This is a genomic window from Streptomyces sp. NPDC087270 (assembly GCF_044744625.1).
Taxonomy (GTDB): domain Bacteria; phylum Actinomycetota; class Actinomycetes; order Streptomycetales; family Streptomycetaceae; genus Actinacidiphila.
In genome coordinates, this window is the sequence record NZ_JBIUYR010000015.1 from 1 (window position 1) to 115,343 (window position 115,343).

General features: G+C 72.4%; 82 protein-coding genes and 2 pseudogenes. 53 read left to right on the forward strand and 31 right to left on the reverse strand.

The window, feature by feature from the left end; genetic code table 11:
• Positions 1–153: 153 nt before the first annotated feature.
• Together ACIPAE_RS26925 and ACIPAE_RS26930 are read right to left on the reverse strand one after the other, a co-directional pair.
• Positions 154–831 (reverse strand): TrkA family potassium uptake protein, encoded by a 678-nt coding sequence (locus ACIPAE_RS26925; RefSeq protein ID WP_329363920.1) that lies wholly within the window; start codon positions 829–831, stop codon positions 154–156.
• Positions 828–1,496, reverse strand: coding sequence for a TrkA family potassium uptake protein (locus ACIPAE_RS26930; RefSeq protein WP_329363918.1), 669 nt, complete (start codon positions 1,494–1,496; stop codon positions 828–830). Before ACIPAE_RS26930 ends, ACIPAE_RS26925 begins: the two co-directional genes overlap by 4 nt.
• Positions 1,497–1,743: 247 nt before the next feature.
• On the opposite strand from ACIPAE_RS26930, the gene ACIPAE_RS26935 reads away from it, so the two are divergent.
• The 3 genes from ACIPAE_RS26935 (at position 1,744) to ACIPAE_RS26945 (ending at position 7,899) form a co-directional block, all read left to right on the forward strand.
• A complete protein-coding gene (locus ACIPAE_RS26935) occupies positions 1,744–3,810 on the forward strand; it encodes an APC family permease (RefSeq protein WP_402448520.1) in 2,067 nt (688 codons plus the stop codon).
• Between the two features lie 257 nt (positions 3,811–4,067).
• Entirely contained in the window at positions 4,068–5,417 is a 1,350-nt protein-coding gene (locus tag ACIPAE_RS26940) for a class I SAM-dependent RNA methyltransferase (protein WP_402448523.1), read from the forward strand.
• Positions 5,418–6,009: 592 nt separating this feature from the next.
• Entirely contained in the window at positions 6,010–7,899 is a 1,890-nt protein-coding gene (locus ACIPAE_RS26945; protein ID WP_402448526.1) for an exo-alpha-sialidase, read from the forward strand.
• Here ACIPAE_RS26945 and ACIPAE_RS26950 read toward each other — a convergent pair.
• Positions 7,868–8,956, reverse strand: coding sequence for an acetylxylan esterase (locus ACIPAE_RS26950; protein ID WP_402448529.1), 1,089 nt, complete (start codon positions 8,954–8,956; stop codon positions 7,868–7,870). The genes ACIPAE_RS26945 and ACIPAE_RS26950 overlap by 32 nt on opposite strands.
• Before the next feature lie 252 nt (positions 8,957–9,208).
• A pseudogene (locus tag ACIPAE_RS26955) lies at positions 9,209–9,892 on the reverse strand (FadR/GntR family transcriptional regulator); the annotation flags it as partial.
• Between the two features lie 227 nt (positions 9,893–10,119).
• Here ACIPAE_RS26955 and ACIPAE_RS26960 point away from each other — a divergent pair.
• The 7 genes from ACIPAE_RS26960 (at position 10,120) to ACIPAE_RS26990 (ending at position 18,586) form a co-directional block, all read left to right on the forward strand.
• Positions 10,120–11,724 carry an ABC transporter substrate-binding protein gene (locus ACIPAE_RS26960; RefSeq protein ID WP_402448531.1) on the forward strand — a complete coding sequence of 535 codons (1,605 nt, stop codon included), beginning with the start codon at positions 10,120–10,122 and terminating at the stop codon, positions 11,722–11,724.
• A 79-nt stretch (positions 11,725–11,803) separates the two neighbouring features.
• Positions 11,804–12,754 (forward strand): ABC transporter permease, encoded by a 951-nt coding sequence (locus ACIPAE_RS26965; protein WP_328470385.1) that lies wholly within the window; start codon positions 11,804–11,806, stop codon positions 12,752–12,754.
• A 1-nt stretch (position 12,755) separates the two neighbouring features.
• Entirely contained in the window at positions 12,756–14,942 is a 2,187-nt protein-coding gene (locus ACIPAE_RS26970) for a dipeptide/oligopeptide/nickel ABC transporter permease/ATP-binding protein (protein ID WP_402448533.1), read from the forward strand.
• Positions 14,939–15,937 (forward strand): ABC transporter ATP-binding protein, encoded by a 999-nt coding sequence (locus ACIPAE_RS26975; protein WP_328470389.1) that lies wholly within the window; start codon positions 14,939–14,941, stop codon positions 15,935–15,937. The genes ACIPAE_RS26970 and ACIPAE_RS26975 overlap by 4 nt, the downstream gene beginning before the upstream one ends.
• Positions 15,934–16,863 carry a dihydrodipicolinate synthase family protein gene (locus ACIPAE_RS26980; RefSeq protein ID WP_366409940.1) on the forward strand — a complete coding sequence of 310 codons (930 nt, stop codon included), beginning with the start codon at positions 15,934–15,936 and terminating at the stop codon, positions 16,861–16,863. Before ACIPAE_RS26975 ends, ACIPAE_RS26980 begins: the two co-directional genes overlap by 4 nt.
• Entirely contained in the window at positions 16,860–17,762 is a 903-nt protein-coding gene (locus ACIPAE_RS26985) for an ROK family protein (RefSeq protein WP_329363904.1), read from the forward strand. The genes ACIPAE_RS26980 and ACIPAE_RS26985 overlap by 4 nt, the downstream gene beginning before the upstream one ends.
• Before the next feature lie 80 nt (positions 17,763–17,842).
• Complete coding sequence (locus tag ACIPAE_RS26990; protein WP_402448536.1) at positions 17,843–18,586, forward strand: N-acetylmannosamine-6-phosphate 2-epimerase; 744 nt, start codon at positions 17,843–17,845, stop codon at positions 18,584–18,586.
• 87 nt (positions 18,587–18,673) lie between these two features.
• Here the strand turns inward: ACIPAE_RS26990 and ACIPAE_RS26995 are convergent, their stop codons facing one another.
• Positions 18,674–19,363: a DUF1697 domain-containing protein gene (locus ACIPAE_RS26995; protein WP_402448538.1), complete on the reverse strand. Its 690-nt coding sequence runs from the start codon at positions 19,361–19,363 to the stop codon at positions 18,674–18,676.
• A gap of 176 nt (positions 19,364–19,539) precedes the next feature.
• Between ACIPAE_RS26995 and ACIPAE_RS27000 the strand changes: the two are divergent.
• The 13 genes and pseudogenes from ACIPAE_RS27000 to ACIPAE_RS27060 all read left to right on the forward strand — a co-directional run.
• Positions 19,540–20,694, forward strand: a pseudogene (locus ACIPAE_RS27000) (AAA family ATPase); the annotation flags it as partial.
• 1,310 nt (positions 20,695–22,004) lie between these two features.
• Positions 22,005–22,379 (forward strand): nucleotide pyrophosphohydrolase, encoded by a 375-nt coding sequence (locus ACIPAE_RS27005; RefSeq protein ID WP_402448541.1) that lies wholly within the window; start codon positions 22,005–22,007, stop codon positions 22,377–22,379.
• Between the two features lie 132 nt (positions 22,380–22,511).
• Entirely contained in the window at positions 22,512–22,970 is a 459-nt protein-coding gene (locus ACIPAE_RS27010) for a DUF6099 family protein (RefSeq protein ID WP_329363898.1), read from the forward strand.
• A gap of 35 nt (positions 22,971–23,005) precedes the next feature.
• On the forward strand, positions 23,006–23,926 hold the full coding sequence (locus ACIPAE_RS27015; protein ID WP_328470401.1) for an LLM class F420-dependent oxidoreductase: 921 nt from the start codon (positions 23,006–23,008) through the stop codon (positions 23,924–23,926).
• Positions 23,927–24,059: 133 nt separating this feature from the next.
• The gene (mmuM, locus tag ACIPAE_RS27020) at positions 24,060–24,935 is read left to right on the forward strand and encodes a homocysteine S-methyltransferase (protein WP_402448543.1); all 876 of its coding nucleotides are present in this window, start codon (positions 24,060–24,062) and stop codon (positions 24,933–24,935) included.
• Positions 24,936–25,099: 164 nt separating this feature from the next.
• Entirely contained in the window at positions 25,100–26,653 is a 1,554-nt protein-coding gene (locus tag ACIPAE_RS27025; RefSeq protein ID WP_402448545.1) for a 3' terminal RNA ribose 2'-O-methyltransferase Hen1, read from the forward strand.
• Positions 26,650–29,298, forward strand: coding sequence for a polynucleotide kinase-phosphatase (locus ACIPAE_RS27030; protein ID WP_402448546.1), 2,649 nt, complete (start codon positions 26,650–26,652; stop codon positions 29,296–29,298). Before ACIPAE_RS27025 ends, ACIPAE_RS27030 begins: the two co-directional genes overlap by 4 nt.
• A gap of 230 nt (positions 29,299–29,528) precedes the next feature.
• Positions 29,529–30,770 (forward strand): arginine deiminase, encoded by a 1,242-nt coding sequence (locus tag ACIPAE_RS27035; RefSeq protein ID WP_329363891.1) that lies wholly within the window; start codon positions 29,529–29,531, stop codon positions 30,768–30,770.
• 89 nt (positions 30,771–30,859) lie between these two features.
• The gene (gene argF, locus ACIPAE_RS27040) at positions 30,860–31,858 is read left to right on the forward strand and encodes an ornithine carbamoyltransferase (RefSeq protein ID WP_402448549.1); all 999 of its coding nucleotides are present in this window, start codon (positions 30,860–30,862) and stop codon (positions 31,856–31,858) included.
• A 94-nt stretch (positions 31,859–31,952) separates the two neighbouring features.
• Positions 31,953–34,346, forward strand: a complete 2,394-nt coding sequence (locus ACIPAE_RS27045) for a DUF4139 domain-containing protein (protein WP_402448550.1) — start codon at positions 31,953–31,955, stop codon at positions 34,344–34,346.
• Positions 34,347–34,349: 3 nt separating this feature from the next.
• Positions 34,350–36,176 (forward strand): mucoidy inhibitor MuiA family protein, encoded by a 1,827-nt coding sequence (locus ACIPAE_RS27050; protein ID WP_402448551.1) that lies wholly within the window; start codon positions 34,350–34,352, stop codon positions 36,174–36,176.
• A 318-nt stretch (positions 36,177–36,494) separates the two neighbouring features.
• Positions 36,495–37,277 (forward strand): polysaccharide lyase family 7 protein, encoded by a 783-nt coding sequence (locus ACIPAE_RS27055; protein ID WP_402448553.1) that lies wholly within the window; start codon positions 36,495–36,497, stop codon positions 37,275–37,277.
• Between the two features lie 218 nt (positions 37,278–37,495).
• A complete protein-coding gene (locus tag ACIPAE_RS27060; protein ID WP_402448555.1) occupies positions 37,496–39,433 on the forward strand; it encodes a phosphocholine-specific phospholipase C in 1,938 nt (645 codons plus the stop codon).
• Between the two features lie 90 nt (positions 39,434–39,523).
• Here ACIPAE_RS27060 and ACIPAE_RS27065 read toward each other — a convergent pair whose 3' ends face one another.
• The 5 genes from ACIPAE_RS27065 to ACIPAE_RS27085 form a co-directional block, all read right to left on the reverse strand.
• Positions 39,524–40,357: a methyltransferase domain-containing protein gene (locus ACIPAE_RS27065; RefSeq protein WP_329363882.1), complete on the reverse strand. Its 834-nt coding sequence runs from the start codon at positions 40,355–40,357 to the stop codon at positions 39,524–39,526.
• A 37-nt stretch (positions 40,358–40,394) separates the two neighbouring features.
• Positions 40,395–41,750, reverse strand: coding sequence for a crotonyl-CoA carboxylase/reductase (gene ccrA, locus ACIPAE_RS27070; RefSeq protein ID WP_402448556.1), 1,356 nt, complete (start codon positions 41,748–41,750; stop codon positions 40,395–40,397).
• Positions 41,751–41,756: 6 nt separating this feature from the next.
• Positions 41,757–44,108, reverse strand: a complete 2,352-nt coding sequence (locus ACIPAE_RS27075; RefSeq protein ID WP_402448557.1) for a type I polyketide synthase — start codon at positions 44,106–44,108, stop codon at positions 41,757–41,759.
• The gene (locus ACIPAE_RS27080) at positions 44,105–47,221 is read right to left on the reverse strand and encodes a type I polyketide synthase (RefSeq protein WP_402448560.1); all 3,117 of its coding nucleotides are present in this window, start codon (positions 47,219–47,221) and stop codon (positions 44,105–44,107) included. The genes ACIPAE_RS27075 and ACIPAE_RS27080 overlap by 4 nt, the downstream gene beginning before the upstream one ends.
• Before the next feature lie 69 nt (positions 47,222–47,290).
• Positions 47,291–48,502 (reverse strand): cytochrome P450, encoded by a 1,212-nt coding sequence (locus tag ACIPAE_RS27085; RefSeq protein WP_402448764.1) that lies wholly within the window; start codon positions 48,500–48,502, stop codon positions 47,291–47,293.
• A gap of 621 nt (positions 48,503–49,123) precedes the next feature.
• Here ACIPAE_RS27085 and ACIPAE_RS27090 point away from each other — a divergent pair.
• The 7 genes from ACIPAE_RS27090 (at position 49,124) to ACIPAE_RS27120 (ending at position 58,816) form a co-directional block, all read left to right on the forward strand.
• Positions 49,124–51,706: a BTAD domain-containing putative transcriptional regulator gene (locus ACIPAE_RS27090; RefSeq protein ID WP_402448562.1), complete on the forward strand. Its 2,583-nt coding sequence runs from the start codon at positions 49,124–49,126 to the stop codon at positions 51,704–51,706.
• A 196-nt stretch (positions 51,707–51,902) separates the two neighbouring features.
• Entirely contained in the window at positions 51,903–53,156 is a 1,254-nt protein-coding gene (locus ACIPAE_RS27095) for a cytochrome P450 (RefSeq protein ID WP_329363870.1), read from the forward strand.
• Positions 53,149–54,759, forward strand: coding sequence for an FAD-binding oxidoreductase (locus ACIPAE_RS27100; protein WP_402448564.1), 1,611 nt, complete (start codon positions 53,149–53,151; stop codon positions 54,757–54,759). The genes ACIPAE_RS27095 and ACIPAE_RS27100 overlap by 8 nt, the downstream gene beginning before the upstream one ends.
• A 7-nt stretch (positions 54,760–54,766) precedes the next feature.
• Positions 54,767–56,137 carry a crotonyl-CoA carboxylase/reductase gene (ccrA, locus tag ACIPAE_RS27105; RefSeq protein ID WP_402448566.1) on the forward strand — a complete coding sequence of 457 codons (1,371 nt, stop codon included), beginning with the start codon at positions 54,767–54,769 and terminating at the stop codon, positions 56,135–56,137.
• A 32-nt stretch (positions 56,138–56,169) separates the two neighbouring features.
• Entirely contained in the window at positions 56,170–57,198 is a 1,029-nt protein-coding gene (locus ACIPAE_RS27110) for a ketoacyl-ACP synthase III (protein WP_329363866.1), read from the forward strand.
• Positions 57,195–58,067, forward strand: a complete 873-nt coding sequence (locus ACIPAE_RS27115) for a 3-hydroxybutyryl-CoA dehydrogenase (RefSeq protein ID WP_402448568.1) — start codon at positions 57,195–57,197, stop codon at positions 58,065–58,067. Before ACIPAE_RS27110 ends, ACIPAE_RS27115 begins: the two co-directional genes overlap by 4 nt.
• Positions 58,064–58,816 carry a thioesterase II family protein gene (locus ACIPAE_RS27120; RefSeq protein ID WP_402448571.1) on the forward strand — a complete coding sequence of 251 codons (753 nt, stop codon included), beginning with the start codon at positions 58,064–58,066 and terminating at the stop codon, positions 58,814–58,816. Before ACIPAE_RS27115 ends, ACIPAE_RS27120 begins: the two co-directional genes overlap by 4 nt.
• A gap of 49 nt (positions 58,817–58,865) precedes the next feature.
• Here ACIPAE_RS27120 and ACIPAE_RS27125 read toward each other — a convergent pair whose 3' ends face one another.
• Positions 58,866–59,522: an MBL fold metallo-hydrolase gene (locus ACIPAE_RS27125; RefSeq protein WP_402448572.1), complete on the reverse strand. Its 657-nt coding sequence runs from the start codon at positions 59,520–59,522 to the stop codon at positions 58,866–58,868.
• Between the two features lie 78 nt (positions 59,523–59,600).
• On the opposite strand from ACIPAE_RS27125, the gene ACIPAE_RS27130 reads away from it, so the two are divergent.
• The gene (locus ACIPAE_RS27130; RefSeq protein ID WP_329363859.1) at positions 59,601–60,026 is read left to right on the forward strand and encodes a MarR family transcriptional regulator; all 426 of its coding nucleotides are present in this window, start codon (positions 59,601–59,603) and stop codon (positions 60,024–60,026) included.
• A 283-nt stretch (positions 60,027–60,309) separates the two neighbouring features.
• Positions 60,310–61,701 carry a sporulation protein gene (locus ACIPAE_RS27135; protein WP_402448575.1) on the forward strand — a complete coding sequence of 464 codons (1,392 nt, stop codon included), beginning with the start codon at positions 60,310–60,312 and terminating at the stop codon, positions 61,699–61,701.
• A 661-nt stretch (positions 61,702–62,362) separates the two neighbouring features.
• Here ACIPAE_RS27135 and ACIPAE_RS27140 read toward each other — a convergent pair.
• On the reverse strand, positions 62,363–63,892 hold the full coding sequence (locus ACIPAE_RS27140) for a UDP-N-acetylglucosamine 1-carboxyvinyltransferase (RefSeq protein WP_329363855.1): 1,530 nt from the start codon (positions 63,890–63,892) through the stop codon (positions 62,363–62,365).
• Positions 63,893–64,294: 402 nt separating this feature from the next.
• On the opposite strand from ACIPAE_RS27140, the gene acnA reads away from it, so the two are divergent.
• The 13 genes from acnA to ACIPAE_RS27205 all read left to right on the forward strand — a co-directional run bounded on the left by acnA (position 64,295) and on the right by ACIPAE_RS27205 (position 83,869).
• The gene (acnA, locus tag ACIPAE_RS27145) at positions 64,295–67,009 is read left to right on the forward strand and encodes an aconitate hydratase AcnA (protein ID WP_329363854.1); all 2,715 of its coding nucleotides are present in this window, start codon (positions 64,295–64,297) and stop codon (positions 67,007–67,009) included.
• Between the two features lie 487 nt (positions 67,010–67,496).
• Positions 67,497–68,921 carry an N-acetylglucosamine/diacetylchitobiose ABC transporter substrate-binding protein gene (ngcE, locus tag ACIPAE_RS27150; protein ID WP_329363853.1) on the forward strand — a complete coding sequence of 475 codons (1,425 nt, stop codon included), beginning with the start codon at positions 67,497–67,499 and terminating at the stop codon, positions 68,919–68,921.
• A 42-nt stretch (positions 68,922–68,963) separates the two neighbouring features.
• Positions 68,964–69,893 (forward strand): sugar ABC transporter permease, encoded by a 930-nt coding sequence (locus tag ACIPAE_RS27155; protein ID WP_329363852.1) that lies wholly within the window; start codon positions 68,964–68,966, stop codon positions 69,891–69,893.
• A gap of 10 nt (positions 69,894–69,903) precedes the next feature.
• The gene (locus ACIPAE_RS27160; RefSeq protein ID WP_328470437.1) at positions 69,904–70,839 is read left to right on the forward strand and encodes a carbohydrate ABC transporter permease; all 936 of its coding nucleotides are present in this window, start codon (positions 69,904–69,906) and stop codon (positions 70,837–70,839) included.
• Between the two features lie 262 nt (positions 70,840–71,101).
• On the forward strand, positions 71,102–72,304 hold the full coding sequence (locus ACIPAE_RS27165; protein ID WP_328470439.1) for an ROK family transcriptional regulator: 1,203 nt from the start codon (positions 71,102–71,104) through the stop codon (positions 72,302–72,304).
• Between the two features lie 138 nt (positions 72,305–72,442).
• Entirely contained in the window at positions 72,443–73,528 is a 1,086-nt protein-coding gene (locus tag ACIPAE_RS27170) for a substrate-binding domain-containing protein (protein WP_329363851.1), read from the forward strand.
• Positions 73,529–73,743: 215 nt separating this feature from the next.
• Complete coding sequence (locus ACIPAE_RS27175; protein WP_328470442.1) at positions 73,744–74,532, forward strand: ATP-binding cassette domain-containing protein; 789 nt, start codon at positions 73,744–73,746, stop codon at positions 74,530–74,532.
• Entirely contained in the window at positions 74,529–75,830 is a 1,302-nt protein-coding gene (locus ACIPAE_RS27180) for a sugar ABC transporter permease (protein WP_402448580.1), read from the forward strand. Before ACIPAE_RS27175 ends, ACIPAE_RS27180 begins: the two co-directional genes overlap by 4 nt.
• 260 nt (positions 75,831–76,090) lie before the next feature.
• The gene (dxs, locus tag ACIPAE_RS27185) at positions 76,091–78,046 is read left to right on the forward strand and encodes a 1-deoxy-D-xylulose-5-phosphate synthase (RefSeq protein WP_329363849.1); all 1,956 of its coding nucleotides are present in this window, start codon (positions 76,091–76,093) and stop codon (positions 78,044–78,046) included.
• Positions 78,047–78,301: 255 nt separating this feature from the next.
• Positions 78,302–79,804: an amino acid permease gene (locus ACIPAE_RS27190; RefSeq protein ID WP_366414441.1), complete on the forward strand. Its 1,503-nt coding sequence runs from the start codon at positions 78,302–78,304 to the stop codon at positions 79,802–79,804.
• 186 nt (positions 79,805–79,990) lie between these two features.
• Complete coding sequence (locus ACIPAE_RS27195; protein ID WP_328470448.1) at positions 79,991–80,857, forward strand: thioredoxin domain-containing protein; 867 nt, start codon at positions 79,991–79,993, stop codon at positions 80,855–80,857.
• Positions 80,858–81,137: 280 nt separating this feature from the next.
• Complete coding sequence (locus ACIPAE_RS27200) at positions 81,138–82,781, forward strand: peptidoglycan-binding protein (RefSeq protein ID WP_402448582.1); 1,644 nt, start codon at positions 81,138–81,140, stop codon at positions 82,779–82,781.
• Complete coding sequence (locus tag ACIPAE_RS27205) at positions 82,778–83,869, forward strand: SPFH domain-containing protein (protein ID WP_402448583.1); 1,092 nt, start codon at positions 82,778–82,780, stop codon at positions 83,867–83,869. The genes ACIPAE_RS27200 and ACIPAE_RS27205 overlap by 4 nt, the downstream gene beginning before the upstream one ends.
• 217 nt (positions 83,870–84,086) lie before the next feature.
• Here ACIPAE_RS27205 and ACIPAE_RS27210 read toward each other — a convergent pair whose 3' ends face one another.
• The 5 genes from ACIPAE_RS27210 to ACIPAE_RS27230 form a co-directional block, all read right to left on the reverse strand.
• Positions 84,087–86,213: a 3-hydroxyacyl-CoA dehydrogenase NAD-binding domain-containing protein gene (locus ACIPAE_RS27210; RefSeq protein WP_402448585.1), complete on the reverse strand. Its 2,127-nt coding sequence runs from the start codon at positions 86,211–86,213 to the stop codon at positions 84,087–84,089.
• The gene (locus ACIPAE_RS27215; protein WP_329363840.1) at positions 86,210–87,430 is read right to left on the reverse strand and encodes an acetyl-CoA C-acyltransferase; all 1,221 of its coding nucleotides are present in this window, start codon (positions 87,428–87,430) and stop codon (positions 86,210–86,212) included. The genes ACIPAE_RS27210 and ACIPAE_RS27215 overlap by 4 nt, the downstream gene beginning before the upstream one ends.
• A 328-nt stretch (positions 87,431–87,758) precedes the next feature.
• The gene (locus ACIPAE_RS27220) at positions 87,759–89,012 is read right to left on the reverse strand and encodes a ribonuclease D (protein ID WP_329363838.1); all 1,254 of its coding nucleotides are present in this window, start codon (positions 89,010–89,012) and stop codon (positions 87,759–87,761) included.
• 247 nt (positions 89,013–89,259) lie between these two features.
• The gene (locus ACIPAE_RS27225) at positions 89,260–89,925 is read right to left on the reverse strand and encodes a response regulator transcription factor (protein ID WP_103884949.1); all 666 of its coding nucleotides are present in this window, start codon (positions 89,923–89,925) and stop codon (positions 89,260–89,262) included.
• 142 nt (positions 89,926–90,067) lie between these two features.
• Positions 90,068–90,694, reverse strand: a complete 627-nt coding sequence (locus ACIPAE_RS27230; protein ID WP_329363834.1) for a DUF3000 domain-containing protein — start codon at positions 90,692–90,694, stop codon at positions 90,068–90,070.
• 135 nt (positions 90,695–90,829) lie between these two features.
• Here ACIPAE_RS27230 and hemE point away from each other — a divergent pair, with 135 nt between their 5' ends.
• Entirely contained in the window at positions 90,830–91,885 is a 1,056-nt protein-coding gene (gene hemE / locus ACIPAE_RS27235; RefSeq protein WP_402448766.1) for a uroporphyrinogen decarboxylase, read from the forward strand.
• A gap of 69 nt (positions 91,886–91,954) precedes the next feature.
• On the opposite strand, the gene ACIPAE_RS27240 is transcribed toward hemE, so the two are convergent.
• Positions 91,955–92,944, reverse strand: coding sequence for a DUF4349 domain-containing protein (locus ACIPAE_RS27240; RefSeq protein WP_402448590.1), 990 nt, complete (start codon positions 92,942–92,944; stop codon positions 91,955–91,957).
• A gap of 133 nt (positions 92,945–93,077) precedes the next feature.
• On the opposite strand from ACIPAE_RS27240, the gene hemG reads away from it, so the two are divergent.
• Positions 93,078–94,571 carry a protoporphyrinogen oxidase gene (gene hemG, locus ACIPAE_RS27245; RefSeq protein ID WP_402448592.1) on the forward strand — a complete coding sequence of 498 codons (1,494 nt, stop codon included), beginning with the start codon at positions 93,078–93,080 and terminating at the stop codon, positions 94,569–94,571.
• Positions 94,572–94,575: 4 nt separating this feature from the next.
• Positions 94,576–95,346, forward strand: a complete 771-nt coding sequence (hemQ, locus tag ACIPAE_RS27250; protein ID WP_402448595.1) for a hydrogen peroxide-dependent heme synthase — start codon at positions 94,576–94,578, stop codon at positions 95,344–95,346.
• Between the two features lie 106 nt (positions 95,347–95,452).
• Here the strand turns inward: hemQ and ACIPAE_RS27255 are convergent, their stop codons facing one another.
• Complete coding sequence (locus tag ACIPAE_RS27255; RefSeq protein WP_366414000.1) at positions 95,453–96,151, reverse strand: aminoacyl-tRNA hydrolase; 699 nt, start codon at positions 96,149–96,151, stop codon at positions 95,453–95,455.
• A 57-nt stretch (positions 96,152–96,208) separates the two neighbouring features.
• On the opposite strand from ACIPAE_RS27255, the gene ACIPAE_RS27260 reads away from it, so the two are divergent.
• A complete protein-coding gene (locus ACIPAE_RS27260; protein WP_402448597.1) occupies positions 96,209–97,906 on the forward strand; it encodes an ATP-binding cassette domain-containing protein in 1,698 nt (565 codons plus the stop codon).
• A gap of 61 nt (positions 97,907–97,967) precedes the next feature.
• On the opposite strand, the gene ACIPAE_RS27265 is transcribed toward ACIPAE_RS27260, so the two are convergent.
• The 5 genes from ACIPAE_RS27265 to ACIPAE_RS27285 all read right to left on the reverse strand — a co-directional run bounded on the left by ACIPAE_RS27265 (position 97,968) and on the right by ACIPAE_RS27285 (position 102,471).
• Positions 97,968–99,014 carry a carbohydrate kinase family protein gene (locus tag ACIPAE_RS27265; protein WP_402448599.1) on the reverse strand — a complete coding sequence of 349 codons (1,047 nt, stop codon included), beginning with the start codon at positions 99,012–99,014 and terminating at the stop codon, positions 97,968–97,970.
• Between the two features lie 105 nt (positions 99,015–99,119).
• Positions 99,120–99,542: a peptide-methionine (R)-S-oxide reductase MsrB gene (gene msrB, locus ACIPAE_RS27270; RefSeq protein WP_328470477.1), complete on the reverse strand. Its 423-nt coding sequence runs from the start codon at positions 99,540–99,542 to the stop codon at positions 99,120–99,122.
• 30 nt (positions 99,543–99,572) lie between these two features.
• Complete coding sequence (gene murC, locus ACIPAE_RS27275) at positions 99,573–101,012, reverse strand: UDP-N-acetylmuramate--L-alanine ligase (RefSeq protein ID WP_402448602.1); 1,440 nt, start codon at positions 101,010–101,012, stop codon at positions 99,573–99,575.
• Between the two features lie 91 nt (positions 101,013–101,103).
• On the reverse strand, positions 101,104–101,571 hold the full coding sequence (locus ACIPAE_RS27280) for an indole-3-glycerol phosphate synthase (protein ID WP_329363820.1): 468 nt from the start codon (positions 101,569–101,571) through the stop codon (positions 101,104–101,106).
• Positions 101,572–101,700: 129 nt separating this feature from the next.
• On the reverse strand, positions 101,701–102,471 hold the full coding sequence (locus ACIPAE_RS27285) for a pyrimidine reductase family protein (protein WP_366413996.1): 771 nt from the start codon (positions 102,469–102,471) through the stop codon (positions 101,701–101,703).
• Positions 102,472–102,640: 169 nt separating this feature from the next.
• On the opposite strand from ACIPAE_RS27285, the gene zapE reads away from it, so the two are divergent.
• Both zapE and ACIPAE_RS27295 read left to right on the forward strand, forming a co-directional pair.
• The gene (gene zapE / locus ACIPAE_RS27290; RefSeq protein ID WP_402448604.1) at positions 102,641–103,708 is read left to right on the forward strand and encodes a cell division protein ZapE; all 1,068 of its coding nucleotides are present in this window, start codon (positions 102,641–102,643) and stop codon (positions 103,706–103,708) included.
• 189 nt (positions 103,709–103,897) lie between these two features.
• Complete coding sequence (locus tag ACIPAE_RS27295) at positions 103,898–104,746, forward strand: polyphosphate kinase 2 family protein (RefSeq protein ID WP_328470487.1); 849 nt, start codon at positions 103,898–103,900, stop codon at positions 104,744–104,746.
• A 13-nt stretch (positions 104,747–104,759) separates the two neighbouring features.
• Here ACIPAE_RS27295 and ACIPAE_RS27300 read toward each other — a convergent pair whose 3' ends face one another.
• The 4 genes from ACIPAE_RS27300 to lpdA form a co-directional block, all read right to left on the reverse strand.
• Positions 104,760–104,957, reverse strand: coding sequence for a hypothetical protein (locus tag ACIPAE_RS27300; protein WP_329363816.1), 198 nt, complete (start codon positions 104,955–104,957; stop codon positions 104,760–104,762).
• A complete protein-coding gene (gene treZ, locus ACIPAE_RS27305; RefSeq protein WP_402448608.1) occupies positions 104,954–106,708 on the reverse strand; it encodes a malto-oligosyltrehalose trehalohydrolase in 1,755 nt (584 codons plus the stop codon). Before treZ ends, ACIPAE_RS27300 begins: the two co-directional genes overlap by 4 nt.
• A gap of 177 nt (positions 106,709–106,885) precedes the next feature.
• Positions 106,886–107,797: a GNAT family N-acetyltransferase gene (locus ACIPAE_RS27310; RefSeq protein ID WP_329363812.1), complete on the reverse strand. Its 912-nt coding sequence runs from the start codon at positions 107,795–107,797 to the stop codon at positions 106,886–106,888.
• A 287-nt stretch (positions 107,798–108,084) separates the two neighbouring features.
• Complete coding sequence (lpdA, locus tag ACIPAE_RS27315; RefSeq protein WP_402448610.1) at positions 108,085–109,545, reverse strand: dihydrolipoyl dehydrogenase; 1,461 nt, start codon at positions 109,543–109,545, stop codon at positions 108,085–108,087.
• Between the two features lie 131 nt (positions 109,546–109,676).
• Between lpdA and ACIPAE_RS27320 the strand changes: the two genes are divergently transcribed.
• Positions 109,677–110,633 (forward strand): LysR substrate-binding domain-containing protein, encoded by a 957-nt coding sequence (locus tag ACIPAE_RS27320; RefSeq protein ID WP_402448612.1) that lies wholly within the window; start codon positions 109,677–109,679, stop codon positions 110,631–110,633.
• A gap of 11 nt (positions 110,634–110,644) precedes the next feature.
• Here the strand turns inward: ACIPAE_RS27320 and ACIPAE_RS27325 are convergent, their stop codons facing one another.
• The gene (locus tag ACIPAE_RS27325) at positions 110,645–111,637 is read right to left on the reverse strand and encodes a helix-turn-helix transcriptional regulator (protein ID WP_402448614.1); all 993 of its coding nucleotides are present in this window, start codon (positions 111,635–111,637) and stop codon (positions 110,645–110,647) included.
• A 184-nt stretch (positions 111,638–111,821) separates the two neighbouring features.
• Between ACIPAE_RS27325 and ACIPAE_RS27330 the strand changes: the two genes are divergently transcribed.
• On the forward strand, positions 111,822–112,592 hold the full coding sequence (locus ACIPAE_RS27330) for an SDR family oxidoreductase (protein WP_402448616.1): 771 nt from the start codon (positions 111,822–111,824) through the stop codon (positions 112,590–112,592).
• A gap of 41 nt (positions 112,593–112,633) precedes the next feature.
• On the opposite strand, the gene ACIPAE_RS27335 is transcribed toward ACIPAE_RS27330, so the two are convergent.
• Together ACIPAE_RS27335 and ACIPAE_RS27340 are read right to left on the reverse strand one after the other, a co-directional pair.
• Positions 112,634–113,818: a M20 family metallopeptidase gene (locus ACIPAE_RS27335; RefSeq protein ID WP_402448619.1), complete on the reverse strand. Its 1,185-nt coding sequence runs from the start codon at positions 113,816–113,818 to the stop codon at positions 112,634–112,636.
• 24 nt (positions 113,819–113,842) lie between these two features.
• The gene (locus ACIPAE_RS27340) at positions 113,843–115,279 is read right to left on the reverse strand and encodes an MFS transporter (RefSeq protein ID WP_402448621.1); all 1,437 of its coding nucleotides are present in this window, start codon (positions 115,277–115,279) and stop codon (positions 113,843–113,845) included.
• Between the last annotated feature and the right edge of the window lie 64 nt (positions 115,280–115,343).

Sequence of the window (115,343 nt, forward strand, 5' to 3'; positions counted from 1 at the left end):
CGCAAGACGCTCGACTGGGATACCCCAGCCGAGCGTCTACGTGATCTACTCACCACCTGAAACAAGTGGTGTTGCGACGACCCCTTGAACCCAAGAAAGGTGGCCGGGGCCCCTGCACGTGTCCGCGGGTCTACGCCCGCGGTCCGGTCCCGGCTACTCCTCGGCGGAGCCGTCCTGGACCGACAGCAGGTCCTCCAACTGCTCCTCGCGGTGCGGCGCCGCCACGAACAGCAGCTCGTCGCCGGCCTCCAGGGCGTCGTCCTTGGACGGCGTGAGCACCCGGTTGCCGCGGATGATCGTCACCAGCGAGGTGTCGGTCGGCCACTCCACGTCACCGACCCGGGTGCCGACGAGCGCGGCCTCCTCGGGCAGCGTCAACTCCACGAGGTTCGCGTCACCCTGGCTGAACCGCAGCAGCCGGACCAGGTCGCCGACGCTGACCGCCTCCTCGACCAGCGCCGACATCAGGCGCGGCGTGGAGACCGCGACGTCGACGCCCCAGGACTCGTTGAACAGCCACTCGTTCTTCGGGTTGTTGACGCGCGCGACGACCCGCGGGACGCCGTACTCGGTCTTGGCCAGCAGCGACACGACCAGGTTCACCTTGTCGTCGCCGGTGGCGGCGATCACGACGTTGCAGCGCTGTAGCGCGGCCTCGTCGAGCGAGGTGATCTCGCAGGCGTCGGCGAGCAGCCACTCCGCCTGCGGGACCCGCTCCACCGAGATGGACGTCGGGTTCTTGTCGACCAGCAGCACCTCGTGGCCGTTCTCCAGCAGTTCCCCGGCGATGGAGCGGCCGACCGCGCCGGCCCCGGCGATGGCGACCCTCATGACTGCGCCTCCTCGGGCCCCTTGGCGAACGCGGCCTCGACGTCGGCGACACCGTCGGTGCGCATCATGACGTGCACGAGGTCGCCTTCCTGGAGCACCGTCTGCGAGGTCGGGAGCATGGCCTCGCCGAGCCGGGTGAGGAACGCCACACGGACGCCGGTCTCGTCCTGGAGCCGGCTCACCTTGTGGCCGATCCAGGCGGCGGACGTGTGCACCTCGGCGAGCTGCACCCCGCCGCTGGGGTCGCGCCACAGCGGCTCCGCGCCCGACGGGAGCAGCCGGCGCATCATCTGGTCGGCGGTCCACCGCACGGTGGCCACCGTCGGGATGCCCAGGCGCTGGTAGACCTCGGCGCGCTTGGGGTCGTAGATCCGCGCCGCCACGTTCTCGATGCCGAACATCTCGCGGGCCACCCGGGCCGCGATGATGTTGGAGTTGTCGCCGCTGCTCACGGCCGCGAAGGCACCCGCCTCCTCGATACCGGCCTCACGCAGCGTGTCCTGGTCGAACCCGACTCCGGTCACCCGGCGCCCGCCGAACCCGGAGCCGAGGCGGCGGAACGCCGTCGGGTCCTGGTCGATCACCGCGACCGTATGACCATGCTGTTCGAGGGAGTGCGCGAGAGCTGAACCCACTCGCCCGCATCCCATAATCACGACGTGCACGACCGTCCTTCCGGCTGCCAACATTTGACGACTGAGTCTGACGACTGCTGAGTCCGACTGATGCGACTAGGACCGTGAAACCAGGAGCCGTCGTCGTAAAAGTTGGTCCAAGACTCTCAGACCGGGGGCCCAAGCTCCACACGCGCGGGGTGGCGTGGAAGTTCCGTGGGAGCGGGGGCGCAGGTTCTTCACACTCGGTCCGGTACTCGGGCGCACGGGTGGCATGCCCATCCCTTAACATCGCGGGGTGTCCAAACTGACCGACCTGCCGAAACGGATTCTGATCGGCCGGGCGTTGCGCAGCGACAGGCTGGGCGAGACGCTGCTGCCCAAGCGGCTCGCGCTCCCCGTCTTCGCCTCCGACCCGCTCTCCTCGGTCGCCTACGCGCCCGGTGAGGTGCTGCTGGTCCTTTCGATCGCCGGCATCTCCTCCTACCACTTCAGCCCGTGGATCGCGGTCGCGGTGGTGGTGCTGATGTTCACCGTGGTCGCCTCCTACCGGCAGAACGTGCACGCCTACCCCTCCGGCGGCGGCGACTACGAGGTCGCCACCACCAACCTGGGGCCGAAGGCGGGTCTCACCGTCGCCAGCGCGCTGATGGTCGACTACGTGCTCACCGTCGCGGTGTCGGTCTCGTCCGGCATCGAGAACCTGGGCTCGGCGGTGCCGTTCTTCGTCACCCACAAGGTGCTCGGCGCGGTCGGCATGATCGTGGTGCTGATGCTGATGAACCTGCGCGGGGTACGGGAGTCGGGCACGATCTTCGCGATCCCGACCTACGCCTTCGTCTTCGGCGTCTTCTGCATGATCGCCTGGGGCATCTTCAAGATCGCCACCGGGCACGACATGAACGCGCCGACCGCGCACTACACGATCCACGCCGAGTCACCGGGCATCGGCGGATTCGCCCTGGTCTTCCTGCTGTTGCGGGCCTTCTCCTCCGGATGTGCCGCGCTCACCGGCGTCGAGGCGATCAGCAACGGCGTGCCGGCCTTCCGGAAGCCCAAGTCGAAGAACGCCGCCACCACGCTGGCGGCCATGGGCCTGCTGGCGGTCACGATGTTCTGCGGGATCATCGCGCTGGCGATGAACACCCATGTGCGGATGGCCCAGAACCCGGCCACGGACCTGCTCGACCACGGCAAGCCGCTGGGCAGCCACTACACCCAGGACCCGGTGATCGCGCAGGTCGCCGAGGCGGTCTTCGGGCACAACTCGATCCCGTTCATCTTCCTGGCCGCGGTCACCGCGCTGGTGCTCTTCCTCGCCGCGAACACCGCCTACAACGGCTTCCCGGTGCTCGGCTCGATCCTCGCGCAGGACCGCTACCTGCCCCGGCAGCTGCACACCCGCGGCGACCGGCTCGCCTTCTCCAACGGCATCGTGCTGCTGGCCGGCTTCGCCGCCGTGCTGGTCTACATCTACGGCGCGAACTCCACCCGGCTCATCCAGCTCTACATCGTCGGCGTCTTCGTCTCCTTCACGCTCAGCCAGACCGGCATGGTGCGGCACTGGAACCGCCATCTGCGCACCGAGACCGACCCGGCCAAGCGCCGCCACATGCACCGCTCCCGCGCGATCAACACCTTCGGCGCCTTCCTCACCGGCCTGGTGCTGGTGATCGTGCTGCTCACCAAGTTCACCCACGGTGCCTGGGTCGCGGTGCTCGGCATGGTGATCTTCTTCGCCACCATGACCGCGATCCGCCGGCACTACACCCGCGTCGCCGAGGAGATCGCCGCCGACGACGAGCCCGGTGACGACTACGTCCGCCCGTCCCGGGTGCACTCCATCGTGCTGGTCTCCAAGCTGCACAAGCCCACCCTGCGCGCCCTGTCCTACGCCAAGTTGATGCGCTCCGACAGCCTCGAAGCCCTCAGCATCAACGTCGACCCCCAGGACACCAAGGCGCTGCAGGCCGAGTGGCAGAGCCACGGCATCGATGTGCCGCTGAAGGTCCTCGACTCGCCCTACCGCGAGATCACCCGCCCGATCATCGACTACGTCAAGGGCCTGCGCCGCGACAGCCCCCGCGACGTGGTCAGCGTCTACATCCCCGAGTACGTCGTCGGCCACTGGTACGAGCACCTGCTGCACAACCAGAGCGCGCTGCGGCTCAAGGGCCGGCTGCTGTTCAGCCCCGGCGTCATGGTGACCTCCGTGCCCTGGCAGCTCGACTCCTCCGAGGTGGCCCGCGCGCGGGCCCGCCGCCGTGCGGACTGGAGCGCCCCCGGTTCCATCCGCCGGGGTCCGGTCGGGCCGCCGCGGTCCGACCACCGCGAGCACACCACCCCGGGCAGCGGGCAGAAGTAGCCCGCGGCCCGACGACGGCCGCGGGTGGTCGGCCCGGGTCCCGCCGCGGGTGGGGCCGGCCCCGGTGGTCGGCTGGGGTCGGTCGCGCTCGGTTGGTCGGTCGCGGTCGGTCGGTCGCGGTGGTCGGCGGGTCATCGCGGTCCGTCGGCCGTGAGCGGTCAGCGGCGGGTGGGCGCGCACGTAGACTGGGCGGTCGCCGTCCCCCGCCGACCAGACCGGCGACCCGCCTCGCCGTCCACCCCAGGAGCAGCGCCGCCATGCAGACCGATTCCGCCCCCTCGCTGGTCGGCCACGAGTTCGAGGTCGAGGTCGGGCCGGTCGCACACGGCGGCCACTGCGTGGCCCGCACCGAGGCCGGACAGGTGCTCTTCGTCCGGCACACCCTGCCCGGCGAGCGGGTCGTGGCCCGCGTCACCGAGGGCGACCAGGACTCCCGCTTCCTGCGCGCCGACGCCGTACGCGTCCTGGAGCCCGGCAAGGACCGCGTCGAGCCGCCCTGCCCGTTCTCGGGACCGGGCCGCTGCGGCGGCTGCGACTGGCAGCACGCCACCCCCGGCGCCCAGCGACGGCTCAAGGCCGCCGTACTCACCGAACAGCTCGCCCGGCTGGCCGGCCTCACCCCCGAGGAAGCGGGCTGGGACGGCACCGTCGCGCCCGCGCCCGGCGACAAGGTGAGCCAGGCCGACCTGGACGCCGGCGCCCCCGCCGTGCCCGCCTGGCGCACCCGCGTGCAGTACGCGATCGACGCCGAGGGGCGCGCCGGGCTGCGCAAGCACCGCTCGCACGACGTCGAGGTGATCGACCACTGCCTGATCGCCGCGCCCGGGGTCAGCGAACTCGGCGTCGAGGCCCGCGACTGGCCGCAGATCGCCACCGTCGAGGCGATCGCCGCCACCGGCTCCCACGACCGCCAGGTCGTGCTCACCCCGCGGCCCGGCGGCCGGCTGCCGATCGTCGAACTCGACAAGCCGGTGTCCGTCCAGCGCATCGGCGAGCGGGACCACGCCGTGCACCGGGTGCACGGCCGCCCGTTCGTCCGCGAGCGCGCCGCCGGCCGCACCTGGCGGGTCGGCGACGGCGGTTTCTGGCAGGTGCACCCGAAGGCCGCCGACGTCCTGGTCGAGGCCGTCATGCAGGGCCTGATGCCGCGCAAGGGCGACATGGCGCTCGACCTGTACTGCGGGGTCGGCCTCTTCGCCGGCGCGCTCGCCGAACGTGTCGGGGAGCGCGGCGCGGTGCTCGGCGTCGAGTCCGCCAAGCGCGCGGTCGAGGACGCCCGGCACAACCTCCAGGACCTCGACCGGGTCAGGATCGAGCACGGCAAGGTCGAGCAGGTGCTGCCCCGTACCGGCATCACCGAGGCCGACCTCGTGGTCCTCGACCCGCCGCGGGCCGGGGCCGGCCACGCCACGGTCCGGCAGATCGCCTCGCTCGACGCCCGCCGGATCGCCTATGTCGCGTGCGACCCCGCGGCCCTGGCCCGGGACCTGGCGTGGTTCGCCGAGGAGGGCTACCGCCCGTTGCGGCTGCTGGCCTTCGACCTCTTCCCGTTCACCCACCACATGGAGTGCGTGGCGATCCTGGGCCCGGCCGCGAAGACCTCCTGACCCGCGGGTCGCGCGGGCGCGGACGCCGGGCGAGGCCGGAGCAGCGCGGGGGCGCAGGCACATCAGCCGCGTGTTCCTCAAGCTCCGCCTGCCGCGGAGCGACAGCGGCCACCGCAGGGTGCTCACGATCTCCGTGGTCCGCGCGGCCTCGCGGCCTCACGATCTCCGTGGTCCTCGCGGCCTCGCGATCTCCGTGGTCCTCGCGGCCTTCGCCTGCCTGAACACGAGATCCCTCACACGAGGGATGAGCGCCGGACCGGCGAGCCGCCCCGTACGGCGGGGGGAGTCCACGGCGCCAACTCCCCTTTGGCTCCCGCGTGTTGCGGCGAAGGGTCGGCGTCTCGCACGGCTTGACGCCGGTCTCCCGCGGTCTCCCGAACCGTGGATCTGCCTGCCGCGCGCGCCGTGTCCGCGCGGAAACCCTTGCTGCCCGGTGCTCTTGACGGGGCACCACCTCACTCGTAGGGTCCCGGACAACCGACATCTGATGTCGTTCATCAGTTATCAGATGTTGTCCGGGCGCTCGCGCTGTTCCGGCGCCGTGCACCTGCCGTCCGTCGATCCAGCACCCCCACCCCCCGAGGAGCCCGCTGTGACCGAAAGATCCCCGCACCTCCGTCCGCCGCGCCGGAAGGAGCGGCCGGCGCGGACCGCGCACCGGAAGGCGTCGCCGCAACGGCTGTTGCTGCTGCTGGTCGCCGTACTGGCCGCCCTGGTGGCGCCGTTGGCCACCGCGGCGCCCGGCAGTGCCGCCACCGGAACCCAGTCGGCGGTGGGCAGCCAGGACTGCAACAGCAGCAGAATCCGGTTGGAGCTGCTCAACCCGACCGCGTCAGCGACCACGTTCACCGTGACGTGGAGCGGGTACGGCAGCTGGACGCCCTCGGTCGCCGCGGGCGACCGCACCGACCTGTTCTTCACCAAGACCAGCGGTACCGCGTACTCCTTCCACGTCACCACCCCGCAGGGCCTGGACACCACGGTGGCCGGCACGCTCGACTGCGGTACGGCCCTGGGGGCGCAGGTCAGCCTGGACTGCCCGCGCAACACGGACGGTTCGCAGCCCGCCACCCATGTGCTGCGGATGACGCTGGTCAACCACTCCGCCGCCGCTCAGGTGTTCACCGTCGCCTGGCCCGGCCGCAGCGGCAGCGCCTGGACCCGGACGGTCGCGGCCGGCGCTTCGGACGCCACGCTGCTGTGGACGGTGCCGAACGGCACGCCGTACTCGTTCACCACGACGACGGCGAGCGGCTTCAGCCGTACCGAGTCGGGCGCCGCGACCTGCGGCCTGGCGGCCGGCACGCCGGGGATGAACGCGCAGACGCTCTTCAGCACGACGACCCCGATCGAGGGGCTCAACCGGCTGTCCGCCGACGGCTCGACGTACGAGACGTACACCGGCACGGCGGCCTCGGTCCGTATCCCCGCGATGGCGGTCACGAACTCCGGCACGGTCCTGGCGATGGCCGACGCCCGGGTGGACGGCAACTCCGACCTCGGCGGCGGCACCAACAACATCCAGACGGTCATGCGGCGCAGCACCGACGGCGGCGCGACCTGGTCCACGCCGAAGGTGGTGCTGCACGCGCCGACCACCAGCGAGGGCTACGGCGACGCGAGCCTGCTGGTCGACCGGACCGCGGGCCCGCACGGCACGGTCTACCTCTTCGACAACTACTCACCCGCCCCCGGGGTCGGCTACTACGGTTCCGCGGCCGGCTCCAACTCGGCGACCGACACCACCGCCATGCACATCCGCTACATCACCTCGACCGACGACGGTCTGACCTGGAGCGCTCCTGTCGACCTCAACCCGCAGGTGAAGAGCGTGAGTTGGGCGGGCATGTTCGCCTCGTCGGGGCACGGCATCCAGCTGGCGAGCGGCCGCCTGGTGCAGCCGATCGTCTACCGGGAGGGCGGCGCCGACCACGCCGCCGACATCTACTCCGACGACCACGGCGCCACCTGGCACGCCGGCCCCGCGGCCGCGACCGGCGTCAACGAGAGCAAGGTCATCCAGCGCGGCGACGGCAAGGTGGTGCAGAACCTCCGCTCGAACAGCGGCGGCAACCGCTGGTACGCCACCGCCGGCGACGCCTCGCCCGCCGGCGCGACCGACGTGGCCAGTGACTTCGGCCCGGCCTGGAACTCCGGTCTGGTCGACCCGGGTTGCAACGCCGACGAGATCTCCTACCTCAAGCCGACCCAGGTGGGCTCGACCGGGGCCCCGCTCACCACCCCGGTCACCCTGGCGAGCAACAACGCCTCGGCGAGCAGCCGTTCGGAGCTGACCGTGCGGGTCAGCCAGGACGACGGGGCGAGTTGGCCCTACCAGGCCCTGGTCAGGTCCGGGGACGCGGGCTACTCGACGCTCGCCGTCCTGGGCAGCGGCGCCGCCGCCGACCTCTACGAGATCGGCGACACCGGCGGCATCGTCTACTCCGACTTCACCCTCGACTGGGCGAAGCAGGACCACTGACGGCCGCTGCGTGAGCGCTTCCGGCGGCCGGCTCGGCCGGTTCGGGAAGTTCCGGAGCGAGAGCACGCGGTCCGGGAGCGGCGGGGCCAGGGCCCAGCCGCTCCCGGACCCACACCAGTTGCCGGGCCCGGTGGAACTCCCCGCCGCCCTCATGCCCGTTGAAGGGGTAGACCGCCAACTCCTTGGGGCCGGCGTACGCGTGGTAGGCCGCTATGCAGGTGGACGGCGGGCAGATCTGGTCCATCATCGCCACCGAGAACAGGGCCGGGGCGGTGGCGCGGGGCGCGAAGTGCAGGCCGTCGAAGTGGTCGAGTTCGGCGAAGAGTTCCTCCGCGCGCTCCCGGTGCAGGGCGAGGTAGGAGGCGATCTCGGTGTACGGCGGCAGGGCGGCGCGTTCGGCGCCGCGCCGGATGTGGCACAGGAAGGGGACGTCGGCCATGACCCCGGCGAGTCCCGGTACCAGGCCCGCCGCGGCCAGCGCGATGCCGCCGCCCTGGCTGAAGCCGGTGATCACGATCCGGTCGGGGTCGATCTCCGGGTGGCTGCGGGCGGCTTCCACGCAGCGGGCCGCGTCGGTGAACAGCCGCCGGTAGTAGTGGTCGTCCAGCCGGCCGGTGCCGCGGGTGAGGAAGCCGGGCACGGGACCGTGCCCGGTGCCGCCGCCGTCGGGGGTCGCGCCGGGCGCCGCCGACCAGCCCTGGCCGCGGGTGTCCATGACCAGATGGGCGTAGCCGGCCGCGGCCCAGGTCAGGTTCTCGTGCGGCAGTCCGCGGCCGCGCCCGTAGCCGAGGAACTCCACGACGCAGCCGAGCGGTCCGGCCGGGGCGGCGGGCAGCCGCAGCCAGCCGCGGACCGGTTCGCCGTCGTATCCGGTGAAGGTGACATCGATCACGCGGACCGCGGGCAGTCCGGCGTCGACGGCGTCGAACCGCGGCGGCCGTGCGGCCCGCGCGGCCTCTTCCAGGGTCCGGGTCCAGAACGCGTCGAAGCCGGCGGGCGCGGGCTGCTCGGCGCGGTACTCCAGGCATTCCGCCAGGGTGAGGTCGGTCAGGGGCACGCCGGGCTCCTCGCAGGGGCAGGGTGGGACATCTGATGTCTGATGTCCCTCTCCGGCGGGAATCTAGGCGGAGTCCCCGGCGGCGTCAAGGCGGCGCCCCACCCGGCGGGGTGCGATGACGGCGGTCTCCCGACCTGCGGACCTGTCGCCGTCGCCGCCCTTGCCGCGCTTCCCCGCGCGGGTCCCGGTGCCAGCCGCGGCCCCTGTTCCGGGCGCCGTTCCGGCCGCTGCCCCGGCGCCGTCCTCCTGCGGCCCGGCGGAGCGCGCGTCGGCGATCCGGCGGCGCACCGGCGCGTAGTGGTCGGAGACGGCCGCGGCGAAGGCCGCCGCGTCCCGGGCGCGGGCGGCCTCGACGATCCGGCGGTGGTGGTGCACCGTCTCGACCTCGTCGGCCCGGCTGATCCCGTTCAGGTGCGGGGCGACGATGATGTAGACGTCCCAGAACGCGGCGGAGAGCTGCCCGATCAGCTCGTTGCCCAGCGGGGCGACCAGGAGCGCGTGGAAGGCGCGGTCGGCCTCGACGAAGCCGGTGCCGTCGCCGCTGCCGGACGCCTCCATGTCGTCGACCAGGGTGTCGAGGGTCTCCACCTCGGCGGCGTCGAGCGCGGCCACGATCCGGTCGGCCATGCCGCGCTCGAACAGCTCGCGCATGTCGGCCAGCTCCAGCATGAGCTGCATGTCGTCGTCGCGGTCGAGCAGGCCACGGAACGTGAGGCTCTCCACCAGCGCGGACAGCCCGAGCCGTCCCACGTAGGTGCCGTGGCCCCGGCGGACCTCCACGATGTCGAGGACGTCCAGGGTCTTGACGGCCTCGCGGACGCTGGACCGGCTCGCGTCCAGTGCCTCGCAGAGCTCGTTCTCGGTGGGCAGGAGGTCGCCCGGACGGAGCCCATTGTCCAAGATGTAGCGTTTGATGCCTTCGCTGACCTCGTGCATCAGCAGGCGGCGGCCCCGCCCGTTGCCGGAGTTACGACTTGCGTCCACCCCTTGACCCCTCTCGTCCTGACGACTACGGTCCACCCTACCAGGCATAAGACATCTGATGTCGTATGTTGCGCAGAGTGTTCCCGACGTTCGGCCTACCCTTACCGAAAATCCGTTCGGCAGACACCCCGGCGTCCAGCCTCGTCACCGTCCATTCCTTCCTTGTTCCGGAGGTTCCTGTGTCTTCTCGACGGACACCCGCCAGAGTCGATCGCCGTGCTTTCCTGCGGTATTCCGGTGCGGTCGGCGCGGCGGCCGCCTTCACCGGCACCCTCGCCGCGTGCGGCGGACCCTCCTCGACCACGGACAGCGGCTCCGGTTCCGGCAGTGGAACGGCCGGCAACACGATCACCGCGGGTATCTCGTACGCCCTGTCCACCGGGTTCGACCCGATGACCTCCTCCGGCGCCACCCCGGTCGCGGCCAACTGGCACGTCTTCGAGGGGCTGGTGGACCTCAACCCGGTCACCCTGTCGGCCCGACCGGCGCTGGCCACCGCGATGCCGGCCAAGGTCGACGCGACGACGTACCGCGCCACCCTGCGCGAGGGCGCGACCTTCCACGACGGCTCCGCCGTCACCTCGGACGACGTCGTCTTCAGCGTCCAGCGCATCCTGGACCCGAAGAACGCGTCCCTGATGGCGCAGTTCCTGCCGTTCCTCGACTCCGCCCGCGCGGTGGACACGCACACGGTCGAGTTCAAGCTGAAGTACCCGTTCGCGCTCTTCCCCTCCCGGATATCGGTCGTCAAGGTCGTGCCGAAGAAGGTCGTGCAGGCCGACGAGAAGGCGTTCGACGCCAAGCCGGTCGGCTCGGGCCCGTACGCGCTGGTGTCGGCGACCCGTGAGGACAAGATCGTCTTCAGGAAGTACGCCAAGTACAACGGACGTTACCCGGCCAAGGCCGCGACGATGACATGGAACCTGCTCTCCGACGCCTCCGCGCGGGTCAGCGCGATGGAGTCCGGCCGGGTCGAGGCCATCGAGGACGTGCCGTACATCGACATGGCCGGCCTGAAGCGCAAGTCGACCGTCGAGTCGGCCTCGTCCTTCGGCAACCTCTTCCTGATGTTCAACTGCCGGAAGAAGCCGTTCGACGACCCGCGGGTGCGCCAGGCCCTGCACTACGCGCTGGACACCGAGAAGATCATCGCCACCGCGATGTCCGGCCAGGCCACCCCGGCCAGCGGCTACCTCCAGCCCAGCCACCCCGACTACGTCAAGGCCAGTACCGTCTACGGCCACGACCCGGCCAAGGCCAAGGCGCTGCTGAAGGCCGCCGGCGTCAGCGGTCTGAAGGTCACCGTGCTGACCACCGACACCTCCTGGGTGCAGGACATCGCGCCGCTGGTGAAGGAGAGCTGGGACTCGGCCGGCATCAAGACCACCCTGAGCATCGGTCAGTCCTCGGCCCAGTACGCGAAGATCGACACGGGCGACTTCGACCTGCTGGTCGCGCCCGGCGACCCGTCGGTGTTCGGCAACGACGTCGACCTGCTCATGCGCTGGTTCTACGTCGGCACCTGGCCCGAGACCCGCTACCACTGGTCGGGCACCGCCAAGGGCAAGCAGGTCGTCTCGCTGCTGGACCAGGCCGCCCGCAGCGACGACGCGAAGGCGCGCGCCGCCCTGTGGTCCCAGGTCACCGACATCGTCGCCGACCAGGTGCCGCTCTACCCGATCCTGCACCGCAAGCTGCCCACCGCGTGGAACGGGCACGCCCTGACCGGGTTCAGCCCCGTGCCGACCACGGGCCTGTCGTTCCTCGGTGTGTCCCCGGCCTGAGCCGCCGGGCCGGCGCCTGTCCCGCCAGTCGCCGGCCCCGCACCACCAGTCGTCCAGGACCTACCGCTAGGAACACCCGATGTTCGCTTTCCTCCGGCTCGCGCTGCGCCGCGTGGCGATCATGCCGGCGATGATCCTCGGCATCACCCTGCTGGTCTTCGTCGTGCTCCAGTTCTCTCCCGCAGACCCCGCCTACAACGCGCTGGGGGAGAACTCGACCGCCGCGGCCCGCGCGGCGTTCGCCCAGGCGAACGGGCTCAACGACCCGCTGCCCGTCCGCTACTACCACTTCATCGTGCAACTGCTGCACGGCAACCTCGGCGTGACGGTTCCGCCGAGCCAGCCGGTCGCGCACCGCATCGCCGTCGCGTTCCCGCTCACCTTGCAACTGACGCTGCTGGGGCTGCTGATCGCGATCGTGCTCGCGGTCCTGCTCGGCGTGATCGGCGCGGTGTACCGGGACCGCTGGCCCGACCACGTCTTCCGCGTGGTGTCGATGGCCGGTGTCGCGGTGCCCTCCTTCTGGCTGGGCGTGCTGCTGATCCAGCGGTTCGCCCTGGACAGTTCGTGGTTCCCGACCGGCGGATACGTCAACCCGGGCGACTCCTTCACCGGCTGGCTGCGCTGCATGACGCTGCCGTCGATCTCGCTCGCGGTCCCGGTCGCCGCCTCGCTGGCCCGGCTCATCCGCACCTCGATGGTCACCGAACTCGACCGCGACTACGTGCGCACGGCCACCGGCAACGGCCTGCCACCGACGCTGGTCATCCGCTCCGTGCTGCGCAACGCGCTGGTCACGCCGCTCACCGTGCTGGGTGTCAAGGTCGGCTACCTGCTCAGCGGCGCGGTCGTGATCGAGACGATCTTCGACCTTCCGGGCATGGGCAAGCTCATCCTGGAGGGCGTCACCGGTGGCGACGTCGCCCTGGTGCAGGGCACCGTCCTGACGATCGCGCTCGCCTTCCTGGTCGTCAACGTCGTCGTCGACCTGCTCTACCTGCTGGTCAACCCGCGCATCAGGACGGTGTGAGATGTTCCTGTTCACTGGCCCCCAACGCATCGTGGCCAAACTCTCCCGCCCGGGCATCCGCTTCCGCGCGCTGCCCCTGGCCTCGCGGATCTCGCTCGTCGTCCTGCTCGTCGTGGCGCTCGCCGCGGTGTTCGCGTCCTTCATCGCGGACAACCCGCTGACCACCGGCATCCCGGTCCAGGCGCCGAGCGCCCACCACTGGTTCGGCACCGACCGGGTCGGCCGCGACATCTTCGCCCGGGTCGTCTACGGCTCCCGCTACTCCCTGGTCATCGGCCTGGGGTCGACGGCGGTGGCCGTCGTGGTCGGCGCGATCCTCGGCTCGCTGGCCGCCACGTCGCCCAAGTGGGGCGACGAGACGGTCATGCGGGTGCTGGACGTCGTCATGTCCTTCCCGCCGATCGCGCTGGCCGCGGTGCTGGTCACCGTCTTCGGCTCCAGCGTGCCGGTCCTGATCTTCACCATCGCGTTCGTCTACGTGCCTTCGCTCGCCCGGGTGGTGCGCGCCAACGTGCTCGCGCAGTACGGCGAGGACTACGTAGCCGCGGAGAAGGTCATCGGCGCCCGGCGCGCGTACATCGTGCTGCGGCACGTGGCCGTCAACTGCGCCGCGCCCGTCATGGTGTTCGCCACCGTCCTGGTCGCCGAGGCGATCATCTTCGAGGCGAGCCTCTCCTTCATCGGCGCCGGTGTGCAGGACCCCGAGCCGAGTTGGGGCAACGTGCTCTCCTACGGCCGGCAGATCCTGCTCTCCGGCGGCTGGTGGGCCACGTTCTTCCCGGGGCTGGTGCTGCTGATCACCGTGCTGGCGCTGAACATCCTGTCCGAGGGGCTGACTGACGCGTCCGCGTCGCCGGGTGCCGCACGGGTGGAGCCGGTGGCGACGGCGGTGGTCGCGGGGGGCGACGCGTCTCAGGCATCGGTGGAGGTGCCGGCGGAGAAGTCGGCGGAGCCGGTGGGGTCGGTGGGGTCGGTGGCGGAGCCGGTGGGGTCGGTGGCGGGTGCGGCGGGTGCGGCGGGCTCTGCGGGCTCGGCGGACGGGCCGGCGAAGGGCGGGGTGTCCGAGTCGGGCACCGCACCCGCGGCGAAGGGCGGGGCGTACGACGACCGTGCCGACGTCGAGCGCAGCCTCGTCCTGCTCGCCGAACGCATGACCACCCATCCGCCGGTGATCCGGCCGGTCCCGGCCGACGCCCCCGACCTGCTGACCGTCCGCGACCTGTCGATCCGCTTCCCCGACCGCTACGGCGACGTCCCCGTCGTCGACGGCATCTCGCTGACCGTCCGCGAGGGCGAGACCCTCGGCCTGGTGGGGGAGTCCGGCTGCGGCAAGAGCATCACCAGCCTCGCCGTGATGGGCCTGCTGGCCCGCAACGCCGAGGCGAGCGGAACCATCGAGTACCGCGGCCAGGACCTGCTCGGCCTCGCCCCCCGGCAGCGCCGCCCGCTCGCCGGCAGCGAGATCGCGATGGTGTACCAGGACGCCATGTCCTCGCTCAACCCGTCGGTGCTGGTCGGCCGCCAGTTGCGCCAGCTCACCTCGCGCGGCGGCACCCGTACTCCGGCCGAGCTCCTCGAACTGGTCGGGCTGTCCCCCGAGCGCACGCTGCGCAGCTACCCGCACGAGCTGTCCGGCGGACAGCGCCAGCGGGTGCTGATCGCGATGGCGCTGTCCCGCAGCCCCCGGCTGCTCATCGCCGACGAGCCGACCACCGCGCTCGACGTGACCGTGCAGGCGCAGATCGTCGAACTGCTGGTCCGGCTCAGGGACGAGCTCGGCTTCGCGATGATCCTGGTCTCCCATGACCTGGCCCTGGTCAGCGGGCTCGCCCACCGGGTCGCGGTGATGTACGCGGGGCAGGTCGCCGAGACCGGCGACACCCGCGCGCTGCTCACCGACCCCGCCCACCACTACACCCGCGGGCTGCTCGGCTCGGTCACCTCGCTGGAGTCGGGCGCGGCCCGGCTGCACCAGGTGCACGGTGTGGTCCCGGCGCCGCAGTACTTCGGCGCCGGCTGCCGGTTCGCGTCCCGCTGCGAGGCGGCGACGGAACTGTGCCGCACCCAGGCGCCCGGGCTCGGCGGACGGCCTGGCGCGGACGAGGACCCCGGCGGCGAGGCGGGACGGCACGGCTTCGCCTGCCACCACCCGGCCGAACCCGTACTGCTGCAAAGGAGCGGACGATGATCCGGCTCGAAGACGTCCACGTCCGGCACCGGGCCCGGGGCGGCGGCCTGTTCAAGCACGACGCCGTGCACGCGCTCACCGCGGCCGAACTGACCGTGGAGCGCGGTGAGATCGTCGGCCTGGTCGGCGAGTCCGGCTGCGGGAAGTCCACGCTGGCCCGCGTCCTGATCGGACTGCAGCGGCCCACCGAGGGCCGGGTGCTGTTCCGCGGCGAGGACCTGTGGGACATGCCCGCCGCCCGGCGGCGCACCGAGTTCGGATCGTCGGTCGGGGTGGTCTTCCAGGACGCCTCGACCGCGCTGAACCCGCGCATGCCGGTGGGCCGCATCCTGCGCGACCCGCTGGACGTGCACCGGCGCGGCACGGTCCGCGACCGGGAGCGCCGGGTCGTCGAACTCCTCGACCTGGTCGGGCTGCCCAGCCACACCCTGCACGCGTTGCCCGGCCGGCTCTCCGGCGGGCAGCGCCAGCGCGTGGCCATCGCCAGGGCGCTGGCCCTGGGCCCCGAGCTGATCGTCGCCGACGAACCGACCAGCGCCCTGGACGTGTCCGTACGCGCCCAGGTGCTCAACCTGCTGATGGACCTGCGCGCCGAACTCGGCCTCGGCATGGTCTTCATCTCGCACGACATCCAGACCGTCCGGCACCTGTCCGACCGGCTGGCCGTGCTCTACCTCGGCCGCATCGTCGAGGAGGGCCCGGCGGAGCAGGTCTCCAAGAAGCCGGCCCACCCTTACACCGAGTCGCTCTTCTCCGCCACGCCCAGCCTGCTGGAGACCACCGAGCGGATCGTGCTGAACGGTCCCGTCCCCTCAGCCACCCGCCCGCCGAGCGGTTGCCCGTTCCGTACCCGCTGCTGGAAGGCGGACGACGCCTGCGCCGACGTCTTTCCGGCGCCGACCGCGGACGGCTCGCACCGCTGGCACTGCGTACACCCCCAGATCCCCGCACCGGCGGCCACCGCCACGCGGCCCGCTACAAGGAGCAGTTCGTGAAGCCCCGCACCACCCCCTTCTCGGGGGTCATCCCGCCCGTCGTCACCCCGCTCGCCGCTGACGGCACGGTGGACACCGTGTCGTTGGAACGCGTGGTCCGGCACCTCATCGACGGTGGTGTCGACGCGCTGTTCGCGCTGGGCAGCTCGGGCGAGGTCGCCTACCTGACCGACGACCAGCAGGACATCGTCCTCGACGTGGTGGTCAAGACCGCGGCCGGGCAGGTCCCGGTGCTGGCCGGCGCCATCGAGACCACCACCAACAAGGTGATCGAGCGCGCCAGGAGCGCGACCGCGAAGGGTGTCTCGGCGATCGTCGCGACCGCGCCCTTCTACACCCGCACCCACCCCACCGAGATCGACCGGCACTTCCGGCAGATCGCCGCGGCCTGCGAACTGCCCGTGCTCGCCTACGACATACCGGTGTGCGTGCACAGCAAGCTCTCCCGCGAACTGGTCCGCACCCTCGCGGCCGACGGCGTCCTCGCGGGTGTGAAGGACTCCAGCGGCGACGACGTGTCCTTCCGTCAGCTCGCCCTCGACCTGCGTGACCAGTCCGGCTTCGCGCTGCTCACCGGGCACGAGGTCGTCGTCGACGCGATGCTGCTGGGCGGCGCCGACGGCTCGGTCCCGGGCCTGGGCAATGTCGACCCGCACGGCTACCGGCGGCTGCACGACGCCGCCGCGCGCGGTGACTGGGCCGCCGCCCGGGCCGAACAGGACCGGCTGGCCCGGCTCTTCGAGATCGTCGCCGTGGCCGACCCGGCCTCCGCCTCCGGAACGGCCGCCGGGCTCGGCGCGTTCAAGACCGCGCTCGCCGTCCTCGGGGTGATCTCCGCGAACACCGTCAGCCCGCCGATGCGCCCGCTGACCGCCGAGGAGACCGACCGCATCACCGCCATCCTCGAGCAGGCGGGGCTGCGATGACGCTGCTCGCCGGGGTGGACATCGGCGGCACCAAGACGGCCGCCGCCCTGATCACCCCCGAGGGCACGCTGCTGGAACGCACCTCCCTCGCCACCCCCGCCGCCCAGGGCCCCGCCGCCGTCCTCGACGCGGCGGCCCGGGCGGTGGCCCAGCTGGGCCGGCCGGTGGCGGCGGTCGGCGTCGGCAGCGCGGGCGTCATCGACCCGCACACCGGCCGGGTCCGGTCGGCCACCTCCGCACTGCCCGGCTGGGGCGGCACCGACCTGCGCGGGCTGCTCGCCGGCCGGCTCCAGGTCCCCGTGGCGGTGGACAACGACGTCAACGCCCACGCGCTCGGCGAACACTGGCTCGGCCTCGCCGCCGGCCACGCCTGCGTCCTGCTGCTCACCGTCGGCACCGGGGTGGGTGGTTGCCTCCTTGTCGACGGCCGCGTCCACCACGGCGCCGGCGGCGCGGCCGGTGAAGCCGGCCACCTGCCGGTTCCGGCCGCGGCCGGTCTGCCCTGCCCCTGCGGCGGCCACGGCCACGCCGAGGCCGCCGCCTCCGGACCGGCGATGACGGCCGCCTACCGGCAACTCGCCGCCGCACCGGACGCGACCCTTCCGCGGATCAACTCCCTCGCGGAGGAAGGCGATCCGACCGCCCGGACCGTGCTGCGCACCGGCGCCACCGCGCTCGGCGAGGCCATCGGCGGTCTCGTCAACGTCCTCGCCCCCGACCTCGTCATCCTCGGCGGCGGAGTCAGCCGCTCCGGCCCCGTCTGGTGGGACACGCTCCGGGAGACCGTGGCCGCCCACCTGCTACCTGCGGTCGCCGACACCCCGGTGCGCGCGGGCGCGCTCGGCGACGACGCGGCGCTGTACGGTGCCGCGTTCCTCGGGCGGGAGGTGCTGGCATGAGCGGGCACGACCGTCCCGCCCCTGCGCCCGGGAGTGCCGGGAGCGCCGGGAGTGCCGAGGGACCCGGGGGACCCGCAGCCATGGGTGGGGCCGCGGCGACCGCCGGAGCCGGCACCGGGAGCGCCGACCGTACGGGTCCGGCCCGTGCCGGAATCCTGGAACGGCTGCGCGGACGGCTGATCGTCTCCTGCCAGGCGTACCCGGGGGAGCCGCTGCGTGATCCACTGATCATGCGTCAGATGTCGCTCGCCGTACTGGAAGGCGGTGCGGCCGGCATCCGCGCCCAGGGGCTCGACGACCTGCGCGCCATCCGCGCGGTGACCGACGTCCCGCTGATCGGCCTCTGGAAGGACGGCACTTCAGGGGTCTACATCACCCCGACCGCGCGGCACGCCCGCGAAGTCGCAGCGACCGGGGCGGACATCGTGGCCGTGGACGCGACCTTCCGTCCGCGTCCCGGCGGCGAGACGCTGGAGCAGACCGTCACCGCCGTACACCAAGCCGACCGGCTCCTCATGGCCGATGTCTCCAGCTACGAGGAGGGCATCGAGGCAGCCGCCCTCGGTGCCGATGTGGTCGGCACCACCCTGTCCGGTCACGTCGGCGGAGCTTCCCACCCGCAGGGTCCCGACCTCGACCTCGTCGCCCGGCTTAGCGCGGCGCTGTCCGTCCCGGTGCTGGCCGAGGGGCGTATCCACACTCCCGCGCAGGCCCAAGCCGCCCTGGACGCGGGTGCTTTCGCGGTCGTCGTCGGCACGGCCATCACCCACCCGACCAGCCTCACCCGGTGGTTCGCCGAGGGGATGGGGCAGGCCGGCGGATAGCCCGGTCGACAGCCCGGCGAGCGGTCGGCTCCGCTGGTCCCGCGCCGAGAGGTGCCGCGGGCACTCCGGTCCACCCGGGGTGCCCGCTCACGCACCGCTCAGCTCCAGGAGCTTGACGACCGTGTTCCAGTTGCGCGAGGTCGCGGTCAGACCCAGCCAGCGGTCGGAGAAGCGGGCGGCCAGTTTGGAGTTGCGGATCGAGTCCGGGAAGTGGGCGTAGATCTCCCGCTCACCGGCCCGGAACTCGTCGGGGGCGTAGACGGCCGGGTCCAGGGCCGCCAACTTGTCCCGGGGCGGGGGCCCGGACAAGAAGACGACCACGAACCGCGAGCCGTTCACACCCTCCATCGCGAACGGGTTGGCGTCGACCACGCGTCGCAGGTCCGTCCCCGTCCGGACCAGGCACGCGATGGTCAGCCCCAGCTCGTCGGCGATGCGTTGCTCCAACTCCGCTGCCAGGCGCTGCGGTTCCTCCTCCTTTCCGTGGGTGAAGACGGCGTTGCCGCTTTGCAGGTAGGTGCGCACCGCGGTGCCGCCCATGTCGGTGAGCAGGCCGCGCAGTGTCTCCATGGGGACTCGTGAGTGGCCCCCGACATTGATGCCGCGCAGAAGTGCGACATAGCTGGTGGCGGGCGGGTCCGCGCTGTCTGCGGTGGCCGCGGGGCCCGCGCTCTTCGGTGAACGTGGCGTATTGGTACTGGGTTTCGTCACCTCCGTAAAGGTAGTGGTGGTGGGCCGCGGCGGGCGGGCGCGCGCGGGTGCGTAAAGAGGGGCCATGCGTGTGGGGGGGGGTGCGGCTCGGGCCGGTGGTGATTCGGGCACCGCCGCGATTCGATCCGCTGTAGGTCTGTTTCTCCTGAATCCATGCGGGTTATGCCGGATGTCCCTCTTTCGAGGGACGAAACGTACGCTGGAACGGTTCGGCACGATCGACGGTCATTAACTTCGCGCCCATGAGCAGCAGCCCGCAGCGCCCGATCGTCACCGAACTCCGGCTGTCGGCCTTCAAGTCACATCGCGGCGCCACTTTCCCGCTCGAACCGCTCACACTCCTCGCCGGGGCCAGCGGCACGGGCAAGTCGAGCGTCCTCGAAGGTCTGGCCGTGCTCGGCCGGCTCGCGTCCGGAGCAGATCTGCAGGAGGTGTTCGCGGTGTCCGGCACCGGCCGGTCGTTCGTGCGCGGGGGAGCGGCGGCATGCGTGCCGCAGGGCGCGAGGGCCGATGCGCAGGGGCGGCGCGGCTTCCGGATCGGCTGCACCACCAGTGGGCCGCTCGGCCCGGTCCGCCTCGACCTGGCCGTCCAGGTCGAACCCACCCTGCGGATCGTCGGTGAACGGCTCACCGGCTCGGGCGAGACCCTTCTGACCACCGCTCTGCGTGACCCGACCCGGCCGACCGTGCAGGCCGCCTGGCACACCGCCGGCGCTGTCGCGGTCACCCGCGCGCCCCTTCCCGACGACCGGCTGGCCACGTCGTTGCTGCCGCTGCGGGTCTCCGGGCACACGGAGGGGCAGCGGCTGGTGCTGTCCGCGGCCGAGCAGCTCGTGGTCGCGCTGCGCGGGGTCTTCCCGATCGCGCCGCGGCCGGAGTTGATGCGCGGCCCCGTCCGGGTCGGCGACGGGCGGCTGCGCGGTTCGTGCGACAACCTGTCCGCGGTGCTGGCCAGGACCGAGCACGAGTGCAGCATCCGGCACGGGATGCTGGTCGGCGCGGTACGCGACGTGTGCAGCGGGCCGGTGCGCGGCCTGACCGCGCTGCCCGCGCTGATGGCGGGCGACGGCCGGGAGCCGCTGGTCGAGGCGGTGATCGCCGCGGTCGACCGCGGCGCGCTCGGTATGGTCCCGGTCGACCGGCTCGGCGACGGGGAACTGCGTTTTCTGGCGATGGCGTTGGTGCTGCTGACCGGACCCGGGGTGCTGGACGTCGACACCAGTACCGAGCATCTGCCGGCCGGGCAGGTGCTGACCGTGGTGGCCGACGGGCTCGACGTCGGTGTCGACCGGCGGCAGGCCCGGGAACTGCTCCGTCTGGCGGGGATCGCCGCCGCGCGGGGCCACATCAGGTTGCTGTGCACCGTGCAGGACCCGGCGTACGCGGAGGGGATCGACACGGCGGGCGGGGTCGCGCTCACGGTGCTCGGGGCGGGGTCGAAGGTGACGAAGTTGATGAAGAAGAAGGGGAGGGCGGAGGAGGGCGCGGAGCAGAGCGGCGGGGAGAGCGCGGGCGCTGGGGGCGGGGCGGGGCCCGAGGGCGTGGGGGGCTCTGCGGGTGCGTCAGGTTCCGAGGGCGTGGGGGGCTCTGCGGGTGCGTCAGGCTCCGAGGCTGGGGGAGACGTGGCGGATGTGGCGGAAGTTGGGGGCGTGGCGGACGTGGCCGAGGCGGCGGCGGACGTGGCCGAGGCCGGGGACGTGGCGGACCTGACGGAAGCCGCCAGTGCCGGGGCCGTGGTGAGCTCTGCCGGTGCGACGGGTTCGGTGGAGGCGGAACTCTCAGGCGATGGGGTGTCCGCGGCCGGCGCGACCGGCTCGGTTGATGAAGACGGTGTGGCCGGTGCGGTGGATGACGTCGGCGGTGCGGGCGCCGGGAGGGGAGCGGGCGATGCCGAGGACCCGGACCCGGGTGATGAGTCGGCGGTAGGCGGGGCGGAGAGGCCGTGCGCGTCCGGACCGGGTGGAGTCGAACGGCGGGACACGGGCGGGTTCGCGGGGGAGGGAGACGGTGCCTTCGGCAGCGCGTCGGCGGGGGCTGAGTCGACGACGGGGCATGCGGTGGCGCGGGACATCTGGGCTGAGGCCGTCGACGACGAGCGAGGACCGGCCCAATCCGCTCCGAGCGGTGCGGATTCCCCGGATGTCCCCGTCGCGCCGTCGGCGTCCGGAGCCTCTCGTTACGGTGAAGCGCCGTTCGACCAGGCGGGATACGACGACTTCGGGTACGGCGGTCTGGCGTACGACGACTCCGAATTCGACGACTCCGAGTATGAGGCCCCCGGCTACCGCGGCTTCGATCGAGCCGACTACGTCTACACCGAATCCGTCGACGACGTGCCCGGGCACGCGGAACCAGCGTGGTTCGATGCCGCGTTCGCGCAGCCGGTGCCGCCCGAGCCCGCACCGGCAGGGCCGCCTGCACAAGCAGGTCCACCTCTACCGACAGGTCCACCCGTACAGACGGGCCCGCCCTCGTCGGCAGGCCCGTCCTCGACGGCCGCCGTGCCCGCGCCCCGCACCGGCCCCACGCGCTCGCCCGCGCCCCGCACCGGCCCCACACCCGTCCCCGCGCCCACGCCACAAGCGGGCTCCGTGCCGCCCGCCCGTAACGAAACCGGAGCTGCCGGCTCCCACCCCCCTTGTACATGCGCGCACGGTGAACCGCTCCCCGCCGCGGCCGAGGGCGAAGATGAGGTAGACCAGTCCGAGTGACGGACACACACGATCTCGCCGAACTGCAGCAACGCCTCGTGGACTTCGCGGCCGCGCGCCGCTGGGAGCCCTTCCACACCCCGAAGAACCTCGCCGCCGCGCTGAGCGTCGAAGCCTCGGAACTTCTGGAGATCTTCCAGTGGTTGACTCCCGAGCAGTCGGTGGCGGTGATGGACGGGGACGATGACGCGGACCGGGTACGGGACGAGGTGGCGGACGTACTGGCGTATCTGCTGCAGTTCTGCGCCGTGCTCGACATCGACGTGCTGGCCGCGCTCGCCGCGAAGATCGACCGCAACGAACTGCGGTTTCCCGTGTCCGGACCGGCCGAGGACGGGGTTTCCGGGCACGACCATCCCTCGAAAGAGTGATCGAGTTATCCACAATCGGAGAGTTATCCACAGCTTCGAATCCGCCCCTCGCCGACCGCTTGCGCCGTGTCACTCTGGGTGACATGAGGACGGCGGCACCGAGTCGCCGCGCTGACGCGGAGGGTGCAGAAGATGGATGCGGCACGGCTTGTAGCGGAGGCGGAACGGGCGATGGGCCGCGATCCGCAGCCGGACGACGTCATCGCCGAGGCATGGCAGGCGTATGAGCTGACGGAGGCGATCGGACGGCTGCTGGCGGAGGTGTGGGGGCGAGAGGCGGAGGGCGGCCGACCCGGCGAGCGTGGGGCGGCGCGCGATCCGGGGCGTACGGTGTCGCGGGCCGGGCCCGCGCCGGTGGTCTCGGCCACGCGGGTCGGCCCGCCCCGGGCCGCCCGGTTGAGCACGGTCCGTGAGCCCGCGGGCACACTGCGGGCGCTGCGGGCTCTCCTCGGTGAGATCGGGCTCGCCCTGGTCGAGCTCATCTCCTCCGCCTGCGACGAGAAGACCTACTGGGAGTGCGTCGAAGCGCTGGACGCGGTGGACGAGGCCAAGGACCGAGCGCAAGTGCTGGCGCGCGCCGATTCGGGGTGACGCGGTCGGCCCCGCACCTGATGCAGGATGGAGGAATGGATCTACGTATCTTCACCGAGCCCCAGCAAGGGGCGAGCTACGACACGCTGCTGGCCGTCGCCAAGGCCACCGAGGACCTGGGCTTCGACGCCTTCTTCCGCTCCGACCACTACCTGACGATGGGCGGGGACGGTCTGCCCGGACCCACGGACGCGTGGATCACACTGGCCGGCCTCGCGCGGGAGACCAGCCGGATCAAGCTCGGCACGCTGATGACCGCGGGCACCTTCCGGCTGCCTGGTGTGCTGGCCATCCAGGTGGCGCAGGTCGACCAGATGTCGGGCGGCCGCGTCGAGTTCGGGCTCGGCGCGGGGTGGTTCGAGGCGGAGCACACCGCGTACGGAATCCCCTTCCCGAAGGAGAAGTTCGGCCGGCTGGAGGAGCAGCTGGCTGTCATCACCGGACTGTGGGGGACACCTGCGGGGCAGACCTTCGACTTCGACGGCAAGTTCTACCAGCTCAAGGACTCGCCGGCGTTGGCCAAGCCCGCGCAGCCGTCGCTTCCGGTGATCATCGGCGGGATGGGTGTCAAGCGCACGCCGGAGCTGGCGGCGCGCTACGCGGCGGAGTTCAACGTGCCGTTCGCGTCGGTCGAGGACAGCGGCAAGCAGTTCGAGCGGGTGCGGGAGGCGGCGCGGTCGGCCGGTCGGGCGGCGGACGACATCGTCCTGTCCAACGCTCTGGTCGTCGCGGTCGGCAAGGACGACGCCGAGGTGAGCCGGCGGGCGGCGGCGATCGGCCGGGAGGTGGACGATCTGAAGGCCAACGGGCTGGCCGGATCGCCTGCCGAGGTCGTCGACAAGATCGGGCGGTACGCCGAGACGGGCGCCACGCGGTTCTACCTCCAGGTTCTCGACCTGAAGGATCTGGACCACCTGGAGCTGATCTCCGCGCAGGTCCAGTCGCAGGTCGGGTGACGGCGCGGTGACGCCGCCCGTGCCCGCGGCGGAGCCTGGCCCCGCCCGCGGGCCGGGCGGACCGGCCGCCGGAGAAGAGCGCACCGCAGAAGCAACGGAGAAGGGAGGTGAGGCGATCGGAGGAAGGCCGGTCGTGCCGGACGAAGGGGCGCTGGTACTGGACGGCGGGTTGTCCAACCAGCTTGCGGACCAGGGCTGCGACCTGGCGGACCCGCTGTGGACGGCACGGCTCCTGGCGGACGAGCCCGAGCAGATTCTCGCGGCACACACCGCATACCTGGAAGCGGGCGCCCAGGTGCTCACCACGGCCAGCTATCAGGCGACGTACGAAGGGTTCGCGCAGCGCGGTGTCGGCCGCGCGGAGGCGACACGACTCCTGCGCCGCAGCGTCGAGTTGGCCCGGCGGGCGGCAGCGGGCCGGCCCGGGGTGCGGGTGGCGGCGTCGGTCGGACCGTACGGCGCGATGCTGGCGGACGGGAGCGAGTACCGCGGGCGGTACGGGCTGAGCGTGCGGGAGTTGGAGAGGTTCCATCGACCGCGGATGGAGGCGCTGGCGGCGGCGGGGCCGGATGTCCTCGCGTTGGAGACGGTTCCGGATGTCGACGAAGGGGAGGCGATGCTGAGGGCGGCCGAGGGCGCCGGGGTGCCGGTGTGGCTGTCGTACACCATCGAGGGCGGCCGGACACGGGCCGGGCAGCGGTTGGAGGATGCCTTCGCGCTGGTTGCGGGCCGGGACGAGGTGGTCGCGGTGGGCGTCAACTGCTGCGCCCCGGGCGAGGTGACGGATGCGGTGCGGTTGGCCGCGGAAGTCTCGGGCAAGCCGGTGGTGGCCTATCCCAACAGCGGAGAGCAGTGGGACGCCGAAGGGCGGCGCTGGGTGGGGGGTTCGGTGTTCGATCCGGGGCTGGTGACCGTGTGGCGGCAGGCGGGCGCGCGGTTGGTCGGCGGCTGCTGCCGGGTGGGCCCGGCCGGGATCGCCGGTGTCGCGGCGGAGTTGCGGGGCGGCTGAGCCGGCGGTCTGCTTCGGCGGGCGGCGGTGCAGGAAGCGGCCAGGCAGTCCCGGGGCAGGCGGTCCCCGGGCAGGCCGTCCCGGGATGGGCGTTCGGGGCAGCAGAGCGCGGGCGGTCGGTAATCCGGTGTCGGCCGGGAGCCCGGCCGTCGATACTCGGATACGTGTTCATGACGATCACTGCCACCGGCAGCACCGAAGTTCCGGCCACTGACCTGGGGTTCTTGCTTCACAAGCATCCGGACAAGGCACAGGCGTTCTCGACGGCGTACGGCGAGGCGCATGTGTTCTACCCCGAGGCGACCGCCGAGTCGACCACCGCGGCGTTGCTGCTGGAGGTGGATTCGCCCGCGCTGGTGCGGCGCGGGAAGGGCCGAGGTCGTGGTGGCGCGCCCGATGCCGCGCTCGCCCAGTATGTGAACGACCGGCCGTATGCGGCGTCGTCGTTGCTGGCGGTGGCGTTGCGGACGGTGTTCTCCAGCGCGCTGCGCGGGGAGTGCCGGACACATCCGGAGCGGGCGGCGGCGCCGATGCCGCTGCGGGTCGAGGTGCCCGTGCTGCCCGCTCGCGGTGGGCCGGAGCTGGTGGCGAAGCTGTTCGAGCCGCTGGGATGGCGGGTGGCGGCCGAGCCGATCCCGCTGGACGCGAGGTTCCCGGAGTGGGGCGAGTCGCGGTATGTGGCGCTGACGTTGGAAGGGGAGTTGCGGCTGGCCGACGCGTTGCGGCACCTGTATGTGCTGCTGCCGGTGCTGGACGACGCCAAGCACTACTGGGTGTCGGCGGACGAGGTGGACAAGCTGCTGAGGTTCGGCGAGGGGTGGCTGCCGCGGCACCCGGAGCAGAAGTTGATCACCAGCCGCTACCTCTCCCGGCGCTGGTCGCTGACGCGGCAGGCGATGGAGCGGCTGGAGCTGGTGCGGCTGGCCGACGCCGATGACATCGAGGTGGAGGAGATCGACAACGCGGTGGAGCCGGAGGTGCCCGAGGAGGTGGCGGAGCGGCCGGCGCCGCTGGCGGTGCAGCGCAGGGAGGCGATCCTCGCCGAGCTGCGTGGGGCGGGCGCGGCGCGGGTGCTGGACCTGGGCTGCGGGCAGGGGCAGTTGGTGGCGGCGCTGCTGAAGGAGGTGCGGTTCACCGAGATCGTGGGTGTGGACGTGTCGGTGCGGGCGCTGGACATCGCGGCGCGCCGGTTGCGGCTGGACCGGATGGGGGAGCGGCAGGCCGGGCGGGTCGCGCTGCTCCAGGGATCGCTGGCGTACACCGACGCGCGGCTGAAGGGATACGACGCGGCGGTGCTCAGCGAGGTGGTCGAGCACCTGGACCTGCCGCGGCTGCCGGCACTGGAGTACGCCGTGTTCGGGGCGGCTCGGCCGCGGACGGTGGTCGTGACGACGCCGAACGTCGAGTACAACGTGCGGTGGGAGTCGCTGCCGGCCGGGCATGTGCGGCACGCGGACCACCGGTTCGAGTGGACGCGGGCGCAGTTCGGCGCGTGGGCGGACGGGGTGGCGGAGCAGTACGGCTACCAGGTGCGGTTCGTGCCGGTCGGGCCGGACGACCCCGAGGTGGGGGCGCCCACGCAGATGGCCGTCTTCGCTCTCGCCGGGGGCCCCGACGCGGAACACGGCGCCGGGACCGGTGAAGACCGTAGGCAGGGCCGCGAGCAGGACCGTAAGCGGGACCAGGACAACAAGGACGAGAAGGAGGCCGTCGCATGACCGAGCACCGTAGAAACCCGGACACCCCGGACGCCCCGGGGACCCCGGGGACCCCGCAGATCGAGGACACACCGGCTTCCGCGGCCGCGCCGGACGCGGTGAAGCCGCCGCGCGAGCTGGCCGTCACCGACCTTTCGCTGGTCGTGCTGATCGGGGCCACCGGTTCGGGCAAGTCCACGTTCGCCGCGCGGCACTTCAAGCCGACCGAGGTGATCTCGTCGGACTTCTGCCGCGGCCTGGTCGGCGACGACGAGAACGACCAGAGCGTGACGCGCGACGCGTTCGACGTGCTGCACTACATCGCGGGCAAGCGGCTCGCGGCGGGGCGCCGCACCGTGATCGACGCGACCAGCGTGCAGATCGAGGCGCGCCGCCAGCTGATCGCGCTGGCCCGCGAGCATGACGTGCTGCCGATCGCGATCGTGCTGGACGTCCCGGAGCGGGTGTGCGCCGATCGCAACGCGACCCGCCCGGACCGCGCCGGGATGCCCCGCCACGTCGTCCAGCGCCACACGCGCGAGCTGCGCCGCTCGCTGCGCGGCCTGGAGCGCGAGGGTTTCCGCAAGGTCCACATCCTGCGCGGCACCGAGGAGGTGGACCTTGCGCGGGTGGTCACCGAGCGCCGGTACAACGACCTGACCCACCTCACCGGCCCCTTCGACATCATCGGCGACGTGCACGGATGCAGCTCGGAGCTGGAGACGCTGCTGGCGAAACTCGGTTACCGCGACGGCACCCACCCCGAGGGCCGCACCGCCGTGTTCGTCGGCGACCTGGTCGACCGGGGTCCGGACAGCCCTGGCGTGCTGCGCCGCGTGATGGGCATGGTCGAGGCGGGCACCGCCCTGTGCGTGCCGGGCAACCACGAGAACAAGCTCGGCCGCTACCTCAAGGGCCGCAACGTGCAGCACACCCACGGCCTCGCCGAGACCATCGAGCAGTTCGAGCGGGAGGACGAGCGCGACCCCGGGTTCCGCGCGAAGGTGAAGACCTTCGTCGAGGGCCTGGTCAGCCACTACGTGCTGGACGGGGGCAAGTTGGTGGTCTGCCACGCCGGGCTGCCCGAGAAGTACCACGGCCGCACCTCCGGCCGGGTCCGCTCGCACGCCCTGTACGGCGACACCACCGGCGAGACCGACGAGTTCGGCCTGCCCGTGCGCTACCCGTGGGCCGAGGACTACCGCGGCCGCGCCGCCGTCGTCTACGGCCACACCCCCGTGCCGACCACGTCGTGGATCAACAACACCCTGTGCCTCGACACCGGCGCCGTCTTCGGCGGCCGGATGACCGCGCTGCGCTGGCCGGAGCGGGAGATCGTCGACGTGCCGGCCGAGCAGGTCTGGTACGAGCCGGTGAAGCCGCTGGCCACGCCCGCGCCCGGCGCGAAGGACGGCCGTCCGCTCGACCTCGCCGACGTCGCCGGCCGCCGTACCGTCGAGACCTCCCGGATGGGCCGGCTCGCCGTCCGGGAGGAGAACGCGGCCGCGGCCCTGGAGGTGATGAGCCGCTTCTCGGTCGACCCGCGCCTGCTCGGCTATCTGCCGCCGACCATGTCGCCGTGCGCCACGTCCACCCAGGAGGGGTACCTGGAGCACCCGGCCGAGGCGTTCGCCGCCTACCGGGACGACGGCGTCGCACAGGTCGTCTGCGAGGAGAAGCACATGGGCTCGCGCGCGGTCGCCCTGGTCTGCCGCGACGAGGCCACCGCCAGGGACCGCTTCGGCGTCACCGCCCCCGGGGTCACCGGCGCCGTGCACACCCGCACCGGCCGGCCCTTCTTCGACGACCCGGCCGTCACCGAGGAGGTGCTGGCCCGGCTGCGCGCGGCCGTCACCACCGCCGGCCTGTGGGAGGAGCTGGGCACCGACTGGCTGCTGCTCGACGCCGAGTTGCTGCCGTGGTCGCTGAAGGCGTCCGGTCTGCTGCGCAAGCAGTACGCCGCGGTGGGCGCCGCGTCCGGCGCCGCCTTCCCCGCCGCCCTCGCCGCGCTGGAGGCGGCGGCCAAGCGTGGCACCGACGTCTCCACGCTGCTGTCCCGGCAGGGTAAGCGGGCCGCCGACGCGGCCGCGTTCACCGAGGCGTACCGCCGCTACTGCTGGAGCACCGACGGGCTCGACGGGGTGCGGCTGGCACCGTTCCAGTTGCTCGCCGTCCAGGACCGCAGCCTCGCGGACGTGCCGCACGACCGGCAGCTCGCCCTCATCGACCGCCTGGTCGAGGCCGACACCAGCGGCCTGCTCCAGCCCACCCGCAGGTTGCACGTCGACACCGGCGACGAGCAGTCGGTGGCCGCCGGAGTGCGCTGGTGGCTGGAGATGACCGAGGCGGGCGGCGAGGGCATGGTGGTCAAGCCGCTGGCCGCGCTGGTACGCACCGAGTCCGGCCGACTGGTGCAGCCCGGGGTGAAGTGCCGCGGCCGGGAGTACCTGCGGATCATCTACGGTCCGGAGTACACCCGCCCCGAGCACCTGGCCCGGCTGCGCGGCCGTACGCTCGGCCACAAGCGGTCCCTCGCCCTGCGCGAGTACGCCCTCGGCCTCGAGGCGCTGGACCGGCTCGCCACCGGTGAGCCGCTGTGGCGGGTGCACGAAGCGGTCTTCGCGGTGCTCGCGCTGGAGTCCGAGCCGGTCGACCCGCGGCTGTGAACCCGCGGCGGTGAACCCGTCCGCCCCCGTCGGGCCGTACGCGTACGGTGCCGTGCCGCATACCGCGGTACGGCACCGCCGGTGCCCGTAGCCACCCGCACCCACCACACCCCCCCGCACCCACCACACCCCCCGCACCCGCCACGCCCCGGCCCCCGGCACACCACCGACCCGGCACAACGGGCGCGCTGCCGTGTTGAGCCGTCCCCGACGTGGGAAGCTCTTCTTCCATGGCTTCCATGGCGGACAACGGCTTCCACGTCGACTCCGAGACCGGGCGGCTGCGCCGCGTCATCCTGCACCGCCCCGATCTCGAACTGAAGCGTCTGACCCCGACCAACAAGGACGCGCTGCTCTTCGACGACCTGCTGTGGGTCCGACGGGCCAGGGCCGAGCACGACGGGTTCGCCGACGTGCTGCGCGACCGCGGCGTGCAGGTCCACCTCTTCGGCGACCTGCTGTGCGAATCGCTTGAGGTGCCGGCGGCGAAGCGGCTCGTCCTGGACCGGGTCTTCGACGAGAAGGAGTACGGCCCGCTGGCCACCGGGCACCTGCGAGCGGCGTTCGACGAGTTGCCGGCCCCGGACCTGACCGAGGCGCTGGTCGGGGGCATGACGAAACGGGAGTTCCTGGAGCGGTTCGCCGAGCCGGTCTCGGTCCGGTTCCACGCCATGGACCTGGACGACTTCCTGCTCAACCCGCTGCCCAACCACCTGTTCACCCGCGACACCTCCGCCTGGGTCTACGACGGGGTGAGCATCAACGCGATGCGCTGGCCGGCCCGGCAGCGCGAGACCGTGCACTTCGAGGCGATCTACCGGCACCACCCGCTCTTCGCCGACGGCGGCTTCCACGTCTGGTCCGAGGGCCAGAACGCGTACCCGTCGACGATCGAGGGCGGCGACGTGCTGGTGATCGGCCGCGGCGCGGTACTGATCGGGATGAGCGAGCGCACCACCCCGCAGGCCGTCGAGATGCTGGCGCGCGGGCTGTTCGAGGCCGGTTCGGCCCGCACCATCGTGGCGCTGGACATGCCGAAGGGGCGGGCGTTCATGCACCTGGACACGGTGATGACCATGGTCGACGGCGACACCTTCACCCAGTACGCGGGCCTGGGGATGCTCCGGTCGTACACCATCGAGCCGGGCGCGGAGGAGGGCGAGCTGAAGGTCACCGACCACGCGCCCGAGCACATGCACCGGGCGATCGCCGCCGCCCTCGGCCTCGACGCGATCACCGTGCTCACCGCCACCCAGGACGTGCACGCCGCCGAACGCGAGCAGTGGGACGACGGCTGCAACGTCCTGGCGGTGGAACCGGGCGTCGTGGTGGCCTACGAGCGGAACGCGACCACCAACACGTTCCTGCGCAAGCGCGGCATCGAGGTGATCGAGATCCCCGGCAGCGAACTGGGCCGGGGCAGGGGAGGGCCGCGCTGCATGACCTGCCCGATCGAGCGCGACGCGGTGTGACCGGCGGCCTACCTCAGGGGGCTGTATAAGAATGCCGATCATCGTATAGGGTTCCAGTATTCGATGACGCCGCACGCTAGGAGTTCCGCATGGCCGTCGACCTCAAGGGCCGGCACTTCCTCAAGGAGCTGGACTTCACTCCGGAGGAGTTCCGCCACCTCGTGGAGCTGGCCGCGGAGCTGAAGGCGGCCAAGAAGGCGGGCGCCGAGGTGCAGCGGCTGCGCGGGCGGAACATCGCGCTGGTCTTCGAGAAGACGTCCACCCGGACCCGCAGCGCCTTCGAGGTCGCCGCCGCCGACCAGGGCGCCGGCACCACCTACCTCGACCCGTCCGGCTCGCAGATCGGCCACAAGGAGTCGATCAAGGACACCGCCCGGGTGCTGGGCCGGATGTTCGACGGAATCCAGTACCGCGGGCACGCCCAGACCGCCATCGAGGAACTGGCCGCGCACGCCGGAGTACCGGTGTGGAACGGCCTCACCGACGAGTGGCACCCCACCCAGATGCTCGCCGACGTCCTCACCATGACCGAGCACAACCCCAAGCCGCTGTCCGAGATCTCCTACGCCTACCTCGGCGACGCCCGCTACAACATGGGCAACTCGCTGCTGGTCACCGGCGCGCTGCTCGGCATGGACGTACGGATCGCCGCGCCCGAGGCGATGTGGCCGCAGGCCGACGTGGTCGCGCAGGCCCGCGGGTTGGCGGCGCGGACCGGGGCGCGGATCACCCTCACCGAGAGCGTCGAGGAGGGCGTCCGCGGCGCCGACCACGTGCACACCGACGTGTGGGTGTCGATGGGCGAGCCCAAGGAGGTCTGGGACGAGCGCATCCGGCTGCTCTCCCCGTACGCCGTCACCGCCGACGTGATGCGGGCCACCGGCAATCCGCAGGCCACCTTCCTGCACTGCCTGCCCGCGCTCCACGACCTCGGCACCACTGTCGGCCGTGAGATCCACGAGCGGCACGGCCTGGACTACCTCGAAGTCTCCGACGAGGTCTTCGAGTCCGAGCGGTCCGTCGTCTTCGACCAGGCCGAGAACCGCATGCACACCATCAAGGCGATCCTGGTCGCCACCCTCGCCTGAGCCCCGCGCCTGCGGGCGCCCGGCCGAACTCGGCTAGGGTACGGACGAGTTCCGGTCCCCGTGACCGGAAGCACGCCGGCCGGCAGGGGGAGGCATGGAGAACGGCGAGAGCGCGCCGACCAGCACCGCGGACAGCGGGAGCGGGCCGGGAGAGGCGCGGTCCGTGCTGACAGCGGTCGTGGTGCACGCCGAGGGCGCGGTGTGCACGCGCCGAGCCTCGGTCGTCCTGCCTACGGCCGTGACCGCGGCTGGGCCGGCGTCCACGGCCGCACCCGAGTCCGCTCCCGGCGGCGACGGTACGGTCCGGGTCCGGATCGGCGGCCTGCCACCGACCTTGAGCGCGGGCTCGCTGCGCGGGAGCGTGGTGTCGGGGCCGCCCGGGCTGCGGGTGGCGGACATCCGCGTCGATGTCGCGGCCACGCTGCGGCGCGGCGAGGAGGCCCCCGGCCTGCGGCTGGACCTGGAGGACGCCGAGGACCGCCTGGCGAGGCTGCGGGACCGGCGCGAGCGGCTGGCGGGCGAGATCGAGGAGGTCGCCGGGTTCCGGGCCGAACCGCCCCAGACCCGGCGCGGCGACCCGCCCCGCTGGGCGCCCGTGGAGTCCATCCTCGCGCTGGCCGGGTTCGTCGACGCGCGGCTGGCCGTCCTGCACACCCGACTGCGCGCCACCGAGGACGAGTTGGAGCAGGCCGAACACGACGCCGACGTCCTCAGGCACCGGCTGAACGAGTCGTCCGGCGCGCTGCTCGCCGACCGGGTGGAGCCGTCCGTGTACGCGGTGGTGACCCTGGTGTCCGACGGCGCGGGCCCGGCCGACGGCACCGTCTTCGTGGACGGTTCCGACTCCTCCGACGGCGCCGACCTCTCCGATGACGGCACCGTCTCCGTGGACGGTACCGACTCCTCCGACGGCGCCGACCCCTCCGATGACGGTACCGACCCCTCCGATGACGCCGCCGACTCCTCCGCGGCAGCCGAGGTGGAACTGGAGTACCACGTACCCGGCGCCACCTGGGCCCCCGTCTACCAACTGCGCCTGGACGGCGGCAGCGGCGCCGGCACCCTGGTGCTGCGCGCCTGCGTCGCCCAGCGGACCGGCGAGGACTGGACCGGCGTACGGCTCGGCCTGTCCACCGCCGACCTGCTGCGCCGCGCCGACCTGCCGGAGCTGCGCAGCCTGCGGATCGGCCGCAGCCAGCAGGAGCCCGCCGGCCCTGGCTGGCGCGAACCCCCGCCCGGCCTCGACGAGTTGTTCACCGGCTACGACACCGCGAAGGCCGCCGAGGACGCGCGCCACCCGCAACTGCCGGCGGCGGGTCACGCATTGGCCTCCGCCCCCGTCGTGCCGCCCGCGCCGGGAGGCGCCCTGACCCGGTCCCCGTCCTTCGGGCCGCTGGGCGAGGGCCACGGCGCGGCGCAGGAGGAGGCCGACTTCGGCTACGGAGGCGCGGCCGAGGTCACCCGCTCGTTCTCCGGGTCCGCGCCGCCCGCGCCGGCGCCCCCGTCCGCGCAGCCCCGGCACCGCGCCGCCGCCCGCCGGCCCAAGGTCTCCGCGGACATGGGACCCGCCCCCGGGGCCCCGCCGCTGCCGACCGCACCGCTGCCGGCCCTGGCCCCGCAGCCCGCGCCGCCTGCCCACCTCGCCCCCGCCGCCGAACTCCTCGACTACGCAAGCCTGGTGATGGCCGGCCCGCAGGCGCCCGAGGGCCGCGGCACGTTGCGCACCGCCGGTGAGGGCACGGACGCGGTCGTCACGGAGTACCGCCGCCGGGCCGCGGCCGTGGCGCGCCTGGCCCGCCCCGCGCACGCGGTGGACGTCCGGCTGTCGGCCGGCTCGTTCGACTACCGCTTCGACACCGCGGCACCGGCCGACGTCGAGGCGGACGGCCAGTGGCACACGGTGCCGGTGAGCGAGATCCCGGTCCGCACCGAGTTCGAGTACGTCTGCGTCCCGGCGCAGGACACCGCCGTGTTCGGCACGGTCCTGGTCACGAACACCTCCGCGCACCCGCTGCTCGCCGGCCCCGCCGACGTCATGGTCGACGGCGACTTCGTGCGCACCGCGGCCCTGCCGACCCTCGCCCCGGGGCAGCGGCAGGCGGTCGGCCTCGGGGTGGCCGAAAGCGTCCAGGTGGCGCGGCGGGCCCACATGCGCGAGTCGACCGCCGGGCTGCGCGGCGGCACCACCGTGCTCGACCACACCGTGGAGGTGGAGGTCGCCAACCGGCTGCCGTACCCGGCGCTCGTGGAGGTGCGCGAGCGCATACCGACCTCGGCCGACAAGGACGTCCGCATCGAGGAGCGTCGGGCCGAGCCGCGCTGGACCGACCCCGGCGCGCCACTGGACGGCCAGGAGGGGACCTACGTCGCCGGGGCCCGGGTGTGGCGGGTCACGCTGGAGCCGGGGCGGACCGCGACCCTCACCGGAGGGTTCGAGATCCGGCTGCCGGTGGGGAAGTCGGTCGTCGGCGGAAACCGGAGGAACTGAACCATGTCTGCCGCCCAGCACCCTTCGCCCGCCCAGGACCCTTTCCCCGCAACGGACTTCCCGTCCACCCGGAACTCCTCGTTCGCCCGGGAGACCCCGGCCGCTCCGGACTCCGCTCCTGCCGGCGCCGGTGCGGACGCCGCCGCTCAGCGGGACCTGCTCCACCTGCCCATCACCGCGGTGACCTGCCTGGAGGACCGCGCCCAGGTCGAACGCACCGGCACCGTGCCGCTCGTCGCCGGTGTGCAGCGGCTGCGGGTCGGCCCGGTCACGCCGCTCGCCGTCGACCGCTCGCTGCGCGCGGACCTCTCCGCCCGCCCGGCGGACGGCGATCGCGCGGACGGCGATCGCGCGGACGGTGCGCCCGCCTCCGGCGAACCCGCCCCCGCCGCCCGCGTCGTGGACGCCCGCGTGGTCCGCGCGTACACGCCCGCTCCGCCCGGCGAACCCGGCCTCGACGCCTCGCAGTTGCGCCGCGACGTACACGAACTGGAACGGGAGCTGTACGACGCGCGGCAGCTGAAGCAGCGTCAGGAGAACGCGCTCGCCGTGATCGACCAGGCCAGGACCGATCTGCACCGTGACATCGTGCAGGGTGCGGGCGCGGGCTCCGCCGATCCGGAGCGCTGGGCCGACCGGCTGGACCGGGTGGACCAGGAGGCCGAGACCCGCATCGGCGAACTGCACAGGCTGCGCCGCCGGTTGCACGACATCGGCGAGGAACTGGGCGAGGCCCGGGCGGCGTTGGCGGCCACCGAAAGCGAACCGCAGGTGCTGACCGCGCACGTCGAACTCGTCGTGGAGGCGGAGGGCGCCGGCCCGGCGGAGGTCCGTGTCACGCATCTCGTCCCGTGCGCGCTGTGGCGGCCCGCCTACCGGGCGACGCTCGGCGCGGACCGGGACTCCGTGCGGCTGGAGACCGACGCGTTCGTGTGGCAGGCCACCGGCGAGGACTGGCACGGCGTCGCGCTGTCGCTGTCCACCGCGCGGCCCACCCTCGCCGCGAACCCGCCGGCCCTCACCGAGGACGTGCTCACGCTGCGCGAGCGCTCGGCGGAGGAGCGGCGCACCGTGGAGGTGAACCTCCGGGAGGAGGAGATCCGTACAGTCGGCGACGACTCGGCCGGCGACGCGGGCGCACCCGGGACCGGTGCCGCGGGCGGGGCCGGGGCCGCACGTCTGCCGGGGCTCGACGACGGCGGCGCGGTACGTACGCTGGCCGCCCCGCACCCGGTCGACGTCCCCTCCGACGGGCGGCCGCACCGCGTGCACCTGTCCTCCTTCACCGCGCCCTGCCGCGCGGAGCGCACCTGCGCCCCCGAGCTGTCGCCGCTGCTGGTGACGACCGCGCACTTCACCAACGCGGCCGGCCATGTGCTGCTGGCCGGACCGGTGGACCTGGTACGGGGCAGCGGCTTCGTCGGCCGCGGCGAGCTGGCGTTCACCGGCGTCGGCGCCCAGGTCCGGCTGGCGTTCGGCAGCGAGGACACCTTCCGGGTGGTCCGCCAGGTCGAGGAGACCCGCGACACCGCGGGGCTGGCCGCCATCAACCAGCGCACGGTGATCACCCGTCAGGTCCGGCTGTTCGTGTCCCGGCTCGACGCACCGTACGGCGGCGGCGCGCAGGAACTGGTGATCCGCGAGCGCGTCCCGGTGTCGGAGGTCTCGGCGGTCGAGGTACGGGTGCGGGCCGAGTCCTCGTCACCCGCCCCCGACGAGCCCGACGACGAGGGCATCGTCCGCTACGCACTGGCCCTCGGCCCGGGCGAACGGTGCGAGATCACCCTCGTCTACGAGCTCACGGCGTCGAGTTCGGTGACGGGTCTGTAGCGGCCGGCCCGCCGCCGAACCGCCTGGACCCCTTCCCTGCGGTTCCGCCCGCACCCCTTCCGTGCCGTTCCGCCCGCACCCGCTCGTCCGTACCCGGTACCCGCTCGCCCGTGCACGCTTGCCCGTGCCGAACCGCCCGTACGCGTTCCGCTCGCCCCGATCCCGCCGCACGCCGTCGAGTTGACGTTCAGCGACATGAACTCCATTCCTATACAGGGTCATTGACGGCCCGCCCCGCCCGTGCTATCCAAGTGAACGTCCAAAGGACTAGACCTAGTTCACGTAACTGAACAACGAGCACGGAAGGTTCCCCCCCACATGAGAATCCGCTCCAAGCTCCTCGTCGCGGCGACCGCCATGGGCGTCGCCGCGACCCTCGGGCTCCTCGGCACCACCAGCGCGAGCGCCGCGTCCCCCACCAAGGCGCCCGGCGGCAACTTCAACCTGTCGGTCTGGGAGTTGCAGGAGCCCGTCGGCTCCCCGGGCTCGCCGACCACCATCCCGTCCTCCCAACTCCAGGGCGACGACGGCTTCCAGGACTCGTACTTCTACACCGACACCCGCGACGGCGCGATGACCTTCTGGGCCCCGGAGAAGGGCGTCACCACGCCCAACTCCAACTACGCCCGCTCCGAGTTGCGCGAGATGAACTCCAACGGCAGCGCCGCGGACTGGTCGCTCGGCGGCAGCCACAAGCTCAACGCGACGCTGCGCGTGGTCTCCGTGACGTCGAACGTCTGCGTCGGGCAGATCCACCTCGGCAGCGGCGGGTCGTCCACCAAGCCGCTGATCGAGCTCTACTACCACGCGAACGGCGACATCGTGGCCGGCGTGGAGAACTCGCCGTCCGGCGGCCAGACCACGCACACGGTCGGCCACGTGTCGATCGGCAAGACCTGGAGCTACACGATCGCCGTCTCCGGCGGCGACACCATCGACCTGACGGTCAACGGCAGTACCACGCACTACGCCATCGCGTCGTCCTTCGACGCCTACAAGCAGTACTTCAAGGCCGGTTCCTACAACCAGTCCTCCTCCGACAGCACCACCAACGGCGCCCGCGTCGCCTTCTACGGGCTCACCGTCTCCCACAGCAGCTGAGCCCTGGCCCCACGAACTCCCGCCCCGCCGCGCCGGGTTGACCCGACGCGGCGGGGTTCCCCGCGGATGGCGCCGGCATCGCCCGACGCGAATCACAAAAGGATAACGGGTCTGGTCCAAACTTGACGACTTGTTCACTCCCGGGCAGGTATCCCTTCGAGGCGCCGTCACCGGGCCTCGACACGCTCCTACGGCCCCCACACGACTGAGGAGAAGCTGTGACGCCTCTGACCCGCCGTACGTTCCTCGGCGCAGCTGCCGGCACATCCCTCGCCGCCGCGCTGCCTGCCGGTATGCAGCAGGCGATGGCCGCGTCGCCGACCGCCGGCACGCTCGACGACGTCGAGCACGTGGTGATCTTCATGCAGGAGAACCGGTCCTTCGACCACTACTTCGGCACGCTCAAGGGCGTGCGCGGATACGCCGACCGCTCGCGCCTGCGCTTCCCGAACAACTCCGACGTCCTCCACCAGACCAGCTCGGGCCCCTCCGGCGGCAACCTGGTGCTGCCCTGGCACCTGGACACCTCGACGACCGACGCGCAGCGGGTGGTCGACCTCGACCACGGCTGGTCCGGCACCCACAGCGCGTGGAACAACGGCCTGTACAACAACTGGGTCCCGGCCAAGAGCGCGTACTCCATGGGGTACTACCAGCGCGCCGACATCCCGTTCCAGTACGCGCTCGCGGAGGCGTTCACCGTCTGCGACCAGTACTTCTGCTCGGTGCAGGGCCCGACCAACCCCAACCGGCTCTACCAGTGGTCCGCCACCATCGACCCGGCCGGGACCAAGGGCGGCCCGGTCACCGACAACTCCGAGAAGGGCTACAGCTGGACGACCTACGCCGAGCGGCTCCAGGCGGCCGGCATCTCCTGGCGGGTCTACCAGCAGCAGGACAACTACGACGACAACCCGCTCGCGTGGTTCAAGAGCTTCCAGCAGGCGGCCACCACGTCCCCGCTGTACGTCAACGGCATGCAGCGCCGTACCGCCGGCGCCTTCGCCGCGGACGTCGCCGCCGGCACGCTGCCCTCGGTGAGCTGGATCGTCGCCCCGGCCAGCCAGTCGGAGCACCCCGACTATCCGCCGGCCTACGGCGCCGACTACACCTCGCAGTACGTCCTCCAGACGCTCGCCGCGAACCCGGCGGTGTGGGCGAAGACGGTGGTCTTCCTCAACTTCGACGAGAACGACGGCTTCTTCGACCACGTGGCGCCGCCGGTGCCGCCGTCGGGGACGGCCGACGAGTTCGTCGGCGGCGCGCCGATCGGCCTCGGCCCGCGGGTGCCGATGATCGTCATCTCGCCCTGGAGCCGCGGCGGATACGTCAACTCCCAGGTCGCCGACCACACATCGCCGCTGCGCTTCCTGGAGAACTGGACGGGCGTGAAGGAGACGAACATCTCCGCGTGGCGCCGGCTGGTCTGCGGCGACCTGATGTCGGCCTTCGACTTCACCACGGCCAACACCTCCTTCCCGTCGCTCCCGGACACCAAGGCGCTCGTCGCCGCCTGCGACGCGGAGAACTCGCTGCCCGACGCCGCGCCGCCGGCCACGCCGGTGGCACCCGTCCAGGAACAGGGCACCCGGCCGGCCCGCCGGATCGACTACTTCTTCGACACCACGTCGTGGACGGACACCTCGACCGGGCGGATCTGGTTCAAGACGGTCGGCACGGGCTCGCTGGGCGCCGCGTTCTCCGCCTACGCCGTCAACCACCGCACCTACGGCAGCTGGCAGTACACGCTGCCCGCGGGCGGGAACATCTCGGACTACTTCAGCGCCCAGACCTACGGCGGCGGGCCGTACGACTTCGACCTGCACGGCCCCGACGGCTACCTGCGCGGCTTCCAGGGCGACGTGCGGACCTGGAGCGACACCACCAAGGGCCACCCGGAGGCGGCGCTGTCGATAGCCCCGGCATCGCCGCGCTCCCTGGTGCTGACCTTGACCAACGGCGGCACCGTCGCCGTGCGGTTCACCGTCGGCGCCAACGGCTACTCCGGAAGCGGCGCCACGTCCTCCTCCGTCCCGGCCGGCGGCTCCAAGACGCTCACCCTCGCACCGGCCTCCGACGGCCAGTACGACTACACCGTGACGGCCGACGTCGGCGACGGCTTCGCCCGGCGCTTCGCGGGCCGCACCTACCCGTAGCACCCCCGACCCGCCCGCGCCTCTCGCCCGGTCCCCGCACGGAGGCCGGGCGAGCGGCCGGGCGAGCGGCCGGGCCGCGGGGCGGTCGCCTCAGGGGCGCACCGCAGCCACCAGCAGGCAGCCGAACTCGTCCACGCCCAGCATGTCGGACGGCTGGAACAGATCCGGCAGGTTGGTCTGGCCCAGCGCCTCGGGGCGCTCCCCGCCGGCGGCCGGCCGGGACAGTTCCTGGAAGGTGCGCTGCTGGGTGTGCTCGGTGATGTCCAGCAGCCCGCGCAGCCGCAGGCCCGAACGGTGCAGCAGGGCGACGTAGTCGTCGGCGTCGGCGAGGGTCACCATGAAGTTGCGGCAGAACTTCTGGATCGACGGGTGCGGCACCTCCTTGCGCGGCGCCCGCTCGAAGATGTCGGTCAGCACCAGCCGCCCGCCCGGCCGCAGCACCCGGGCCGCCTCGGTGAGCACCTGCTGCCGGTCGGGCATGTGGATGATCGACTCCAGGGCCATCACGGCGTCGAACGAGCCGTCCGCGAAGGGGAGTTTCATGGCGTCGCCGTGCGTGAACACGGCCCGGTCGGCGAGCCCGGCCTCCTCGGCCAGCCGGTTGGCCGTCTTCACCTGCTCCTGGCTGATGCTGATCCCGGTGACCCGGGCCCCCGTCCGCCGCGCCACCCGCAGTCCCGGGCCGCCGACCCCGCAGCCCACGTCGAGGACGCTGGAGGAGTCGTCGACCGCCAGCCGCTCGGTCAGCACGTCGGTGAGCCGGTCGACCGCCTCCTCCAAGGTGGCCTCGGAGTCCGGGGTGTCCCAGAAGCCGATGTGGATGTTGGGGTTGAACGTGCCGTCGTCGAGCGCGGTGAGCGTGAGCCGGTCGTACAGCTTGCCGACGGCCTCGGGGACGGGGGCGGTCGATGCGGAGTCGGTCATGGAAACTTCCTCTCGGTAGCGCGATGGTGACGGGGAGTCAGTCAATCGCAGTCGACGGGTGGGCGGCGAACTCCCGCAGCGGGTTCAGCGCCTCCGCGCCGATCCGGGCCCGCAGTTCGGGCGCGGTGACGCCGAGGCCGGGCGAGGGGGCGAGGCAGAGCACGCCGACCTTGCCGATGTGCCGGTTCAGCTGCACCAGCCGGGTCGCCTCGCCGATCTCGTCGAGCGGGAACACGGAAGACAGCGCCGGTACGACCCCGCCGAGCGTGAACAGGCGGGCGCACTCGACCTGTTCCTGGAGGTTGGCGACATGGCTGCCGATGACGCGCTTGAGCCGCATCCACAGGTAGCGGTTGTCGAACTGGTGCGCGTAGCCGGTGCTGGACCCGCAGGTGACGACCGTGCCACCGCGCTTGACCACGAACACCGAGATACCGAAGGTCGACCGGCCCACGTGCTCGAACACGATGTCGGGGTCCGCGCCCACCGCGTCCCTGATGATCCGCCCGAGCCGCTTGCCCGCCTTGAGCGTCAACTCGGGGTCACCGCCTTCGTCGTCGCCGACACCGATCTCCCGCCGGTTCACGACCACGTCGCAGCCCAGTTTCCGGGCGGCGGCGGCCTTCTCCTCCGAACCGACCACGCCCACCGCGATGCCGCCGCCGTTCCTGACGAGCTGGACCGCGTACGCGCCGAGCCCGCCGGAGGCGCCCCAGATCAGGACCACGTCGCCCTGCTTCATCCGCGCCCCGCGATCGCTGACCAGCATGCGGTACGCGGTCCCCGCGCACGCCGGGATCGTCGCGGCCTCCTCCCATGTCAGGTGCGGTGGCTTCGGGATGAGCTGGCTGGCGCGCGCGATCGCGTAGTGGGCGAGCCCGCCGTAGTTCGTCTCGTACCCCCAGGCCAGCTGGTGCTCGCCGAGCATGCCGTCCGCCTGGTTGGCCGGCTCCTGGTCGTCCACCCGGGCCGCGTTCACCAGCACGTGGTCGCCGATCCGCCGGCGCCGCACGCCCGAGCCCATCCGCACGACGACCCCGGCGGCGTCGGAGCCGAGGACGTGGAAGGGCTGGTCGTGCCGGGTCGCCCAGCCGCCCTGCCGGGCGTAGGAGCGCAGGAAGCGGAAGGTGGACACCGGCTCGAACTTCGCGGACCACACGGTGTTGTAGTTGACGGAGCTGGCCATCACGGCGACCAGCACCTCGTCAGGGGCCAGTTCGGGCATCGGCACCTCGCCGACGCGCAGCGTACGGCGGACGTCCTTGTCCTCGGTGTCACCGAAGGTTCCCTCGTCCTCCACGCGCAGGTGCGCGGCGGTGAAGTGCGAGGGCGGTGTGGCGCGTTCCAGGTCGTCGGGGCAGGCCCCGGACAGGACGGCGTCGGTCAACGACATGGTGGTTCACCTCTGTTCGGGGTCGGGGGCAGCCGGCGGGAGCCACCAGTGGTGCGCTCCGGCGAACGCGTAGGTCGGCAGCGGGACACGGCGCACGTCCGGTCCGCCGAAGGCCGCCTCCCGGTCCAGCCGGATACCGGAGACGAACGCGGCGCCCAACTGGCAGGCGAAGGAGGGCGACTGGGCGTCGGGCGCGACTGGCAACGCGATCGACGCGGGACCCGATCCCGTCGCGCGGCCCGTTCCCGTGGCGTGATCCGTTCGCGCCGGGGAGGGCTCGACCGGCGGTTCGCCACCGCCCGTGAGCCCGGCGAGCGCCGCTTCCAGGGTGCGGTCGCCGCGCAGATGCGCGGCGGCCCAGCCCCCGGCCCGGCCCTCGCCGATCACTGTCGTGGGCCGGACCCCGCAGGCCCGCCACAGGCAGGCGTGTGCCACGACCACGGCGAACCCGGCGAGCGACGCGTCCTCGTCCGTGGCCCGCGCCTCCGCCGTGTCGAGCAGTTCCGTCAGGGAACGTCCGCCCGCGTACGGGGTCAGCGCCTCGTCGAGATCGGCGACGGCGTCCCTGAAGGCGGTCCACTCCCACGGGAGACGGCCGTGGGACGGCAGCGCGGTGGCGGCGGGTCCGGTGCAGACCAGCGCGGTCCGGCCGGTGCGGGCGAGTCCCGACCTGACCCACGGCGACGGCTCCCCGTCGGCCAGCGCCCGAAGCCCCGCCAGGTACTGCCCCCGGTCGGCGCCGACCAGGGCCGCCCGGTGCGCGAACGCGCTCCGCGTGACGGCCAGGGAGTACGCGATGTCCGCGTCGGACCAGCGCGCCGGGTGCGCGTCGAGGTGGGCGAGGAGCTTGTGCGCCTGCCCCCGCAGCGCGGCGGGGTCCTTCGCGGACAGCAGCCACGGCAACGGCCGTACCCGGGCGGGCGCGGGCCGCTCCCACGGCGGACGCGCGGGCCGCTCCAGGACGACGTGCCCGTTGGTGCCTCCCGCGCCGAGCGCCGTCACGGCGGCCCGCTCGGGCCGGCCCGTCCTCGGCCACGGCAGGGCGGTCGGTACGGGTTGCAGCACCCCGGCGGACCGCTCCACCGTCTCCAGCGACGGTACGCAGTTCAAGGTCGCGGGCACGGTGCCGTGCCCGAGCGCGAGCACCGCCTTCATCACGCCCGCCATCCCGGCCGCCGACTGCGGATGGCCCAGGTTGGACTTGATCGAGCCGAACAGCAGCGGCCGCCCCGGCCGCCGCTCCCGGCCGTAGACGGCGAGCATCGCCTCCGCCTCCATCGCGTCGCCCAGCGGGGTGCCCGTGCCGTGCGCCTCGACGTAGTCGACGTCCGTGCCCGGCAGCCCGGCGTCCGCCAACGCGCTCATCATCACCCGCCGTTGCCCCGGGCCGTTGGGCACGGCCAGCCCGTTGCTGATCCCGTTCTGGCCCACCGCCGACCCGCGCACCAGCGCCAGCACGGGATGCCCGAGCCGCTCGGCGTCCGACAGCCGCTCCAGCAGCAGCACGCCCACCCCCTCGGCCCAGTTGCCGCCGTCGGCCCGCGCCGAGAACGGTTTCGTACGACCGTCCCGCGCGAGAGCGCTGAACCTGCTGTGCTCCAGGAACACATCGGGTACGGCCATCACCGTGACGCCCGCCGCGAGCGCGAGCGCGCACTCGCCCGACAGCAGCGAGCGGCGGGCCAGGTGCAGCGCGGACAGGGACGAGGAGCAGGCGGTGTCGACGGTGAGCGCCGGGCCGTGCAGGCCCAGGACGTAGGCGATACGCCCCGACGCGGCACTGGGCAGGGTGCCGACGGCCAGATGGTCCGTGCCCTCCTGCGGCCGCTCCCGCCCGCCGCCGCTCCCCGCGTACCCCTGCGGCGTGAGTCCCACGAAGACGCCGGTGGCCGACCCGGCCAGCGTCGACGGATCGATTCCGGCGCTCTCGACGGCCTCCCACGCCGTCTCCAGGAGCAACCGCTGCTGCGGGTCGGTCCCGGCGGCCTCCTCGGGGGTGTAGCCGAAGAACTCCGCGTCGAACGACGCCGCGCCCGGCAGGAAACCGCCCTCCCGCACGCTGCACCGGCCCGAGACGCCCGGTTCCGGGTCGTACAGGTCGGCCACGTCCCAGCCCCGGTCGGTGGGGAACGGCGACAGGCAGTCCCGTTCCTCCACCAGGGCACGCCACAGTTCGTCCGGGGTGTCGATGCCGCCGGGCCAGCGGCAGCCCATGCCGACCACCGCCACCGGATCGTGCCGCCGGGACTGCTCCGCCTTGGCGAGCCGGTCGCTGAGTTCCTCCACCTTCCGGCGCTGCTCCTGGAGCGCGGAGGTGGCCTTGCGCAGATACTCCCGCAGCGTGGTCTCGTCGCTCATCTCGCCTCCTCGGCTCCGTCCGCGCCGTCGGCGTCGATCAGCGCGAACAGTTCGTCGTCCGTCGCGTCGGTCAGCTCCGAGCCGTCCCCGCCCGCCGGCTCCGGTTCGTCCTCGGCGAGCAGGCCGGCGAGGTGCTCCGCCAGCAGCGTGGGTGTCGGGTGGTCGAAGACCACGCTCACCGGCAGTTCCAGACCGGTCTCCGCGACCAGCCGCCGGCGCAGGGCGACCGCCGTCAGCGACTCGAACCCCAGCTCCTGGAAGGCACGGTCGGCCACGATGGGCTCCGGCGAGTCGTGCCCGAGAGCGACGGCCGCGTGCACGCGGACGAGGCTCAGCACCTCGTCGAGCAGGTCGTCCCCGGACAGGCCCGAGAAGCGGTCCCGGGGCGAGCCGTCGCCGGTTTCCACCGAGTCCGGGACCACGGGCGGGGCAGCGGTCGCCGCCACGGTCACGCTTGATCGCAGCCAGTAGCGTTGGTGTTGGAAGGGGTAGGTGGGGAGGGTTGTCTGGGTGGTGGGGGTGGGGATTTGGGTGGTCCAGGTGGGGGTGGTTCCGGTGGTGTGGGCGTGGGCGAGTGCGGTGGTGAGGTCGGTGGGGGTGGCGTGGTGGCGTCGGAGGGTGTGGTGGGTGGTGAGGTGGGGGGTGGTTTCTTGGATGGCGGGGGTGAGGATGGGGTGGGGGCTGGTTTCGATGGTGGTGTGGTGGCCGGTGGTGGTGAGGTGGGTGAGGGCTTGGTGGAAGAGGACGGGTTGGCGGAGGTTGGTGTACCAGTAGGTGGGGTCGAGTTCGGGTCCGTGGATGGGTTGTCCGGTGACGGTGGAGATCATGGGGATGGTGGCGGGCTGGGGCTGGATGTGGGCGAGGGTGGTGGTGATGTGGTGTTGGTGGGGGTCGACTTGGGGTGAGTGGGAGGCGTAGTCGACGTTGATGCGGCGGACGCGGTAGCCGTGGTTTTGGAAGAGGGTGGTGAGGTGGTTGAGGGCTTGGGGGGTGCCGGTGATGACGGTGGTGGTGGGGGAGTTGTGGGCGGCGATGGTGGCGTTGTGGCCGTGGAGATATTGCTGGATGTGGTGGGCGGGTGCGTTGATGGTGGCCATGCCGCCGTGGCCGGAGAGGTGGCGCATGGCGGTGGAGCGGGTGGTGATGATGTGGGCGGCGTCGTGGAGGGTGAGGATGCCGGCGATGTGGGCGGCGGCGATTTCGCCTTGGGAGTGGCCGATGACGGCGGCGGGTTGGATGCCGGCGGTGGTCCAGAGGTGGGTGAGGGCGATCATCATGGCGAAGAGTGCGGGTTGGACCATGTCCACGCGTTCCAGCCATGCGTGGTCGGGTCCGGTGAGGGTGTTGATGAGGGACCAGCCGGTGAGGGGGTCGAGGGCGGCGGCGGTGGTGTTGAGGGAGTCGCGGAAGGTGGGGTTGTGGGCGTAGAGGGTGTGGGCCATGCCGGGCCATTGGGAGCCTTGTCCGGGGAAGACGAAGACGGGTCCGGGGCTGGTGGTGTGGGTGGCGTGGCCGGTGATGAGGTGGGGGGTGGGCCGGTGCTCGGCCAGGGCTCGTAGGCCGGTGAGGGCGGTGTTCCGGTTGTCGGCGATCACGACGGCCCGGTGCGGCAGCGTGGCGCGGGTGGTGGCCAGCGCGTGGGCGACATCGGGGAGCAGAAGCCCCGGGTCTGACTCCAGCCGCTCCGCGAGCCGCCCGCCCATGGCAGCCAGAGCCTCCGCGCTCGCCGCCGACACCACCAGCGGCACCGCTCCTGCCAGCTCCGGCACCGCTCCCGCCGGCTCCGGCACCGCCACCGTCGCCCGCGCCGCCGGCTCCACCGGCGAAGCCTCCGTCAGGACCAGGTGCGCGTTCGTACCGCCCACCCCGAACGCCGAAACCCCGGCCACCAGCGCCTGGTCGGGCCGGGGCCAGGAGCCCGTGTCCGTCTGCACCCGCAGCCGAAGACGCTCGAAGGGGATGGCCGGATTCGGCGTCTCGAAGTTGAGGCTGGCCGGAAGCTCGCGGTGATGCAGGGACAGCGCGGCCTTCAGCAGGCCCACCACACCGGCGGCGCCTTCGAGATGACCGACGTTGGTCTTGGCCGAGCCGACCGCGAGGGGGGCCGTCCGGCCGGGAGCCGTACCCAGCGCGGCACCGAGCGCGGCGGCCTCGACGGGGTCGCCCACCGGGGTTCCGGTGCCGTGGAGTTCGACGTACTGCACGTCCGCCGCGCGCACGCCCGCGTCGGCGAGCGCGGCGGACACCACCTCCCGCTGGGCCTCGGCGTTCGGTACGGTCAGGCCCTCGCCGCCGCCGTCGTGATTGACGGCGGAGCCGCTGAGCACGCAGTAGACGCGGTCCCGGTCGGCCAAGGCGCGGGACAGCGGCTTGAGAACGACCAGGGCGCCGCCCTCGCCCCGCACGAAGCCGTTGGCGCGCGCGTCGAAGGTGTGGCAGCGGCCGTCCGGGGAGAGCGCGCCGAAGCGGTCGACGGCGGTGGTGCTCTCGGGCACCAGGTTCAGGTGCACGCCGCCCGCCAGGGCGAGCTCCGCCTCGCCGCTGCGCAGGGCCGCGGCGGCCAGGTGGACTGCGACCAGTGACGAGGACTGGCCGCAGTCGACCGTCATGCTGGGCCCCCGCAACCCCAGCGAGTAGGAGAGCCGGTTGGCGATCACTCCTCGCTGGACTCCGGTGAACACGTGCCGCGTGAGGCCTTGTGGGCCGCTGCGGCGCAGAAGGGCGGCGTAGTCGTCGGCGATCGCGCCGACGTACACGCCCGCGGGCGTACCGCTGAGGGAGTCGGGGGCGATACCGGCGTCCTCCAGCGCCTCCCAGCCCAGCTCCAGGGTGAGTCGCTGCTGGGGGTCCATGGCCAGCGCCTCGCGGGGCGAGACGCCGAAGAAGGCCGCGTCGAAGCCGTCGACGCGGTCCAGGTAGCCGCCGCGGTGCGCCGGACCGCGGCCGGGCGGCGGCTCCGAGATCGCGTCGCGCCCCTCGCGCAGCAACTGCCAGAAGGCGGACGGGTCGGGGGCGCCCGGCAGCCGGCACGCCATGCCGACGACCGCGATCGGCTTGTCCCGCGGGCCCGTGGGGGTGCCGGCACCCGTGTCCGCGTCGTGAACCGCGCCCATGACAGTTGTCCCTTCCGCCGTGCCGCCGAACGAGGAATCACCGGGGAGGACCCGGCGGGTGAGGGGGCCTCAGCCCGCCCCGTGCGGCCTGACCGGCAGCTTCTCCAGGCCGTGGGTGACCGTGCTGAGCCGCCACCGCAACTCGTTCGGGTCGCAGGCGAGGGACAGGTCGGGGAAGCGGTCGAGGAGCATGCCGATGGCGATCTCGGCCTCCAGGCGGGCCAGCGGAGCGCCCATGCAGTAGTGGATGCCGTGGCCGAAGGTCATCTGGCCGCCGATCGGCCGGGTGATGTCGAAGAGTTCGGGCTGGTCGAAGCGGTCGGGGTCGCGGTTGGCGGCCATCAGCGACACCATGACCACCTCGCCGACCGGGATCGTGACGTCGCCGAGCACCACCGGCTCGATCGTGTACCGGAACGTGGCGAGGTTCACCGGGCCGTCGAAGCGCAGGAACTCCTCCACGGCCTGCGGCAGCAGCGCGCGGTCGGCGCGCAGCCTGGCGAGTTCACCGGCGTGGGTGAGGAGGGCGAGCACGCCGTTGCCGATCAGGTTGACCGCCGTTTCCGTGCCGGCCGAGAACATCAGGTAGATCGTGGCGAGCAGTTCGCCCTCGCTGAGCTTGTCGTCCTCGTCGCGGGCCGTGATCAGCGCGCTCAGCAGGTCCTCGCCGGGGTTCTCGCGCTTGACCTGGATCAGCTTCACCAGGTACTCGCGCATCGCCTGGGTGGCCGCCTCGTAGCCCTCCGGCGCGAGGTCGGACAGAACGGTGGCCGCGTACCGGCCGAAGGCGAGCCGCTCGGCCTCCGGCACGCCCAGCAGCGTGCAGAGCAGTTCCATCGGCACCGGATAGGCGAACGCCTCCAGCAGGTCGATCTCCTCCTGCCGGTCCATCTCGTCGAGCAGGTGGGTGGTCAGCGCTTCCAGCATCGGCCGCATGCCCTCGACCCGGCGCGGCGTGAACGCCTTGTTGACCAGCCGGCGCATCCGGGTGTGGTCCGGCGGGTCGCTGGCCAGCATGTGGCCGACGAGTGCCTCGTCGTACTGCTTCGGCGCGTGGCCCTCCTTGGTGTGCTTGGTCATCAGCTCGTTGAGGCCCTTGAAGTCCTTGCTCAGCCGGGCCTCGCTCAGCGCCTGCCGCACCTCGTCGTAACGGGTCACGATCCAGACCAGCGAACCGTTCGGCAGCATCACCTTCACGGCGGGTCCGGCCTCGCGGAGCCGCTTCAGCACCTCGTGGGGGGTCTGGACGAAGCCCACGTCCAGTTCCTCGGTCACCTGCATCTCCTGCACGACTGCGCCTTCCTGGCCACGGGACGGTTCCCTGCTCCGGGTCCTGCCGGGTTGATGCGGGGAGCATGACCCGCGCCCCTTGCCGGGCGCTGGCGGCGCACCTTGCGGAACGCTGGCCGGTGCCTTGCGAGACCCTTGCGTCGGCAGGTCGGCAGGTCGGCAGGTCGGGCACGTCGGCACGTCGGAATGTCGGGCACGTCGGAACGCGCCCCCGGCGCACGGCCGTACGCACGCGCACGCTTCCTCGAACCCAACGACACCTTTGTGCCGTCAGGCGTCAACCCGCCCCATCTCGGTCAAAAAAGTCAAAGTTCTGCACCAGACGCAAAACAAGTGCTCTACGATCGCACCAGCATCACTGACGGGGGTTCCGGCAAGCCGTGCACCAGCACGGACACCGGTGCGAGCTGTGAGAACGGATCGGCCGCACCCGAGGAGGTGAACCGCGGCAGAAGGTGCGCAGGGCAGGCTTCCACCGCCCACCCGGACCTTGTGGTCCGGCCGGAAGAATCCGGCCGTGTTCTCGACAGCCCGAGTGGACCACGGCACATGTGCACTGCCCGGACCGGGCGACGCACGATCCACCCCACCTCCCGTGAAGTAAGGATGGGCATGGCTGAACCCTCCGAGCGCGAGACCGTGGACCAGGCGAGCGTGACGACACTGGCGCCGAGAGGGGCCGGGTGGGCACCAGGCCAGACGAAGGAAACCGCCTCCGCCGCCTGGGAGTTGCGTGCCTTCGGCTCGCTCACCGCGATGCAGGCCGGGCGGGTGCTGCCCCTGGGCCCCCTGCGCCACCGCGCACTGCTCGGACTGCTGCTCGTGCGCTCGGGCAGCGTCGTCGCCGCCGGGCAGCTCATCGACGAACTCTGGGGCGCCCGCCCGCCCCGTCACCCCCTCGCCACGCTCCAGACCTACGTCTCCCACCTGCGCCGCGCTCTCGCCCGGGCCCGGGAGCAAGGCGGCGGTCACGCCCGGCTCAACCACCGCGCCCCCGGCTACGTCCTCGAACTCGATCCCGAACTCGTCGACGTGCACCGCTTCGAGCGGCTCCTCGAACGCGGCCGGCGCTCCGTCGCCGACCGCCGCTACGACCTCGCCCGCGCCGACCTGACGCACGCGCTCTCCCTCTGGCGCGCCCAGCCGTACCTCGAACTCGTCTCCTACGGCCCCATCACCGACGAGATCGAACGCCTCGGACACCTGCGCCTGACCGCCCTGGAGGCCCAGGCCGACGCGTGCCTGGCCCTCGGCGACGCGGACCACCTGGTCCGGGTGCTCTACCCCGAGGTCCAGCACAACCCCACCCACGAACGCCTGGTCGGCCACCTGATGACCGGCCTGTACCACCTGGGACGCCAGGCGGAGGCCCTGCGCCTGTACGAACAGACCCGCCGCCACCTCGCCGAGGAACTGGGCGTGGACCCTGGCGGCGAACTCCAGCGGGTCCACACGAACATCCTCCACCAGCGCCTCATCCTGCCCGAGCCGCCGGCACGGCCGGTGAGCACGACGGCGGGCGGGGCCGGGGCGTACCGCAGGGGGCCGGCCGAGCCGAACACCGGCCCGGGGCGGCCCCCGGCGGCCACGGTCTTCGCCGCCACCGGGGGCTCGGTGGGACCGGGACGGCCGAGCGCGGCGGACACCGTGGCCACGGTGCACAGCTTCGACGCCGGCAGTGTCACGTTCGCCGGCGGGAACGCCGACGGTGCCACGGGTTTCGGCAGCACCGGGAACCTCGCGGACGCGCCGCCGGCCGGCGCCGGGGCCGTTGGTGCCACCGACGTCATCGCCGTCATGGGAGTGAAAGCCCTCCCGGGCGGTCCCGTGCCGAACGCGCCGGTGGGCCCGGCCGAGGCCGCGGCACACCCGGTACCCGCCGGTCCGGCCCCGGCCGCGGCGCTGCCCCTGCCCCTGGCGCCCCGCACCTCCGTCGCCGGGTTCCGCACGGCATCGCACGGCGTCCCGACCGCCGCGGACCCCGCTCCGCACGCGGCCGCACCCGCTCCCCTCGGCTTGCCCGCCCCCACCGCCTCCGCCCCCAGCGCCTCCGCCCCCGGCGTCGCCCGCGCGGCCGGCGGCAAGTTCGTGGGGCGGGAACGCGAGCGCGCCCTGCTCGGCGCCCACATCCAGGACGCGCTGAACGGCAGCAGCCATCTCTACGCCGTGCTGGGCGAGATGGGCGTGGGCAAGACGGAACTGGTCGAGGACGCCACCGCGCACCTCAAAGGCTCGCCGCACGAGGTGGTGTGGGGCTGCTGCAGTTCCGGGGAGGGCATACCTGCGTACTGGGTCTGGTCGCAGATCTTCCGTCAGCTGGCGGTCTCCCGGCCCGAGGCGTTCCGCCGGGCGGAGGCCCGCTTCGGCAGCCTGCTCGCTCCGCTGATGCTCGACCCCGAGGCCGGCCGGCGCTGCCTGACCGCGGAGGAGCCGCCGATCCTGGCCCGCTTCCGTATCCAGGACGCCATGTCCGAGACGCTGCTGGTGCTGGCCGCCGAGGCGCCGCTGGTCGTCGTCCTGGAGGACCTGGACCAGGCCGACGCGCGCTCGTTGGAACTGCTGGGGCTCCTGCGCACCCGGCTGCACGGCGAGCCGCTCGGCGTCGTCGTGATCGCGGAGGACACCGGGGTCGCGGCGGACTTCATGAAGGGCGGCGTGGTCACCGACATCATCAGCGACCCGCGCACCCGCAGCCTCCGGCTGACCGGGCTGTCGAGGGCCGAGACCGCGGATCTCGTGAGCCTGCAGACGGGGGTCAGGGTGCCCGACGACGTGCTGCGGGTCCTGCACGGACGCAGCCGCGGCAACCCGTACTTCCTGCACGAGTTCCTGGCCGGCGTCGGCGACCCGGAGCTGCTGCACCACCGTACGGCGGTGGAGTCGGCACTGGTGGATGTGCCGTTGGGCGTCCGGCAGGCGCTGGGGCGGCGGATCGCCGGGCTGCCCGAGCCGGTGCTGGAGGTGCTGCGCTGCTGCTCGGCACTGGGCGCCGACTTCGACCTGGAACTGGTCCGGCACGCGGTGTCGCCCGGCACGGACCCGGAGGCGGCCATCGAGGCGGCGGCACGCTGCGGGCTGCTGCGGCGGGTGCCGCGGCCGCCGTTCCGGCTCACGTTCCGGGATGCGCTGATCCAGGAGGTGCTGCTCGCCGAGTTGAGCGGCACGGAGCGGACGAGGCTGCGCAAGAGCGGGTGAACTCGTCCCTGCCCCGCACGGAAGAGCCGGCCCCTGCCCCGCGATGAGGAGCCGGTCCCTGCGCCCGCAAGGAAGCCGCAAGCGGTCTGACAAGGCCGCGGCAAGGGGGTGGACGCATGCTCAGGCGATGCATCGGCACGTCAGGCCGTGCCGACTCCCACGGCCCTGCGCGCCGTTCCCCGAGGAGGAGACCCAGGTGACCACCGTGGCCCGGCAGTTCGACACCGCCGACATATCGTCCATCGACTTCTGGTCGCAGCCCCCGGCGGCCTGGGACGACACCTTCCGCGTCCTGCGCGACGAACGCCCGATCTCCTGGCACAAGGCGCCGGAGGGCAGCCTGCTGCCGACGCCCCCGGACGACGGCTTCTGGGCCGTCGTCCGGCACGCCGACATCGTGGCGGTGAGCAGCCGGCCGGACCTCTACATCTCGGGCAAGGGAGTGCAGTTCGAGGAACTGCCCGAGGAGATCCTCCAGGCCACCCAGTCCATCGTCGCCATGGACGCGCCCCGCCACCTGAAGGTGCGCAGCCTGGTCACGTCCGCCTTCAGCCCCGCCCGTATGGAGCAGATGCGCGGCTCGATGGGCGCCGAGGCCGGCCGGATCGTGGCGGACTTCGCGGCTGCCGGCGAGTGCGACTTCGTGGCCAAGGTGTCGATGCCGATGGCCCGTTGGACGATGACGTACATGCTGGGCCTGGACCCCGCGGAGCTGGACCGCTTCACCGAGGCGATCACCGTCATGCTGTCCAGCCGCGACGAGGCGGAGAAGCGCGGGCGGGATCGCGCCGACATCGTCAACGAGGTCGTCGGACTGGTCTCCGGCAAGGCCGTCGCGATGGCCAGGGCCCGCCGGGAGGACCCCCAGGACGACGTGATGACCGACCTGGTGCAGGCCCGCGTCGACGGCGACGGCCTCACCGACGCCGAGATCAGCGCCTTCTTCCTGCTGCTGATCGGCGCCGGCTTCGACACCCCGCGCCAGACCATCAGCCACGCGGGCAAGGCGCTGTCCGACTTCCCCGAGCAACGCGCCTTCCTCGCCGCCGACTTCGACGCCCGCTCGGGCAAGGCGATCGAGGAGCTGCTGCGCTGGTCGACCCCGGTGCTCACGCTGCGGCGCACCGCGGCGCGCGACATCGAGCTGCACGGCCGGCAGATCTGCGAGGGTGACAAAATGGCACTCTTCTACCCATCCGGCAACCGCGACGAGCGCGTCTTCGCCGACCCCAACGTCCTCGACCTCGCCCGCACCCCCAACCGGCACATCAGCTTCGGTGGCGGCGGCCCCCACCACTGCCTGGGCAACGTGCTCGCCCGGATGGAGCTGCGGGTCCTGCTGAAGGAACTGCTGCGCCGCACCCCGGACTTCCACATCGGCGAGCCGGTCCGCATCACCAGCAACTTCGTCAGCGCCATCACCCGGATGCCGGCGGTGGCCCATGGCTGAGCCGGGCCGCAGAGAACTCCTCGGATACGCGATCGCGGGAGCAACCGTGGCAGTGACGTCGTCCGGCACGGCCCAGGCCGCGGAACCGGCCCAGGAACCGATCGTCGTCACCCCCGGCGAACCCCGGTACGACGACATGACCAGCGGCTACAACCAGCGCTGGATCGGCGACCCGGAGCAGATCCGGGTCATCCGCTCCACCGCCGAGGCGGTCACCGCCGTCCAGGAACTGGTGGACACCGGCAAGCGCTTCTCGGTGCGCAGCGGCGGCGGCTGTTTCGAGAACTTCGTCTACAACCCGGAGATCGAGGCCGTCCTCGACCTGTCCACCCTCGACGAGGTGGCCTACGACGAGAAGCGCCGCGCCTTCTCCGTCCAGCCCGGCGCGATCCTCCTCAACGTCTACGACACCCTGCTGCACCGCTGGGGCGTCACCCTGCCCGGCGGGCTGTGCTACTCGGTCGGCATGGGCGGCCATGCCTGCGGCGGCGGATACGGGCTGATGTCGCGTCAGTTCGGCCTGGTCGTGGACCACCTGTACGCCGTGGAGGTGGTCGTCGTGGACGCCGGCGGCCGGGCCCGCGCCGTCGTGGCCACCGCCGAACCCGACGACCCGTACCACGACCTGTGGTGGGCGCACACCGGCGGAGGCGGCGGCAACTTCGGCGTGGTCACGCGGTACTGGTTCCGCACCCCCGGCGCGTCCGGCGACGACCCGCGCACGCTGCTGCCCCAGCCGCCCTCGCACGTCCTGCTCAACGTCACGGCCATCCCGTGGACCGCCGTCGACGAGGCCGACTTCGTCCGGCTGCTGCGCAACTACATCGACTGGCTCGGCGCCCACAGCGCCCCCGGAACCCCGGAGACCGGCCTGTCCAGCCTGTTCGGCCTCAACCAGCTCGCCGCCGGCGCCCTGACCCTCGTCACCCAGGTCGACGCGACCGTGGCCGGCGCCGAGGACATCCTCGCCGACTACCTCGCCGCGATCGGCGAGGGCACCGCCGAAGGCGTCCGCGCGGCACTGGTCGCCGCACCCACCAAGGCGACCTGGGGCCAGGCCACCCGGTACATCTCCACCTCGAACTACGCGGCCCCGGCCGTACGCGTCAAGGCGAAGTCGGCCTACCTCAAGGGCAACTTCACCACCGAGCAGGCGCAGACCATCCACCGCTACCTGACCAGGACGGACTACAGCAACCCGGGCGCCTCCCTGATCATCTTCCCGTACGGCGGGCAGATCTCCACGGTCGCCTCCGACGCCACCGCCATCCCGCAGCGCGACTCGGTCGTCAAGATGCAGTACCAGGCGTGGTGGACCGACCCGGCCCAGGACGACACCCACCTGGACTGGGTGCGCGGGATGTACAAGGAGGTCTACGCCGCCACCGGCGGGGTGCCCGTGCCCGACGGCACCTGGGACGGCTGCTACATCAACTACGCCGACGCGGACCTCGCCGACCCCGCCCACAACGCCTCCGGCGTGCCCTGGTCGACCTTCTACTACAAGGAGAACTACCCGAGGCTCCAGCGGGTCAAGGCGCGGTGGGACCCCCGCAACCTCTTCCGTCACGTGCTGTCCGTCGAACCGTCCACCAGCCAGTGAGGTACCGATGTCCCTGACCGACGCCGTGCTGACCGACGCCGTGCTGTCCGGAGCCGCCCCGGAGGAGCTCGCCCGCGCCCCGCTGCCCGGCACCTACACCGCGGCGCACCTGCGCGTCGAGGACGAGAACGTCTTCGCGCGGGCGGACAGCGGCGCGGACAAGGACGTCCGCCGTACGCTGCACGTCGGCGAGGTGCCGATGCCCGAACTGGCCCCTGACGAGGTGCTGGTCGCCGTGATGGCCAGCTCCGTCAACTACAACACCGTGTGGTCGGCGAAGTTCGAGCCGGTGTCCACCTTCCGCTTCCTGCGCTCCTACGCCCGGCAGGGCGGCTGGGCGACCCGGCACGACCAGCCCTTCCACGTCCTCGGCTCCGACGCCGCCGGGGTCGTGGTGCGGGTCGGCTCGGGCGTGCGGCGCCGGCGGATCGGCGACCACGTCATCGTCAGCCCCGCCCACGTCGACGACCAGGAGCCGGCCACCCAGACCGACGGCATGCTCAGCGAGGGCCAGCTGGCCTGGGGCTTCGAGACGAACTACGGCGGGCTCGCCCACTACGCGATCGCGCGCGCCAGCCAGCTCATCCCGAAGCCACCGCACCTGACATGGGAGGAGGCCGCCGGCATCCCCGTGTGCGGCGGCACCGCCTACCGGATGCTCGTCAGCGACCGGGGCGCCCGCATGAAGCAGGGCGACGTCGTGCTGATCTGGGGCGCGGCCGGCGGGCTCGGAGCGTACGCGGCCCAACTCGTCAGGAACGGCGGCGGGATCGCGGTGGGCGTGGTCGGCTCCGAGCGGAAGGAGGCCGTCGCCCGCAGGCTCGGCTGCCAGGTGGTGATCAACCGCGAGGAGATCGGCATCGGCCAGGACACCGGTGACGACCCCGAGCAGGCCGTCAAGGCCGGCAAACGGCTCGGCGCGATCATCCGCCGCGAGGTGGGGGAGGACCCGCACATCGCGTTCGAGCACGTCGGACGCGCCACCTTCGGCATCTCCGTGTTCGTCGTCCGGCGTGGCGGCACGGTCGTCACCTGCGGCTCCAGCACCGGCTACCACCACACCTTCGACAACCGCTACCTGTGGATGAAGCTGAAACGGATCATCGGCAGCCACATAGCCAATTTGCAGGAGATGACCGAGTGCGCCCGCCTCTTCGAGCAGGGCCGCATCGCCCCGGTGATCTCCGAGGTGTACCCGCTGGCCGAGGTCGGGGAGGCGACCCGGCGGGTGCAGCTCAACCAGCACATCGGCAAGGTCGGCGTGCTCTGCCTCGCCCCCTCTCCCGGCCTCGGCGTCACCGCGCCCGAACAGCGCGCCCGGATCGGCGAGCACGCCCTCACCCCGCTGCGGTCGTTCACCGCGGCCGCCGCGGGCTGACCCGGTCGCCCGCCACCCGAAGGGACACGAACATGACCACGGACCCGCCGACGGTCGGCATCGGCATCCTCGCGACCGGCTCCTACCTGCCCGAACGGGTGGTCACCAACGCCGATGTCGTCCGGATGGTGCCCGGCACCAGCGAGGAGTGGATCGAAAGGCGGACGAAGATCGTCTCGCGCCGGTTCGCCGCCCCCGACGAGGCGGCCTCCGACCTCGCCGTGCACGCCGCCCGTGCCGCCCTCGACGCGGCCGCCCTCGACCCCGGCGACATCGACTACCTCATCGTCTCCACCACCACCGGCGACGCGCCCATACCGGCCACCGCCACCCTCGTCCAGTACGCGCTCGGCGCCCACCGGGCGGGCTGCTTCGACGTCAACATCGCCTGCTCCGGCTTCGTCACCTCCCTCGCCCTGGCCCGTGCCCTGATCACCCTGCGGCCCGCCGCCAAGGCCCTCGTCATCGGCACCGACGTGTACTCCCGGTTCGTCGACTTCGGCGACCGGGCCACCAGCGTGCTGTTCGGAGACGGCGCCGGAGCCGCCGTGGTCGCCGCCGTCGACGACGGTCCCGGCTTCATCGACCTCGACATGGTCGGCGGCGGCGGCGCCTACGACCTGATCGAGATCCCCGCCGGCGGCAGCCGCCGCCCCGCCTCCGCCGCGACCGTCGCCGACGGCGGCCACGTCCTGCACATGAAGGGCCGCGAGGTCCGCGACTACGTCATGGACAACGTGCCCGGCGTCATCGACGCGCTGCTGGAGCGCTGCGACCACAAGGCGGCCGACATCGACCACTTCGTGCCGCACCAGGCCAACGGCATGATGGTCGCCGAACTCGTCGACGCCTGCGGGCTGTCCGGCGCGGCCACCCACCTGCCGCTGGACCACTCCGGCAACACCGGCAGCGCCTCCGTCGCCATCGCCCTGGACGAGGCCAACCGCTCCGGCGCGCTGCGCCCCGGCGACCTGGTGCTGCTCGCCGGGTTCGGCGCCGGCATGGCGGTGGCCGCCGGCCTGCTGCGCTGGTCGGCGCCCGCGCTGCGGAGCGCGGCATGAGCGCCCGTCGGATAGGCGTGGTCGGCGGCGGCACCATGGGCGCCGGCATCGCCGCCGAGTGCCTGCGGGCCGGCCTCGACGTGCGGGTCCTGGGTTCCGGCGCGGCCTCCGCCGACCGTGCCCGCGGCCGCGTCCTCGGACTGCTCGACCGGGCGCACGCCAAGGGCCGTATCGACGACGCGGGACGCGCGGACGCCGAGCGCCGCGCGGTGTTCGGCGGCGATCCGGACGCGTTCGCCGACCGGGAGTTCGTCGTCGAGGCGGTGCCGGAGGAGCGGGAGACCAAGCTGCGGCTGTTCGCCCTGCTGGCGAAGACCGTCGAGGACTCCGCGGCGGTCCTCGCCTCCACCACCTCCTCCCTGTCCATCACCGACCTGGGCGATGCCAGCGGCCGCCCCGGCGACGTGATCGGCCTGCACTTCTTCAACCCGGTGCCGACCATGCCGCTGGTGGAGGTCATCCGCTCCCCGTACACCACCGACCGCACCGCCGAGCGCGCCGAGGCGCTGGTCACCGGCGTGCTCGGCAAGCAGATCGTGCGCGCCGAGGACCGCAGCGGATTCGTCGTCAACGCGCTGCTGATCCCGTACCTCATGGCCGCCGTGCGCATGTACGAGTCCGGCGTCGCCACGGCCGAGGACATCGACCGCGGCATGACCCTCGGCTGCGGGCACCCCATGGGCCCGCTCACCGTCCTCGACCTGATCGGCCTCGACGTCATCGCCGCCGTGGCGCGCAGCATGGAGAACGGCACCGGAGACCCCCGGCACGCGGTGCCGCCGCTGCTGGACCGGCTGATCGAGGAGGGCCGGTTGGGCCGCAAGACGGGCCGCGGCTTCCACCGCTACGACCGCCCGAGGGCCGCGTGAGCGGCGACCCGCGCGGCAGCCTGTGGGTGCGCCGCTTCCGGCCCCGCCCAAACGCCCCGGTACGCCTGGTCTGCCTTCCGCACGCCGGCGGTTCGGCCAGCTTCTTCGCGGAGCTGCCCGACCTGCTCGGCGCGGAGGTGGAGGTGCTCGCGGTCCAGTACCCGGGCCGCCAGGACCGCCGCGGCGAACCGTTCGCGCCGAGCATGGACGCGCTGGCCCGCGACGTGGTGGCCGCGCTGCTGCCGTGGACGGACCGGCCGCTGGCCGTCTTCGGGCACAGCCTCGGCGCGGTCCTCGGCTTCGAGGTGGCCCGCGGGCTGCGGGCCGCCGGTCGGCCGCCGGCCGCGCTGTTCGTCTCGGGCCGCCGGGCACCCTCCCGGCAGCGGCCCGAACGCGCCCACCTCCTCGACGACGACGGCCTGTTGCGCGAGGTCCGCGCGCTGAGCGGCACGGACTCCCGGGTCTTCGCCGACGAGGAACTCGTACGGATGGTGCTGCCGGCGATCCGCGCCGACTACCGCATCGTGGAGAGCCACCGCTCCGCCCCCGAGCCGCTCCTTGACTGCCCGATCACCGTGCTGACCGGCGCCGACGACCCGAAGGTGACCGCCGAGGAGGCCGCCGCCTGGCAGGAGCACACCACGTCCGCCTTCGACCTGGTCACCTTCCCGGGCGGCCACTTCTACCTCACCGCCCACGCGGCCCCGGTCGCCCACCTGATCGCCACCGCCCTGACCGGCGTCCCCTGACCGCCGGACGGCTCGCAAGAGGCCCGGGGCATCCCGCGGCGGTGGCCGGTCACCGGACGGGCTCCGGGCCGATCTCGATGGACGCGCCGACGGGCAGACGGTGGTAACGGGCCCCGGTACCGGGGCCGTTGTCTCCCAGGAAGCCGCCGACCATGGAGACGCCGACGTCGTTGAGGGCGCCGTCATGGATGGCGCAGACCTGCCGCGGGGCCACCTCGCGCACGTAGTCGATCAGTTGCCCGGTGGCGGACCAGGGGCCGTGGACGGGCAGCAGCAGGGTGTCGACGGCGACGTCCGGCACGGTGAGGGCGTCCCCGGGATGGAAGAGAGCCTCGTCGAGGAGGAAGCCGACATTGCCGACGCGCGGGATGTCCGGGTGGATGACCGCGTGCCACGTGCCGAGCACGGCGACGTCGAAGCCGGCCGCCGTGAAGGCCGCTCCCTCGCCCACGGCGGTGACCCTCCCGCCGAGGCCGTCCAGCCGATCGGCGACGGCGCGGTCGGTCCAGATGCGCAGGGCGGGATTCTCGCTGGTGGCCCTGCGGAGCACCTCCTCGGAGAAGTGGTCGAAGTGTTCGTGGGTGACCAGGACGGCCTCGGCGCCGTCGAGCGCGTCCGGTTCGGTCAGACCCCCGGGGTCGATGACCAGCCGACGGCCGTTCTTCTCGATACGGACGCAGGCGTGGCCGAACTTGGTGAGATGCATGTGGGCCTCCTCAGGCAACTCTGAAACTGTACAACCAAGCTGTACAGATTGGTTACACAGTTCGGCTAGGGTAGGGCCATGGAAGACGACGCGCTGGCCGAAGACCTCCGACAGGCGATCGGGGAACTGGTCCGCGCCGTGCGGACCGCCGACACCATGCCCCCCGGAGAGGCCGCCATCCTCGGCCACCTCGATCGCAGCGGCCCGCAGACCACGGCCGCACTCGCGCACCGGCGCGGAGTGACGCACCAGTCCGCCGCCAAGTCCGTCAAGGAACTGATCGACCGTGGATCGGTGCGCGCCGAACCGCACGCCAGCGACGGCCGCAAGATCCTGCTGCACCTCACCGACGCCGGACGAACCCGCCTCCAGCAGGAGCGCAGCCGCCGCGCCACCTGGCTCAACGCCGCCATCGCCGACGCGCTCGATCACCACGAGCGGCGACAACTGCGCGACTGCGTCCCCCTGCTGGTTCGCCTCACCGCCCACATCACCGGCCCGTGACCGGGCCCTCCCCGCCGCGGAGCCACGCGCCATGGCCCTTCGCGCGCGGGCGGAAACGCAGTGAGGTGCCGTAGCTGTCGTGGCTGGCCCGGCAGGATCGCCCGGACAGGGCCTTGAGCGGAGAACTGCGGGGCCGCTTCCGATGAGCCCGGCAACCCTGCCCGCCGGACGGCCTCAGCACCCCTGGTGCGAACGCCCCCGTCCCGCACCCGATGTCCGACACCCGGCGCGGACGCCGCGGACTCCCGGGCCCCCGCGCCGTCGACCGTCCAAGGAGGACGTGATGGCACGGAGCAACCAACGCGCCAACCGACGATTAGCCATGCTGATCGAGGAGAGCGGAGCCAGCCACGCGAGCCTGGCGCACCGCGTCAACGAGCTTGCCGCCGGCGCCGGCGTCACCCGGTCCTACACCCACACCTCGATCAGCAACTGGACGAGTCGGGGCATGATCCCCGACCCCCCGATCCCCACGCTGCTTGCCCTGGCACTGAGCGAGCGACTGGGTCGAACCGTGTCACTCGAAGGGATGGACATGGCCCCCGCAGCCGTCCTCGACGCGGGGAGTGGCTTGACTTTCCACAGAGACACCGACCAGGCGCTGCACCTCGCGGCGGAGTATTGGAGCACTGTGGACCGCCGGACCTTCGCCGCAACCCCTTTCGCCCTCACCGCGTACAGCACCCCCGTCACCCGCTGGCTGGCCGTGCCCGCCGACCCCGTTCCTTTCAGCGAGAGGACGTCGAGCCATCCCCAGGGACGCCGCGTCGGCCGAGCCGACCTCGACGAACTGTGGGCGGCCTCCGAGGATGCCCGCCGATGGGACTCCAAGTACGGCGGAGGCAACTGGAGAGCCAGCATGGTCACCGACTGCCTCACCCACCGTGCCGTGCCGCTCCTCCAGGGCGCCTTCACCGAAAGCGTAGGCGCCGAGCTGTTCGCGGCCACCGCGGAGCTCGCCCGGGTCGCCGCCTGGCACGACGTCGACATGGGCCAACATGCCACCGCCCAGCGCCACTTCGTGCAGGCCCTGCGTTTGGCCCGTGCCAGCGCCGATCCTGCCGTTGGCGCCTACGTTCTCAGCACCATGGCCCTGCACACCTTCCTGCGCGGCTTCCCCACCGAGGCGGTCGACATGGCCGAAGGCGCCTACGAGCGGGCCAAGCGCGAAGCTCCCGCCCGGGTTCTCGCCTTCGCGAAACTCGCCCAGGCCCGTGCCCACGGGCTCGCCGGCGACGCCCCCGGCGCTGTCGCCGCGCTCATCCACGCGGAACAGCTCGTCGACGCCGCCGAGACTGACCCCCGCGATCCCGGTTGGCTCGCGTACCTCACCCATGCCCGCATCGCGACTGACGCCGCTGAGATCTACCGCGACCTCAAACTTCCCGATCAGTCGCTCTCCTGGAGCCGCCGTGCATCGGTCATGCCCGCGGGCGTGTTCTCCCGCGCCGTCGGCATCCGCCACACCGTGGTCGCCACCGCCCACCTCCAACGCCGCGACCTCGAACCCGGCCTCGAAGCAGGCGAACACGCCCTGACCATCCTCGGCCGCCTGCACTCCACCCGCAGCCGCTCCTACCTCCGGGCATTCACCACCGCACTGGCCCCGTGGCGTTCACGTCCCGACGTCCGAGACTTCCTTCACCGCGCGGACCTCGTCCTGACCGCTGATTGACCTCCACAGAATGGGACGGCCGGGTCGACCGCACCACGCCACAAGCTCAGCAGCAGGTCCCGGACCGCTGCGGGCTGGGCCAGGAACGGGCGGTGGCCGGCGTCGAGTTCCACGGCGCCAGCCGCTCGGCGGGCGAACTCGCGCTGTCACGCGTTCTTGGCGCGGCTGAGGAGCGCCGGGGCGTGAACTGCCCCCACACCGTAGGTCCGGCGCGCCATGGTGAGCCAGGACGTTGCCAAAACTTGCAGATTGACGCGTGGCACACCGTCCGTGAGGGCGACGTCACCGCAAGTGTCGGCAACCTACCGAGGAGACGGCTGTGGAACTCACCTCCGCGGCCAAAGATCCCGAGTCCGAGCCCAGCGGCTCACCCACGCTCTACCGCACCGACCGGAAGTCGTGGCTGGCCCAAGGCTGGGTGGTCAAGATGAACATCCCCGAAACCGTCGTGACCTCCACGCCCTGCGCCACTTCTCCGCCTCCGAGGAACTGGAGGCCGGCGAATCCACCGTCTCCCTGGCACGGCGGTCGGTAGAGCCCGTTGAGTGCGGCCCGTAGCCCGCCGCAGGTCCAAAGTCCCAGAGACGTCCCAGAGATGCCGCCGCACCCCGTCCTGACCCTCTAGGTAGCAGGTCGGACGGGGTGCGGCGGCACCGCCGGGTCAGATGTCGCGGAAGATCTCGATCTGCGCGCCGATCGTGTTCAGCCGCTCGGCGAGGTCCTCGTAACCGCGGTTGATGACATAGACGTTGCGCAGCACCGACGTGCCCTCGGCGGCCATCATCGCCAGCAGCACCACCACCGCGGGGCGCAGTGCGGGCGGGCACATCATCTCGGCGGCGCGCCAGCGGGTCGGGCCCTCGACCAGCACCCGGTGCGGGTCGAGGAGTTTGACCTGGGCGCCCAGCCGGGTCAGTTCGGTGAGGTAGATGGCCCGGTTGTCGTAGACCCAGTCGTGGATCAGCGTGGAGCCCTGGGCGGTGGCGGCGATGGCCGCGAAGAACGGCACGTTGTCGATGTTGAGCCCGGGGAACGGCATCGGGTGGATCTTGTCGATCGGCGAACTCAGCTTGGAGGGGCGGACGGTGAGGTCCACCAGCCGGGTGCGGCCGTTGTCCGCGCGGTACTCGGGGGTGAGTTCGTGGTCCAGCCCCATCTCCTCCAGCACCGCGAGTTCGATCTCCATGAACTCGATCGGCACCCGGCGGATGGTCAGTTCGGACTCGGTGACGACCGCCGCGGCCAGCAGGCTCATCGCCTCGACCGGGTCCTCGGAGGGCGCGTAGTCCACGTCGCGGTCGATCTCGGCGACGCCGTGCACGGTGAGCGTGGTGGTGCCGATGCCCTCCACCTGCACGCCCAACTCCTCCAGGAAGAAGCACAGGTCCTGGACCATGTAGTTGGAGCTGGCGTTGCGGATGACGGTCACGCCCTCGTGACGGGCGGCGGCCAGCAGCGCGTTCTCGGTCACGGTGTCGCCGCGCTCGGTCAGCACGATCGCCCGCTTCGGGGTGATGCCGCGGTCCACCTCGGCGTGGTACGTGCCGTCGGTCGCGGTGATGTCCAGGCCGAAGTGGCGCAGCGCGTTCATGTGCGGCTGCACGGTGCGGGTGCCCAGGTCGCAGCCGCCCGCGTACGGGATGCGGAAGCGGTCGGTGCGGTGCAGCAGCGGGCCGAGGAACATGATGACGCTGCGGGTGCGGCGGGCGGCGTCGGTGTCCATCGCGGCCAGGTCCAGCTCGGCCGGCGGCACGATCTCCAGGTCGTTGCCGTCGTTGATCCAGCGGGTGCGCACGCCGATGCTGCCCAGCACCTCGAGGATGCGGTAGACCTCCTCGATCCGCGCCACCCGGCGCAGCGTGGTCCGGCCGGCGTTCAGCAGCGTGGCGCAGAGCAGCGCGACGCACGCGTTCTTACTCGTCTTGACGTCTATGGCGCCGGACAGCCGGCGCCCCCCGACCACTCTGAGGTGCATCGGGCCGGCGTAACCGAGGGACACGATCTCGCTGTCCAGCGCCTCGCCGATTCTGGCGATCATCTCAAGGCTGATGTTCTGGTTGCCGCGCTCGATCCGGTTGACGGCGCTCTGGCTGGTGCCGAGCGCTTCCGCGAGCTGCGCCTGTGTCCAGCCTCGATGTTGACGGGCGTCTCGGATGAGCCTGCCGATGCGTGCGAGGTAATCGTCGGTCATGTCGACCAGGCTATCTCACATATGAGATAGGGCAACGCGGGTTAGGCCATCCGTGGCGAGTCGGGGACATTCGTTGCGGCACTGGTACGCGGCCGGCCCGGCCGGTGTCGCGGCCCGTCCTCACCGTAACGCCGGCGGCGGTGCCTGCCATCCGGGGCGCGGCCGTGCGGTGTACCCCTCACCCGCACAGACGGCGCCCATCCGGATTCGGTTCCACCTCCCGGTCGCCGGGGGAGTCGAGGCGGGCTTCGATGGGGGCAGCGCATCACGCGGCGGGCCGGGGGTACCCGAATCGAGGTGGTGTACTAGAGTTATCTCGACATCGAGATATCTGCCGAGGCGTGCCGTCGGGACGCCAGCAATGCGGTGGTACGCGCGAGAACATGCATGAAGGAGACTGTCGTGTCGGCGAACAGCTTCGACGCCCGCAGCAGCTTGCAGGTGGGCGACGAATCGTATGAGATCTTCCGGCTGGACAAGGTGGAGGGCTCGGCCCGGCTGCCGTACAGCCTGAAGGTGCTGCTGGAGAACCTGCTGCGCACCGAGGACGGCGCGAACATCACCGCCGACCACATCCGGGCGGTCGGCGGATGGGACTCGCAGGCCCAGCCGAGCCAGGAGATCCAGTTCACCCCGGCCCGCGTGATCATGCAGGACTTCACCGGCGTGCCGTGCGTGGTGGACCTCGCGACCATGCGCGAGGCGGTCAAGGAGCTGGGCGGCGACCCGGCGAAGATCAACCCGCTCGCCCCGGCCGAGCTGGTCATCGACCACTCGGTGATCGCCGACCGCTTCGGCACCCCGGAGTCCTTCGCGCAGAACGTCGAGTTGGAGTACGGCCGGAACAAGGAGCGGTACCAGTTCCTGCGCTGGGGCCAGACCGCGTTCGACGAGTTCAAGGTGGTCCCGCCCGGCACCGGCATCGTCCACCAGGTGAATATCGAGCACCTGGCCCGGACCGTCATGGTCCGCGGCGGCCAGGCGTACCCCGACACCCTGGTCGGCACCGACTCCCACACCACCATGGTCAACGGCCTGGGCGTGCTCGGCTGGGGCGTCGGCGGCATCGAGGCCGAGGCCGCGATGCTCGGCCAGCCGGTGTCCATGCTGATCCCGCGGGTGGTCGGTTTCAAGCTCACCGGTGAGCTGCCGGCCGGCACCACCGCCACCGACCTGGTGCTCACCATCACCGAGATGCTGCGCAAGCACGGCGTGGTCGGCAAGTTCGTCGAGTTCTACGGCGAGGGCGTCGCCGCCACGTCGCTGGCCAACCGCGCCACCATCGGCAACATGTCGCCGGAGTTCGGCTCCACCGCGGCGATCTTCCCGATCGACGCCGAGACGCTGAGCTACCTCAAGCTCACCGGCCGCTCGGCCCAGCAGGTCGCGCTGGTCGAGGCGTACGCCAAGGAGCAGGGCCTGTGGCTGGACCCGGCCGCCGAGCCGGACTACTCCGAGAAGCTGGAGCTGGACCTGTCCACGGTGGTGCCGTCCATCGCCGGGCCCAAGCGGCCGCAGGACCGCATCGTGCTGGCCAACTCCGCGCAGCAGTTCGCCCGCGACGTGCGCAACTACGTCACCGACGACGAGGAGGCGGGCAAGGAGTCCTTCCCGGCCTCCGACTCCCCGGCCACCCACAACGGCGTGCCCACCAAGCCGACCCAGGTGACCACCCCCGAGGGCGACACCTACGAGATCGACCACGGCGCCGTCACCGTCGCCGCGATCACCTCGTGCACCAACACCTCCAACCCGTACGTGATGGTGGCCGCCGCCCTGGTGGCCAAGAAGGCCGTCGAGAAGGGCCTGACCCGCAAGCCGTGGGTGAAGACCACCCTCGCCCCGGGTTCGAAGGTCGTCACCGACTACTTCGACAAGGCGCACCTGACCCCGTACCTGGACAAGCTCGGCTTCAACCTGGTCGGGTACGGCTGCACCACCTGCATCGGCAACTCGGGCCCGCTGCCCGAGGAGGTCTCCAAGGCGGTCAACGAGGCCGACCTCGCGGTGGCCGCGGTGCTCTCCGGCAACCGCAACTTCGAGGGCCGGATCAACCCGGACGTCAAGATGAACTACCTCGCCTCCCCGCCGCTGGTCGTCGCGTACGCCATCGCCGGCTCGATGAAGGTGGACATCACCCGGGACGTGCTGGGCACCGACACCGAGGGCAAGCCGGTGTACCTGGCGGACATCTGGCCGAGCGAGGCCGAGGTGAACGACGTGGTCGCCTCCGCGATCGGCCAGGACATGTTCACCGAGTCCTACCAGGACGTCTTCGCCGGCGACGCGCAGTGGCAGGCGCTGCCGATCCCCACCGGCAACACCTTCGAGTGGGACCCGCAGTCCACCTACGTGCGCAAGCCCCCGTACTTCGAGGGCATGGGCACCGAGCCGGAGCCGGTCACCGACATCTCCGGCGCGCGGGTGCTGGCCAAGCTCGGCGACTCCGTCACCACCGACCACATCTCGCCGGCCGGCGCCATCAAGGCCGACACCCCGGCCGGCCAGTACCTCACCGAGCACGGCGTGCAGCGCCGCGACTTCAACAGCTACGGCTCGCGTCGCGGCAACCACGAGGTCATGATTCGTGGCACCTTCGCCAACATCCGGCTGCGCAACCAGATCGCTCCGGGCACGGAGGGCGGCTTCACCCGCGACTTCACCCAGGACGGCGGGCCGGTCGCGTTCATCTACGACGCCTCGCGCCACTACATCGAGCAGGGCACCCCGCTGGTCGTGCTGGCCGGCAAGGAGTACGGCTCCGGCTCGTCCCGTGACTGGGCCGCCAAGGGCACCGCGCTGCTGGGCGTGAAGGCCGTCATCGCCGAGTCCTACGAGCGCATCCACCGCTCCAACCTGATCGGCATGGGCGTGCTGCCGCTGCAGTACCCCGAGGGCGAGTCCGCGCAGACCCTGGGCCTGACCGGCGAGGAGACCTTCTCCTTCGCCGGGGTGACCGCGCTCAACGACGGCACCACCCCGCGTACGGTCAAGGTCAGCACCGACACCGGCGTCGAGTTCGACGCGGTGGTGCGGATCGACACCCCCGGAGAGGCCGACTACTACCGCAACGGCGGCATCATGCAGTACGTCCTGCGCTCGCTGCTGCGCAAGTGAGCCGATGACCCGGGCGTAACACGTCCGAAGCACCACTGTCGGCCGGACGGGCCGCACCCCTGTCACCCGGGGGTGCGGCCCGTCCGCGTTTTCCGGCAGGTCGCCCGCCGCTGGGCGCTTCCACCCGGTTCACTACTTGAACGCACCGAACCGGGAGAGCCGTTGGGAACTGAATACAACACGGGTCCGAGCTTTCGGCTGGGCGAACATCCCACGTTTCGGACAGGTCTCAACTCGGGAAAGCTTGGTGGCCAAACTCTCATTCGATCTTGCCCTGCCCGAGTCAAGTGGACTATACCTGTCGGCGTCCGGGAACCCGCTGAGTGCGGGGGCGCGCGGGGGGTGCTGACAGGGTGGCCAACACGGCCGTCGGCTATCGTTCCTCGCCTCACTGGATGCAGTGCATCACTCACGCTTCAACTGTTCGCGGTCGTCGGCGGATTCCGCTGCACCGCATGAGTCCTGGAAGAAGGCTGAGGACTTGAGCATGGGCTCCGAGATCAACCGCCGCGATGCCATCAAGCGGGCCGTCGCCATCGGCGTGGTGGCCGTCCCGTCCGCCTCGCTGCTGTCGGCCTGCGCCTCCAGCGGAGGCGGCAGCGACAAGCCGAAGGCGGACCCCACCGGTGCGAAGACGGCGAACAACCCGCTCGGCGTGAAGAAGGGAACGCCGCTGGAGGCGTTCATCTTCAAGGGCGGCTTCGGCGACTCGTACGTCAAGGCCGCGGAGACGGTCTACAACTCCGAGTACGGCATCAAGGTCAAGCACACCGGCACGCAGGGCCTGGGCCCGAAGCTCCAGCCGCGCTTCGCCAGCAACACCCCGCCGGACATCATGGACAACTCCGGCGCCGACAACCTCGACACCGCGGCCCTGGCCAAGGAGAGCAAGCTCCAGGACCTCACCCCGCTGCTGGACGCCCCCACCATCGACGACCCGAGCAAGAAGGTCCGCGACGTCCTGATCGCCGGCACCGTCGAGCAGGGCCAGTTCGGCACCCAGGCGATGTACGCGTTCAACTACGCGTTCACCGTCTACGGCGGCTGGTACTCCAACAAGCTCTTCCAGGACAAGGGCTGGGAGTACCCGCAGACCTTCGACCAGGCGCTGGCCCTGGGCGCCAAGGCGAAGAAGGAGAACATCTCCCTCTTCACCTACCCGGGCAAGTACCCGTACTACGTCCACTTCGACCTGCTCGCCCAGATCGGCAAGATCGGCGGCAAGGACGTCCTCAACGCCATCGACGACCTCGAGGACGGCGCCTGGCAGGTGGACGCCGTCAAGCAGGTCATCGGGTACTACGAAGAGGTCGCGGCGAAGAAGTACTTCATGCCCGGCTCCGAGGGCATGACCCACATCCAGATGCAGACCGCCTGGACCAAGGGCAAGGCCGCCATAGTGGCGGACGGCTCGTGGGTGGAGAACGAGGCCGCCCCGACCATGCCGAAGGACTTCGACCTGGCCGTCGGCGCGCTGGTCGGCTCCGGCACCTCCGACAAGCTGCCGTTCGGCACCGTCTACGCCGCGGCCGGCGAGCCGTACATCGTCGCCGCCAACGGCAAGAACCCGGTCGGCGGCATGGAACTGCTGCGGATCATGATCAGCAAGAAGCAGACCGACAACTTCACCAACACCACGAAGTCGCTGACCTGCATCACCGGCGCCTCGGAGGGCCTGACCCTGACCCCGGGCCTGGCCTCCGCGTCCAAGGCGCTGACGGCCGCCGGGCCGAACGTGCTCAACTCGCGGCTCCAGGACTGGTACGTCAAGCTCAACCAGGAGACCCTGGGCAACCTGACGCTCCAGCTGCTGACCGGCAAGATCAATGCCAAGAAGTGGATCGAAGGCGCGCAGAAGGCCGCGGACGCCACCAAGGCCGACTCGTCCGTGCCCAAGTTCAAGCACGTGTGACCCGAACATTCCCTGACGGCTGAGACGAGAGCGACCGGCACTATGCGACACGGCAAGTACCGGTTCATCATCGGGTTTCTGGCAATTCCTGTGGCGTTGTACGCGGTCCTTGTGATCTCGCCCTTCGTCCAGGACTTCCAGATCTCGTTGACGGACTGGAGCGGGTTGACCCCCGAGAAGCACTACATCGGGCTGGACAACTACCAGAAGATCATCCACAACAACCTCTTCTGGAAGGCACTGTGGCACAACGTCCTGATGCTGCTGATCGTGCCGATCGTGACGCTCGCGCTGGGACTCTTCTTCGCCTTCATGCTCAATGTCGGCGGCCGGCGGCGCAAGAACAGCGCGTCGGTCGTCGGCGTTCGGGGCGCGGGTTTCTACAAGATCGTCTACTTCTTCCCGCAGGTGCTGTCGGTCACGGTGATCGCGGTGCTGTGGGAGCAGATCTACAACCCCGACCCGGACAACGGCCTGCTCAACTCGCTGCTGGGCGACGTGGGCCTCACCTCGCTCCAGCAGTCCTGGCTGGGCGACCCGAACATCGCGCTCGCCTGCATCATGGCGGTGATGGTCTGGGCGAACGTCGGCTTCTACGTGGTGCTCTTCTCCGCCGGCATGGCCTCGATCCCCGGTGAGATCTACGAGGCGGCGCTGCTGGACGGCGCCAACCGCTATGTCACCTTCTTCCGGGTCACGCTGCCGCTGCTGCGCGACACGGTGGCCACCGGCTGGGTCTACATGGGCATCATCGCCATGGACGGCTTCGCCTTCGTCCAGCTGATGTCGGTCAACAACGGCGGGCCGAGCGAGACCACCGACGTGGTGCCGCTGCTGCTGTACAAGACGGCATTCCGCGACAACAGCCAGTACGGCATGGCGGCCGCGATGGGTGTCGCGATGCTGATCGTGACGCTGCTGTTCGCCGTCCTGACGCTGCGGCTGAACCGCCGCGAGCGCATCGAGTTCTAGGGGTGCCGCGATGACCACAGAGATTTTCGAAGACGCGCCCGGTCCGGCGGACAAGAACCCGAACCAGGTGATCCAGAAGCCCGCGCCCGACGCCGCGGCCAAACACCGCTGGCGCGGTGAGGGAGTGGTGCTGAACGTCTTCAGCCACGGCTTCCTCGCCGTGTGGGCGCTGATGGTGGCGGTACCGCTGCTATGGGCGCTGTGGAGCTCGTTCAAGACCTCGGGCGACATCCTCTCGCACCCCTGGTCGCTGCCGCTGCACCCGCACGTGGACAGCTGGTCGCGCGCCTGGACCAAGGCGCACATGAGCCGCTACTTCATCAACACGGTGATCGTGGTGGGCTTCTCGACCGTCGGCACCATGCTGTTCGGTTCGATGGCCGCTTATGTACTGGCCCGGTTCGAGTTCTTCGGCAACCGCTTCATCTACTTCCTGTTCGTCGGGGGCATGGCCTTCCCGGTCGTGATGGTGCTGGTGCCGCTGTTCTTCGTGACGAAGAACCTGGGCATCCTGAACACGCTGCCCGGCCTGATCCTGGTCTACATCGCCTACTCGCTGCCGTTCACCGTCTTCTTCATGACGTCGTTCTTCAGAACGCTGCCGACCTCGGTGGCGGAGGCGGCACTGGTCGACGGGGCGAGCCACACCCGCACGTTCTTCCAGATCATGGTGCCGATGGCCAAGCCGGGCATCATCAGCATCGGGATCTTCAACGTGCTCGGGCAGTGGAACCAGTATCTGCTGCCCCTGGTGCTCAACCAGGGCAACACCGACAAATGGGTGCTCACGCAGGGTCTGGCCGACCTGTCCGTGCAGCAGGGCTACCAGGGCGACTGGTCGGGTCTGTTCGCCGGCCTGTCGATCGCGATGCTGCCGGTGCTGGCGATCTACATCATCTTCCAGCGCCAGGTGCAGGCGGGCCTGACCGCGGGTGCCGTGAAATAGGCCCTCCGCCCGGCTCGGTACACCCCTTACGCTGTCCCCAGCGGCTCCGCGAGCGTGCGGAGCCGCTGGTCGGCGTACGGGGCGGTTCGCGTAACGGTGTGGTTCTCCCCCTTGACGGGACATCACCCCTAACACTCAACTTAGAGTTCACATGTTGTAGACGACGGGGTCTCACTGGTGTGGCAGCTCTGACGCCGGTACCCGGGCCTCGTCCCGTGCGGGCAGCCGGAACCGCTCCGGCTGCCGGGCAGGAGTGGATGTCGTGGAGACACCGGGATCGCAGTCATCGCTGCACCGGGCCAACCTGGAGCGCGTGGTGCGGGCCGTCCGGCTGGCCGGCTCGCTCACCCAGGCGGAGATCGCGCGCACGACCGGTCTGTCGGCGGCGACGGTGTCCAACATCGTGCGCGAGTTGCGGGACAACGGGACGGTGCAGGTCACGCCGACCTCCTCGGGCGGTCGGCGGGCGCGCAGCGTGGCGCTGTCCGGGGACGCGGGCATCGTGGTCGGCGTCGACTTCGGCCACTCGCACCTGCGGGTCGCGGTCGGCAACCTCGCCCACCAGGTGCTCGCCGAGCAGTCCGAGCCGATCGACGTGGACGCCTCGGCGTCCCAGGGCTTCGACCGGGCCGAGCAGTTGGTGGCGCGGCTGGTGGAGTCCACCGGGATCGACCGGGACAAGGTGCTCGGGGTGGGCCTCGGCGTGCCCGGGCCGATCGACATGGAGACCGGCACGCTCGGGTCCACCGCGATCCTGCCCGGCTGGAGCGGCATCAACCCGCGGCAGGAGCTGACCGACCGGCTCGGCGTCCCGGTCCAGGTGGACAACGACGCCAACCTCGGCGCCCTGGGCGAGTTGGTGTGGGGCGGCGGCCGCGGGGTCAAGGACCTGGCGTACATCAAGGTGGCCAGCGGTGTCGGCGCCGGCCTGGTGGTGGACGGGCGGATCTACCGCGGCCCGGGCGGCACCGCCGGGGAGATCGGCCACATCACCCTCGACGAGTCCGGTCCGGTGTGCCGCTGCGGCAACCGCGGCTGCCTGGAGACCTTCACCGCGGCGCGCTACGTGCTGGAACTGCTGCGCGGCAGTCACGGGGAGAACCTCACCATTCCCAAAATGGTGCAATTGGGACGCGAGGGGGACCCGGGATGCCGCCGGGTGATCGGCGACGTCGGGCGGCACATCGGCATGGGCGTGGCGAGCCTGTGCAACCTCCTCAACCCCAGCAGGGTCGTGCTGGGCGGGGACCTGGCGGAGGCGGGGGAGCTGGTGCTCGGCCCGATCCGCGAGTCGGTGTCGCGGTACGCCATTCCGAGCGCGGCCCAGCGGCTGTCGGTGATGCCCGGCGCGCTCGGCGCGCGGGCCGAGGTTCTGGGTGCGCTTGCCCTGGTTCTGAGCGAGATGGGCGATTCCACGCTTCTCGACGGGAACACACCCGTTGATACACCCGCCTTTTCGGCATAACGGAGCGTTCACACAGCTAACGAAACGCGCCGTTGCCATCTCGTTAAGTGTTTACTTCTTGACGACACGTGTCAGCCGGAGTTGACTCACGACCACCTCGGCCGCAGTGTTGCGGCCCTGTCAGGGAGGCAACCTCAGATGAACGCAATGACGCGTCGGATCGTCATCGGCACGGCGGCTGTGTCGATGGCGCTCACCATGGCCGCGTGCGGCAAGGCGGGCGGCAGCAGCAAGGGCGGCGACGCCAAGTCGATCGGCATCCTCCTTCCGGACACCGTCACCGCGCGGTACGGCTCCTTCGACAAGCCGTTGATGGAGAAGAAGATCAAGGAGCTGTGCTCCGATTGTAAGGTCAGCTACGACAACGCCGCCGGTGACCCGTCGACGCAGGCGCAGCAGGTCAACACGATGATCACCAAGGGTGTCAAGGTGCTCATCCTCGACCCGCAGGACTCGGTGGCGATCCAGTCCTCGGTCGAGCAGGCGGTCAAGAAGGGCATCAAGGTCATCGCGTACGACCGCCTCGCCCAGGGCCCGATCTCCGCGTACGTCTCGTACGACAACGAGAAGATCGGCGAACTGCAGGGCCAGGCGCTGCTGACCGCCATGGGCGCCAACGCCAAGCCGACCTCCAAGATCGTCATGATCAACGGCGACCCGTCCGACCCGAACGCCGCGATGTTCAAGGCCGGCGCGCACAAGGCGCTCGACGGCAAGGTCAACATCGCCTACGAGCAGACCGGTCTGTGGAAGGACACCGAGGCCAACAAGAAGATGACCGCGGCGATCACCTCGATCGGCGCGAAGAACATCGCGGGCGTCTACTCGGCCAACGACACGATGGCCGGCGGTATCGTCACCGCGCTCAAGGCCAACCACATCAACCCGCCGCTGACCGGCCAGGACGCCGAACTGACGGGCCTGCAGCGGATTCTGGTGGGTACCCAGACCTCCACCATCTACAAGCCCTACAAGCCTGAGGCCGACGCCACCGCCGAGATCGCGGTCGACATGATCACCGGCAAGGACTGGAAGTCGATCACCGACACCACCGCCAAGAGCGGGTCGGGCCAGACCATCCCGTCGCACCTGATCACGGCCACCTCGGTGACCAAGGCCAACATCAACAGCACGGTGGTGAAGGACGGTCTGTACAAGACCTCCGACCTGTGCTCTGCGGAGTTCGTCGCGGCCTGCAAGGCGGCCGGCATCACCGTGGGCTGACGGCACCGCCTCCCGTGAGCCTGTCCGGCGCCCCGCCCCACATCAACCACCCCGCTGCCGGGGCGGGGCGCCGGACGGAAACACTCGCGGGGTTCTTCCGCGGGGGCGGGGTTCCGCCTCTTCCCCGTTAACGTTGTCATCGTGTGCTTCGCGGCACACACACCGCGGCTGACGTTCCAGTACGCGGCATCCCCGCCGGTCAGGCGGCGAAGGAGATGGTTCACGTGTCCGCTACGCCCGTGTTGGCGTTGCGCGGAGTCTCCAAGCGATTCGGTGCGGTTCAGGCCCTCACCGATGTCGAGTTGGAGGTCCATGCCGGAGAAGTGGTCGCCCTGGTGGGCGACAACGGTGCCGGTAAATCCACTTTGGTCAAGACGATCGCCGGGGTCCACCCCATCGACGACGGCGTCATCGAGTGGGAGGGCAAGGGCGTCACCATCAACCGCCCGCACGATGCCCAGCAACTCGGTGTGGCCACCGTCTACCAGGACCTCGCGCTGTGCGACAACCTCGACGTTGTCGGCAACCTCTTCCTCGGTCGCGAGCTGCTGCGTTTCGGCAGCCTCGACGAGGTCACCATGGAGCAGCGCTCCCGCGAGCTGCTCAACACCCTCTCGATCCGCATCCCCAGCGTGCGCATCCCGATCGCCAGCCTCTCCGGCGGTCAGCGACAGGTCGTCGCGATCGCCCGCGCGCTGATCGGCGAGCCGAAGGTCGTCATCCTCGACGAACCGACCGCCGCCCTCGGTGTCGAACAGACCGCCCAGGTGCTCGACCTGGTCGAGCGGCTGCGCGAGCGCGGCCTCGGCGTCATTCTGATCAGCCACAACATGGCCGACGTGACCGCCGTGGCCGACACCGTGCACGTGCTCCGGCTCGGCCGGAACAACGGCTCGTTCCCGGTCAAGGGCACGACGAACGAACAGATCATCGCCGCGATCACCGGTGCCACGGACAACGCCGTGACCCGTCGGCAGACGCGCAACGCGGAGGCGGCCAAGTGAGCAGCGAAAAGACATCCGTTGACACCTCGAAGGGTGGCGCGCCCATCGACGAGGTGCCGCCGCCCGCCGTGGTGGCGGTCGATCCCCGGCTGCTCGTCCGTGAGCAGGGCTTCGCCGGCTACATCACCGAGTTCAAGCGCCGGGTCAAGGGCGGCGAGCTGGGCTCGATGCCCGTCATCGCGGCGCTGATCATCATCTTCGTCGTCTTCCAGCTCGCGAACAGCCGGTTCCTGAGCGCGGACAACCTCACCAACATCGGCTACTACCTGGCCGGTGCCGGGCTGCTCTCCATCGGCCTGGTGTTCGTGCTGCTGCTCGGTGAGATCGACCTGTCGGTCGCCTCGGTCAGCGGACTGTCCGCGGCGATCTTCGCCACGTTCACCACCACCCACGGCATGAACCTGTGGTTGGCGGCGCTGCTGGTGGTCGTGATCGGTGTCCTCATCGGCGCCTTCCACGGGTTCTTCCTGGCCAAGATCGGTGTGCCGGCGTTCGTGGTCACCCTGGCCGGCTTCCTCGGCTGGAACGGCTTCATGCTGTGGCTGCTGCGCAAGACCGGCAGCATCTCGATCGCCGACAAGGGTCCGATCCACTACATGGACCAGACCTCGTTCTTCATGAACTCCAGCATCGCCGGCGCCTACATCCTGGCCACCATCGGTGTCGCGCTGTTCCTCGGCACCGCACTGGTCGACCAGGGCCGCCGCCGCAAGGCCGGCGTGCCCTACCGGGCCACCAGCGAGATCGTGCTGCGCACGGTGCTGCTGGCGATCGTCGCCTACGGTGTCGCGATCGTGCTGAACAACTCCCGCGGTGTGCCGAACGCCCTGGTGCTGTTCCTGGTCGTCCTGGTGATATCCGACTTCGTGGTCCGGCGCACCACCTTCGGCCGCAAGGTCTTCGCGCTCGGCGGCAGCCTCGAGGCGTCCCGCCGGGCCGGCATCAACGTGCCCGCGATCCAGATCGCGGTGTTCGCCATCGCCGGCGGCTTCGCCGCGCTGGGCGGCCTGTTCCTCGCCGGCCAGATCGAGACCGCGAACACCCAGGCCGGTACCGGCAACGTCCTGATGCTGGCGATCGCGGCCGCGGTCATCGGCGGCACCAGCCTCTTCGGCGGCCGGGGCAGCGTGTGGTCGGCCCTGATCGGTGGCCTGGTCATCGAGTCCATCCAGACGGGCCTCAACCTGCTGAACATGGACACCTCGATCCAGTACATGATCACGGCCGCGGTGCTGCTCGCCGCGGTGATCATCGACTCGGTGTCCCGCAGGACACAGCGGACGTCCGGCCGCGCCTAGCGACCGGCCGCACCCGCCACGAGGCACCCGCGCCGGGTGCGCCAGGACCACGGTCCGGGCGCACCCGGCGCTGCGTCGTACGGCCGTGTGGCGGTCGTACGGCCGTGCGGGCGCGCCCGCGCGGGTACCGGCCGGAACACAGCCGGTGACATATCTCGCACGGGTCGGCGGACGCTCCGGTATCCGGAACATTAGACTCGCTGAATGGCCAGATCGGCCCGCCGCGACGGACAAGTGCGCGCTAGGAAGAGGAGGCACGGGTGGCACTGCTGACCCGTATCAACGGACCCCGCGACCTCGACCGGCTCAGCCCGCAGCAACTGGTGGAACTCGCCGAGGAGATCAGGGACTTCCTCGTCGACGCGGTCTCCAAGACCGGCGGCCACCTCGGCCCGAACCTCGGCGTGGTCGAGCTGACCATCGCGCTGCACCGGGTCTTCCACTCGCCCGCCGACCGCGTCCTCTTCGACACCGGCCACCAGGCGTACGTGCACAAGCTGCTCACCGGCCGTCAGGACTTCGCGAAGCTCAAGAGCACCGGCGGCCTGTCCGGGTACCCCTCGCGCGCCGAGTCCGAGCACGACGTGATCGAGAACAGCCACGCCTCCACCGTGCTCGGCTGGGCCGACGGCCTCGCGAAGGCCAACGAGCTGCTCGACCGCGACGACCGGGTGGTCGCCGTGATCGGTGACGGCGCGCTCACCGGCGGCATGGCCTGGGAGGCGCTGAACAACATCGCCGCCGCCAAGCACCGCCCGCTGGTCATCGTGGTCAACGACAACGAGTGGTCGTACTCGCCGACCATCGGCGGCCTGGCCAACCACCTCGCCACCCTGCGCACCACCGACGGGTACGAGCAGTTCCTCGCCCGCACCAAGGAGGTGCTGGAGCGCACCCCGCTGATCGGCAAGCCGCTCTACGAGACGCTGCACGGCGCGAAGAAGGGCCTGAAGGACTTCGTCACCCCGCAGGGCATGTTCGAGGACCTGGGCCTGAAGTACCTCGGCCCGATCGACGGCCACGACATCGACGCGGTGGAGTCCGCGCTCCAGCGCGCCAAGCGCTTCCGCGGCCCGGTCATCGTGCACTGCATCACCGAGAAGGGCCGCGGCTACACCCCGGCCGAGCGCGACGAGACCGACCGCTTCCACGGCATCGGCCCGATCCACCCCGACACCGGGCTGCCGGTCGCGGCCGGCGGCGCCGACTGGACCTCGGTCTTCGGCGACGAGATGCTCGAACTGGGCAAGGAGCGCGAGGACATCGTCGCGATCACCGCGGCGATGCTGCACCCGGTGGGCCTGACGAAGTTCGCCAAGGCGTTCCCCGAGCGGGTCTACGACGTCGGCATCGCCGAGCAGCACGCCGCGACCTCCGCGGCCGGCCTGGCCACCGGCGGCCTGCACCCGGTCTTCGCGGTCTACGCCACCTTCCTCAACCGCGCCTTCGACCAGGTGCTGATGGACGTCGCGCTGCACAAGTGCGGCGTCACCTTCGTGCTGGACCGGGCCGGCGTCACCGGCAGCGACGGCGCCTCGCACAACGGCATGTGGGACATGTCCATCCTCCAGGTGGTGCCCGGCCTGCGGATCGCCGCGCCGCGCGACGCCGACCAGGTCCGCGCGCAGTTGCGCGAGGCGGTCGAGGTGGACGACGCGCCGACCGTGGTGCGCTACTCCAAGGGCGCGGTCGGCCCCGCGGTCGCCGCGGTCGGCCGGATCGGCGGGATGGACCTGCTGCGCGCCCCCGCCGAGGGGACCAAGCGCCCGGACGTGCTGCTGGTCTCGGTCGGCGCGCTCGCCCCGATGTGCCTGGAGATCGCCTCGCTGCTGGACGCGCAGGGCATCACGACGACCGTGGTCGACCCGCGCTGGGTCAAGCCGGTCGACCCCGAGCTGCCGGCGCTGGCCGCCCGGCACCGGGTGGTCGTCACCGTCGAGGACAACGGCCGGGTCGGCGGCGTCGGCTCGGCCGTCGCCCAGGCGCTGCGCGACGCCGAAGTGGACGTGCCGCTGCGGGACTTCGGCATCCCGCCGCAGTTCCTGGCGCACGGCTCCCGCAAGGACGTGCTGGCCGCCATCGGGCTCACCGCGCCGGACATCGCCCGCCAGGTCACCGGGGTGGTCGCCACCATCGACGGACGGTTCGCCGACGAGGCGGACAGCGCGGGCGCGGTCGCCACGGCCGACGCGGCCGACGAGGTCAGCCAGGACTGACCGCCCGCGGCCGTACGCCGGCCCGGGCCCGTACGCCGGCCCCCGGGCCGCCGTACACCGGCCGGGCCGGGGCGCGAGCCGCCGCGCGGGCGCACCGCGACACATGCAGGGGGTTCACCCGCAGGGGTGGACCCCCTGCACCGTGGAGGGACGCTTAGGCGCGCCTTTACGGGTGAGGCGATCCACCGGAGTGGAGTAACGAGCACCGCCTCGGGACCGACCGGGGCGGTGCGACGATCCGATGGAGGTGCGCTCGTGGACTCCGGCACGCGTGAGGCGACGACGCGGCGGCAAGGGGTGTTCCGTGCCAAGACGATCGAGGAGTCCATCGCGGACACCGAGGACCCCGAGCACGGACTGCGAAAGGAGCTGTCGGCGCTCGACCTGATCGTCTACGGGGTCGGCGTCATTGTCGGCACCGGCATCTTCGTGGTGACCGGCTCGGTCGCCAAGCAGTACGCCGGCCCGGCCATCGCCCTCGCCTTCATCGCCTCCGCGGTGGTCTGCGGCCTCGCCGCCCTCTGCTACGCCGAGTTCGCCTCCACCGTGCCGGTGGCCGGGTCCGCGTACACCTTCAGCTACGCCTCGATCGGGGAGCTGCCGGCCTGGATCATCGGCTGGGACCTGGTGCTGGAACTGGCGCTCGGCGCGGGCGTGGTGGCCGGCGGCTGGTCGGGATACGTGCGGAACCTGCTGTCGAACGTGGGCATCACCGTGCCGCAGCAGCTCAGCCACTCCAGCGGCCACTACGGCTTCGACATCCTCGCGGCGGGCTTGGTGCTGGTGCTCACCGCCATCGTGATGGCCGGCATGAAGCTGTCGGCGCGGGTCACCGGCCTGGTGGTCGCGGTCAAGGTGACCGTGGTGCTGCTGGTGATCTTCGCCGGGCTGTTCTTCATCACCGGCAGCAACTACTCGCCGTTCCTGCCGCCGTCCAAGCCGAACACCAGCGGCGGCTCGGACCTGCACGCGCCGCTGGTGCAGGTCATGTTCGGCTTCACCCCGTCGTCCTTCGGCGTGATGGGGATCTTCTCCGGCGCCGCGGTGGTCTTCTTCGCCTTCATCGGCTTCGACATCGTGGCCACCGCCGCCGAGGAGACCCGCCACCCGCAGCGGGACATGCCGCGCGGCATCTTCGGCTCGCTGGTGGTGTGCACCGTGCTCTACGTCGCGGTGTCGCTGGTGGTCACCGGCATGCAGAAGTACTCGGAACTGGACACCAGCGCCCCGCTGGCCAGCGCGTTCAAGGCGGTCGGGGCGCCCTTCTGGTCCGGCCTGATCAGCTTCGGCGCCGCGGTCGGCCTGACCTCGGTGGTGATGATCCTGCTGCTGGGCCAGACCCGGGTGTTCTTCGCGATGAGCCGGGACGGCCTGCTGCCGCGCGCCTTCTCCCGGGTCCACCCGCGGTTCGGCACCCCGTACCGCACCACGGTGCTGCTCGGCGTGATCGTCGCGCTGATCGCCGGGCTCTTCACCGTCGGGCAACTGGAGGAGATGGTGAACATCGGCACGCTCTTCGCGTTCATCGTCGTCGCCATCGGCGTGATCGTGCTGCGGCACACCCGTCCTGACCTGCCGCGCGCCTTCCGGGCCCCCTGGGTGCCGGTGCTGCCGGTGCTGTCGGTGTGCGCGTCGCTGTGGCTGATGATCAACCTCAGCGTGGAGACCTGGCTGAGGTTCGCCGGCTGGATGCTGGTCGGCTTCGCGATCTACTTCGGGTACGGCCGCAGCCACAGCAGGCTCGCCCGGCGCGACTGACCGCCCCGGGCCCGCCTCGGGCCCGCCCCGGGCCCGCCGTGCCGACCGACCCGAGTCCGCGCCGCCGACCGCCGGAGCCCCCGGCCGTCGGGGCAACCGACCGCCGGGCCACCCGTTTTCCGGGGTGGGCCGGACCGGTGGTAGAAATGCGCGAGAGCAGTGCGGGACGATCGAGGTGGCGTAGTCATGACGGAGTCCAAGGGACCCGGCAAAAGCGGCGGTGCGGCGGCGCCGGCGAAGAAGAAGCGGAAGGGCCCGCTCGCCAAGGTGCGGCCCTATGCGGTCGGCATCATGGCGGTGGTGGTGGTCTTCGGCGGCTCCGCGCTGATCGGCGCGCACGTGCGCGCCTCCAAGGACGACAAGGTGTCGGCCCCGACCGGCGCGGTCGGGCCCGCGGTGGTGCCGACCGGCCCGGTGAGCCTGAGCAGCACCGCGAGCCCGAGCCCCAGCGCCAGCAGCGGCCCCAACCTCCAGGTGGCGGTGCGCCCGGCCATCCCGGTCACCGTCACCATCTACGAGGACCTGCGCAGCCCCGACTCCAAGGCGTTCGCCGAGGAGTACGAAGCGGTCCTGCGCCAGATGCTCACCACCGGCCAGGTCCAGATCCACTACCAGCTCGTCACCTCCTCGGACGCGACGTACGGCGGCAAGAGCTCGCAGTACGCCGCCAACGCGGCCGCCTGCGCGCAGGACCAGGGCCGCTTCACGCAGTTCGTGCAGGAGATCTGGGACCACCAGCCGGACCCGCACAGCCACGACCTCGGCAACGAGAAGCTGATCAAGACGCTCGCCCACAAGGCCAAGAAGATCAAGATGGCCAACTTCGAGCCGTGCATCGAGCAGGGTGACCACAAGGGCTGGGTGATCAAGTCGCAGGCCGACTTCGCCCGCTCCGGTCTCGGCCAGCTGCCCGCGCTGGAGATCAACGGCAAGCAGGTCAAGAACGTGCGCACCTCGCTCACCCCGGACAAGCTGCGCTCCATGGTGAACAAGGAGACCAAGCGCGTGATCGCCGTGCAGGCCACCCCGAGCGCCTCACCGACCCTGAGCTGACACTCCGTCGGGCACCGCGCCGTCCGGCGCGACCCGCACCCGCGCACCGCCCGACACGAGCCGCCCGGCGTCCAACGCCCGGCGGCTCGTGTCGTTTCCCCGCGGTCGCCCGGTGTTCTCCCGTGCTTTCCGGTGAGTTCGGCTCCGGTGGGGAGCTCCCCGCGATCACGACGATTCACACCTTCGGTCAAACAGCTTTCCCGCTTTGCCAACTTTCAGGCGAAATCGGGTAATGAAGGCATGTAGGCGTGTGACGCCTGATCGTGGAGGAGTGGTGCGCGTGTCCATACCGGTCTTCGAGGACGTCGAGCCCCTGCCGAGCTGCGGCTGCGAGGACTGCGCGCGCCGCAGACTGGCCGCTTCGGCGGCCCGTGACAGCGCCGCCCCCGTCGGGAGCGCGGCGCGGGCGGTCGTCGCGGCCGCAGCAGTCGGCACCGCGCTGGGCGGCGCCACCGTATGCGCGGCCCCCGCCGCGACCGCCACGGCGAGAGCCGCCGCCGCGACGAGCACCGCCGCCACGGCGAGTGCCGTCGCCGCTGGGCCCATGGCGCTCACCCGCGCGCAGATCCTGGAGCGGGCCGAGACCTGGGTGTCCGCGAAGGTGCCGTACAGCATGACGTCGTACTGGAAGGACGGCTACCGGCAGGACTGCTCGGGCTTCGTGTCGATGGCCTGGGGTCTGAACACCAACGCCTGGACCGGCGACCTCGCCCGTTACGCGGTGCGGATCACCAAGACCCAGCTCCGGCCCGGCGACGTCCTGCTCTTCGACAACGCGGCCGACCCGGTCAAGGGTTCGCATGTCGTGCTCTTCGGCGGCTGGGTCGACGACGCCCGCACCGAGTACACCGGGTACGAACAGACGATGCCCGGCACCCGAGTGCGGAGCATCCCGTACGCGTACTGGTCGAACTCCGCGAAGTACGTGCCCTACCGGGACAAGTACCTGGCCGCCAAGAGCGAGCCCCCGGGGTCCGGCGCCGCCTTCCCGGGGCGCGGGGCGTTCGGCCCCGGGGCGAACAACGCGTCCGTCACCCGGCTGGGCAGGATGCTCGTCGGCCGCGGCGCGCGCGGCTACTACCGGGTGGGCCCCGGGCCGAAGTGGGGACAGGCCGACGCCCGGGCCACCGCGGCCTTCCAGCGCGCCCAGGGCTGGACCGGCGCGGACGCGGACGGCCTGCCGGGACCCACCACGTGGAAGTACCTCACCGACCACCGCGGCAAGGACATCGGCGGCACCCCCGCGAAGAAGGCGCCGACCGGCACGACGGCGCCGACCGGCACGCAGGCCGCGACCACGACGACCGCGCCCGGGACCCCCGGGTCCGTGACCGCCACGCCCGGGACGCCCGGGTCCGTGACCGCCTCGGCTGGGACGCCCGGGTCTGTGACGGTCGCGACTACGGTGACGGCGCCTGTTGTGGGCGCCTCGGCTGGGACGGCCGGGTCCGTGACCACGGCGACTACGGCGGCGGTGCCTGTTGTGGGCGCCTCGGCTGCGACGGCCGGGTCTGTGACGGCCGCGACTACGGCGACGGCGCCTGTTGTGGGCTCCTCGGCTGGGACGCCCGGGTCCGTGACCACGGCCGGCGCCACAACGGCCGGGACGACCGCCGCGCATGCCGTCGGCGGCGGCGCGCCCGGCCCCGGCCCGGCGTCCCTGCCCGGCCCCGGCCCGGTGTCGGCGCCGCACTACCCGGGCCAGGGCGCCTTCCGTCCCGGCCGCAGCAGCGCCGACGTGCTGGCCCTGGGCACCCGCCTGGTCGCCAAGGGCTTCGGCACGCACTACCGGGTCGGCCCCAGCCGTACCTGGTCCGAGGCCGACCGGCGCAATGTGGAGGCGTTCCAGCGTGCCCTGGGCTGGTCGAGGCGTGACGCGGACGGCCGACCCGGCCCCGAGACCTGGAGGCGACTGTTCACGTGACCGCGCCGAGCGCTTTCCCCGCCCCCGGACCGAGCGACCCGCCGACGCCCCCGCGGGCCCGGCCCCGTACCCCGACCGCGGGCACCGCCCGGACCTCGGACACCGCCCCGACGATGGCGCTGCCCGCCGGCACCGTGCCCTGGCAGGCCCGCGAGACCGAGCCGGACCGAGAGGCGCCGGGCGGCGGCGAGCACGCCAGCCGCGCGCTCCCGGACACCTTCGTGGAGCGGCCCGGGCCGTGCCTGCCCGGCTGGGTCGCGGTCCTCACCGCACTCGCCGCCGCCTGCGCCGCGGCCGCGCTGCTGTGGCGGGCCGGCGCCCTGCCCTCCTGGCTCGACGGGCCGTTGCTGCCGCGCTCGCCCCGCACCGGGGCCGGCGGGCCGCTGTGGGCGGGCCTGGTCCCGCTCGCCGCCGTCGTGCTGCTGGCGCTGTCCGGGCTCGCCCGTGGCCGCCCCGGCAGCGTCCGCGTGCTCAGCCGCTGCGGGTCGTACCGGGGGACCGTACGCGGCACCGGGCTGCTGTGGATCAGCCCGCTGCTGCACCGCCGCCATGTCGATGTGACGCTGCGGCACTGGCGCAGCCGCCCGATCGACGCCGTGGACGCCCACGGCACCCCGCTGCGGGTCGAACTGCTGCTGGTGTGGCGGGTGCGGGACACCGCGAGAGCCGTCTACGCGGTCCGCGACCACGGCCGGTTCCTGCGCGAGGCGGTCGAGGCAGCCGTCGCCCGTGTCGCCGCCCGGTACCCGGTGGACGACTTCCGCGGCGAGCGCCCCACGCTGCGGGAGTGCGAGCGCGTCGCCGACGACCTGACCCGGCTGATCGCGGCCGAGGTCCGGGCGGTGGGCGTCGAGGTCTTCTCGGCCACCCCGGTCCGGATCGACTACGCGCCCGAACTGGCCGCCGCGATGCGGCGGGCCCGGGTCGCGGCGGTCGACGCGAAGCGCCGCAAGGCCGCGCTCGACGACGTGCTGGGCGCGGTGGGGGAGACGCTGCGCGGGATCTCCGAGCGCGGTCTCGGCCAGCTCGACGAGTACGAACGCAAGGCGCTGGTCCGCGACTTGACGGTGGCACTGCTCACGTCCTGAGCGCGTCCGGCCGCGCGCGGTGAGGTGCGCGTGCGGGACGAGCCCGCGTCCGCGGCTGGTCGGGGTGTGCGGCCGGTCGGGGTGTGCGGCCGGTCAGGGTGTGCGGCCGGTCAGGGTGTGGCGCCCCCGGCTTCCCGACGGCCTCGGCCCGTGCCGTGGCAACGAACGTGCCCGGTCCTCCGTCGAGGAGGCCGGGCACGTTCGTCATGGGGGTCTGCTACGCGGGGACGCTCGCGACGCCGGGGGCGAGGAACGGCTTGCCGTTCACCCGCTCGGAGACGCCCTCGCGGTCGAGGTAGGGGGTGATCCCGCCGAGGTGGAAGGGCCAGCCGGCGCCCGTGATCAGGCAGAGGTCGACGTCCTGCGCCTCGGCCACGACACCGTCCGCCAGCATCAGCCCGATCTCCTGCGCGACCGCGTCCAGCACCCGCGCGCGCACCTGCTCCTCGCTGAGCACGGAGTCGCCCTGCTTCAGCAGCGCCGCGACCTCCGGGTCCAGCTCGGGCGCGCCCGAGTCGTAGACGTAGAAGCCGCGCTTGCCGGCCTTGACCACGGCCGCGAGGTTCTCCGAGACGGTGAAGCGGTCCGGGAAGGCGCCGTGCAGCGTCTCGGAGACGTGCAGGCCGATCGCCGGGCCGACCAGCTCCAGCAGCACCAGCGGCGACATCGGCAGCCCGAGCGGCTCGATCGCCTTCTCCGCGACCGCCACCGGGGTGCCCTCGTCGATGATGTTCTGGATCTCGCCCATGAAGCGGGTCAGGATGCGGTTGACCACGAACGCGGGCGCGTCCTTGACCAGCACCGCGGTCTTCTTCAGCTTCTTCGCCACCGCGAAGGCGGTGGCCAGCGACGCGTCGTCGGTGCCCTCGCCCCGGACGATCTCCAGCAGCGGCAGCACCGCGACCGGGTTGAAGAAGTGGAAGCCGACCACCCGCTCCGGGTGCTCCAGCTTCGCGGCCATCTCCGAGACCGACAGCGACGAGGTGTTGGTCGCCAGGATCGCGTCCGGCCGGACCACGGCCTCCAGTTCGGCGAAGACCTGCTGCTTGACGCCCATCTCCTCGAAGACGGCCTCGATCACGAAGTCCGCGTCGCCGAACGCGGTCGCCTTGTCGAGGTGGCCGGTGACCAGGGCCTTCAGCCGGTTCGCCTGGTCCTGGCCGATCCGGCCCTTGCCGAGCAGCTTGTCGACCTCGCCGTGGACGTACCCCACGCCCTTGTCGATCCGCGCCTGGTCGATGTCGGTCAGCACGACCGGCACTTCGAGACGGCGGACGAAGAGCAGGGCGAGCTGGGAGGCCATCAGGCCCGCGCCGACCACGCCGACCTTGGTCACCGGGCGGGCCAGCGACTTGTCGGGGGCGCCGGCCGGGCGCTTGCCGCGCTTCTGCACCAGGTTGAAGGCGTAGATGCCGGCCCGCAGTTCGCCGCCCATGATCAGGTCGGCGAGCGCGGTGTCCTCGGCCTCGAAGCCCTTGCGCAGGTCGCCGTGTTTCGCCGCGGCGATGATGTCCAGCGCCCGGTACGCGGCAGGCGCGGCGCCGTGCACCTTGCCGTCCGCGATGAACCGGCCGCGGGCCACCGCCTGGTCCCACGCCTCGCCGCGGTCGACCTCGGTGCGGACCACCTCCAGCTCGCCCTTGAGCACCGCCGCGGTCCAGGCCAGCGACTGCTCCAGGAAGTCCGCGGCCTCGAACAGCGCGTCGGCGATGCCGAGTTCGTGCACCTGGGCGCCCTTGAGCTGGCGGTTCTGGTTGAGTGAGTTCTCGATGATGACGGTCACCGCGCGGTCGGCGCCGATCAGGTTCGGCAGCAGGGTGCAGCCGCCCCAGCCGGGTACCAGGCCGAGGAAGACCTCGGGCAGCGAGAACGCGGGCACCGACGCGGAGACCGTGCGGTAGGAGCAGTGCAGGCCGATCTCGACGCCGCCGCCCATCGCGGCGCCGTTGTAGTACGCGAAGGTCGGCACCGCCAGCGACTGGAACCGCTTGAAGACGTCGTGGCCGCCGCGGCCGATGGCCAGCGCGTCCTCGTGCCGCCTCAGCAGCTCCACGCCCTTGAGGTCGGCGCCGACCGCGAAGATGAACGGCTTGCCGGTGACGCCGACGCCGACGATCTCGCCGTCCGCGGCCTCCTTCTCGACCTGGTCCAGGGCGGCGTCGAGGTTCGCCAGCGACTGCGGGCCGAGCGTGGTCGGCTTGGTGTGGTCGAAGCCGTTGTCGAGGGTGATCAGCGCGAACCGGCCCGCCCCCGGCAGGTCGATGTGGCGCACCTGGGCGTCGGTGACGACCTCGCCGGGGAACAGCTCGGCCGCGCCCTTCAGCAGATCTGCGGTGGAACTCACTTGCCGCTCCCGTCGAAGTTCGGGTTCTCCCAGATGACCGTGCCGCCCATGCCGAAGCCGACACACATGGTGGTGATGCCGTAGCGCACCTGCGGCTGGTCCTCGAACTGCCGGGCGAGCTGGGTCATCAGCCGCACCCCGGAGGCGGCCAGCGGGTGGCCGTAGGCGATGGCGCCGCCGTACTGGTTGACCCGCGGGTCGTCGTCGGCGATGCCGTAGTGGTCCAGCAGGGACAGCACCTGCACCGCGAACGCCTCGTTCACCTCGAACAGGCCGATGTCGTCGATGCCCAGCCCCGCCTTGGCGAGCGCCTTCTCGGTGGCCGGGATCGGGCCGATGCCCATCACCTCCGGCTCCACGCCCGCGAAGGCGTACGACACCAGGCGCATCTTCACCGGCAGGTCCAGCTCGCGGGCCACGTCCTCGGCGGCGAGCAGGGAAGCGGTGGCGCCGTCGTTGAGCCCGGCGGCGTTGCCCGCGGTGACCCGGCCGTGCGGCCGGAACGGCGTCTTCAGCCCGGCGAGCTGCTCCCGGGTGGTGCCCGGCCGCATCGGCTCGTCGGCGGTGGCCAGCCCCCAGCCGGTCTCGCCGACCTCCGGGTCGGTGCGGCGGATCGCGATCGGCACCAGGTCCTGCTGGATCTTCCCGTTCGCGTACGCCTTCGCGGCCTTCTCCTGGCTGCGGACGGCGTACTCGTCGGCGCGTTCCTTGGTGAGCTGCGGGAACCGGTCGTGCAGGTTCTCCGCGGTCATGCCCATGAACATCGCGGACTCGTCGACCAGCTTCTCGGAGACGAACCGCGGGTTGGGGTCCACGCCCTCGCCCATCGGGTGCCGGCCCATGTGCTCCACGCCGCCGGCCAGCACCACGTCGTACGCGCCGAAGGCGATGCCGCCGGCGGTGGTGGTCACCGCGGTCATGGCACCCGCGCACATGCGGTCGATCGAGAAGCCGGGCACGGTGGTGGGCAGTCCGGCGAGGATGCCGGCGGTACGGCCGAGGGTCAGCCCCTGGTCGCCGATCTGGGTGGTGGCCGCGACGGCGACCTCGTCGACCTTCGCCGGGTCGAGGCCGGGGTTGCGCCGCAGCAGCTCGCGGATGGACTTGATCACCAGGTCGTCGGCGCGGGTCTCGTGGTAGATACCCTTCGGGCCCGCCTTGCCGAACGGGGTGCGGACGCCGTCGACGAAGACGACCTCCCTCGCGGTACGAGGCACGATGCTCCCTTTGATTGTGTTCGCTCGCCTCCGGGCGCTTCGACCCGGTGTCGACGGTCGTCGCTCCCGCGCTCGTTCCTCGCTTGTCGCTCCTCCACTTTCGACACCGGCGCGCCCTTTGGCTCGCTCACCGGCGAACCCGGGTGGATGGTGACCGTGCGGGTGGACGTACTCCGAGGAGTGGACGCGTCTGACGCACCCAATGCTACTCATGGGTAACCCATGTGCCTACTCCTACCCCGGCATGCGGCGCAGGTCACACCGAAGAGCCGTCCGGTGGACGGCGGTTCGGGTGTTACTGAGGGTTACTCGGAGGTCGTGTCGAGGGCTATTCGGCGGCCGGGGAGGGCGGCTGGGTGGTGAGCGCCTGGGTGAGCAGGGGCGTGTTGAGGGCGACCTGCCAGGGCCGGGCGCCGAGGGAGGCGAGGGCGTCCGCGACGGCCTCGGGGGTGATCGAGGACGGCGGCGCCCAGCAGATCCGGCGGACGGTGTCCGGCGTGACCAGGTTCTCCTGGGGGAGGTTCAGCTCCTCGGCGAGCGCGGAGACCGCGGCGCGGGCCGCGGAGAGCCGGGCGGCGGCCGCCGGGTCCTTGTCGGCCCAGGCGCGCGGCGGCGGGGGGCCGGTGTACGCGGCCGTGGGCTGCGGGAGTTCGCGCTCCGGCAGGGCCCGGGCGCGGTCGATCGCGGCCTGCCACTGCTCGAGCTGGCGGCGGCCCATCCGATGGCCGAAACCGGGCAGCGCGGCGAGCGCGTGGACGTTCGGCGGCGTCTCCAGGGCGGCGGCGACGATCGCCGCGTCGGTGAGCACCCGCCCGGGGGAGACGTCCCGCTCGCGGGCGGTACGGTCCCGCGCCTGCCACAGCTCGCGCACGATGCCGATCTGCCGGCGGCGGCGCACCTTGTGCATGCCGGAGGTACGGCGCCAGGGATCGACCCGGGGAGGCGGCGGCGGGGCCGCGGCGATCGCGGAGAACTCCTGGAGCGCCCAGTCGAGCTTGCCCTGGCCGCGCAGCTCCTCCTCCAGGGCGTCGCGCAGGTCGACCAGCAGCTCCACGTCGAGTGCCGCGTACCGAAGCCACGGCTCCGGCAGCGGCCGGGTGGACCAGTCGACCGCGGAGTGGCCCTTCTCCAGCGTGAAGCCCAGTACGTTCTCCACCATGGCGCCCAGGCCGACCCGGGCGAACCCGGCCAGCCGTCCGGCCAGTTCGGTGTCGAACAGGGAGCTCGGCCGCATGCCCAGCTCGAACAGGCACGGGAGGTCCTGGGTGGCGGCGTGCAGGACCCATTCGGTGCCGTCCAGCGCCTCGCCCAAGGACGAGAGGTCGGGACATCCGACGGGGTCGATCAGCGCGGTCCCTGCCCCGGTGCGGCGCAGCTGGACCAGATAGGCCCGCTGTCCGTACCGGTAGCCGGAGGCGCGCTCGGCATCGACGGCGACCGGACCGGAACCTGCGGCGAACGCCGCGACGACTTCTGCGAGGGCCTCCGGGCTGGCGGTCACCGGCGGGATTCCCTCGCGCGGGTCCAGCAGCGGGACCGGCGCCGATGATTCCTGGATTGCGGTCTCTCTGGCGTCGGTCACCTGTCAAGGGTAGCCGTGGTGAGCCGCCGTGGTGGATCTCCGTCGCAGCACGATTGCCGACCGGCCGACGTCACGGCCGGGGACGGGGGGTGTCGAGGCGGTGTCCGGCAGGCCGCGGGGGGGGGGGGGGGGGGGGGGGGGGCGCGGGCGGGGGGGGGGGGGGGGGGGGGGGGGGGGGGGGGCGGGGGGGGGGGGGGCGCCCGGCGCGCCCCCCCCCCCCCCCCCCCCCCCCCGACGGGTCCCGGGGTCAGTGGATGATGCCGGTGCGCAGCGCCACCGCGACCATGCCGGCCCGGTCGCCGGTGCCGAGCTTGCGGGCGATCCGGGCCAGGTGGCTCTTGACGGTGAGCGCGGACAGGCCCATCGACACCCCGATCGCCTTGTTCGACTGGCCCTCCGCGACCAGCCGCAGCACCTCGACCTCGCGGCCGGACAGCTCGCGGTAGCCGCCCGGGTGGCCGGGCACGCCCGGCGGGCGGCGCTGCATACGGGCCGCGGTGGCGCCCAGCGGGGCCAGGCCCGGGCGGCCGGCCAGCGCGCCCGCGGTGTTGCGGGTGCCGGTGACGACATAGCCCTTCACGCCGCCGGCCAGTGCGTTGCGCACCGCGCCGATGTCGTCGGCGGCCGAGAGCGCCAGGCCGTTGGGCCAGCCGGCCGCGCGGGTCTCGGCGAGCAGGGTGAGGCCGGAGCCGTCGGGCAGGTGGACGTCGGCGACGCAGATGTCGCGCGGGTTGCCGACCCTGGGGCGGGCTTCGGCGATGGAGGAAGCCTCGATCACGTCCCGGACTCCGAGCGCCCACAGGTGTCGGGTGACAGTGGAGCGAACCCGGGGATCGGCCACGACGACCATGGCCGTCGGCTTGCTGGGACGGTAGGCGACCAGGCTCGTGGGCTGCTCGAGAAGAACGGACACCGGGCCTCCTGTGCAAAGGGGACTGAAACGGTCACAGTCTCCTTCGGCAGCATTTGCTCCCGGCTTTAGGGAAAGATCACGATTTGTTGGAGAACAATTCCGGCAAATCGGACGGCCGATCGAACAGCGCCGGGACGGACCGTCAGGTCCTGCGCTTCGGCAGCGGCACCACGCCGCTCACCGGCCGCCCGGACGGGTCGGGACCGTCGGTCGGCGGCAGGCCCGCGCACGCGCACAGCAGGTCGCACCAGGCCACCAGGTGCGCCGCCGTGTCCGGACCGCCGAGGCCCGGCCGGTCGTACGGCGTCCACGACGCGCGGATCTCGATCTGCGTGTCGTCCCTGCGCTCGGACAGGCCGCCGAAGTAGTGCGAGGACGCGCGGGACACGGTGCCGCTCGGCTCGTGGTAGGCCGCGCCGCGGGCCGCCAGCGCGCCGGTCAGCCAGGACCAGCTCACCTCCGGCAGCAGCGGGTCGCCCGCCATCTCCGGCTCCAGCTCGGCCCGGGCCAGCGTGACCACCCGGAACTCGCCGTGCCAGGCGTCATGGCCGTCCGGCTCGTGCAGCAGCACCAGCCGGCCGTCGGCCAGTTCCTCCCCGTCGGCGAGCACCGTCGCCTCCAGCGCGAAGGCGTACGAGGCGAGCCGGCGCGGCGCCGGCACCTCCTCGATCCGTACCTCGGTGCGGGCCCGGGCGGTCCGCAGACCGTCCACCGCGCGCCGGAAGGAGAAGGGAGCCTCGTCCGGCGAGTGCCCGTGAACCGCAGCCATGCCCGGAAGACTAGGCCGCCACCCAGCCGCACGCCCGCACCAACACCCCTTGTGTCACGGCGTGCTGCCGAAGGAGGTGGGTGCGGCGACGGAGAAACGCCGGCCGGGCGCGGCGGTGTTCCGGGGCGTGGGAGGATACGGGGTGTGAGTGTGCACCAGCAGACCGCTGCTTCCCCGTTCATCCGCGCCTGCCGGCGCGAGTCCGTGCCGCACACCCCGGTGTGGTTCATGCGCCAGGCCGGGCGGTCGCTGCCCGAGTACCACAAGGTGCGCGAGGGCATCCCGATCCTGGAGTCCTGCACCCGGCCCGAACTCGCCGCCGAGATCACCATGCAGCCGGTGCGGCGGCACTCCGTGGACGCGGCGATCTACTTCAGCGACATCGTGGTGCCGCTCAAGGCGATCGGCATGGACGTCGACATCAAGCCCGGACTCGGCCCGGTGATCGCCGAACCGATCCGCACCCGCGCCGACCTCGCCCGGCTGCGCGACCTGGAGCCCGACGACGTCTCCTTCGTCACCGAGGCGATCGGGCTGCTCCTCGGCGAGCTCGGCGCCACCCCGCTGATCGGCTTCGCCGGCGCGCCCTTCACCCTGGCCAGCTACCTCGTGGAGGGCGGCACTTCGCGCAACCACGAGCGCACCAAGGCGATGATGTACGGCGATCCCGAGCTGTGGCGGGACCTGATCGACCGGCTCGCCGACATCACCACGAGCTTCCTCAAGGTGCAGATCGAGGCCGGTGCCTCCGCGGTGCAGCTCTTCGACTCCTGGGTCGGCGCCCTCGCCCCCGCGGACTACCGGCGGCACGTCATGCCCGCCTCCGCGAGGGTCCTCGACGCCATCGGGGGCTACGGCGTGCCCCGCATCCACTTCGGCGTCGGCACCGGGGAGCTGCTCGGGCTGATGGGCGAGGCCGGCGCCGACGTGGTCGGCGTCGACTGGCGGGTGCCCCTGGACGAGGCGGCCCGCCGGGTCGGCCCCGGCAAGGCGCTCCAGGGCAACCTCGACCCCTCGGTGCTCTTCGCCCCGAGCGCCGCGGTCGAGGCGAAGGCCGCGGAGGTCCTCGAAGCGGCCCGCGCGTCCGGCACGGGCCACATCTTCAACCTCGGCCACGGCGTCCTCCCCAGCACCGACCCCGACGCCATCACCCGCCTCGTGGAGTACGTCCACACCTCGACCGAGCGGTAGCGGACCCGCCCGGGTGCCCCCTTCGCAGGCGGGGGCACCCGGAACCGGCAGGACCCCCGCCGCCGCGGATCAGGGCGCCCTGCGCACCACCTTGCGGCGCACGAGGCGGTATGCCAGGAACCCGAGGGCGATCACCGCGGCGAACGGCAGGACGACCGCGAAGGCGACCAGCACCCCTCGCACCGCCACGCGGAACCCGTGCCAGCCGGTGCCGAAGGCGTGCCCGACGGTGGTCCAGAAGCCGCTGGGGTGGTGCGGCTTCGCCCGCGCCGGAGCGGCCGGCGGCTCGGAGAGCTTGAGCGTGATCGTCGCGAGGTCGGTACGCGACCTGAGCGACGTCTGCTGCGCTTCGAGCGCTTCGAGCGCCGACTCCCGAGTGCTCAGCTCGCTCTCCAGCTTCACCACGTCGTCCAGGTCGGTCGCCTTGTCCATCAGGGCCCGCACCCGCGCCACGCTGGCCTGTTGCGACTTGATCCGGCTGCCGACGTCGACGACCTGCCCGGTGACGTCCGCCACGCTCACCTTGCGCTCCAGCAGGCGCCCGAGCCCGCCGAGTTCGGCGAGCACCGTGTCGTACGCGTCCGGCGGGACCCTGAGCTGGATCGTGGAGGTGGCCCGGCCGCTCGCGTCGACCGTCGTGGTCTCGTCGCCCGCGTAACCGCCGGCCCGGGTGGCGTACTGCCGGGCCTTGGCGAGCTGGTCCTGCACGTGCGGGGTGCGGACGCCGAGGGTCGCGGTGCGCACGAGGTAGCTGGCCGGCGTCGGCGTGCCCGTCGGCGTGCCGCCGGGTGCGCTGCCGTGCGCGGCCCCGGAGTCGGTGCTGCCGGAGCCGGTGGCGCCGGAGGGCGCGGTCGACGCCGCGGAGAAGGGCGCGTCGGCCGCCCGCTTCACTCCCGCGTCCGCCGACTTCGCCCCGGACGAGTCGCTGCCGCTGGACGCGCTGCACCCCCCGACGGCCACGGCCGCGGCCAGCAGCAGCGCGAGACCGGCCGCGCCCCTGCGCCCGAGGCGCCGCGGCCGAGCCCGGTCCGTTCTTCGCCAGATCTGCGTGTGGGTCATCAAATCCCCCCGGTGTCAGGGCTGTTGGGTCGCGATCGACGGTTGGACGGGCCCGGCCCGCGGCGGGTTTCAGGCGCGCGGTTCCGAAGGGGTCACGTTCGGAACTCGTTCCGGCGTCTGCGACAGTGGAGCCATGAGCCAGACGCGTGACGGCCGGGACAGCCGAGGTAATCAGGGCGACGGGCGTGGCGCCGCGGACGGCCCGGCGCGGGTCCCAGGGCGGGTCGTGGTGGTCGGCGGCGGGATCTCCGGACTGACCGCGGCCCTGGACCTCGCCAAGGGCGGCGCCCAGGTCACGCTGCTGGAAGCCGCGGAGCGGCTGGGCGGCAAGCTGTACGCCGACGAGATCGCCGGCGCCCCGGTGGACCTCGGCGCCGAGTCGATCCTCGCCCGGCGGCCCGAGGCGGTGCGGCTGGCCCGCGAGGTCGGGCTCGCCGACGACCTCCAGCCGCCCGCCGTCGGAGGCGCCACGCTGTGGACCCGCGACCGGCTGCGCCCGATGCCGCAGGGCCATGTGATGGGCGTGCCGGGCGACCTCGCCCCGCTCGCCGCCTCCGGGGTGCTGACGGCCGCGGGCCTGGCCCGTATCCCGCTCGACCACGTGCTGCCCCGCACCGACATCGGCGAGGACACGGGCATCGGCGCTTACGTCGCCGCCCGGCTGGGCCGCGAGGTGGTGGACCGGCTGGTCGAACCGCTGCTCGGCGGCGTCTACGCGGGCAACTCCTACGAGATCTCGCTGCGCGCCGCCGTACCGCAGCTCTACGCGGCCGCCCGCGACAGCCGCTCGCTGATCGAGGCGGCCCGCGGCATCCAGCGCAAGGCGGCCGCCGCCTCGACCGGCGGCCCGGTCTTCAACGGCATCCGCGGCGGGATCGGGCGGCTGCCGCTCGCGGTGGCCGACGCGTGCCGCGCCGCGGGCGTGAGGATCGTGACCGGCACCCCCGTACGGGAGTTGCGGCGCACCGGCCCGCACGAGTGGCGGGTCGGCCTGGACGGCCGCGAGCTGACCGCCGACGCGGTGGTGATCGCGGCGCCCGCACCCGTCGCGGCCGCGCTGCTCGCCGAGGAGGCACCGGCCGCCGCGGCCGAGCTGGGAGCGGTCGAGTACGCGAGCATGGCGCTGGTCACCATGGCCTTCCGCCGCCGCGACGTGCTCCAACTCCCGCTCAGCAGCGGCTTCCTGGTGCCTCCGGTGGACGGCCGGACGATCAAGGCGGCCACCTTCTCCAGCCGCAAGTGGGGCTGGCTCGACGAGGCCGGCGGCGACACGTTCGTGCTGCGCACCTCGGTCGGGCGGCACGGCGACTCCGCCGACCTCGCCTGGGACGATACCGACCTGGTCCGGCTCTCCCGGGAGGACCTGGGCGAGGCGGTGGGCCTGCGGGCCGCGCCGGTCGCCGCCCGGGTCACCCGCTGGGACGGCGGGCTGCCGCAGTACGCGGTCGGGCACGTGGACCGGGTGCGGCGGCTGCGCGAGCAGGCCGCGAAGCTGCCGGGCCTGGCGCTGTGCGGCGCGGTGTACGACGGGGTCGGCATCCCCGCCTGCGTCGGCAGCGGGCGCCGGGCCGCCGCCGAGGTGCTGGCCACCCTGGTGCCGGGCGGCGCGGGCGGCGCGGGAGAATAGCCGTATGACCGATTCGACCGCCGATCGCGCCCTCGACTCCGCCGCAGCAGCAGCCGCGGCCGACGCCACCCAGAACCGGCCCGCCAACGCGGGCAAGAAGGCCAAGGATCTCAACGAGGTCATCCGCTACACGCTCTGGTCGGTGTTCCGGCTCAAGGACGTGCTGCCGGCCGACCGCACCGGCTACGCGGACGAGGTGGAGGAGCTGTTCGCGCAGCTCGCCGCGAAGGACGTCACCGTGCGCGGCACCTACGACCTGTCCGGGCTGCGGGCCGACGCCGATCTGATGATCTGGTGGCACGCGGAGACCGCCGAGGCGCTCCAGGATGCGTACAACCTCTTCCGCCGCACCTCGTTCGGCCGGGCGCTGGCCCCGGTGTGGTCCAACATGGCGCTGCACCGGCCGGCGGAGTTCAACAAGTCGCACGTGCCGGCGTTCCTCGCGGACGAGGAGCCGCGCGCGTACGTCAGCGTCTACCCGTTCGTGCGCTCCTACGACTGGTACCTGCTGCCCGACGAGGACCGTCGCAGGATGCTGGCCGACCACGGCAAGATGGCGCGGGGCTTCCCCGATGTGCGGGCCAACACGGTCGCTTCCTTCTCGCTGGGCGACTACGAGTGGATTCTCGCGTTCGAGGCGGACGAGCTGTACCGGATCGTGGACCTCATGCGGCACCTGCGTGCTTCCGAGGCGCGGCTGCACGTCCGTGAGGAGGTGCCCTTCTACACGGGGCGCCGCCGCCCCGTCGCCGAACTCGTCTCCGGGCTCGCCTGAACGGACCCGCCGGGCTGCCCCGTTGGGGGCGCGGGGAACCGCGCGACAAGCCACCCACCGGCGGGTGGCCCCTCAACAGCCGGACCCACCACCCCGAAGGGCCCGGCTAGCCCCGAAGTGCCGGAACGTCCGCGATGACCGTCGCCGACCCGGGAGCGATCTCGGTGAAGCCCGCATCGCGGACGAGGGGGAGCCCGGACCCGGTCAGGCCCCGCCAGGCCGCAGGGGTTGCCGTGCGCACGGCGAGTCGGAACCCCGTTTCCCGCCAAGCGCGGCGCTCCTCGGGGGACAGCTCCCACCAGGCGAGTTGGGCGCCGTGGCCGGCCTGGGCCATGGCCTTGCCGGCGGACATGGTGATGTCGGGTGCCATCCACAGGACGGGGTGGGCCGGGTCGGCGGGCGGGGGCGGCTCGGGGTCGTCGAGTTCGGTGCCGGACACCTGGAGCTTGGCCAGGTCCTTCGGCCAGCCGTCGAGCGGGACCGGCGGGAAGACCCGGACCTCCGCGGTCTCGCCGGTCACGGTGATACCCGGCAGGGCCTCGGCCCGGCGCCACTCCCCGCGGCGGGCGCGCCGTACGACCTTGCGGATGCGGGCGTCCTGCCAGGCGTGGACCACCTCCGTCCACTCGCCGTCCTCGTCGGTCGCCCGCTCGTCGGACAGTAGGGTCAGGACGGCCCGGGCCGCGGTCTGTAGGGCGTCGGTGCGGGCCGGCGGCGCCTCGCGCTCGATCCGGACCACCAGGGGCAGGACGTACTGGGGCGCGGCGTCGCGGTCGACCGCCTCGTGCTGGAAGGGGCTGCTCACCCGGCCAGTCTCCCATCGGACCTGTGCGCCCCCCGCGGGGTGGGTCAGGATGGGGGTGTGCTGGAGACGAACGGGCTGCGGCTCGATCAGGTCGGGCGGCGCTACGGGGTGCGCGGGCCCTGGGTGTTGAGGGATGTCTCGCTGGAGGTGCCGGGCGGCTCGCTGGTGCGGGTCGAGGGCGCCAACGGCAGCGGGAAGTCCACGCTGCTGAGGATCGTCGCGGGCGTGGACTCGCCGACCGCCGGGCGCCTGACCGGGCGGCCGGACGCCGGTACCGCGTACGTGCCCGAGCGCTTCCCCGCGGCGCTGCCGTTCCCGGTGCTGCGCTACCTCACCCACCTCGGCGCGATCCGCGGCCTGCCTTCGGCCGCCGCCCGCGCCCGTGCCCTGTACTGGCTGGAGCGCTTCGGCATCACCGGGTACGCCGGGACCCCGCTCGACGAGCTGTCCAAGGGCACCAGCCAGAAGGTCGCCGTCGCGCAGGCGCTGCTCGCCGACCCGGAGTTGCTCGTCCTCGACGAGGCGTGGACCGGCCTGGACACCTCCGCCCGCGATGTCCTCGACGGCGTGGTGCGCGAACGGGTCGGCGCGGGCGCGACCGTCTTCTACGTCGACCACGATCCGCGCCGCCTGGCGGGGGAGGCGAGCGCGGTGTACGCGGTGACGGCGGGCGGAGCGGTCCGGGCGGCCGACGTGCGGGGCCGTGAGCGGCCGGGGGCTGCGCACCGCACGGGGGGCCGCGTCGTCGTCGAGGCCGCCGGGAGCGGTGAAGTGCCGCCCGCGGTCGAGCCGTTCGGGCCGTGGCGGGAGGGCGGCGGGAGGATCGGGGTGGAGGTGCCGGCGGAGGCGTCGGACGGTGTGCTGCGGGCCCTGCTCGGCGCGGAGCCGCCCTGGCACATCGAGGCCGTACGCGGCGGGGGCGTGCCGCGGCCCGGTATCCGCGCGGCGACCGGACCGGCCGGGTCCGTCCCCGCCGCGAAGGCGCCCCCCGTGTCCGTACCGGCCGGGCCCGTACCGGCCGGGTCCGTACCGGCTGTGGACGCAGTGCCGGGGGCGGGCGGGCCGTACCGACGGCTCGGCGCGCTCGTGCGGTACCAGGCCGACCTGCTGCTGCGCTCGCACCGCTTCCTGCCGCCGCTGATCTTCTACGGCGCCGTGCTGGCCATCGGCGTCGCGGGCGGTGAGGCGCTGCTCGGCTCGCTGGGGTACGCGGCCGCGCTGCTGCTGCCGGTGGCCGCGTGGCTGGTGCGGGTGTGCGCGACGGGCGAGCCGCCGGCCGCGCGGGCCTGCACGGCCTCGGCGGTGGGGCCGGGCCGGGCCCATCTCGGCGCGCTGCTGGCCGCGTTGGGCGGGTCCGGGCTGCTCGGGCTGGTCGGCACGCTGGTGGTCACCGCGATCAGCGGCGCGCACACCGACGACATGCGGGCGGACATCCCGATCGGGCCGGCGCTGCTGGCCGGGCTGATGGCCGCGGCGGTCTCCGTGCTGCTCGGTACGGCGGTCGGCGCGCTGACCAACTCGCCGCTGCTGCCGGGGGCGGGCTGGTCGGTGCTGGTCACGGCGGTCGGCGCGGGCGCGGTGCTGCTGACCAGCGGTTCGCCCGCGCAGGCCGCCGTGACGTCGCTGGTGCACGGGTCGCAGTCAGGCGCGGTGCACTACCCGGTGGCCGCGCTCGCGGTGGCGGTCTGCGTGGCGGCCCTCGCGCTGGGCGGGTCGGTGCGGACGGTGGCCCGGCTGGGGACCGCGCGGGCCTGAAGTCGCCGTCCGGCGACGGCGGTCGGGTGGAAGTTCGCGCCGCGCCGGCCGGCCGCCAGGCTCACCCGCTGACAGCGGCGCCGTCCGCCATGGCATCGCCCGCCGCAGCCGTCCCGTCCGGTGCCCCGGACGCGCGTGCCCGCAGGCAGCTCGCGGCCAGTTCGTCGGCCCCGATCTGCGCCTCGTGGGTGCCGTGGTGCCCGCAGGCGAACGCCCCCGAGACCGAACCGGCCAGCGCGCACTGGTCGAGGTCGCCGCCGTCGAAGAGCGTGTGCAGGAAGGCGGTGACGTACGCGTCGCCCGCGCCGTTGCTGTCCACCACCGGCCGTTCGGGGCGGACCGCGGGCATGTGCCGGACCAGGTCGGGCCGGGCGCGGTCCAGGACGTACGAACCGTCGGCGCCGTCGGTGGCCACCGCAAGCCGGGCCCGGCCGCGGGCGACGATGTCGCGCAGCACGTCGGCCACCCCCTCCTTGACGGTGGCGGCGCTCATGAACACGTAGTCGGCGCCGTACGCCCACGGGTGGGCCGACGGGTCCGCGCCGTCCCAGGTGTGCAGGTCGGTGGACACGGGCACACCGCGCCGGCGGGCCGCGTCGAACAGCTCGCGGTTGACGTGCGAGCGGGCCAGGTACACATGCCGGGCCCGGTCCAGGTACGGGCCGCAGAAGGAGAGCGGCATGAGCAGGTCGGCGGGGTGCCGGCCGTCGAAGAAGGAGAACCTGCGGCCTTCGGCGTCGACCAGGTTGACGCTGCGCGGGGTGCCGGCGGGGGCCACCAGGTGGTCGAAGTCCAGGCCGACCGCCGCGTACTTGTCGAGGATCATCCGGCCGGGCGCGTCGTCGCCGAGGAAGTCCACGAACTTGGTTCGGCGGCCGAGCGCGTGGAAACCCAGCGCCACGCCGTTGCCGGTGTGCGCGACGTAGTCACGGACCGGCGGCACCCACACCGAGTCGCCGCCGGGGATCTTCAGCTCGTCCACCCGGACGATGGTGTCGATGCCGCTCCCGCCGACGACCAGGACGTCATAGCGATCGGCCGCTCCGCCGGTCTCGATCCCGGCCCCGGTGCCGCGGTCGGCTCCGGTGCCCTCGGTGCTGTGGTCCACGGCCCATCCCCCCGGTTCGGTGTGTGCCGATCACCTTACGACCCGGGGGTGCGGGAGGGAGCGGACCAGGCCGTCACCGGGGGGGGCCTGCCGGCGGGGGCGCGGTCAGCTCTCGGCGGGGGCCATCCGCAGCGAGATCGAGTTGATGCAGTAGCGCTGGTCGGTAGGGGTCGGATACCCCTCGCCCTCGAAGACGTGGCCCAGGTGCGAGCCGCAGTTCGCGCAGCGCACCTCCACCCGCACCATGCCCATCGAGCGGTCCTCGATCAGCTCCACCGCGTCGGAGTCGGCCGGGTCGTAGAAGGACGGCCAGCCGCAGTGCGACTCGAACTTCGTGTCCGACCGGAACAGCTCCGCGCCGCAGGCCCGGCAGGAGTAGACGCCCTCGGTCTTGGTGTCGGTGTACTCACCGGTGAACGGGCGCTCGGTGCCGGCCTGGCGCAGCACCGCGTACTCCTGCGGCGACAGCTCGGAGCGCCACTGCTCGTCGGTCTTGTCGACCTGGTACTTGCGCGCATCCTGCGACATGCGAACCTCCTCAGTCGGCCTCGGACGGCCTCAGTCGGCGAGCCGGGCGAGAATCAGGGGACCGAGGTCCGTCACGTCACCCGCCCCCATGGTGAGAACGAGATCACCGGGCTTCGCCATTCCCGCCACCAGCTCCACGGCCGCCTCCCGGTCGTGCACGGCGGTCACGTCGGCGCCCGCGGTCCGGGCCGCGGCCACGATCAGCTCGCTGGTGATGCCGGGGATCGGGTCCTCGCGGGCCGGGTAGATGTCCAGCACCAGCGACGCGTCCGCCAGGGCCAGCGCGCCGCCCATCTCGGTGCCCAGTTCCTTCGTACGGCTGAACAGGTGCGGCTGGAAGACCACCAGCACCCGGCCGCCGCCGGCCGCCGAGGCGCCGTCCGGCCCGGAGGCGGTGGTCGTGGCCTGGCGGATCGCGGCCAGGTCGGCGGCCATCTCCGTCGGGTGGTGCGCGTAGGAGTCGATCACCTGCACGCCCGCGGCCTCGCCCTTGAGCTGGAGGCGGCGCTTGACGCCGGTGTACTTCGCCAGCGCGGACGCCAGGTTGCGGGCCGGGGCGCCGGCCGCGATGCCCGCGGCGAGCGCCGCGACCGCGTTGTGCGCGTAGTGGCTGCCCGGCACGGACACCGTGAAGGTGAGCATCCGGCCGTCGAGCAGCACGCTGACCTCGCTGGTCAGGCCGCGCGGGTTGATCCGGGTGATACGGACGTCGGCGCCCTCGGCCTCGCCGACGGTCACCACGTTCAGACCGCCGATGTCCCGGACCCGGGCGGTCAGCTCGACCGCGCCGGGCTGGTCGGCCGAGACCACCAGGGTGCCGCCGGGCCGCACCTTGCCGACGAACTCCTCGAAGGACTCGTACACCTCCTCCAGGGAGGCGTAGTTGGCGTGGTGGTCCAGTTCGACGTTGAGCACCACCGCGACCTGCGGGGCGTACCGGTGGAAGCTGCGGTCGGACTCGTCGGCCTCGGCGACGAAGATCTCGCCGCCGCCGTGGTGCGCGTTGGAGCCCGGCGCGTCCAGGTCGCCGCCGATCGCGTACGACGGCTCCAGACCCAGCGAGGTCAGCGCGACCGCGAGCATCGAGGTGGTGGTGGTCTTGCCGTGGGTGCCCGCCACCGCGATCGGGACGGTGCCCGCCATCAGCGCGGCCAGCGCGTCGCTGCGGTGCACCACGGGCAGGCCGCGCTCGCGGGCCGCGGCCAGCTCCGGGTTCTCCGCGCGGATCGCGCTGGACACGACCACGGCCGACGCGTCCGGCGCGAGGTGCGCCGCGTCGTGGCCGATGTGCACGGTGGCACCCAGCGCGCGCAGCGCCTGCGCGGTCTCGGAGTCCTTCGAGTCGCTGCCGGCCACCCGCGCCCCCCGCTGGGCGAGGATCTTCGCGATCCCCGACATCCCGGCGCCGCCGATGCCGATGAAGTGCGGTCGGTCCAGGTCGGGGGGTACGGGCGGGCCGGACGGGCTCATGCGCGGGTCTCCAGAGGGTGGTTCACTTATGTGCCGACGCCCGATTGTGGCACTAGTGCCGGGCAGTTTTCCTGACGGGCGTGCCGCCGGCTCAGTCGTGCTGCGCGAACAGCTTCAGCACGGGCACGCCCACCTTGTGCCGGGCCCGCGAGGTCCAGTCGCGGTGGAAGAACTCCTCCACGAAGTGCGGCGCGGTCAGCACCACCACCTCGTCGGCCTGGTGCTCCTCCACCACCGCCTTCAGCTTGTCCAGCGGGTGGCTCTCCACCACCTCTCCCTCGGCCGGCACCCCGGCGGCCCGCAGCGCCTCCAGGGAGTGCGCGAGGGAGCGCTCGGCGGGCGGAAAGGCGTCCTGGCCCTCCGGCACCTCGTTCTCCCGGGCGGCGTCGTCGAGGTAGCCGAGCGCCACGTCGTCCACGGCGCGCAGCAGGCGGTCCTGGTCGCCGCGGGGCTGCATGAGCACGACGAAGGAGACCTGCTCGTCGCCGTGGAGCGTGGTGACCAGCTCCACATCGGCCGCGGCGAGCGGCTTCTCGATCATGAGTACGGTCGTGAACACGGACGCGTCCTTCTCTCTCGCGAACGAGGCCCCGATCTTCACCGGGCGCCGATTCCATTCTTCCCGCGGTTCGCGAAGCGGAACGAACGAATCCGCTTTTTTCCGCCGCGCGTCCCCCGGGAGAGTGCCTTATGCCGTGACCTGCGCCTCCGTCTGCTTGACGTAGCGGGTGAACAGGAAGCCGTCCTCCTCCAGAACCGACACCGGTACGAAGCGGGCCGGACCGGCGACACCGGGCCCGTTCATGATCCGCGGCGCGTCACCGCCGACGGCGAACGGTGCCACCGTCAGGCACAGCTCGTCCACCACCCCGGCCGCCGCGAACTGCGCGAGCACCCGCGGGCCGCCCTCGTGCAGCAGCCGGGACAGGCCCAAGGCGGCCAGCTCGCGCACCGCGCGGGCCGGGTCCACGCCGTCGCCGTCCCCGGCGACCACCACCCGCGCTCCCGCGGCTTCGGCCGAGGCCAGCGCCTTGCGGTCCGCGCCCGCGCCGGTCAGCAGCAGCGTCGGCGTGGTCGCGGCCGTGAACAGCGGTGCCGCGAAGTCCAGGTCGAGCCGCCGGCTGATCACGGCGATGGCCGGGGCCGGGGTCTGGCCGTCCGCCGCGCGCCGTTCGGCGAACGACGGGCGGGCCTTTCCGGGCCGGTACCCCTCGTTCCTGACCGTCTCCGCGCCGACCACGACCGCGTCGGCCAAGGCGCGCAGGGTGCCGAAGATCCGCATGTCGGCGGCGGAGGAGAGCGCGGTCGACGTGCCGTCGTGGGTCGCCGCGCCGTCGAGCGAGGAGACCATGTTCGCCCGCAGGTACGGGCCCGCCTCCCGCGGTGGGTACGCGTAGGTGTGCACCAGGTCCACCGGGTTCGCCGTGTCCGGTCCTGGCGGGGGGAACAGTTGCTGCATTTTTGCAGTCTCCCACCCGCCGGCCCGTCACCTCGCGCCGCGCCGTGCCGGAATCGCCCACCCGGTCACGTCCGGCGGCCGAGTGCCCTTCTTCGTCCGATCCGCCCTCCTTCGCCCGCCCGCCACCCGTGCGCGGGACACCGGGCCCCTACCGGTAGGGTGGGATGTCGTGCCAGGGGATGTCGCCGCAGGAATAGCCGCACCGGTCGCGCTCACGGAGCGTGACCCGCACGTGGATGCCGGGCGGCTGCTCGCCGAGCTGGTGCCCCCGCCGCGGTTCGACTCCGTGCGCTTCTCGACCTACGTCCCGGACCCGGCGCAGCCCAGCCAGTCCCGTGCGGTGCGCGCGCTGGAGGAGTTCGCGGCCGGGCTCGGCGGACCCGCGCAGGGAACCGCCCGGCGCAGGTGGTTCCGCGGCAAGGCGCCCGAGCGGCCCGCGACCCCCGGCGGGATCTACCTGGACGGCGGCTACGGCGTCGGCAAGACGCACCTGCTCGCGTCGCTGTGGCACGCCACCGACGCGCCGCCCGCGCGGAAGGCGTTCGGCACGTTCGTGGAGCTGACCAACCTGGTGGGCGCGCTCGGGTTCCGCCCGGCCGTCGACGCGCTCAGCTCCCACCGCCTGGTCTGCATCGACGAGTTCGAGCTGGACGACCCGGGCGACACCGTCCTGGTCTCCACGCTGCTGGCCCGGCTCGCCGCAGCCGGGGTGCGGCTCGCCGCGACCTCCAACACGCTGCCCGGCAAGCTCGGCGAGGGCCGGTTCGCCGCCGCCGACTTCATGCGGGAGATCCAGGGGCTGTCCGAGAGGTTCACCTCGCTGCGGATCGACGGGGACGACTACCGGCACCGGGGGCTGCCACAGGCGCCCGACCCGTACACCGACGAACAGGTCACCGCGGCCGCCGCCCGTACGCCCGGTGCGGCGCTCGACGACTTCGGGCCGCTCGCGGAGCACCTCGCGAAGGTGCATCCCAGCAGGTACGGAGCCCTCGTCGACGGGATCGACGCGGTTTTCCTGCGGGGGGTGCGGCAGGTGACGGACCAGGCCGCCGCCTTGCGTCTGGTGGTGCTCGCCGACCGGCTCTACGACCGTGAGGTGCCCGTGATGGCCTCCGGGGTGCCCTTCGACCAGCTCTTCTCCGCGGAGATGCTCCGCGGGGGGTACCGGAAGAAGTACTTCCGGGCCGTCTCACGCCTCACCTCGCTGGCTCGCGAAGCTTCTCGGCTGCCCTGACCCCCCGGGGTGGGTGGTTCTGTCGGTCGAGGGACCACCTGCCGGTGGGGGCTTGTCGCGCAGTTCCTCCCCCAGAGCTTCGCCTGGGAGGTGCCCCCAGCGCCCCTGAGTGTGTGCGGCTCCTTCCGCGAGATGAACGGGCGGCCCGGGCGGATGGCGGAGCGGAAGGAATACCCGCAGGATCGGGGCATGGCGAAGAAACTGCGTACGCTGCTGCGCGTGGAGCCGGGCAGTGGCCCGGTGGACCTGTCGGCGTACGACCCGCGGGGGACCCCGGGCGGCCCGAAGAACAAGAAGCACGGCCTCGCCGAGATCGAGCGGATGCGCCCGCACCTCGCCGAACTGCAGGAGCGGCTGTTCGCGCAGAGTGCCGTGGGCGGCGACCAGCGCCGCGTGCTGCTGGTGCTTCAGGGCATGGACACCTCCGGCAAGGGCGGCACCGTCAAGCACGTGGTGTCGGGGCTGAACCCGGCCGGCCTGCGGGTGCGCGCGTTCAAGGCGCCCACCGCGGAGGAGCGCCGCCACAACTTCCTGTGGCGCATCCGCAGAGCCCTCCCGCACCCCGGCGAGATCGGCGTCTTCGACCGCTCGCACTACGAGGACGTGCTGATCGTCAGGGTGCACGACATGGTGCCCCGGTCGGTCTGGAGCCGTCGCTACGCCGCGATCAACCGGTTCGAGCAGTCGCTCACCGACGGCGGGGTGACCGTGCTGAAGGTCTTCCTGCACATCAGCCCCCAGGAGCAGCGGGCCCGGCTGCTGGCCCGGCTGGACCGGCCGGACAAGCACTGGAAGTTCAGCCCGACCGACGTCGAGGAACGCGAGCGGTGGCCGGACTACCAGGAGGCGTACCAGGTGGCGCTGGAGCGGTGCTCGACCGAGGCCGCGCCCTGGTACGTCGTGCCGGCCGACCGCAAGTGGTACCGGAACTGGGCGATCAGCCGGCTGCTGCTGGAGCACCTGGAGCGGATCGACCCGGCGTACCCGCAACCGGATCTGGACGTGGACAAGTACCGCAAGCTGCTGCTCGCCACCTGACCCCGCCCGCGGCTCAGCCCGAGCAGGCGGTGCGCTGGGCCTCCTGCCACGCGCAGACCGGGCAGAGCGTCGCGCCCTTCGTGCTGTTGGGGTACTCGGTGGGTTCACCGCACAGCACGCAGTCGGCGCGGGGCTCCGTCGGGTCGTCCGCGGGGTCGCCGGGTGCGGGCCGCTGCTCTGCGGGCCGCTGGTCCGGGTGCGTGTCGCTCATCCCTCCACGCTAGTCCGCTCGGGGGCCGTGTCGCGGGCGCGCAGCACCGCCGCACCGCGCGCGGGGAGCTGGACGGCCGGGCCGGGCAGGGTGCGGCAGGCCGGGCGCGCCAGCAGGATGTCGCAGGGCGTGTTGAGCGGGATGCGCGCGGGGGCGTCGGAGAAGTTCACCAGCACCCGGAAGGGCCCGCGGGCGATCCGCAGCGTCCGGCCGCCGGCGGTGGCGGTGACCGTGTCCAACTGGGGCGAGGTCAGCGCGGGTTCGGCCCGGCGCAGGGCGATCAGGGCCCGGTACCACTCCAGCAGTTCGCGGTGCGCGGGCTTCTCGGCCTCCGCCCAGTCCAGGCAGGAGCGGTTCCGGGTGGCCGGGTCCTGCGGGTCGGGCACGTCCTCCTCGGCCCAGCCGTGCTCGGCGAACTCCCGCCGCCGCCCCCGGGTGATGGCAGCGGCCAGCTCCGGGTCGTCGTGGTCGGTGAAGAACTGCCAGGGCGTGGTCGCCCCCCACTCCTCGCCCATGAACAGCATCGGGGTGAACGGCGAGGTCAGCACCAGCGCGGCGGCGGCGCCGAGCTGCCGCGCGGTCAGCCGGTCGCCGGTCGCGCGGTTGCCGACCTGGTCGTGGGTCTGGGCGTAGCCGAGCAGGCGGTGCGCGGGCACCGTCGGCACGTCCAGCGGGCGGCCGTGGTGGCGGCCGCGGAAGGACGACCAGGTGCCGTCGTGGAAGAAGCCGTGGGTGAGCACCTTCGCGAGGGCGGCGGGCCCGGCCGCGGCGAAGTCGGCGTAGTAGCCCTGCGCCTCGCCGGTGACCGCGGTGTGCACCGCGTGGTGGAAGTCGTCGTTCCACTGCGCGTGCAGGCCCAGGCCGCCGGCCTCGCGCGGCGCGGTGGTGTGCGGGTCGTTCAGGTCGGACTCGGCGATCAGGAACAGCGGGCGGCCGAGCGCGGCCGACAGCCCGTCCACGGCGGTGGACAGCTCCTCCAGGAAGTGCAGCGCGCGGGTGTCGACCAGCGCGTGCACCGCGTCCAGCCGCAGGCCGTCGAGGCGGTAGTCGCGCAGCCAGGCCAGCGCGCTGCCGATCAGGAAGTCCCGCACCTCGTCGGAGCCGGGCGCGTCGAGGTTGACCGCGTCGCCCCAGGGGGTGTGGTGCCGGTCGGTGAAGTACGGGCCGAACGGCGGCAGGTGGTTGCCCGAGGGGCCGAGGTGGTTGTGCACCACGTCCAGCACGACGCCCAGGCCGTGCGCGTGTGCCGCGTCGACAAAGCGCTTCATCGCCTCGGGGCCGCCGTAGGGCTCGTGCACCGCCCACAGCGACACGCCTTCGTACCCCCATCCGTTGGTGCCGGGGAAGGGGCAGACCGGCATCAGCTCCACATGGGTGATGCCGAGCCTGGCCAGGTGGGACAGCCGCTCCACCGCCGCGTCGAAGGTGCCCTCGGTGGTGAAGGTGCCGACGTGCAGCTCGTAGAGCACCGCGCCCGGCAGCCCGCGGCCCGGCCACGGCGACCTCCACCCGTAGGCGTCCTGGTCGACCACCGCGCTCGGTCCGTCCGGGCCGTCCGGCTGCCGCCGCGAGCGCGGGTCCGGCAGCGGTTGTCCGCCGTCGAGCCGGTACGCGTACCGGGTGCCGTGCCCCGCCGCGAGCTCGGCCCGCCACCAGCCGGTGCGCGCGGGGTCGGGCCCCATGGCGTACGCCTGCCCGTCGATCAGCGCCTCCACCTGGCGGGCGTTCGGCGCCCACACCTCGAACAGCACGCAACGGCTCCCGTCCGGCCCGGTCGTCCCGGCCCTGCTTCGTGGTCCTATCCGGTCCCGCTCGTCCTTACGGCCTTGGTCCTACGGTCTCTCGTCCCTGCGGTCTCGTCCCTGCGGTGGGGCGCCCGGTCACCGAACCCGGTCCCCGGGCACATGCATGCCCGGGGACCGCCTCGTCTAGACGAAGTCCACCCGTTCCTGGGTGATCGGATAGCCGGCCCGGGCGAAGTTGCGGGCCATCGGGAAGTTCGGCTGGTCGGTGGCCGCGGCGATCCGGGTGGCGCCGCGGTCCACCAGGTCGTGGCTGCACTCCACCAGCAGGTCGTAGGAGTAGCCGTGGCCGCGCTGCTCGGGGACGACCGCGATGAAGCCGATGCACGCCATGGACGGGTTCTCCGCCGGGATGTGCACGCCGACCACCTCGCCGTCCGGGGTGTAGGCGACCCGCCGCCAGTCGTTGGGGGAGGGCATCCAGTCGAGGACGCCGAGGGTCTCGTCCAACGCGGCGTCCAGGCCGTGCTCGTCGAGCATCAACCGGTCGTGGGCGTCGAGCGTGCCGGTCATGATCCGGGCCATCACCGCGCGGAAGGCGTCGTCGTCGGGCTCCGGCCGGTAGACCAGCCGGCCGGTGCGGGCGGGCAGCGGGTCCTCGCCCGCGGTCCAGGTGTAGCGGTAGCGCTCCACGAGCTTGCGCATCCCGGCCGCCTCGACGGCCGCGGCGCGCGCCTCGTACGCGGCGCGCAGGCCGGGCCGGTCGCGCCAGCCGGGCGGCAGGATCAGCGCGTACTCGGCGGACAGCGGTGCGGCGCGCAGCAGTTCGACGGCCGCGGACCGCTCGCCGTCGGCGAAGTCGAACCAGTCGAGGGCGACCGGCTCCGTGTCGCCGGGCTTGGCCCACCACGCGGCGCGGGCCACCACGACGCCGTCGCGCAGCGCGACCCACGACCACTCGGGGCGGTACTCCCCGCCGGCGTCGAGCAGCGCGAACTCCTGGCCGAGCAGGGCGCGGCCGAGCTTCTCCGCGACGGGGAGGGAGCCGAACAGGGCGGACTCGCCCGCGGTGAGCGAGCGAAGTACGAGATCAGACATGTGAGTCCTTCGGGAGTCAGCGGTGCGCTCCCGGTCGGGTCACGAACGTCCAGCGGACGGGCGGGAGCGCGGCACAGTGGATGTCGACATCGCTCTCGCCTCCTCTTCCGGGTCCTGGCTGGACGTGTTCCGCGACCCTAGCGCGCCCTGCCCGGCGGGTGCCACCGCTTTTCCGGGCCCCGGCCCGGTTCGTCCCGCCCGGGCGCCGCCGTCCCGCCCGGGCGCCCGCCTCCCGCCCGGGCGCCGCCCTCTCGGCCGGGGTTCCGCCCTCCCCGCCCGGGCTTCGCTCATCCCACCTGGTGCAGCGCCCGCCCGGCCAGCGTCAGGAACACCTCGCCGACCGCCTCCGACAGCGTCGGGTGCGGGTGGACGTGCCGCGCCACGTCCGACGGCTCCGCCTCCCAGCCCACCACCAGCTGGCTCTCGGCGATCATCTCCGAGACGTTCGGCCCGACCAGGTGCACCCCCAGCACCGGCCCGCCCCGTTCCGCGACCACCTTCACGCTGCCGCCCAGCCCGTGCACCATGCCCTTCGCGACCGCCGTCAGCGGCATCGAGTTCACCACGACCTGGTCCGGGCCCCGTTCGGCGCGCGCCTGCTCCTCGGTCAGGCCGACCGACGCCGTCTGCGGGCTGGAGTAGGTCACCCGCGGCACCGCCGCGTAGTCCACCGGCGCCGGACCGAGCCCCGCCAGCGTCTCGGCGACCACCAGGCCCTCCGCGAACGACGCGTGCGCCAGGCCGAGCGACGGCGGCGGCAGCAGGTCGCCGACCACGTGGATACCGGACACCGACGTCTCCAGCCGATCCCAGTCCGCCGGGGCCACGTAGCCGCGCGGGTCCCGGCCGAGCCCGGCGGCGGCCAGGTCGAGGCCGTCGGTGACCGGCTCCCGGCCCACGGCGACCAGCAGCCGCTCGACGTCCAGCTCCACCACCTGGCCGCGCGCGGTGCGCACCGTCGCCCGCACCCCGGTGGCGTGGGTCGCGGCGTCCTCCAGGCGGGTGCCGGTGAGCACCTCGATTCCGCGCTTCTTCAGCCCGCGCGCCAGTTGCCGCGACACTTCCCGGTCCTCCAGCGGCAGCAGCCGGTCGGCGGCCTCCACCAGCACCACCCGGGCGCCCATCGAGCGGTGCAGCGACGCGTACTCGACGCCGATCGCGCCGCCGCCCAGCACCAGTACCGACTCCGGCAGCCCCGGCGCGAACAGCGCGTCGTCGCTGGTCACCACCCGCCGACCGTCGGGGGACAGGCCCGGCAGCAGCCGCGGCCGCGACCCGGTGGCCAGCACGATCCCGCGCCGCGCGGTGTACGCGGTCCCGCCGGCACTGACCGTCCGCGGCCCGCGCAGGCTCGCCGAGGCGTGCACGACGCGTACGCCCGCGTGCGCGAGGTGGGCGGTCACGCCCTGGTGGTTGCGGGCCACGATGCCGTCGCGGGTCGCGGTCAGCGCCGCCCAGTCGACGGAGTCCACGGTCGCCTTCACCCCCCACCGCTCACGGGCCTCGGCGATGCCGTCCACGAGTTCGGCGGCGTGCAGCATCGCCTTGCTGGGGATGCAGCCGCGGTGCAGGCAGGTGCCGCCGAGCAGGTCGCGTTCGGCGAGGAGCACGTCGAGGCCGAGCGCCGCGGCCCGCAGCGCGGTGCTGTAGCCGCCGGTGCCGCCCCCGATCACGATGACGTCGGCGGCGCCGGGGTCGTCGGGGGCCTGGGCCTGGGCCGGGTGGCGCGGTGCGGTGCGGGGTTCCATGGCGGCCAGTCTCCGGCCGGCCGGTGCCATGAGTCCAAGTCCAGGATTGTGTCGATACGATGCACGTTGTGCATAGCGGCCGGTCGGCGGTGTGCCGGGCGCCAACCGGGGGGTGAGCGAAAGGTGCGGGGATGAGCCTGCGGCAGATGGAGTACTTCCTCGCGGTGGTCGACGCGGACTCCTTCACCCGCGCCGCCGAGGCGCTGCACGTCACCCAGCCCGCCCTGTCGCACCAACTCAAGTCGCTGGAACGGCAGATGGGCGGCGAGCTGGTCGAACGCCTGCCGCGCGGGGTGCGGTTGACCCCGATGGGCCGGGCCTTCCTGCCGCACGCCGAACTCGCCGTGCGCAGCGCCGTACGCGCCGAGCGCGCCGCCCGTGCCGCCGCCGGGGCGGAAGGCGGCGAACTGCACATCGCCGCGGTGCACTCCATCGCCGCCGGGCTGCTGCCCTCCGTCTTCGCCCGCTGGCGGCGGCAGCGGCCCGGGGTGGGGCTGGTGCTGCGCGAGTACTCCCGGGGCGAGGACCTGGTCGAGGCGATGGAGCGCGGGGTGGCCGATCTCGCGGTCGGCCACGACCCCGGACCGGCCGCGACCCGCACCGGCGGCGGCATGACGCTCACCCCGATCGGCGCGGAGGAGATCGTGATGGTGCTGCCGCCGGGCGACCGGCTGGCCGCCGAACGGGTCGTGCCGCTGGCCGCGTTCGCCGAGCGCGCGTGGGTGCGGTGCGCGATGGAGCCGGTGGTCGACGGGCGCCCCTTCATCGACCTCGCCTGCGAGAAGGTGGGCTTCACCCCGCGCACCGCCGTCCGCACCGAGCACACCTCGACCGCCGTGCGGATGGCGGCCGCCGGGGTCGGCGTCGTGGCGGTGCCCTCCTACGCGGCCCCGCCCGAGTGCGCGACGGTCCGGCTCGACCCGCCCTGGCGGCGCGGCCTGTTCGTGATCGCCCGGGAGCCGCTCGGCGGCGCGGGCGCGGCCTTCGCGGAGCTGCTGGCCGCCCATCCGTACGAGCCGCCCGGGGACGCCGCGGACGGTCCCGCCGGAGATCCCGCCGACGGGGATACGGCCACGGCCCGGCGGTGAGAGGGCCGCCGTCAGGGCCGGCGGTCGAGCCTGTCGGGTTGCTGGGGTTGCTCGGGCTGCTCGGGCTGCTCGGGCTGTTCCGGCGGCCCGGCCTCGCCCGCGGCCCCCGCACCGGAATCCGCGCCGCTCCCGTCCGCGCTCCAACTGGCCAGCAGCGCGAGCCTTTCCGCGGTCGGCGAGCCCGACGGCACCGTGTACGCCACCAGCAACTGGTCCGGCTCGGCCGGCAGCGCCAGCGTCTCGTACCCGAAGTCCAGGTCACCGACGAGCGGATGGCGCAGCCGCTTCACGCCGTAGGTCTTCTCCTTGACCTGGTGGTCCGCCCACAGCCGCCGGAAGTCCTCGCTGCGCACGGACAGTTCGCCGACCAGCGCGGCCAGCCGCTCGTCGTCGGGGCGGCGGCCCGCGTACAGCCGCAGGTGCGCGACGGTCTCGGCGGCGACCGCGGGCCAGTCGTGGTAGAAGGTGCGGGCGTCCGGGTCGAGGAAGGTGCTCCTGGCCATGTTCGGCGGGCCGGAAGGGCCGGAACCGGCTGTGGCACGGCCCGAAGTGCCGCTCGGCGTGAAGCCGTTGACGGCCGCGCCGAGCGCGTTCCAGGCCACCACGTCCATCCGGTCGCCGAGCACGAACGCCGGGACGTCCGTCATGCGGTCCAGCAGCAGCCGCACCCCGGACCGTATCCGCTGCACCGGCCGCCTGGGTCCCTTGGGTGCCTTGGCCTCGCGCCCGGTCCGGCCCGGCCTGGCCAGATCCCGCAGGTGCTCCCGCTCGGTCGGGTCCAGCCCCAGCACCCGCGCGACCGCGTCGAGCACCGCGTCCGAGACGTGGCTGCCGCGGCCCTGCTCCAGCCGGATGTAGTAGTCGACGCTCACCCCGGCGAGCTGCGCGACCTCCTCGCGCCGCAACCCCGGCACGCGCCGCCGGCCGTACTCCGGCAGCCCCACGTCCTGCGGCTGTATCCGCGCCCTGCGCGAACGCAGGTAGTCGCCGAGCGAGTTGTCCATGGCACGACCCTAGACGAGCGGCCCGCGCCGAACCTGGTACTGGCGTACCCAGGTTCAGCGTCACCCTGGGTACGCCGCCGGGGGCGCAGCACAGTGAGGGCAACGCCGCTCCGGACCACCGCAGCGGCCCCGACAGCGCCGGACCCGTAGCGGGACCTGGCCCACTCACAAGGGGACCCTCCTCATGAACAGCACTGCGCCGTACGACCTTTCGGGCCGCACCGCCGTCGTCACCGGAGCCGCCAGCGGCATGGGCGAGGCCACCGCGCGGCTGCTGGCCGCGGGCGGGGCGCGGGTCGCGCTGCTGGCCCGCCGCACCGAGCGGCTGGAGGAACTGGCCGCGAAGATCGCCGTCGACGGCGGCCAGGCGCTCGCGGTCACCGCGGACATCACCGACGAGGCGTCCGTGGCGGCCGCCGCCCAGCGGGTGCGCGAGGTGCTCGGCCGGGTGGACCTGGTGGTCAACGCCGCCGGGGTGATGCTGCCCAACCCGGTCGACGCGGGCCGCGTGGACGAGTGGACGCGGATGATCGACACCAACCTGACCGGTGCGCTGCGCGTCATCGACGCCTTCCGCGCCGACCTGATCGCCGCGGCGGCTGAGAACGGCGTCGCCGACCTGGTCGACGTCTCCTCGATCGGCGCGCACGTGACCTTCCCCGAGTACGCCGTCTACAGCGCCACCAAGGCCGCGCTCACCGCGCTCTCGGCCTCGCTGCGCACCGAGTTCGGGCCCCGTGACGTCCGGGTGACCAACATCGAGCCGGGCCTGACCGCCACGGAACTGGCCGGGCACATCGACAACCCCGGCCTCAGCGCCGCGCTGGACGGCATGTTCGACGCGGTCGAGGCGATGACGCCGCAGGACATCGCGGACCTGATCGGCTACGCCACCAGCCGCCCGGCCCGGGTGAACCTGCGCCAGGTGGTCGTGCTGCCGACCCGGCAGGTGTGAGGGTGCGCCCTCCGGGCCGGCGGAGTGCGTGCGGGGGAGGGTCAGCGGGCCGGGGCGGGGCGGCTCGCCAACCGGTCGAGCAGGCGCGCCCGCTGGCCGGTGTCCGCGGCCAGCGCGATGACCGTCCAGGCCATCGCGAGCCCGCCGTCGAGCACCGCGCGGTCGGCGGCGGCACTGGTGCCGTACCGGGTGAACTCGGGGTTGTGCATGATGGTGTCGCCGCAGTCGTAGCCGATGGACGGGTGGATCGTGGGCACCAGGTGCGAGACGTTGCCCATGTCGGTGGAACCGCCGCGCATCCCGGTCGGGTGGTCCGTGATCACCCGACCGAGGCCCTGCGCCGCGTCCCGGTAGGCGGCGCACATGTCGAGGTCCTGGCGCAGGTCGGCGTAGTCGTTGCCCACGGCCTCCATGGCGAGTTCGGCGCCCGTGGCGAGCGCGCCGGCCTCGAAGCAGGCACGGATGCGGGCCTGGAGTTCCGCGAGGTCCCCGGCCGTCTCCGCCCGGCAGTCGTAGTTCGCGGCGACCAGGCCGGGAATGACATTCGGAGCCTCGCCGCCGTCGGTCACGACGCCGTGGACGACGCCGCCCGGCAGCATCTGCTGCCGGTAGGCGCTGATCGCCACCTGCGCGATCAGCATCGCGTCGGCGGCGTTGATGCCCCGGTGCGGCATGGCCGCGGCGTGCGCGGGCCGCCCCCGGTAGGTGACCCGCCAACTGCCGATCGCGAGGGACGTCATCCCCACGCCGTCCGTGGGCGCGGCGTGCACCATCATCGCGGCGGCGACGTCGTCGAAGGCGCCGGCCCGCAGCAGGTCGACCTTGCCGCCGCCGTACTCCTCGGCCGGGGTGCCCAGCAGCTTGACCGTGAGGCCGAGTTCGTCGGCCACCGGGGCCAGGGCCAGCGCCGCGGTCACCGCGGAGGCGCCGTTGACGTTGTGCCCGCACGCGTGGCCGATACCCGGCAGGGCGTCGTACTCGGCCGTGATGGCGACGGTGAGCTCGCCGCTGCCCGTGACCGCCTCGAACGCGGTCTCCAGACCGTAGGCGCCGCGCCGCACCGCGAACCCCGCGGACTCCGCGAGGTCGGCGATCTTGCGGGCCGACCTGTGCTCCTCGTAGGCGAGTTCGGGCTCGGCGTGCAGGCTGTGGCTGAGGGCGACGACGTCGTCCTGGCGTTCGGTGACGAGGGCGCGGGCGCGCTCGCGCGGGGCTGACCGGTTCACTTGCGGCTCTCTTTCTGTGGGCGCTCAGGCGGTGCGGGTGCTGGGCCGGTAGAGCAGGGCGAACGCCGAGCCGGCGAGGCTCACCGCGGCGCAGACGACCCAGCAGGCGGCGTATGCCGTGTAGTCGGGAAGGACCGAGCCGGCAGGGGTGGCGGCCGCCGTGATGGCGAGGACGCAGGCGGCGCCCAGCGATCCGCCGACGTTGATGAGCAGTTCGTTGATGCCCGAGCCGACCGCCGTCTGGTCGTGCGGCACCGACTCGACCGCCAGGGTGCGGGTGGACTGCTGGAGAATCCCGGCCCCCGCTCCCGCCACCACCTGGCACAGCAGGTAGGGGGCGGTGGAGTCGTGGAAGGCGAGGGTGAGCAGGTAGCCGACGGCCATCAGCGCCGAGCCGAGGACCAGGGTCGCGCGGTCGCCGATCCGCGCGGCCAGCGCCGGGGCGGCCACCGCCGCCAGCCCGATCACGGCCATCGACGGGATCATCGCGAAGGCGATCTGCAGCGGGGACAGGCCGAGCCCGTACCCGGCGGCGTCCTTCGGTGTGGCCATGAAGACCGCTCCGGCCACCTGGAGGCCGATCAGGCAGAACGAGAAGGCCGTGGCCACGACGGACACGACGGCCACGTTGCGGTGGCGGAACAGCCGTACGTCGATCACCGGTTCCGCGGAGCGGGTCTCCACCACGGCCCATATCGCGGTCACCAGCACCCCGCCGCCCAGGCAGCCCAGGGTGCGCGCCGAACCCCACTCCCAGCCCGGCATGCCGCCCTGGCCGAGCCCCAGCATGACGGCGACGAGGCCGGCGCAGAGCAGCACGCCGCCGCGCACGTCCAGTCGGCCGCCGGGGCGCTCCTCCGTCTCGGGGAGCAGCGGCCACGTGACGAGGAAGGCGACGGCGACCGCGACCGTCGGCACCCACAGGGCGGCCGTCGGGGTGGCGACGTAGTGGGCGACCAGGCCGCTGGCGACCATGCCGACGCAGATGCCGCCCATCAGCGCCGCCACCATCGTGCCGATGCTGCGCCGGCTCTCGGCGGCGGTCCCGCGGTTGCGCAGGATGCCGACCAGCAGCGGGAAGAAGCCGGCGAAGGCCCCTTGCAGCACCTGGCCGATCAGGAGGGTGCGGAACGAACCCGCCAGCCCCACGACGACCGATCCGGCCAGCACGACGGCGATGTTCCAGCGCAGCACGCGGCGGTGGCCGTGCAGGTCGCCGAGCCGGGACAGCAGCGGCGTGAAGGCGACGCTCGCCATCAGGTTGGTGATGCTCAGCCAGTTCAGATCGGCGGCGGTGACGTGCAGGACATCCGTCAGGCTGCGCAGGATCGGCGACAGGAAGCCCTGGGTGATGCCGCTGGACAGCTCGACGAGCATGATCGAGACGAGGATGGCCACCGGGGGCACGGCCTGGATCGGTGCGGCGGAACCGCGCAAGGGTCTGTTCGCTGTCTCAGGCACGGGCGGCACCTCTGCGGACGGCCGGAAGTCGGCTGGTGGATGATGTCCGGTAATCTGCGGTCCA

Bases quoted from the DNA above. Each gene is read 5' to 3' on its own strand.
- ACIPAE_RS26925 (WP_329363920.1), bottom strand. From the start codon at position 831: ATGAGGGTCGCCATCGCCGGGGCCGGCGCGGTCGGCCGCTCCATCGCC.
- ACIPAE_RS26940 (WP_402448523.1), top strand. From the start codon at position 4,068: ATGCAGACCGATTCCGCCCCCTCGCTGGTCGGCCACGAGTTCGAGGTC.
- ACIPAE_RS26965 (WP_328470385.1), top strand. From the start codon at position 11,804: ATGTTCGCTTTCCTCCGGCTCGCGCTGCGCCGCGTGGCGATCATGCCG.
- ACIPAE_RS26970 (WP_402448533.1), top strand. From the start codon at position 12,756: ATGTTCCTGTTCACTGGCCCCCAACGCATCGTGGCCAAACTCTCCCGC.
- ACIPAE_RS26975 (WP_328470389.1), top strand. From the start codon at position 14,939: ATGATCCGGCTCGAAGACGTCCACGTCCGGCACCGGGCCCGGGGCGGC.
- ACIPAE_RS26985 (WP_329363904.1), top strand. From the start codon at position 16,860: ATGACGCTGCTCGCCGGGGTGGACATCGGCGGCACCAAGACGGCCGCC.
- ACIPAE_RS26990 (WP_402448536.1), top strand. From the start codon at position 17,843: ATGGGTGGGGCCGCGGCGACCGCCGGAGCCGGCACCGGGAGCGCCGAC.
- ACIPAE_RS26995 (WP_402448538.1), bottom strand. From the start codon at position 19,363: ATGGCCCCTCTTTACGCACCCGCGCGCGCCCGCCCGCCGCGGCCCACC.
- ACIPAE_RS27010 (WP_329363898.1), top strand. From the start codon at position 22,512: ATGGATGCGGCACGGCTTGTAGCGGAGGCGGAACGGGCGATGGGCCGC.
- ACIPAE_RS27015 (WP_328470401.1), top strand. From the start codon at position 23,006: ATGGATCTACGTATCTTCACCGAGCCCCAGCAAGGGGCGAGCTACGAC.
- ACIPAE_RS27030 (WP_402448546.1), top strand. From the start codon at position 26,650: ATGACCGAGCACCGTAGAAACCCGGACACCCCGGACGCCCCGGGGACC.
- ACIPAE_RS27035 (WP_329363891.1), top strand. From the start codon at position 29,529: ATGGCTTCCATGGCGGACAACGGCTTCCACGTCGACTCCGAGACCGGG.
- argF (WP_402448549.1), top strand. From the start codon at position 30,860: ATGGCCGTCGACCTCAAGGGCCGGCACTTCCTCAAGGAGCTGGACTTC.
- ACIPAE_RS27045 (WP_402448550.1), top strand. From the start codon at position 31,953: ATGGAGAACGGCGAGAGCGCGCCGACCAGCACCGCGGACAGCGGGAGC.
- ACIPAE_RS27050 (WP_402448551.1), top strand. From the start codon at position 34,350: ATGTCTGCCGCCCAGCACCCTTCGCCCGCCCAGGACCCTTTCCCCGCA.
- ACIPAE_RS27055 (WP_402448553.1), top strand. From the start codon at position 36,495: ATGAGAATCCGCTCCAAGCTCCTCGTCGCGGCGACCGCCATGGGCGTC.
- ACIPAE_RS27065 (WP_329363882.1), bottom strand. From the start codon at position 40,357: ATGACCGACTCCGCATCGACCGCCCCCGTCCCCGAGGCCGTCGGCAAG.
- ccrA (WP_402448556.1), bottom strand. From the start codon at position 41,750: ATGTCGTTGACCGACGCCGTCCTGTCCGGGGCCTGCCCCGACGACCTG.
- ACIPAE_RS27075 (WP_402448557.1), bottom strand. From the start codon at position 44,108: ATGAGCGACGAGACCACGCTGCGGGAGTATCTGCGCAAGGCCACCTCC.
- ACIPAE_RS27080 (WP_402448560.1), bottom strand. From the start codon at position 47,221: ATGGGCGCGGTTCACGACGCGGACACGGGTGCCGGCACCCCCACGGGC.
- ACIPAE_RS27085 (WP_402448764.1), bottom strand. From the start codon at position 48,502: ATGCAGGTGACCGAGGAACTGGACGTGGGCTTCGTCCAGACCCCCCAC.
- ACIPAE_RS27090 (WP_402448562.1), top strand. From the start codon at position 49,124: ATGGCTGAACCCTCCGAGCGCGAGACCGTGGACCAGGCGAGCGTGACG.
- ACIPAE_RS27100 (WP_402448564.1), top strand. From the start codon at position 53,149: ATGGCTGAGCCGGGCCGCAGAGAACTCCTCGGATACGCGATCGCGGGA.
- ccrA (WP_402448566.1), top strand. From the start codon at position 54,767: ATGTCCCTGACCGACGCCGTGCTGACCGACGCCGTGCTGTCCGGAGCC.
- ACIPAE_RS27110 (WP_329363866.1), top strand. From the start codon at position 56,170: ATGACCACGGACCCGCCGACGGTCGGCATCGGCATCCTCGCGACCGGC.
- ACIPAE_RS27115 (WP_402448568.1), top strand. From the start codon at position 57,195: ATGAGCGCCCGTCGGATAGGCGTGGTCGGCGGCGGCACCATGGGCGCC.
- ACIPAE_RS27125 (WP_402448572.1), bottom strand. From the start codon at position 59,522: ATGCATCTCACCAAGTTCGGCCACGCCTGCGTCCGTATCGAGAAGAAC.
- ACIPAE_RS27130 (WP_329363859.1), top strand. From the start codon at position 59,601: ATGGAAGACGACGCGCTGGCCGAAGACCTCCGACAGGCGATCGGGGAA.
- ACIPAE_RS27135 (WP_402448575.1), top strand. From the start codon at position 60,310: ATGGCACGGAGCAACCAACGCGCCAACCGACGATTAGCCATGCTGATC.
- ACIPAE_RS27140 (WP_329363855.1), bottom strand. From the start codon at position 63,892: ATGACCGACGATTACCTCGCACGCATCGGCAGGCTCATCCGAGACGCC.
- ngcE (WP_329363853.1), top strand. From the start codon at position 67,497: ATGGGCTCCGAGATCAACCGCCGCGATGCCATCAAGCGGGCCGTCGCC.
- ACIPAE_RS27155 (WP_329363852.1), top strand. From the start codon at position 68,964: ATGCGACACGGCAAGTACCGGTTCATCATCGGGTTTCTGGCAATTCCT.
- ACIPAE_RS27160 (WP_328470437.1), top strand. From the start codon at position 69,904: ATGACCACAGAGATTTTCGAAGACGCGCCCGGTCCGGCGGACAAGAAC.
- ACIPAE_RS27170 (WP_329363851.1), top strand. From the start codon at position 72,443: ATGAACGCAATGACGCGTCGGATCGTCATCGGCACGGCGGCTGTGTCG.
- ACIPAE_RS27175 (WP_328470442.1), top strand. From the start codon at position 73,744: ATGGTTCACGTGTCCGCTACGCCCGTGTTGGCGTTGCGCGGAGTCTCC.
- ACIPAE_RS27195 (WP_328470448.1), top strand. From the start codon at position 79,991: ATGACGGAGTCCAAGGGACCCGGCAAAAGCGGCGGTGCGGCGGCGCCG.
- ACIPAE_RS27230 (WP_329363834.1), bottom strand. From the start codon at position 90,694: ATGGCTGCGGTTCACGGGCACTCGCCGGACGAGGCTCCCTTCTCCTTC.
- ACIPAE_RS27240 (WP_402448590.1), bottom strand. From the start codon at position 92,944: ATGACCCACACGCAGATCTGGCGAAGAACGGACCGGGCTCGGCCGCGG.
- hemG (WP_402448592.1), top strand. From the start codon at position 93,078: ATGAGCCAGACGCGTGACGGCCGGGACAGCCGAGGTAATCAGGGCGAC.
- hemQ (WP_402448595.1), top strand. From the start codon at position 94,576: ATGACCGATTCGACCGCCGATCGCGCCCTCGACTCCGCCGCAGCAGCA.
- msrB (WP_328470477.1), bottom strand. From the start codon at position 99,542: ATGTCGCAGGATGCGCGCAAGTACCAGGTCGACAAGACCGACGAGCAG.
- murC (WP_402448602.1), bottom strand. From the start codon at position 101,012: ATGAGCCCGTCCGGCCCGCCCGTACCCCCCGACCTGGACCGACCGCAC.
- ACIPAE_RS27285 (WP_366413996.1), bottom strand. From the start codon at position 102,471: ATGCAGCAACTGTTCCCCCCGCCAGGACCGGACACGGCGAACCCGGTG.
- ACIPAE_RS27295 (WP_328470487.1), top strand. From the start codon at position 103,898: ATGGCGAAGAAACTGCGTACGCTGCTGCGCGTGGAGCCGGGCAGTGGC.
- ACIPAE_RS27300 (WP_329363816.1), bottom strand. From the start codon at position 104,957: ATGAGCGACACGCACCCGGACCAGCGGCCCGCAGAGCAGCGGCCCGCA.
- ACIPAE_RS27310 (WP_329363812.1), bottom strand. From the start codon at position 107,797: ATGTCTGATCTCGTACTTCGCTCGCTCACCGCGGGCGAGTCCGCCCTG.
- lpdA (WP_402448610.1), bottom strand. From the start codon at position 109,545: ATGGAACCCCGCACCGCACCGCGCCACCCGGCCCAGGCCCAGGCCCCC.
- ACIPAE_RS27320 (WP_402448612.1), top strand. From the start codon at position 109,677: ATGAGCCTGCGGCAGATGGAGTACTTCCTCGCGGTGGTCGACGCGGAC.
- ACIPAE_RS27325 (WP_402448614.1), bottom strand. From the start codon at position 111,637: ATGGACAACTCGCTCGGCGACTACCTGCGTTCGCGCAGGGCGCGGATA.
- ACIPAE_RS27330 (WP_402448616.1), top strand. From the start codon at position 111,822: ATGAACAGCACTGCGCCGTACGACCTTTCGGGCCGCACCGCCGTCGTC.